Consider the following 115,343-nt stretch of genomic DNA (forward strand, 5'->3'; position numbering starts at 1 on the left):
CGGCGATGCCTCGGCCCAAGTGATGCTGCTGATCAGCCGCGACCACAGCCGCCGCGGCATGCCGATGGCGCGGGCAGCAGAGTAAGAGCGAACCGATGGGCTCACGATTGGGCGGACGTAGCGGCGCGGCAGACGATCTCGAAGTCAATCACGAGATCAATGTCACGCCCTTCATCGATGTGATGCTGGTGTTGCTGATCATCTTCATGGTGGCAGCGCCGCTCGCGACTGTGGACATGGGCGTCGATCTGCCGGCCTCCACTTCCGAACCGCAGCCGCGGCCGGACAAGCCTGTCTTCGTCACCGTCAAGCCGGACATGACACTCGGTATCGGTGAGGACGTAGTGCCGCGCGACGGGTTCGGCGACGCGCTCGGTGCCGCGACGAAGAACAACAGGGAGGAACGCATCTTCGTGCGCGCCGACAAGGCCGTCAGCTATGGCGAGCTCATGGCGGTGATGAACATGCTGCGCGATGCCGGCTATCTGAAGGTCGCGCTGGTCGGCCTCGACGGACGCGCCACCCCGCAATGAACGCTTTCGCACTGCACCAACCCGGCGACCGCGCCGCCTTGCGCTGGGCAGGCTCGGCACTGGCGATCGTCGCCGTGCATGCCGGCCTGATCGCGGCCGGCGTCGCGCTGTATCAGAACCACGCGCCGCCAGGCGCCGCCGAAACGACGATCATGATCGACATGTCGCCGGTCTCGGCGGCACCGGAAACGCCGCCGCAGGACGTTGCGCCGGGACCGGAAATGCAGCAGGCCGATGAGCCTTCGGCACCGCCGCCCGAGCCGCAGACCCGGCAGCAGGTGGAAGAACAGATCCCGCCGTCTCCGCCGATGGAAAAAGCGGAGGTCGCTGCGCCGCACGAACAGAAGGTCGAACCGCCGCCACCTGAACCCGAGGTGGCGCCGGAGCCACCAAAACCGACGCCGGTGAAGCCCAAGTCCGTTCGGGCCGAAGTGAAGAAGAAGCCGAACGACACCAAGGCCGCGCCGCGCACCACTGCGCCGCAACGCGCCGAGCACGTCGCGCCGACGACGTCGGCCGCCATGGCCGGTGCCTCGCGCGCCGCGATCGCGAGCTACAACCAGCTCGTTCAGGCGCATGTGCAGCGTTTCAAACAATATCCGTCCGGCGCGCGCAGCGGGCAGGCCGGCAAGGTCCGCACCGTGGTGGCGTTTACCCTGAGCCGATCCGGCAACGTGCTGTCCGTGCGGTCGATCGGCTCGTCGGGTAATCCCGCGTTCGATGCGGAAACCGTAGCGACGGTGCGCCGCGCGCAGCCCTTCCCACCGTTCCCGGCCGAGATGGCGCTGTCGAGCCAGTCCTTCACGCTACCGCTGTCCTACGATTTGCGGTGAAGCCTCTTCGCTGTCATTGCGCCGGATTCGCCCGCTCGAATTGCCGCAGCAACCTGTTGCCGCGCTCCACCGCCGTATCGAGTGCCTGCTGCGCCGACTTCTTTCCGGCAAAGGCGGCTTCGAGCTCATCCTCGATGGCATCGCGGATCAAGGTGAAGGAACCGAGCCGCAATCCGGTCGAATTCTCCGTCGGCGGTTTCAGCGTGATCTGCTCGATCGATTTCTCGGTGCCGGGATTGCGCAGATAGAAACCTTGCGCCTTCGTCAACTCGTAAGCCGCGCGTGTGCTTGGAAGATAACCCGTGTTCTGATGCCACGCCGCCTGAATGTCCGGCTGCGACAGGAACGCGAAGAACCGCGCGACGCCCTTGTATTCGTCGCGCGGACGATCGCGCAACACCCACAGCGTGGCGCCGCCGATCATCGAGTTCTGCGGCGCACCGGCGACGTCCGGCCAGTATGGCAACATGCCATAACCGACATCGAATTTCGCATTGGCAAGAATATCGGCGCGTGTGCCGGAAGAGCCCAGAAAAATCCCGCACTCGCTCTTCTGGAAGCGCGGCTCCGCCGCAGTCGCCCGACCGCTATAGTCGAACACCTTGGTCTTCTGCCATTCGGCGAGCTGCGCGATATGACGTATCATGATCGGATTGTTGAAGGTCAGCTCGGCATCAAGGCCGCCGAGGCCGTTCGATCGGGTCGCCAGCGGAATGTTATGAAAGGCCGAAAAATTCTCCACATTGATCCACGATGGCCATGCCGTGGTGAAGCCGCATGGCGTTCCGGCGGCGCGCAGCCGCTGCGCCATCGCGCCAAGCTCGGGCCAGGTCTTCGGCGGTTCATCGGGATTGAGGCCGGCGGCACGAAACAGATCCTTGTTGTAGTACAGAATCGGCGTCGAGGCATTGAACGGGAACGACAGCATGTTGCCGGCCGTATCGGTGTAATAGCCGGTGATCGCCGGCAGGTAGGCCGAAGGGGTAAATGTCTCGGCCTGGTCGCGCATCAGCTCATAGACCGGATAGGTCGCGCCCTTGGCGGCCGTCATGGTCGCGGTGGCGATCTCGTTCACCTGCACGATGGCCGGCTGGCTGCGGGAGCGGAAGGCGAAGATCGCCGCTGTCACCGTTTCCGTATAATTTCCCTTATAAATCGGGACGATACGGAAACCGCTCTGGGTGGCATTGAAATCGGCCGCCAGTTTCTCGACCTGCCGTCCCAGTTGCCCGGACATGGCATGCCACCATTGCACTTCGACGACCGCCCGCGCCGGAGCCGTCGCCAGCAGGAGCGCCGTGACGAGCGCACAACATCCGGGCGCCAGTTTCCGCATCATCCAAGCCTGCCCTCTTGCAGTGCCGATCGGGACCGGCGTGTCATCAGTCCGTCGCCGGAAGGCCTCGCCCTTCAGCGACACACGAAAATGACGTTTTCGATAAGATTCTAGAGCACGATCCCGATAAGTGGATATCGGTTTCCGGACAAGATCATGCTTCCGTGAAGAAAGCCCCGGAACCGGCCGGCTGCAAGCAGATTCATCATGACGCCGCAGGACTGTGTTGAATTCCGATGCCTTTCGGTTCAATCGCCAGTATAGCTGCAGGGCTTGGATAGACCTTGTTCGCCAGTTGAACCTTTCCCAAAGCCAGATGACACACTCGTGGTGACAAGCCCGCATCGTGAAGTATCCGAGGGTCAGGAAGGGCTGGCGGCACAAGGCCGAACCGGCATTGTGGGACTTGTGCGCGCGATTCCGATCCGCTGGCGCATTCTCTCTATCGCGGCGCTGAATTCCGCTGTGGTCCTCGTCCTCGCCGGCCTGATCTGGAGCGGCTCGCGCGTGCTCTCCTCGGCCTGGGAGGATGTCCGGCAGGTGCGACAATCCGATCAGGTGCTTGCGCTGCTGGAAAGCGAGACCGGCCGGCTGCAGAACCTGATCCATCGTTACATCAACCAGCCGAGCCCGGAACTCTTTGCCGAGATTCTGCTGCTGCGCGAAGCGGTGCTTGGCACGCTGAACACCCGCGCGTCCACGGATCCGATGATTTCGGGGTCAGTGGCGGAACTGGAGCGCGTGACGGAGCGCTTCCTCAGCGGCTTCGGTGAGCTCCGGACGTTGCAAAGCACCATCGCCAAGACTTACGAAGACCAGGTGCTCGGGCCCGCCAAGGACATGGCAGGGCTCTATTCCATCATAGAAGGCGCCACCGGCCAGCGCGATGCCCTGATCTGGCCGGCACTCGGCAAATCCCGCGAAGCCTTCACGGCGATGCTGGTGGCAGCGAATTCCTATTATCTCTCGCTTGCCTCGGCCTCGGCGGAGGAAGCCCGCCGCAACACCGAGATGATCGAACGCACCATTCCGGTCATGACCGACCTCGCCGACAACGACCTGCAGCGTATCGCGTTGCAGCGCCTGAAAGGGAGCGCCAGCGCGTTGCGCGACGGTCTCACGAAACTGTCGGAACAACTGTCCAGCCGCACCGATCTGCTCCGCAATTCCATCGATGCCAGCCAAGCTGAAACCATCGCCGCCATCGACGGGTTGTCGGTGAAGATGCGCCAGCGCGAACAAAGCGCGCAGACCACCTTCGCCCGTACGCTGGCGGCCATCTCGCGCAACGTGATGGTGATTGCCGGCGCCTTTCTCGGTATCATTCTCACCGCAGGCATCATCATCACGCTCAGCATCCGCATGCCGCTGCGGCAGATCATGACCTCGATGCGGGCGATTACCTCGGGCGACCTCGATCGCAAGGTGCAGGGCACCACGGCCACCGACGAGATCGCCGCCATGGCGCGGGCGGTCGAAGTCTTTCGCCAGAACGCCATTGCCAAGCGCGACGCCGAAAACGAGCTGCGTGCGGCCAAGGAAAAGGCCGAGAGCGCATTGCTCGAACTCAATACGGCCCAGCAGAACCTGATCGACGCGGAACGGCTCGCCGCGCTCGGCGGCCTCGTCGCTGGCGTGGCCCATGAGGTCAACAACCCGATCGGCATCAGCCTGACGGTGGCATCGAGCTTCGCACGTCGCGCCGAGATGTTCGACGCGGAACTCCGCTCGAAATCACCGCTGAAACGCTCGCAGCTCGAAGATTTCGTCAGGACGTCGCAAGACGCCGCGCAGCAACTGGTCGCCAATCTGCATCGCGCCGGCGACCTCATTCAGTCCTTCAAGCAGGTGGCGGTCGACCGTTCCCATGCCGAACGCCGCCAGTTCAACCTCGGCGAGGCCACCGACCAGATCATCGCCAGCCTGCGGCCGGTGCTGAAGAAGGCGCCGATCACAATTTCCGTGGACGTGCCCGATGGTCTCCTGGTCGACGGCTATCCCGGCTCCTACGGCCAGATCCTGACCAACCTGTTCCTGAACGCCGCCAACCATGCGTTCCCAGGCGGGCAGCCGGGAGCGATTTCGATCACGGCCAAGCCGCGCGGCGCCGACGACATAGAGATCAGTTTTACGGACAATGGTGTCGGTATGAGCCCTGAAGTACAACGGCAGGCGTTCGATCCGTTCTTTACCACGCGCCGCAATGACGGGGGCACCGGCCTCGGACTGCATATTGTCTATAACCTGGTCACCCAGCAGCTGGGCGGCCGCATGATGCTGGAGTCCCGCCCGGGACAAGGCACGACATTTCGCATTATCATGCCGCGGACTGCCACCGGCGTCGCTGGCTCATTCGACGGAACGATGCAATGGCCGACCAGGACGATGTCCTCTACCTGATCGAAGACGACGGCGAGGCTCCGAGCGAGCCTCATGCCCGCAGATGGAAGATCGCCGTCATCGACGACGATCAGGCGGTGCATGAGGGCACGCGCTTTGCGCTCAGCGACTATACGCTGAACGGGCAGACATTGGAGATCCTCTCCGCCTATTCAGCCGCCGAAGGCCGCGAGCTGATGCGCCAGCATCCCGATGTCGCCGCCGTGCTGCTCGACGTCATTATGGAGACCGACGATGCCGGCCTCGCCCTCGTCGAATATATCCGCAACGAGCTGCGCAACGAGACCGTCCGCATCATCCTGCGCACGGGCCAGCCCGGCCAGGCGCCGGAACGCCGCGTCATCGTCGACTACGACATCAACGACTACAAGGCGAAGACCGAACTCACCGCCGACAAGCTGTTCACTTCGCTGACCGCAGCGCTGCGCAGCTATCAGCAGCTCGAACGCATGGTCCAGACGCGGCGCGGACTCGAAATCATTCTCGATGCCGCCTCCACGCTGTACGACTTCCGCTCCATGCAGCGGCTTGCCGAAGGCGTACTGACCCAGATCGCCTCGCTGCTCAATGTGGATTGCGCAGGAATTCTCGTCCTGCGCGACGGCGGCGGAGTTCAGCAAGATTTTGCCGTGCTGGCGGGCTCCGGCTGCTACAGCCGCTTCATCGGCTGTCCGACGCCGGACTCGCTGGATTCCGATCTGCGTCAGATGGTGGAAGATGCCTTCCGTCGCCGCAAGCACGACTTCAACGATCACCGCACGGTGCTCTATGTGCGCACAGGCTCGGGCCGCGAGGTCGTCGTGCTGCTGCAGGCCGAGCGTGAGCTGTCCGAGACCGACCGCTCGCTGGTCGAGATTTTCGGCAGCCGGCTTTCGATCGCTTTCGACAACGTGATCCTCTATCAGCAGCTTCAGGCCGCCAATACCCAGCTGGAAGATCGCGTCACCCAGCGTACCCGCGCGCTGATGCAGGCCAATCGCCGCCTCTCGACCCAATGGCTGCGGCTGCAGCGCGCCAACGGCTTCAAGAACGAGATTCTCGGCACTGTCGCCCACGACCTGAAGAATCCACTCGGCGTCATTCTCGGCCGCACCGAGATGTTGACCGAACTGATCGCCGCCGGCTCGGCCAAGGAAAACGTCGCCACGCAGATCGACCATATCCGCGACGCCACCAAGCGCCTCACCGCCATGGTAGATCACCTGATCTCCGATGCGATCGCCGATGCCTTCGACATTACCATCCGCCGCGAGCCGGTCGATCTGTCGGCACTGGTCAGCGACGTCGCGGAGGCCAATCGTCCGTCCGCGGTCAACAAGCAGCAGCAAATCGCGGTGTCATCGCCCGGCCATTCCGATCTCACCATGTGCGATGCAGACCGCATGCGCGAGGCGATCGACAATCTCGTCAGCAACGCCATCAAATATTCGCCGATTGGCGGCAAGATCGATATTGTCGTCAATGGCGATGCCGATCGTGTCCGCATCAGCGTCAGCGATCAAGGCGCCGGTCTTTCGCCGGAAGATCTCGACCGCCTGTTCGGCCGCTTCCAGCGGCTCTCCGCCAAGCCGACCGGCGGTGAAAGCTCGACCGGTCTTGGCCTCTCCATCGTCAAACGCATCGTGGACATGCATGGCGGCGAAGTGACTGCCGACAGTGCCGGACCCGGGCAAGGCGCCACCTTCACTATCACGCTGCCGGCGGCGATCGAGGCCCGGCCATGAGCACGAGCCCGCATATCGTCGTCGTAGACGACGAAGCGCCTGCCCGCGAGATGGTCGGCGATTATCTGAAGATGCACGGCTTCACTGTCACGCTATGCGACGGCGGCAAGAGCCTGCGCGGCGAGATCGAAACCCGGTTGCCGGATCTCGTGGTGCTCGACCTCAACATGCCCGAAGAAGACGGACTCTCGATCATCCGCGATCTCAAGAGCCGCACCAACGTGCCGGTGATCATGCTCACGGCGACCGCAAGCCCCATCGATCGGGTCGTCGGCCTCGAACTCGGCGCCGACGACTACATTGCAAAGCCCTGTGAACTGCGCGAGTTGATGGCACGCATTCGCTCGGTGCTGCGCCGAAGCGTGGCCTCACAGAAGGCAGCGGAGGCTGCGCCGGCCGCGAAGTCGAGGGATCATCTCGTCCGCTTCGGAACCAAATGGCTCGATCTCGAAGCCCAGGCACTGCGCGACGAGGAGGGTAACGAACATCCACTCACCGCCTCCGAATTCGGCCTGCTGAAAGTGTTCGCGGCCAATCCGAAGCGTGTGCTGTCGCGCGAGCGGCTGCTCGAACTCGCCAATGCGAGGGATGCTGAAGCCTTCGACCGCGCCGTGGACCTCCGCATCATGCGCATCCGTCGCAAGATCGAGCCCGATCCGGCGAAACCAGCCGTGATCCGCACCATCCGCGGCGGTGGCTACCTGTTCTCACCCGCCGGCGAAAAGGCCTGACATTTCTCCCCGACCCTCCCGCTTGCAGAGGGAGGGGACAACGCCGCGATCACCGCATCCATCTGAAATCATTGAATTTTTGTCCCCGAATGTTTCGTCGCCCGAGCCGCGACGAAACAAAACTCCCCTGTCACGAAACCATTTTCCGCTTTTCAAGCCGCCATTCTGAAACCGGCGATCCTTAACAACTGGCCTTAACGAAACGCCCGTCACCGACGTTTCATTGGGAGCCAGCCATGTCGAACGTCATCGCCATCAACCCCGCCGGCCGCCAGGGAATCATCACCGCCCGCACCACCACGGACGAGATGCTGCTGGAACGGATTGTCGAAGGCGACCGCAGCGCGATGCATACACTCTATGCCCGGCATAATGTGCGGGTCTACCGCTTCGTGCTGCGCATGCTGCGCGATGTCGCCGCGACGGAAGATCTGGTCAGCCAGGTGTTCCTCGATGTGTGGCGCACCGCCAGCCAGTTCGAAGGCCGTTCCCAGGTCTCCACCTGGCTGTTGTCGATCGCGCGCTTCAAGGCGCTCACCGCACTGCGGCAGCGCAAATACGAAGACATCGATCAGGACGAGGTGATGGGTGTTGCCGACAGCGCCGACACGCCGGAAGCTTCACTGGATCGCAGCCGCACCAACGAGATCCTGCGGGCCTGCGTGGCCAAACTTTCGCCGGCGCACCGCGAGATCGTCAACCTCGTCTACTATCATGAGAAGTCGGTGGATGAAGTCGCCGGGATCGTCGGCATTCCTGCCTCCACCGTGAAGACGCGCATGTTCTACGCCCGCAAGCAGCTCGCCGACCTCTTGAAGAATGCCGGGATCGACAGCCTTGCTGCCTAATCTGTTTCTACTCCCGACCGACAAACTTTCACACCCGGACAGGATGCCATCCTGATCCGGGTTTTCCTTTGCCGCGCCTCCATCGGACCGTCTCACCCCATAAACATGCACCGGCGCCATCGCGTGAATTCATGGTTCACGCGCATGCGCCGCGATGCTATGCACAGATCAACCGTCAAATCGGGAGATGCCGAAATGATCGATCTTCGCCGCCTGCTCGGGCTCACTCTCATCGCTGCAGCCGGACTAGCATTGTCGATCACGCAAGGTCGCGCGCAGATGCAGCGTCCCGATGTCGGCGACGAGCCCGGCCTGATCGCCGACGATTCCATCGAACTGCCGCCCGAGTATCAGAAGCAGATGGTGCTCTACCGCACCACCGAACCGCCGGGCACCATCATCATCTCCACCGCCGAGCGCTATCTCTATCTGGTGCAGGGCAATGGCCGCGCGCTGCGCTACGGCATCGGCGTCGGCCGCGACGGTTTCCAGTGGCAGGGCCTCGTGAAGATCTCGCGCAAGGCCGAATGGCCGGACTGGACGCCGCCCGCGGAAATGATCCAGCGCCAGCCTTATCTGCCGCGTTTCATGGCCGGCGGCCCCGGCAATCCCATGGGCGCCCGCGCGCTCTATCTCGGCGCCACTGTCTATCGCATCCACGGCACCAACCGGCCCGACACCATCGGCACCGCCGTTTCGTCCGGCTGCTTCCGTCTCGTCAATGCCGATGTCAGCGATCTCTATGAGCGCGTGCCCGTCGGCACCAAGGTCGTGATCCGGCAGAAGCCCGAAATCTGAGGTGGCGTTCGCCACGACGACTCTCTGCATCACATAACGCCATCAATCGGGGGCTGAATTCTCATGGCGATGAAGCGCACTTTCGTGACCGGCCTTGCCATCGGCCTCGCGGTCGCCACCGCCGTGGCCGCCGCCGCCATCACCTATGAACGCTACGACACCAAGACGCTGAAGCGCACCATCAAGCGCGACGCCGTGCTGTGCGGCGTCAATCAGGGTCTGCCGGGCTTCTCGGCGCCGGATGCGCAGGGCAACTGGAGCGGGTTCGACGTCGATTTCTGCCGCGCCGTCGCCGCCGCCATCTTCGACGATCCGAAGAAGGTGAAGTTCGTCGGCCTCGATGCCAGTGAGCGTTTCAAGGAATTACAAAGCCGCAAGATCGACATCCTCGCCCGCAACACCACCTGGAGCATGTCGCGCGAAAGCAATCTGGCGCTCTATTTCCCCGCTGTCTCCTATTATGACGGCCAGAGCTTCATGGTGCCCAAAACGCGCAACATCGACTCCGCGCTCGAGCTCGACGGCAGCAAGGTCTGTGTTCAGGACGGCACCACAACCGTGCTGAATGCAGCGGACTATTTCCGCGCCAACAACATGAAATATACGGAAGTGAAGCTCCCGAAGCTCGATGACGTGCTGAAGGCCTACAACTCCGGCCAGTGCGATACCTTTACTGCGGACGCCTCGCAGCTCTACGCGTTGCGCCTGACGCTGGCGAAGCCGGACGATCACGTCATACTGCCCGATGTCATCTCGAAAGAACCGCTGGCACCGGTCGTCCGCCAGCGCGACGATGACTGGATGATGATCGTGAAATGGACGCTCTATGCGATGATCAATGCCGAGGAACTCGGCATCACCTCCAAGAATATCGACGAGGCGCTGAAATCGAAGAAGCCCGACGTGATGCGGCTGGTCGGCACCGAGGGTGCCTATGGCGAGGATCTCGGCCTGTCAAAGGACTGGGCCGCGCGCATCATCCGCCATGTCGGCAATTACGGCGAAGTCTATGAGCGCAATGTCGGCGACGGTTCGAAGCTGAAGATCCCGCGCGGCCTGAACCAGATCTGGAGCGCCGGCGGCATTCAATACGCGCCGCCGATTCGCTAACCAACACTCCTCACTGTCCACTGTCATCGCCCGGCTTGACCGGGCGATCCAGTAGACACTGACTTTTGAAATAGAATACTGCGCCTGTGTTTACTGGATCACCCGCTTTCGCGGGTGATGACAGGCGGAGGCGGAACGACCTACATTCCCCTCAATACTTCTTCAGCTTCGCTAACTGATCCGCGTGATAGTTGCTGTCGCCCAGCAGCTCCTGGCACACCCGTGCGCGCTTCATGAACAGGCCGATGTCGAACTGGTCGGTCATGCCCATGCCGCCGTGCATCTGCACGCCCTCCTGCACCGCCAGCGTCGCCGTGGTGCCGGCCTTCGCCTTGGCGACGGCCACCGCAGCCGCTGCGTTCGGGGCCTCAGCGTCGAGCAACTGCAACGCCTTCATCGCGGCGGCGCGCGTCACTTCGATCTCCGTATAGAGATGCGCGGCGCGGTGTTGCAGCGCCTGGAACTCACCGATCAGCTTACCGAACTGCTTGCGTTCTTTCAGATAGGTCACCGTACGGCCGAATACCTCGTCCGACAGCCCCACCATCTCCGCCGCAGCAGCAGCCCGGCCGATATTCAGCACGCGGTCGAGCAGCGCACCGCCCTGGTCGACTTCGCCGAGCACGCTGTCGGCATCGACAGCGACATTGTCGAATGCGACTCGCGCCGCGTTATGCGCATCGACCATGACTGTGCGCTCGATGGTGATACCTGTCGCCTTGGGATCGACGGCGAACAATGTCAGCCCTTCGCGCTCGCCCGGCGTACCGCCGCTGCGCGCGGCGACAATCAGGAGATCGGCCACATGACCGTCGACCACGAAAGCCTTGTCGCCGCTGAGTTTGAAACCGTTGCCGGCGCGCTCCGCCTTCATCGCGATGTGGTGCGGACGATGCTTGTTGCCTTCATCCACGGCCAGCGCGGCGAGCAGCGAACCGTCGACGATCTTCGGCAGCCAGGCCGCCTGTTGTGCCTCGCTGCCGCCGCGCAGCGCAGTAACCGATAGCACCGAGGTGGCAAAGAACGGCGACGGCATCAGCGTGCGCCCGATCTCCTCCATGATGACACCGGCCTCGACGGCTCCAAGCCCGCTGCCGCCATGGGCTTCCGGCACCAGGAGACCGGCAAAGCCCATTTCGGCAAAGGTCTTCCAATGATCGCGTGAGAAGCCGGTCGCGTCCTTGCTGTCGCGCAGCTGCCGGAAATGGGCGATCGGCGCCTTGTCGCCGATGAAGCCGCGCGCGGAGTCGCGGAGCATGGTCTGTTCTTCGTTGAGGAGGAGAGGCATGGGATGATCCGATTTCGGTTGTTCTCATTCAGTCCCTCATGGTGAGGAGCGCGCCACTTGCGCGCGTCTCGAACCATGAGATGTGGAGTTCCATCGCCATCCTTCGAGACGCCGCTGCGCGACTCCTCAGGATGAGGGCGGAGTGGAGGCCAAGCTACGCCCCCGGCAAATCCAGGATGCGCTTGGCGACGATCCCCAGCATCACTTCGCTGGTGCCGCCTTCGATGGAATTCGCTTTGGTGCGCAGCCACGCACGTGGTCTGGCGCCTTCATGCGACCGCGGGCTCTCCCACTCCAGCGCGCCGATGCCGCCGGCCGACATCAGAATTTCATAGCGACGTTTGTTGAGTTCGGTGCCATAATATTTCATCGCCGATGAAAACGCCGGATGCCCCTGCCCGGCCTTGGCGAGATCGACCGCGCGCTCGGCTGCGCAGGCGAGAGCCGCCTCGTCCACCTCGAAACTCGCGATCTGCCCGCGCAGCATCGCATCGTCGAGCCGTCCTTGCGCATCCACACCGACCGAATCTGCCGCGATCTGGCCGAGCGGACGGCCGACGCCGCGCTCGCCCATCCCGGAAATCATCGCGCGCTCATGCTGCAGCAGATACTTGGCGACATCCCAGCCGCGATTGACGGTGCCGACCACATGGGATTTCGGCACCCGGACATTGTCGAAGAATGTCTCGCAGAACGGTGATTTGCCGGAGATCAACAGGATCGGCTTGGTGGAGACGCCCGGCGAGGTCATGTCGAACAGAATGAAGCTGATGCCGTCATGTTTCTTCGCCGCGGGATCGGTGCGCACGAGGCAGAAGATCCAGTCGGCATAATTGGCGTAGGACGTCCAGATCTTCTGGCCGTTGATGACGTAGTGATCGCCGTCGCTCTCCGCGCGGGTCTGCAGCGAGGCGAGATCGGAGCCGGCATTGGGCTCGGAATAGCCCTGGCACCAGCGGATCAGACCGGCCGCGATCTTGGGCAGATGCTCTTTCTTCTGCTCGTCGTTGCCATATTTCAAAAGCGCCGGCCCGAGCATCCAGATGCCGAAGCTCGACAGCGGTGGCCGTGCGCCGATCCGCGCCATCTCTTCACGCAGGATTTTCGCCTCGGCGCCATCGAGACCGCCGCCGCCATATTGTTTCGGCCAGTCCGGCACGGTCCAGCCCTTGTCGCGCATACGTTCGAACCAGAGGCGCTGCGGCTCCGATGCGAATTTCGTATTACGTCCGCCCCAGAACACATCCTCGTCAGCCGTCACCGGTTTGCGCATTTCCGGCGGGCAGTTGGCCTCCAGCCAGGCGCGGGTGTCGCTGCGGAATTGATCGAGATCCGACATCGGGTGTTTCCTGTTGTTTGTGGGCAGACGCACCGCATCCGCCATTGTTGTCGCGCGAAGCTTACCCGGCGGATCGTGGAATTCAATGCCCTGTCGCGCCGCACGAAGACGCGCTAGCCTTGGCATTCCAGCGTTTCGCCGGACGACAAACGAACAAGAACACACGAGGAAATCCCATGCGCCTGAAACTTCTTTCGCCTGGCGAAATGAGCGTCGATCAGAAGGCGATTTATGACGAGTCCATTGCCAGCAAACGCGGCAAGCCGCCGGAGCCGATGATGGCCTGGCTTGCCAGCCCCGAGATGGCGCGTCACGCCACGCGGCTCGGCGCTTTCCTGCGCTACGACACATCGCTCTCTGCGGCGCATGCGGAGTTGGCGATTCTCGTCACAGCCCGGCATTGGACGGCGCATTTCGAATGGTACGCGCACAAAAAGTTCGCGCTCGCCGGCGGCCTCGACCCGGCCATCATCGAGGACATCAAGAATCGCCGTACGCCAACTTTCACCGAAACGAAGGAGCGCGTGATCTATGATGTAGCCAAATCGCTGCATGAAGCGCAGGGACTATCGCAGCCGCTGTATGACGAGGCTGTCGACGTGCTCGGCGCCAAGGCACTTGTCGAGATCATCGGCCTGTGCGGTTACTACACGATGGTCTCGATGACGCTGAACACCTATCAGTTCGGCCTGCCGGACGGGCAGGTGTCGGAGCTCTTGTAACGCTCGACCGTAGGGCGGATGAGCGAAGCGTAATCCGCCGGCCGAGTTCATGGTGGAAACTCCGCGGCGGATTACGCCTTCGGCTCATCCGCCCTACGGCAGTGAGCTTTTTAGAAACGATGGGTTTCGCGAAGACGCTCTACCCATCCTACAGCACCGTGCCTAAATCCTCCTGATCGCATCATCACATCAGGAGCCTCGTCATGCCCACCGCCAACCCGCCGATTCCCGCTGGTACGCGGATCGGGCATGTCCATCTCAAGGTCGCCGATCTCGATCGGGCACTCGGCTTCTATCGGGATGTACTCGGCTTCCAGGTCAAGCAACGCTATGGCGACCAGGCGGTGTTCATTGCTGCCGGCGACTATCACCATCATATCGGACTCAACACCTGGGAGAGCAAAGGCGGCCATCCGCCTGCGCCCGGCACCACCGGCCTCTTCCACACCGCTATCCTCTATCCGACCCGGGCCGCCCTCGCCGATGCCTTGCATCGGGTGCGCGCCGCCGGCATCCCGCTGGACGGCGCCAGCGATCACGGTGTCAGCGAGGCGCTGTATCTGCGCGACCCCGACCAGAACGGCGTGGAGCTCTACTGGGACCGTCCGGAAAGCGAGTGGCCGCGCGACGCGAATGGCGAGATTGCGATGTTCACGAAGCGATTGGATGTGGAAGACTTGTTGAAGGCGAGAGAAGTCTGACCTCCACTCCGCCCTCATCCTGAGTGTCTGACTGGAAACGCGGTCCGTAGTTTGGCGCTGCTGGTTGCCTAGGCGGGACGCAACACACTCTGTCCCTCCCGCCTGAACGCAGTTGCGTTCAGGCTGAGGTGAGGAGGCGCGTAGCGCCGTCTCGAACCATGAGATGGCTTGGCTCGAAGCCTTTTCGGCCATCCTTCGAGACGCCGCTGCGCGGCTCCTCAGGATGAGGGACGGAGAATCGAGATCCTGAGAGTCTCCACCGCGAAGTTGGCCGGCGGATTAAGCTTCATTAATCCGCTCTACGGCCGCGAATCATGATCATCATAGCTGCAATCACCTGCAGTGCCATGCAGCTATAGAACGGCACACTGTAGCTGCCCGAAATATCCCTCAGCCAGCCGACAATGCCCGGCCCGAATGCGTAGGTGACCTGCGTCACCGAAGTGATCAGGCTCACCAGCACGCCGAAAGCGCGTGGATCGAATTCGCGCTGCACGATCAACGCCGGCAGTGTGATCAGATTCCCCACCGAGAATCCAAACAAGGCGCAGGCGACAAACACCAGCGGCGCGCTCTGCGTATTGACGACGATGGCCAGCGCCACCGCCTGGCTGAGAAAGGACAAGGCCGACGCCAGCCGCTGATTGAGCCGATCGATCACCGTCGAGAACAGCACGCGGCCGACGACGGCCATGATGGTCATTAACGAGACTGCCGCGGCCGCGCGCTCGCGGCCGATCACCGGATCCAGAAACGAGATCAGGTGCACGATGAATCCGACCTGCGCAAACAGTCCCAACGCGAAAGCGATGGTCACCGTGAGGAACGCCACATTACGCATCGCCTCGGCACGAAAACGCGTCGATGACGGCGTGTTGGCCGCCGCCACATGGCCAACGCCGGCGCGATGCGGCGGATGGCCGACAAACAGCAGGATCACCGGCACCAGCAGCAGCAACATCGCCGCGACGGCCGCCACCGTGGCGCCGGCGAAGCCGAACGCATTGCTCGCCGCCACCATCAATGGCACGCCGACGATGCCACCAAAACTCGCGCCGTTGAGCGCGAGGCTGATCGCCATGCCGCGCTTCTTGTCGAACCACAGGCCAAGCGTGTTGGTGATGGCACCGAGGCTGGTGCCGGCCCAGCCGAAGGCGAGCAGAACGTTCACTGCATAGAGCTGCCAGGGCGCCGTGATCTGGCCGAGCAGGATCGTGGCAACGCTGAGCATGCCGACGCCGGCAAGCAGCGTGTTGCGCGGCCCGAGCATCCGCATCGCCTCGCTGACAAAGGCAACCATCAGGGCGCCGACGAGATAGAAGAAGGTCGTCGCCGTCGCGATGATCGAGGCTGGCCAACCGTGTACGCGCTGAAGTTCCGCGAGATAGACGCTTTGTCCATAGAAGCCGAGCGCCCATCCGAAAGTGGCAAGCACGAAGCAAACACCTACGATCCGCCAGCCCTCATAACGAATCGAAGTTTCGCCGTCTGTCCCGTGTGAAGTTGCGTCCATTCCGGATCTGCTTTCGTTACGTTTCCTCAGCACATGCTGCTCTGCGACAACACGCCGCGTGAGATGTAGCACCGTTCCACGCATTAACCACCCGTTTTACCGGGAAAATCCTGCATTCCTTAGCTTCGCGGCCAAGCCATCCGGTCGATCACGTTCTTGGCAGGTGAACTCGGCGACGCCATATGCTAGGGACATTGCAGATGGAGGATTTGAAACCGTGAACGCTCTTGCTGAAGTGACCGAACAGACCGACCGCTCGCTCCTGATCGTTGAGGACGACAAGCCGTTTCTGGAACGCCTGTCACGCGCGATGGAGACACGCGGCTTTACCGTTACCTCCTGCGATACCGTCTCCGACGGCCTTGCTCATATCGGCAAATCGGCGCCGGCTTTTGCCGTGGTCGATCTTCGCCTCGGCGACGGCAACGGCCTCGATGTCGTGTCCGCGTTGAAGCAGCAGCGCCCGGATGCGCGCGCCATCGTGCTCACCGGTTATGGCAACATCGCCACCGCTGTGACCGCCGTGAAGATGGGCGCCGTCGACTATCTGTCGAAGCCGGCCGATGCCGATGACGTCGTCAATGCACTGCTTGCAATCGACAGCGACAAGTCGGAACTGCCGAGCAATCCGATGTCGGCCGACCGCGTGCGCTGGGAACATATCCAGCGCATCTATGAAATGTGCAACCGCAACGTCTCGGAAACCGCGCGCCGCCTGAACATGCATCGCCGCACCCTGCAGCGCATTCTCGCCAAGCGCGCCCCGCGGTAAGCGCGCCTAACAGCTAGAGCTCATTCGGCAAGGCTGCATGACCTTGAGGGTCGTGCAGCCTGTTGAGTCTGTAGGCTGCCGTCATTGCGAAACGCAACATCATGGATTTGCGCGTCGCAGCCGCAAGCCTGTGTTCCGGCGCCTCGCATTGCACATGCGCGCCATAGGCATCCGCCACGATCAATCCGGTATCGGCAGGGAAAATCTCGCAGGGCAAATCCTGCGTGAAAGCAAAGAACAGCCGGTCGCAATGGGCGCGGTAATCCGGCCATTTCTGGTCGGCGCGCAAATCCTCCACCGATGATTTGATCTCGACGATCCAGATCTCGCCCTTCTCGTTCATCGCCACCAGATCCGCCCGCCGCCCCGAAGGCAGCGGCAGCTCGGCAACACACGAAAATCCGAGCGAGCGCAGCAGGCGCGCGGTTCCACGCGCGACAGCCAGCGCCGTTTCGGACTGACGGCGATCGAAAATCAGCGTCGGGGTTTGAACGGCGGTCGATTCCATAGCGACGAACTTAGCCGATTTCGGCGGGAGCACCCAATACATCCCAACGAGGCCGGCCGCTGGAATGTCGCTGTGCTGCCTCCGTGTTGCCACACGCGACAAAACCGGCGCTGCCAATGACCGTGTCCATTCACCCGCGCGTGATCAAGCGAAAGAACCGGAGACAATCCATGAGCTTAGCCCGTATCGGCCGTGTCGCCCTGATCGTCGCTGCCGCAAGTCTGCCTCAAGCCGCTTTCACGTCATTTGCGCACGCAAAACCCACCGTAGAGGTCGCTTTCGTGCTGGATACGACCGGCTCTATGGCCGGCCTGATCGAAGGCGCGAAACGCAAAATCTGGTCGATTGCCACTTCGATCCTTGACCAGAATCCCGATGCCGACATCCGTATGGGACTCGTCGCCTATCGCGACATCGGCGATGAGTATGTGACGAAGAAATTCGACCTCACCACCGATATTCAGGATCTCTATGCCAATCTGCTGCAAGTGAGAGCGCAGGGCGGCGGCGACTGGCCCGAAAGCGTCAACGAGGCGCTCGATGTCGCCATCAACAAGCTGCAATGGTCCAAGGGTGGCGATATCAGGCGCATCGTGTTCCTGGTCGGCGACGCCCCACCGCATATGGATTATGCGCAGGATACTAAGTACGAGACGACGATGAAGGTGGCGCAGCAGAAAGAGATCATCGTCAACGCCGTCCTTGCCGGCGGCGCCCGCGATACCGAACGCGCCTGGCGCGACATCGCCCAGCGCGGCGACGGTCGCTTTATCGCGATCCCGCAGGATGGCGGACAGGTGGTGATCATCGAGACGCCGTATGATGAGGAGATCATCATCCTGCAAAACGAGATCAACAAGACCGTGATCCCCTACGGTCCCCGCACGCTGCAGAAGCGCACCGAGGAAAAGACGCGGCAGTTATCGGAAGTCGCCCGCGCAGCGCCAGCCTCGGCATCGGACATGGCGAGCTATATCAACAAACGGGCAAAGCTGTCGTCGGAGGCTGTAACCGGTGGCGGCGATCTGGTCGCCGATGTGGCGTCGGGCAGCAAGAGGCTCGATGGCGTCAAGGATGATGAGCTGCCGGAGTCGCTGCGAAAACTGTCGATGCGGGATCGCACGGCTGAGCTCGAAAAGCAGATGACCTTACGTAAGGAGCTTAACGCCAAGCTCACCGCGCTGGTCGTCAAACGTGACGCCTATGTGGCCGCGCAGCGCGACAAGACGGGGGCACCGAAGGCCTCGTCCTTCGATCGCGAGGTGGAGGCGACATTGAAAGTGCAGCTCAAGAAGTAGTTTAACATCGGAATAGTGGCCCCTCGCCGCCCGGCTTCACCGGGCCGGTGCGGGGATGCGGCCCGCTCGAATTTGCATCGCGCTTCCTCTTCCATCCGTAAGAAAAATCGGCATTGTGGCGCGATGACAGAGAACGCACCCAAAGCTCAAGCCGGCGGCACCATCATTCCGGTGACGCTGTTTCAGCAGAACTGCATGCTCCTGTGGGACGAAGCCACCCGACAGGCGGTGGTGATCGATCCCGGCGGCGACGTGCCGCTGATCCGGGAGGCAATTGCCAAGGCCAATGTGCAGGTCGGGCAGATTTGGCTCACCCATGGCCATATCGATCATGTCGGCGGCGCCGCCGAACTGCGCGATGCGCTGAAGGTCGAGATCATCGGCCCGCACAAGGCCGACGAATTCCTGCTCGACAACGTCGAGTCCTCAGGCGCCAATTACGGCATCGCCGGCGTGCGCAACTTCAAGCCGGACCGATGGCTCGAGGAGGGCGATATCGTCAGCGTCGGCGGCCTCTCCTTCGAGATCCTGCACTGTCCCGGCCATTCACCCGGCAGCGTCGTCTATTACAGCAAGGGTATGAAATTTGCCCATGTGGGCGATGTATTGTTTGCCGGCTCTGTCGGCCGGACCGATCTCCCGGGCGGGAGCCACGAGACGCTGATCAGCTCGATCATGAACAAGCTGATTCCCCTCGGCGACGATGTAGGTTTCATCTGCGGTCACGGACCAGGGTCCAGCATCGGCCAGGAGCGGATGACCAATCCCTTTCTCACAGGGATGGCCTGACCGAGAACACTCAGCCGACGTGGTCGGGATTGATCCAGTCCTCGATCTGCGAGGCCGCGATGGTGCGCTTCGGCTGATAGGGATTCAGCGTGCCGGCCGTTGCGGTCCAGCCTTTTGCGAGGATCTCGCGGGCAAAGATCTTCGCATCGATTTCGGATTTGAACGTCTTTGTCGTCCGCGCCGGGCCCGGAGGGCGGGGATCCGATTTCACGGCACGGTCTGGCCCGAAGGCAACATACCAAGTATCAGGTTTCGTCATCATGATGCGTAGTAACGCCAAATGTGACAAAAAGTTGCACGTATTGCGGCAACTCTCTTTTTTGTAGCGAAGTTGCAGAGCTTAACAAGACAGGCCGCCCAACCGGAGCGGCCTGCAGTTTGGAAGAGTGCGCTTCCATGATCTCAGTCCGGCAAACTCCCCCAAAAAGTGGGCTGGCCTCCGGACAAAACCATGCTTCAATAGAGGTCTCAGTCGATCACCTCGACGATCCGACGGGTGCCTGGCTCGACCAGAACCGTGCGGCCGTTGACCACGGTGTAGCGATATTCACGCGCCGCGCGATATTCGGCCGGAACCTCGTAATAGGTCACGCCGCTTGCAGGTAATACGGCGCCGACACGGACCTCGCGGTCATAGGTATAGGACGGACGATGCTGTTCGACGACATAGCTGCGGAAGCGCGGGCGATCGTCGACGCCCAGTACACCGGCCACGCCGCCAACCACCCCGCCGATCGTGCCTCCTACAATAGCTCCCACGGGGCCTGCAGCGCGTTCACCTTCGGCAGCCCCGCGCTCGATGCCCCCGGGAACGCCCTGGGCATGAGCAAGAGCAGGAATCGCCATCGTAGCAACGACGGCGGCAGTTCCGAGAAGACGGCGGATCATGACGATCTCCCATTTTGCGATTGCACATATTGCGGCGATACAAGTGCGTCGCCTTTGCAATGGTTCCGGAGAGAGAACCGCGAAACGGAGACAGAATCGCGAAACAATGCGCGCCCTTATCTGATGAGCCCTGCAGCCTTCAATGCGCGCGTAATCGCGCCGGAAACATCGAGCGCACGCCGAACGGGAGGATCACGACGTGCGCTGCGACGCTCCTGTTCCGCCCGCCGAGACTGCCGGCTGCGCAACTCATCCGTGGCCGCGGTGCGAATCGGCTCCTGTTTGGTGAGACCGAAGAACTGCGCAATGTACCAGGACGACGAGATGCCGGCGTCGAGCATAAACTTCGAGACCGCGCCATAAGGGTCTTCATGGCCCTCGATCGCGAGCGGCGTGCCATGGGCCATGCCGGTGATGGTGTAGGACTCCACCATCGTCTCTCCCTTGCCATTCCACCACACTTCACGCGGATAGCCATCGACATCGCCGGCGGACATCGGCGCATCAGGCAGATCGTGCAGATCGAGCCATTGCTTGACGATTTCACCGGCATTGGCGGGATTGACCGTGCGATCCGCCGCACCATGCCAGACGGATACACGGGGCCATGGCCCCTGATACGGCGATGCCTTGCGAACGAGGTCACCGAGATCCCTGGCGCTGCGCGCAGGCGCGCGATACATGCCGGCCAAGGCCTCCTGCATCGAATGCGCGATGCCGTAAGGCAGACCAGCGACAATAGCACCGGCAGCGAAGACTTCCGGATAGGTCGCAAGCATCACCGAGGTCATGGCGCCACCAGCGGACAGACCGGTGATGTAGATGCGCGCGGGATCGACGCCGTGAGCAATGGCGGCATGCTCCACCATCTGGCGGATCGAGAGCGCTTCGCCGCTATCACGGGCGATATCGTCGGGCGCAAACCAGTTGAAGCAGGTGTTGCCGTTATTCGCGCGCTTCTGCTGCGGCATGACGAGCACAAATCCATAGCGCTGCGCGAGCTTGGACCAGCCGCTGCCGATATCATAGCCGGCAGCCGTCTGCGTACAGCCATGCAGCACGACGACAAGCGCCGGCTTCGGCGCCAACCGCTCCGGTGCATAAACGAACATTTTCAGATTACCGAGATTGCTGCCGAAATCTGCGACCTCCACCAGCGGACTGTCGTCTGCGGGAAGACGCGCTCGTCCCATTCCGTGCAACGCACCGGGCATTTTCGGAAGATGACGAAGAAAGTCGATATTGTCGGCGAGGGACACGGCAGCTCCTAACGGGTCGGCGCGCTTATACAACGGCCCCGGCGACATATAGTTGCTGCAGTGCAAAATAACAGCGATTCGGCTTCAATTTACCCATCACTGAAACGCGAACGATACGATTTTTCCAAAAGGCTTTGTAAAAAAGGTATCAGAAGAAGCCCGCACGACCGGGTCATGCGGGAGAAAGGGATGAAAACGCCTAGTTCTTCTTCATCATATCGTTGTCTTTTTTCATGCGGTTCTTGTGCATGCCGTCTTTATGCATGGATTCCTTCTTCATGCTGTCTTTGGACATGCCCTCCTTCGACATGCCCTGGGTGCCGCTGCCCATCTTGGCCGGCTCCTGACCGGACGAACCGGTTGCCTGCGCCATGGCAGCAAACGGAGTCACGCCGATCGCAGTGGCAAAGATCGCTACAAGGATGGTCTTCTTCATGATTGTTCCTCCAGAATGGACCGGTCGGCACAACGCCATGTTGCGCGAAACGTTCCTGCCAGCGATACGCAACCTGACCTCAAACGTTACGCGGCAAGTCAACCATTTGTCGCAAACTTGTTGCTGGAATAGCGTTCGCTCCTACAAGCTCACTGGGCTGGATGCTTGAAAAGGATGATTCATCCGCGGCGCATCCAGGCCAAACATGCTCCGCACAACGCAATCGATATGGCGCAGGCAATGAGACTGGCGGCGAAGGCTGCGCGGCCGGAAACGGCGATCTGCACCGCGGCCTGCAGCGCACCGATGGCGGCGACGCCTGCTGCATTGGCGATCTGAGTCGTCGTGCCATAGATGCCGGAACCAGCGCCCGCACTCGCCGCCGGCACGCTGGCGAGCACAACACCCGATAACGGCGCCATAACGAGCCCCTGCCCGTAGCCGAACACAATCAGGGCCGCCGTGAGCAACCCAACGGATGGCGTCGATACAGCTGTGGTCAGGAGAAACAGGGCTGCCAGAGCCGTGATCTGAACCGCGCAGCCCTCGATCAACACGCGCGTCCCCTTGGCCTTGGCGCGCACGGCACTATGGCGGGAAGCGATGACGAAGGCGATGGCCAAGGGCAGGAAGACAAGACCCGCGTGGAGCGGCGCAACCTTCAGATCGGCCTGCAGATACAGCGTAACCACCAGATAGAAAGACAGGTTAGCGAAGAAAAACAGGAACACCGCAGCGAGCCCGCGCATGAAAACGTCATCCTTCAGGAGGACAAGGTCGATCAGCGGTATGCCTCCTCGCGCAGCAAGGCGACGTTCCAGACGAAGGAAGGCTGCCATCACGCCGACACCTGCGAGCATCACGAGCCACACAGCTGGTGACCAGCCGACATCGTGACCGAACAGCAACGGCCCGATCAAGCAAAGCAACGCAACGAACAACGTGATGGCGCCGGGAATATCGAGCCGCGTGTTCTGCCGCGCCGGTGGCGCCGGCATCCAGCGGAGCGCGGCGAGAATGATAACGATGCCGGCGGGGATATTGACGAAAAACACCGCGCGCCACCCGAAGCCGGCAAGGTTCAGCCCGACCAGCACGCCGCCAAGCGCGAAACCGGCAGCGCCGGCAAGGCCGAGGACGATCCCGTAGATGGCGAACGCACGCGCCCGCGCCTCGTCATTGAACAGCACGTGGATGGTGGCCAGCACCTGCGGCACCATCAACGCAGCAGTGGCCCCCTGCGCAAGACGCGCGATGATCAGCTCAGGGCCTGATTGCGTCAGCCCGCACCACAGTGAGGTTACGCTGAAGCCAAACACACCGGCGATGAAAACCTGCTTGGTGCCATGGATGTCGCCGAGCCGACCGCCGGTGACCACCAGCGTGCCATATCCTATCAGATAGATCGCGATGACCGCTTCGACCTGCGCCGGGCTGGCGTTCAGATCGTTCGCGATGGTCGGCAGCGCCACATTGACGATGAAGGCGTCAACGCCAAACATGAACTGCGCCGCCACCACGATGGCGAGCACAAGCCAGCGCCGGGACTGATCGGCTGACGTCCGAACCATCTGATGCATGACGCGAAAACCTCCCGGGCCGCGTGAATCCCAGTGAGATCGCAGGTGCCCGGAGGCAAAGCCATTACGTCAGAGGTAATTGGGGACGATTAACCCCAAGGCCCGCGGCGCGGCGTGCTACCGCCATTCCAGGGGCCGGTCGCAGCGGGAGCTGCCGGGCGCTGCTGTACATAGCCACCCTGTGCGCCCATCTGATGGGCGAGCTGCTGGAGCGCAGCGATGCGGTTCTGCGTGGCCGGATGGGTCGTGAACAGGTTATCCATGGCACGGCCCGACAGCGGATTGATAATGAACATATGCGCTGTGGCTGGCGCGCGCTCGGCATCCTCGTTGGGAATCCGATGCGCGGCATTTTCGATCTTGGCCAGTGCCGAGGCGAGCCACATGGGCTGGCCACAGATGCGGGCGCCCATTTCGTCGGCGGCATATTCGCGGGTGCGGCTGATCGCCATCTGCACCAGCATGGCGGCGAGCGGCGCCAGGATCATCAGCGCGATCTGACCGATGACACCCGGACCATTGTTGTTGCGGTTGCCGCCGAAGAACATGCCGAACTGGGCGATCATCGAGATCGCGCCGGCGATGGTGGCGGTGATGGTCATCAGCAGCGTGTCGTGATGCTTGATATGCGCGAGCTCATGCGCGACGACGCCGGCGAGTTCTTCACGCGACAGCTGCTGCATCAGGCCGGTGGTCACCGCCACCGCGGCATTCTGCGGATTGCGGCCGGTCGCAAAGGCATTCGGCTGCGGATTGTCCATGATATAGACTTTGGGCATGGGCAGACCGGCATTCTGGGCGAGCTCTCCGACCATGCGGTAGAGGTCCGGCGCGTTGCGCGCATCCACCGGCTGTGCGCCATGCATCGACAGCACTGCGCGATCTGAATTCCAATAGGCGAACATGTTCATGCCGGCGGCAACCACCAGCGCGATCATCGCGCCCGACGCACCGCCCATGAGATAACCGACGCCCATGAACAAGGCGGTCATACCGGCCAACAAGATTGCGGTCTTGAAGTAACTCATTTTTCCTCCTGCCCCCGCGCACGCATACGAATGCATTGCGGTGCCACAATAAAATGGTGATGGCGCTTCTGGTTCCGCAAGACGCAATTGTGCGGCAGCGCGTCGCGGCTAGATCGGTAAATGCATTGACGAGCAATCTGCTCGCTCTAGGCTGGCCCCAGCCAAAAACATGACAAAGAGGAAACATTCATGGCTCGCGTGAAGTTCGGCGCCTTTCTTGCCCCGCATCATCCCATCGGAGAACATCCGATGCTGCAGTTCCGGCGCGATCTCGATCTCGTCGAACAGCTCGATTCACTCGGCTATGATGAATTCTGGTGCGGCGAGCACCACTCCTCGGGCTGGGAAATGATCGCCTCGCCCGAAATGTTTCTGGCCGCCGCCGGCGAGCGCACCAAGCGCATCCGGCTCGGCACCGGGGTCATCTCGCTGCCATATCATCACCCTTTCAATGTCGCGCAACGTATGGTGCAGCTCGATCACATGACCGGCGGCCGCGCGATCTTCGGGTCCGGGCCGGGCGCGCTGGCATCCGATGCTCATACGCTCGGGATCGACCCGATGACCCAGCGCGACCGCCAGGACGAAGCCATCGCCATCATCCGCCGCCTGTTCAACGGCGAGCGCGTGACCGCCAAGAGCGACTGGTTCACCATGAATGACGCCGCGCTGCAGATCCTGCCGCTGCAGGAGGAGATGCCGTTCGTTGTGGCCTCGCAAATCTCGCCCTCGGGCATGACGCTGGCCGGCAAATACGGTATCGGCATCATCTCGCTGGGCTCGATGTCGACACAGGGGCTGATGGCCCTGCCGACGCAATGGGGCTTCGCCGAGGACGCCGCGAAGAAGCACGGCACCACCGTCGACCGCGCCAACTGGCGCGTGCTGCTGAGCTGGCACATTGCCGAGACTCGCGAGCAGGCTCGGCGCGAAGCCGGTGCCGGCCTGATGCGCTGGCACAACGAATACAACGTCGGCACGCTGCAGCGGCCGGGCCTCAAGCCATTCGCCTCTCCGGAGGACGCGGTCGAGCAGACCGCAGGCGGGGAAGCCGCCGCCTCCACCATCGGCACGCCCGACGATCTCGTAAAGACCATCAAGAACCTGATGCAGGTCTCGGGCGGCGTTGGCGCCATCATCGGTTTCGTGCACGACTGGGCCAATCCGGAGAACACGCGGCGCAGTTGGGATATGGTCGCGCGCTATGTGGTGCCGGAGATCAACGGCTACATCGCATCCTTGCGCAAGTCGCAGCAATTCGTGATCGAGAATCGCGAGGTGTTCGAGCGCGCGGGCCAGGCGGTGATGGCCAAGATCATGGCCAACGACAAGGCGGCCGCCGCCTTGCCACTCACTGGCCCCGGCCGCGTGGCGATTCCGCTGGTCAATGCGCCGGAGCTGCAGAAGAAGGGGTGAGAGCTTAAAGCCTATCACTCCGCCCCTCATCCTGAGGGCCGATCGTCTTCGGTCGCGTCTCGAAGGATGAGAGCACCAAGCTCATGGTTCGAGACGCCTGCGAGATGCGCGCTCCTCACCATGAGGGAGGGATAGAAGCTACTTCCCGTAATAATCCTGCACCGTTTCCCAGGCCACCGTCTGCAGCAGTTTCGCAGTCGTTTCATCGAGACCGGCGAGATAGGGATTGCCGACCGGCGAACGCCCCGTGAGTGCCGCGAAGGTGACGCAGGTGGCGAGATAGGTGCCTGCGAGACTCGGATGGCGCTTGTCCGGCTGGTAGAGATTGAGCTCGGGCTGCTTCGCGCGCATCCTGGCAAAGGCCAGACCTGCCGGAATCACCAGGGCGTTATTATCATTGCCCGCGAGTGTATAAGCCTCGGCCAGTTGCTGGGTCATTTCCGGCTTGTCTTCATAGGCCCAGGACATGAAGAAGATCGGGATTGCACCATGCGCTCGGACGATGTCTGCATCCTTCTTCGCATATTCAGTAAAGACCGACTTCAGCTTTGGATGGATCGGACACTGGCTGCAATCCATCATGATCGCAGCATCGAACAGCCGCTCGCGCTTGTTGAAGATGATGTTGTTATTATCGTCGAAGGAATAGGACGCGATTGCGTTGGGGCGGAAATAGCTCTCGACATCGTGCCATTCAAAGCCGGAGCCACCGATGGTCACCGAGGTCGCCTGATAGCTCGTCCTGTTGGAGGGGTCGGCGGCGCGCACCATCGCCAGCACATGGCTATGCATACTGTTGTTGAAATAGAAGAAGCTGTTGCCGATGAATATCTCGGTCTTCGGAAAATCAGGTCCCAGCGACGTGACTTTGGGTTTGGTCTGGGCTTGCACCGCACCGGGCACACTGGCCGTGGCAGCAAGAAACGCCATGGCAACAATGACAGCGCGCATAGCTCTGGACATGCAATGCCTCCCGGTTCTTATTATGTTGGGTACCGATAGCACAGGGCGGCACAGATTGCGCCGGCCGTGATCGCAGGAGGCTGAATACGCCATGTCCCAAGACCTCGCTTCCCAAAACCTCGATCCCCTGATCCTCGACCTCCTCGAATGGATCGCACGCGAACCCAGATCCTATGCCGACGTGCTCGATGCATGGCGGACGTCATGCCCGCGACTGACGGTATGGGAAGACGCCATCGACCGCGGATTTGCGGCGCGCGAGCACAGACAAGGCCATGAGGTGCTGATCCGGCTCACCGCCACTGGGCGGGATTTTCTCCGCAAGCACGGGCGCATCGTCAACCTCATACCTCCGAAGCATGCCGCCGGCGCATTCGTCACGCCGATGCGTCCCTATCGCTGCGCCGCCTGAAAGGCTCCCTGCCCGATCAGAATCGTCGCGAGGCATCGCCTCACGAGCGAAACAAGATACATCCCGGTAATAGCAAAGTCGCGGCCCAGAGAAAGGCCTAACACCAGTTCGCGATCTGGAACGTGGTGCTCGGCATATGGAAAACGCCGGCGATCAGCGGGACGGTCGCGCGGAGCGGGCCGAAGAAGCGGCATCCGACAATACTCAATGCCCCCACGGCAAAAAGAACTCTTCCGCGCGCGGAATGAGATCGGGACGGCGTGACAGCGGCCAGATGGTTGTCGCTGTGCGGTCAAAATGGTTACCGATCGCGTAGGAAACCCAGTCACCGAGCGCCGCCCCGGTGCTGACCTCCTCCTGAACGGACGGCAAACTGGCAGATGAGCTTCAAATACGGCTGACGAAAAAACGGAGAATTTTAAGCATCAGCAGTTGACCACCGGGATTTCGAAGCCGTCCAGTTTCAACCACACGGTGGCATCCGCGCCGCATAGCCCGGCACCCAATCATCCCTCACTCTGGCCGAACGCCTTGCGCATCGCGACATAGCCCTGTTGCTGCTGGCTCCAGTTGCGGCCGCCGGTGACGCCGCCATCGACGACGAGATCGTTACCGTTGACGAAGGACGACTCGTCGCTGGCAAGGAACACCGCGGCATGGGCGATATCATCCGGCAATCCCGCGCGCGGGATCGGCTGCGCGCTCTTAAACGCCTCGCGCATGAGTGCTGGGGTCTGTTCGGCAGCTTCCACCGATAGTCCCAGCGCCTTGCCGAAAATGCCGGTGGCGATGGCGCCAGGCGAGATGCTGTTGACGCGCACACCGCTCTCACCGAGCTCCATGGCTACGCATTTGGTGAGATGGATGACTGCCGCCTTGGCGGCGCCGTAGACGACGGAGGACGAATAGCCCGCGAGCCGGCCGGCGATGCTGCCATTGTTGATGATGCTGCCGGAGCCCTGCTTCTTCATATGCGGCGCCGCGTGCTTCATGCCAAGCATGACGCTGCGCACCAACGTCGCCATGGCCGCATCGAAACGATCGACCGTCAGGCCCTCGATACCGCCCGTCTGCGCCGGGCCTCCAGCATTGTTGAACAGGCAATCGATCCGACCGAAAGTCTCGACGGCATGACCGATTAGCGCCTGCATCTGTGCTTCATCGGTCACATCGGTCTGGCGAAAGCTACAATGGGCGCCGAGCTTGGTTGCCAGCGCGTTGCCTTCGGCGGCGCGGCGTCCCGCAATCACGACTTTTGCGCCCTCGGCGATGAAGATTTCCGCTGTCCGAAAACCAATCCCGCTTGTCGCGCCGGTGATCACAGCTACCTTGTTGTCGAGACGCCCCATGACATTTCTCCCTGATGCTTTTTGTAGGGGTATTTGACGCTGGCGAACTATCGCAGCGCAAGGCATATTTGGCGGCCCGCCCTGCCCCAAAGCTGAGCGCACGCGGTCTCAACCGGGATGCGTGGCCGTCCACTTTCGCATTGCACACCATGATGATATGCATGGTCTGATCACTATCCATTCCATAACCATGCGCGGTAGCTGTTGAACTACGCCGGGACATTCGCGTTTGCGAACGTGGGGGATACGCAGACCGACGCAACGGGCGGCGACGGTCCGGTTGGTAGCGTTTTATCGTCCGCGACAGCATCGACGATCATCGTTCACGACGCCAATCTGCTCTTTTCCGGCGACTACAAACGCGCCGGTGTCGATCTCGTGCTGTCGAAAGACGGCCACGATTACATCGTCTCCGATTATTTCAAGGGTCCGCAGCGCGCGGCATTGTCATCGCCCGATGGCGCAACCCTATCTGCCGGCCTCGTCAAGGCGCTGGTCGGCGAAGTCCAGGTCGCGCAACTGGGCGGCGGCGCGAGTGCGGCAGCGCAGGAGATTGGCACTGTCACCAAGCTTACTGGCAACGCGACTGCGATCCGCAACGGCGTCTCGGTGATGCTCAATGTCGGTGACAAGGTGCAGAAAGGCGATATGGTACAAACCGGCACGGATTCGGTGCTTGGCCTCACCTTTATCGACGGCACCGTGTTCGGCCTGTCGTCGAATGCGCGCATGATGCTGAACGAGATGGTCTACGATCCCAATGGATCGTCGAATTCCTCGCTGCTCAGCCTCGTGCAAGGTACGATTACCTTCGTCGCCGGCGAAACGGCAAAGCACGGCGACATGCGTGTCGATACGCCCGTGGCCACCATGGGGATTCGCGGCACCGCCGTGCTGGTCGAAATCGGCTTTGAAGTGCCCGGACAAGGCGATGCGCCGCCGGTCAAGTTCCAGGTGCTGGTCGAGCCCGGCGGCCAGGTCGGCTCTTACTTGCTGTACAGCAAGAGTAATCCGAGCGTCGTGATCGGAACGGTCAATCAGGCTGGTCTGGTGACCAGCGTGACAGGCGCCGGCGATACATCGACCGGGCAGGCGCCGCCGCTGTCGCCGGACGCGATCGCCATCCTGGGCCCCGTGTTTCAATTGTATTTTGGTCTGCCAAGCCCGAACCAGAATCTACATGGCTCGCCACCCGGCGGATCATCACCCACCGATCCCAATTCCGGTACCAGCCCACAGCCTCTGAAATTCAACCCGTTCCAGGATCTGCCGCCGGGGGGATCGATCACCGTCCCGATCAACAATCCGAACGGTTCGCCAGGCACGATCCTGCCGGTTGACGTCACTATCACGCATATCAACACGGCGCCGATCATTACCATCGCAAAACTCGACATTAGCCAGGGTGGCACCGTCATTCTTGGTACGTCAAATGTCGGCGCAAGCGATACGGACAGCACCAACTTCACGTTTAAGGTCTCGAATGTCAGCCACGGCACGTTTCAGGTTTCCACCGACGGCATTCACTGGACCGATACGACCACCTTCACCAGCGCCGATTTGAGCGCAGGCCACGTCCGGTTCGTGCATGACGGCGGCCAGGCCGCGCCGACCTTCTCGCTTCAGGCCGACGACGGTGCGGCATCCAGCAATCTCAGCAGCATCGTCCCCGGTATCATCGGATTCAGCCTCGTCAATGCGCCGCCCGTCATCACCCATGCATCGATCACCGTGGCCGAAGGCGGAACGGCGATACTCACTGCGGCGAATATCGGTGTCAGCGATATCGACAGCACCAGCTTCACATTCACGATCTCGCACGTGACGCACGGCGTCTTTCAGGTTTCATCGGATGGCATCCATTGGATCGATGCCACGACTTTCACCAGCGCAGACCTCTATGCCGGTCATGTCCGCTTTGTGCATGACGGTGGCGGGGTTGCGCCCGATGTCATGCTCACCGTGAGCGACGGCATCGATAGCAGCGCCCCATTCGCCGCGCATGTTGATTTTCTGGCGATCTGCCACCTGACATCGACCGCCGGCACCACTATCGATATCTCTCCCTTTGGGGCGACTGACGGCTTTGTTCTGCCCGGAGCCGGCAACGTCACGACGCCGGGCATTCCGGAAGATCGCATCGTGCTGGGCTACGACATCGGCGGACATCACGTGGTGCTCAACGGTGCTCCCATGATGGGCGACAAGGACTTCAGCGCGATTTCAAACACACTCACTCACAATGCCGACGGATCGAACTCGGTCAGCACGGTGTTGGGTGCAGGTAATGGCGTGATACTGACACAGACGATCACGCTTGGCGCTGACGCTAACTTCTTTACGACGACGATCGATATCTTCAACGGCGGCACCACAGCGCTCGATCACGTGCGGTTCATGCGCAATTTCGACCCCGACCAGGATGTCGACCAGTATGGCACCCATCAGACTCGCAACGAGGTTATCCATAACCCGATCGGAGCGAACGATGTTGCCATCGTTTCCGCAAAGGGAGGAGCGTCAGGCGCTGATGTGGCGCTGATCGGATTGAGCGGCGACTGGCGCGCATCCTCCTTTGGTTTCACCAATACGAATCCCTACGCTCCCGAAGCCTATGATTCCCCCAACAATCCCAATAGGGCGTTGGCGGATAATGCGATTTCGCTCACTTATGACTTCGGCAGTATTGCCGCCGGTCAGCACGCCACGGTCACCTACATCACGACCAATAACGTGGCGACAAATGGCAATAATGCACTGTATGGAACCGATGGCAACGACACCATCAACGGGTTCGGCGGCGACGATCTCTTGATCGGCCTTGGTGGCGCGGACAACTTCGTCTTCACGGCGAATGCTGGCCACGACACCATCTTCGATTTCCAGACACACGTCGATCACATCGATCTCTCAGCCGTGGTCAGCACGAACGATGTCACCGCATGGATAGCACAACATGTCACCGCAAGCCCGCTCAACGGGGCGGATACCCTGATCACGTTGGACGCTCATAACACAATCTTGCTTCATAATGTGACACATACCAATCTGAGCGCCAGCGACTTCATCGTTCATTCTACCTCAACGTGACATGAGACCGGCGCCCCTTATTCTTTTGGAGCCTTCGTCTGCACAAACGCTTCCGTCGATGACATAGTATTCTGGTGATGAGACTTTCGCGCTACCAAGGGCGCTCAGAACCACGTCCGTATGATCCGCAAAGGTTTGACGATGCAGCGCGGCCAGCCACGATCATCCCACGCACCGGCCCGGTCTGAACTTGGCGAGGCGCTACGTGTCTGTCGCGGCGCTTTTCTCGGCGTTGGGTTGATGAGCTGCATGATCAACATCCTGTATCTCACCGGCTCGTTCTTTATGCTAGAGGTCTATGACCGGGTGTTGCCGAGCCGTAGCGTGCCGACACTGGTGGGTCTGATCGTGCTCGCTGCCGGGCTCTATATCGCGCAGGGCGTTCTCGACCTGCTGCGCGCGCGCATTCTGGTGCGAATCGGCGCGTCGCTCGATGAGACCTTAAGTCCGCGGGTGTTCCAGACCGTGATACAGTTACCCTTACTGGCCGGCAGGAGCAACGAGGGCCTACAGCCGCTGCGCGATCTCGACAATATTCGCGGTTTTCTCTCCGGACAGGGCCCGAGCACATTGTTCGACTTACCGTGGTTGCCGCTCTATCTCGCCATCTGCTTCGCCTTCCATCCGCTGATCGGCGTTACCGCGCTGGTCGGCGCACTGTTGCTCGTGGCGCTAACCGTGCTTACCGAACTTCAGACGCGGACCCCAGCACAGGAAGCCGCCACCCTTGCAGCCAAACGCGGTGGCATCGCGGCATCCGGCCGACGCAATGCCGAGGTGGTGCTCGCCATGGGTATGGCCGGCCGGCTGGCGCGGCGCTGGAAGGACGCGAACGAGACTTATCTGGCTGGGAACCTCCGTACCAGCGATGTCGCCGGCGGCCTCGGCGCCATCGCCAAGGTGATGCGCATGATGCTGCAATCCGCCGTGCTCGGTGTCGGCGCTTATCTGGTCATCAATCAGGAAGCCACTGCCGGCATCATCATCGCCGGCTCGATTCTCAGCGCTCGCGCGCTGGCACCGGTGGATCTCGCGATCGCGCACTGGAAAGGATTTGTGACGGCACGGCAGAGCTGGGAACGCCTCAATGGGCTGCTGCATGTGCTACCGACGCTGCCGGCGCTGACGCAATTGCAGGATCCGAGGGAGAAGCTGAGCATCGAGGCCGTCAGCATCGCCCCTCCCGGCGAGCAGCGCGTCACCGTGAGCGATGTCAGCTTCACCCTGAAGGCCGGCAACGGCCTCGGCATCATCGGCCCTTCCGGCTCCGGTAAGTCGTCGCTGCTGCGTGCATTGGTCGGCGTGTGGAAGCCGGCGCGCGGCTATGTCCGCCTCGACGCCGCCTCGCTCGATCAATGGGCACCAGACGATCTCGGTCGCCATATCGGCTATCTGCCACAGGACGTCGAACTCTTCGCCGGTAGCATCGCCGAAAACATCTGCCGTTTCGACCCCGGCGCAAAGGACGACGACATCATCGCCGCCGCCCGGCAAGCCGGCGTTCACGATCTCATCGTCAGGATGAAAGAAGGCTACGATACCGAGGTGGGTGAGCACGGCAGCGTGCTCTCGGCCGGCCAGGCACAGCGCATCGCGCTAGCACGCGCATTGTATGGCAACCCATTCCTGATCGTGCTCGACGAGCCGAACTCCAATCTCGACACCGAAGGCGACGAGGCACTGACCCGTGCAGTGCGTGCCGCCCGCGCCCGCGGTGCTATCGTCATCGTGGTGGCGCACCGGCCGATCGGCATCGAGGGCGTCGACATGCTGCTGGTGCTGAAAGACGGTCGTATGCAAGCCTTCGGACCGAAGGAGACGGTGCTCGGTCAGGTGCTGCAACGACCGGCGCCGCAGCCGATCAAGATCGTCGCCGACGGCGGAGTGACCAAGCCATGATCACGCCCGATACTCCCTCGCATCGTTCGATACGTCTTCATCTGATGATCGGCCTCGTCGTCGTGTTGATGCTCGGCGGAGGCCTCGGCGGCTGGGCAACCACTGCACAGCTTGCCGGCGCACTGATCGCACCAGGATCGGTGGTGGTCGATTCCAACGTCAAGAAAGTCCAGCATCCGACCGGTGGCGTGGTCGGGGAAGTCCGCGCGCGCGACGGAGATATCGTGAAGGCCGGCGATGTCGTCGTACGCCTCGACGACACCGTGACCAAAGCCGGTCTCGCCATCGTCACCAAGAATCTCAACGGTCTATGGGCACGCGCTGCACGCCTCGAAGCTGAGCAGCGCGGCGCCGACCGCATCGCCTTCCCGCCACAACTGCTCGACCAGATAGCCGATGATGACGTAAAGAATGTCATCGATAGCGAAACCAAACTGTTCAATGTCCGTTCTGCCGGGCGAATCGGGCAGAAGCAACAATTGCGCGAGCGCATAGCGCAGCTCAACGAGGAAATCGTCGGCCTCACCGCGCAGGAAACCGCCAAGACCCGCGAAATTGCGTTGGTTGAGAAAGAGCTGATCGGTGTCCGCGGCCTGTTCGATCAGCAATTGGTGCAGATTTCACGCCTCACCATACTGGAGCGCGACGCTGCGCGCCTCGCTGGCGAGCGCGCACAATTCATCGCCGCGCGGGCGCAGGCCAAGGGCAAGATCACCGAGATCGAGCTCCAGATCCTGCAGATCGACAAGGATCTGGTGAGCGAGGTCTCCAAGGATCTGCGCGAGACCAATGACAAGATCGGCGAGTTCGTTGAACGCAAGGTGACCGCAGAAGATCAACTACGCCGTATCGATATCCGCGCGCCGCAGGATGGCGTGGTGCTGCAATCGAATGTGCATACGGTGGGCGGCGTCGTCACCGCAGGCGACACGCTGATGCTGATTGTGCCGCAGACCGACAGCCTGTCCGTGGAAGCGCGGGTCAATCCACAGGACATCGACAAGCTGCTGATCGGCCAGAAGACCATGCTCCGCCTCAGCGCCTTTAACCAGCGCACCACCCCGGAGCTAAACGGAGAGGTCAGTCGCATCTCCGCGGACACCACCACCGATCAGCGCACCGGCCAAGCCTATTACACCATCCGCATCGCGCTCCCACCATCGGAAGTAGCGCGATTGGGGGACGTTCGCCTGATCCCAGGCATGCCCGTGGAGGCGTTCGTGCAGACGGGCGAACGCACCATGCTGTCCTATCTCGCCAAGCCGCTCAGCGACCAGTTCATGCGCGCCTTCCGCGAGAAGTGATACGCAAACCATGAAGCTTGCATGGCAAGTGAGACGGCTGGCGCGGCGGTTCGGCAAAGCGCGAGCATTTTGCGTCGTTCTGCTGTTCACGCTGGCAGCCCTGCGCATCGCCGACATTCCCGCCCTCGAAGAATTACGGCTGCGCAGCTTCGATACCTATCAAATGATAGAACCGCGCAGAAAGACGGCGAAGCCCGTTACGATCGTAGATATCGATGAAAAGAGTATTCGGAAATATGGGCAGTTCCCTTGGCCGCGCACGCTGCTTGCGGATGTTGTCAGCAAGCTTGGGCAAATGGGCGCGATCGTCATCGCATTCGATGTCGTATTTCCGGAACCTGACCGGCTGAATCCCGATCTCCTCGTAAACAGTCTCGCCGGCCTCGACGACGAGACGCGAACGCGATTGATAGCTCTCCCCAGCAACGACCAGGTATTCGCCAATGCGATCAGGCAATCCCGGGTGGTACTGGGCGAATCCGGCCTGCCCTACGTCGTGCGCGAACTCGACAGGACGCTGCCCGTCACCGGTCTCGCCACCATCGGCAGCGAGCCACAGCCCTTCATGCTGAATTTCCCAGGGCTGCTTCGCAATATCGAAACGATCGAGAAGGCGGCTGCCGGTCGCGGCATTTTCTCGATCCGCAACGAACGTGACGGCATCGTTCGCCGCGTGCCTATGCTCATTCGGACCCAAGGCATTGTCATGCCGTCGCTCAGCTTCGAGATGTTGCGCGTCGCATCCGGAACGGACACAATTCTGGTCAAGTCGGATCGCGCGGGGATCAAGAGTATAGGCATTCGTGGGCTTGAAATACCGACCGACCGTAACGGCCAGCTCTGGGTGCATTTCGCCAGGCACGATCCGAGCACTTATGTTTCTGCAGCCGATATCCTGGACGCCACCGCGCCTCCGCAAGCCATCGCCCAGAAGCTGGTGCTCATCGGTACTTCGGCAGTCGGCTTGCTCGACGTCAAGACAACGCCGCTCGATGCCTCGATGCCTGGTGTTGAGATTCATGCGCAGGTACTCGAAAGCGCATTGACAAAAGCCGTCCTGTCGCAGCCGAACTACGCGATCGGCGCTGAATTACTCACCGCAGCAACCCTCGGCATCGTCGTGATCTGGCTGGCACCGATACTCGGCCCAATCACACTGGTCATCATGGGCTCGATCTTTGCGGCGCTTCTGATTGGAACATCCTGGTATTTTTTCGCGGCACAGCGGTTACTGATCGACTTCACCTACCCGCTGCTTTCGACCACACTCATCTATCTCGCATTGATCTTCAGCAACTTTATTCGGGAGCAGGTGCAACGTCGTCGCATTCGCTCAGCCTTCAGCCAATATCTGTCGCCTGCCCTCGTGGCTCAGCTCGCGCAATCACCCGACAAGCTTAGGCTCGGCGGCGAGGAGCGCGAGATGACCATCATGTTCTCCGATGTACGCGGCTTCACCACCATTTCGGAGTCCTACAAGCACGACCCGCATGGCCTGACCACACTGATGAACCGGTTTTTGACACCGCTCACCAACGCGATCATCGATCGCAGGGGCACCATCGACAAATATATGGGTGATGCCATCATGGCATTCTGGAATGCGCCACTCGACGACGCCGAGCATCAGATCAATGCCTGCCACGCTGCGCTCGATATGCTTGAGAAGGTCGACGCGCTGAACAAACAGCGCGAGGACGAGGCGGCCCATGGAGGCCATGCCTATATTCCACTCAATGTCGGCATCGGGCTGAACACTGGCATCTGCGTCGTCGGCAATATGGGCTCGGACCTGCGATTCGACTACTCAGTGCTGGGTGATAGTGTCAATCTTGCCTCACGTCTCGAAGGACAATCGAAGGAATACGGATTTCCCATTATTGTCGGTTCGAAGACTGCACTAGCCGCTAGGGATAAATTTGCCATTCTCGAGCTCGACTTCATCATGGTGAAGGGGAAGGCCGAACCCGAGGTGGTTTACGCTCTTGCGGGCCGTGAAGACACGGCTAGGACAGAGCGGTTCCGGCAGCTACAGAATCTTACCAAGGAGATGCTGACCTGCTACCGCAATCGCGATTGGGACGGCGCTCTCCTTGCCATCGCACGCGGACGCAAATCAGATGTCAGCCATCAACTTGAGACGCTGTACGGACTATATGACAAGCGGATTCGCACTTGTCGCGACAATCCGCCGCCAGCGAACTGGAATGGTGCGTTTGCTGTTCTGACAAAATAATGCGTCAGATTTCCCGCAGTGCACGCGGCGTCGGAAGGCTTACTTCGGCGAGTTTGAGATTATCTTCATCCTGATCGATGGCCACATATTGCCCATCCCAATAGGTCAGCGCGGTATGCGGCGATCCCGTGATCACCTCGCGGACGCGGCCGATGACAATGGCGTGGGAGTGGCGCTCGATGGTTTCTTCAACTTCGCAATCGATCGCTGCGAGCGCACCGGACAGCAGTGGCACGCCCGTCGCGCGGGTGAGCCACTGCGCACCGGTGAAACGCTCTGCACCCTTAAGTCCATCCTTGCCGGAAAAGCGCTCGGCAACATCCACCTGATCGGCAGAAAGAATGTTGACACCGAAGGCGCCGTAGCGCTGTAACAGCGGCCAGGAGGATGACTGACGGTTCACACTGACAATCAGAGTCGGCGGCTCGACGGAGAGTGACGACACCGAAGTCACCGTCATGCCAGTGATATCCTTGCCACGCCCAACCGTGATGACACTAACGCCGCCCGCCAGCGAACGCATGGCGTTACGAAATGCAGCAGGCGGCGCATCGCGATCGAAGGTCAGATTGCGCACTACGGAGTTCATGGTGGCGGCCTCGCAGGTAATGACTAGACGTCCGTGCCGAGCAGATTGCGAAGAATCTCGCCCTCTAGCGCGGCCTGATCGGCTGCGCCATGCTGGCGAGGGCGAGCAATATCGACAGTGATATCGTGAGCGATGCGCCCTTGTTCAATCACCAGCACACGGTCGGCCAGCGCAACGGCTTCCGATACATCATGCGTGACGAGAATCGAGGTAAAGCCCTGATCCACCCATACTCGGTTGAGAAGACCCTGCATGGAAATGCGCGTCAGCGCATCGAGGGCGCCAAGCGGCTCGTCGAGCGCCAGTACGCGTGGATGGCTGACCAGTGCACGGGCCAATGCAACCCGCTGTTTCTGGCCGCCAGAGAGAACCGAAGGCCATTGCGTGCGCTTGTCAGCAAGACCGACTTCGCCAAGAGCGAGTTCGGCCCGAGCCTTCGCATCCGCCTTCTGACGATCGCGGCCCAGACCGACTTCCACATTGGACAACACGCTGGCCCAAGGCAGCAAACGCGGCTCCTGGAACATGACGCGAATGTCTTCGGCGCGGGTGCCTTCACTGAAGCTGATCGTGCCAGCCGTCGGCTTTTCGAGACCGGCAATCAAACGCAGCAACGTACTTTTACCGCAACCGCTCTGACCGACGATGGCGACAAACTGACCGGCTGGAATGTGCAAATCGATCCCGCGTAAAACCTCATTATCGCCGAATGCTTTACGCAGACCGCGAATGGTGAGAGCGGCCCCGCGCTTTGGATGCGAACGGCGAGCTTGTTCGGCGAGCGCCTGTTCGACCTTGGCAGGTGTTTCCGCGCGCTGTGCTTCGGCATGGCTGAGGCGAAGGGATTGCTGAAGAGTCATGTCAGAATGCTCGCTTTTCAACTCGCTCAGTGTTTCTGAAAGGCCGGGTGCCAGGACAATGTCAGGCGCTCAAGCAGGCGTGACGCGCTATCGGCGACCTTGCCGAGCAGCGCATAGATCAGGATGCTGAGCACTACGACATCGATCTGCATGAATTCACGCGCCTGCATCGCCATGTAGCCCAGACCCGACGAGGCGGCGATGGTCTCGGCAACAATCAGCGTCAACCACATGATGCCGAGAGCGAAGCGCACGCCGACGAAGATCGACGGCAGCGCGCCCGGAAAGATCACCCGACGAAACAGCTCACTGTTCGACATCCCGTAAATACGACCCATTTCGATCAAATGCGGGTCGACCGTGCGAATGCCATGGAGCGTGTTGATATAAACTGGAAAGAACACGCCAAGCGCCACCAGGAATAGTTTTGCCGACTCATCGATGCCGAACCACAGAATGACCAGCGGGATCAGAGCCAGATGCGGCACGTTACGCACCATCTGCAGCGTGGTGTCGGTAAGGTTGCTGGAAAGCTTCGACAGGCCATTGGCAAGACCGAAAGCAAACCCGATGCTGCCGCCAATCAAGAATCCAATCGATGCGCGCCAGAACGACACCCAGATATTCTGAACGAGTTCGCCTGACAGCAGCAACTTCCAGCCGGCCACTGCCACATCGCTCGGCGCCGGCATGACACGTGACGGCATGAGACCTGTGACACTTGCGGCCTGCCAGGCGATCAGGATCACCAGCGGAACGATCCACTGCGCGAGACCATCGATGCGCGGCAGCCGGAGGCTACGCGCGCGGGGGAGGATTTCAACGATGCTCATGATGGGAATGCCTGTAGAATTTACGACGCGCTTTGCGCCCGATGTTCGTTGGCAACGATTTCACCGACCGGACCGGTGCGGGCACGGAACGACGTAACATTGTCATGCTGCTGCAGTGACAACAGCGGGAAGACCAGTTCGGCGAAGCGATAGGCCTCTTCCAGATGCGGGTAGCCGGACATAATGAACGTATCGACACCGACATCCTGGTATTCGCGAATCCGCGCTGCAACGGTCTCCGCGTCACCCACCAGCGCCGTGCCGGCACCACCACGCACAAGACCGACACCGGCCCACAGATTGGGGCTGATCTCGAGTTTATCGCGGCGCCCGCCATGCAGCTTCATCATGCGCTGCTGGCCAACGGAGTCTTGCCGACTGAGCGTCTTCTGCGCGTTTGCGATGACGTCGTCGGTGACATATCTGATCAGATCGTCTGCAGCCGCCCATGCCGCTTCATTCGTCTCACGCACGATCACATGCAGACGGATGCCAAAGGACAGCTTACGGCCTCGTTTCTCGGCAGCCGCCTTCACCCGCGCGATCTTATCGGCAACATCCGCCGGCGGCTCACCCCAGGTGAGATATTTGTCCACGGTATCGACAGCGACATCGATACCTGCGTCAGACGAGCCGCCGAAATAAAGCGGCGGTCGCGGTGACTGCACTGGCGGGAAGATCAGGCGACCATCCTCGATGCGGATGTGCCTGCCTTCAAAATTTACGATCTTACCGGCGAGCAGGTCGCTATAGACGTTCAAGAACTCGCGGGTGACGGCATAGCGCTCGTCATGCGGCAGGAAAATGCCATCGCCCTTGTTCTCGACGGGATCTCCGCCAGTGACGACATTGATGAGCAACCGCCCATTGGTGACCCGATCAAGCGTCGCAGTCATCCGCGCGGCGACACTGGGCGATTGAAGTCCCGGACGCACGGCGACCAGATAGCGCAAACGTTCGGTCCATGGCGCAACGGCCGAGGCGACAACCCATGAATCCTCGCAGCTGCGCCCGGTCGGCAGCAACACCCCGTAGTAACCGAGCTGATCTGCGGCCTGCGCGATCTGGCGGAGGTAATTGAAATCGATCTCACGTGCACGATGGGACGACGCCAAATAGTGGCCATCGCCATGAGTTGGCAAAAACCAGAGCACTTTGGCTTGCAACGGATTGCTCATAAAGGATTTGTCCCGCACGTACGGCAATGACGATACCGGGATGATGGGGATGCGCCCTCCACGTGTCGAGACGTTCAGAAAAATAGCGACATGCGCACTGTCACATCGGCTAGCCGCGCGGCATCCGTTTCGTTTTCACAGCCCGATGAAGGGCATTTTTCTCCCCTCCTCCATGCCTGCCTTTGCGATCACAAAGACGTAGACGATCGCCATGCACGAACGATGCCGATTGCGCTGCAAAGGCGAAAATGATGTTCTTTGGATAAGCGTTACAGGGCAGAATTATTCTAGAAGAGATCCGTCCGGAGGATGGCTTTTCCTCGCTGTATTGACGGCCTGTTAATGATGTCAGCGTGCCGCATCACCGAATTGCTCCCACATTTACATAGCTGCCGCCTTTCAGAGATCGGTTTAACCAAACTTACAAAGCGTTTTGCGAGGTTCCGCAGCCATGCAGAATGCATCCGCCCCCAATTCGCCGCTTCCTTCGGAAGACACCGACCGCCCACCCAATTTGTCTTTGACCGGTGTGGGCGTATCGACGCATGACATTCTTGCTGCCGAATTTTCGACGCTCCGCGAAATCATCCGCATGCTGCCGTCGGCAGTGACCGTACAGGATGAAAAGGGTGAATTTCTGCTTGTCAACGATGCGGCCACCGCGCAGTTCGGTATACTGCCGGAGAATTTCCGGGCCGGTAACGAGCCGTCCGATTTCGTGAAACAGGCGCTGTCGCACCGACGTCTGACGGCGCTCGACTTGATGCAATCCGGCCGCACGGCCGTGTTCGAAGAGCGTGTCAATTCCGAGTTCGACAAGCGGGTATATCTGACTACGCACCGGCCGGTGCAGATCGGCGACCGCACGCTGCTGCTCTCCAGCGCGAGCGACATCAGCCGGCAGAAGCGCATCGAGGAGGAACTGTTCCGCTGCGCCTATTACGACGAACTGACCGATCTGCCGACCCGGCGTGTGATCGAGAAGCACGTCGGCAACCTTATTGCCGATGACGGCCGTTCTTCTGAAGGCCGTCAGGGCCATTTTGCACTAGCCTTTCTCGACATCGATAATTTCAAACATATCAACGATTATTACGGTCACGGTACGGGGGACGGATTGCTGGTGCAGATCGCCAAGCGCATCAGCCTCGAACTACGCCCCACCGACATGCTGTCGCGCATCTCCGGCGATGAATTCCTGCTACTGCTCAATCCGATCCTGAGCCAACAGGAGGTCGCTGACTATCTGGAGCGACTGGTGCAGCGACTTCGCGCACCGTTCTTCATCGAGGCCTCCGAGATCTTCGCGACGGCATCGATCGGCGTCAGTCTCTATCCAGAGCATGGCCTCGCCTACGATACTCTGCATCAGAATGCGGATATCGCCATGTATCAGGTAAAGAACGACACCAAGGGCGCCGCGGTATTCTTCAACTCCGGTATGGAAAGCGAAGCATTGGCGCGGATGGCGACCGAGCAAGCGCTTCGTCTGGCGGTTCTCGACAAGCGATTCTGCTGCGCATTCCAGCCTAAAGTCGATATCCGCACCAAGGAAATTCAGGGCATCGAGGCCCTGGTGCGACTGCGCGACGACAAGGGAGTGATCCAGGCGCCGGGGGCTTTCATCAATCTCGCCGTTGAACTCGGCCTGATCGACGAGCTCACGCATCTCGTCCTCGCCGAGATCATGAAGTCAATCGACCTGATCGATGAAGCCTTCGGTTCCGGCGCCACCATCAGCATCAATGTCGCAGCCAAGCAGGCCGGCAACACCGAATTCATGCGCTCCTTCGCGCGAGCGCTGAAAGAAACTGGCTGCCCGACCCGCTTCATGGTGGAAGTGACCGAAGATGCTTTCGTCGCCAAGACCCATTTTCAGGGCGATATTTTGCCGATGCTGCGCGAAATCGGCGTCGGCGTCTCGATCGACGATTTCGGCGTCGGCTATTCCTCGCTGTCGGCGTTGGCCGATATCACTGCCGATGAGATCAAGATTGACCGCTCCTTCATCACGGACATTCACAAGCGCCCACGCAGCCAAGGCATCCTGCGCGCCATTGAGTCGCTCAGCGAGGCGCTCGGCATGAAGGTGATCGCTGAAGGCGTCGAGACATTCGAGGAGCTGGCCTACTTACAAGCGGCGACCAAGATCCGCTACGCACAGGGATACTACTTCTCCGAACCAATTTTCCTGGAGGAGCTGCAGCCGCAATCCAACAGCCATGTTCGTATGGCGCTGAATACAAGGTCATCCGACAGCGCCCGACCGGCTTATTCGCGGGCCGGTGGACGGGAATACTAGGCGTTCTCGCACGATCACGGCGGAGCATTGTCATTCTGTCGGCACCCACCATCTGTTAAAGGATTGCTAACCATCATTTCCCGGGGATCCCATGCCCATCCTGCCGCTGCTTCTCAATGTCCTCTGGATCGTATTCGGCGGTCTGTGGATGGCCGCAGGCTGGGTGCTGGCCGCAGTGATCATGGCGATCACCATCATCGGCCTGCCTTGGGCCCGAGCGGCCTTCAACATCGCAGCTTATACGCTGTTGCCATTCGGCCAGCGCGCCGTACGCCGCGAGCTCGTTACCGGGCGGGAAGATATCGGTACTGGCCTGCTTGGCTTTCTTGGCAATCTAATCTGGCTGGTGCTGGCAGGCTGGTGGCTCGCGATTGCGCATCTCGTCACTGCACTGGGCCTCGCCATTACGATTGTCGGCATTCCCTTTGCTTGGGCGCACTTCAAGCTCGCCGGCATCGCGCTTTGGCCGATCGGACGCGCCATTGTACCAGCTTGACGCGCACTCTATTGAATTGTGACGAATTTTCCCGCCGACGGTGCACACTGCATACGCTCGGTTAACTATTCCGCTCAATGGTGATCTGAGGTAGGCCTCGGGCGCCGGAGTGGATATGCGTAAACTTCCTTTTTTAGTTGTTGCTGGTGCTGTTTCGGCTGTTGTCGCCGCAGGTGCGGGCGCATGGCATTTTCTCGGCCCGGCCGATGTCAAATTCGCAGCGAAGACCGACAAAGGCGAGCTGACGACTGCCTCGATCGACACCCGCTGGCCTCAAGCCTCATCCAAGGCACCTGCCGAGCCAGCGCCAAAAGCGCAGGCCGTCGCGACCGCACCAAGCGTCGCACCGATGCCCGCACAACCCGTAGCCGAAAAGAGACAGACCTACACCAAGCCGGTCTGCAACAATCCGAATGCGCTCGGCGTCTCACGGACAGTACAGATCGACACCACCGGCGGCCCCGGCCTCGGCATGTCGCAATATCGCGACTACGACTTCCTGCAGCCGGGCGAAGTTGTGCTCACTTTCGACGACGGCCCATGGCCGGTGACAACCCCTGCTGTACTGAATGCGCTCGCCGCACAATGCGTGCAGGCGGTCTTCTTCCCGATCGGCAAGCACGCCACGTGGCATCCTGCCGTGCTGAAGCAGGTCATCGCCGCAGGTCACAGCGTCGGCACGCATACCTGGTCGCACCAGAATCTCGCAAGCAAGAGTCCCCAGGAAGCTAAAGACGAGATCGAACGCGGCATCAGCGCCATCACGCTCATGGCCGGGCAACCGCTGTCGCCATTCTTCCGCTTTCCTCAGTTGCGACAGAATGCGGAGCTCAAGGCCTATCTCGCCGAGCGCAACATTGCCGCCTTCTCCATCGATATCGATTCCGAAGACTTCCGCATTCACAATGCAGGCAAGCTCGTCGCCTCTGTGATGGAGAAGCTGAAGAAAAAAGGCAAAGGCATCATCCTGATGCACGATCTGCACAAGTGGTCGGCCGCCGCCGTGCCGGATTTGCTCACCCAGCTGAAGGCCGGGGGCTACAAGGTCGTGCATATTCGCGCCAAGGATACGTTGGCAACATTGCCGGACTATGATGCCGCGATCCAGGCCGAGCTGCAGCCGGTGAAAACCAGCAATGCCCGGCCAATCAACAGCGTGATCCAGACGGTGGATTGAACGGCGGGAAGTCTCCCCAGGTTTCAAATGGCGCCCCGCCCGGGCGCCATTTTTGCTTCGCCGCACTTCAATTCAGGGAGGGATAACGTCGCATGAGCGGCGCGCCCCGAAACCGGCGCCGTGGCCCAAACCGTTCCTTTTCCGCGAAAATTCTCCTTCGACCGTTGCCGCAGACCGGCCAATCGGCTAGATCATGGACCCATGCACCCGTAGCTCAGCTGGATAGAGCGTTGCCCTCCGAAGGCAAATGCAAGCTCTTTCTGATGGTCGAGGGTGTCGTAAAAAACGAGTGAAACCAAGCGATTGGCGAAACTCGAAGGAAGCACGAAAATCGCATTCGAGGTCGCGGAAGCACCACGGAAGCAAACCGAAAGGAGGTTGTGGAGTACGAATGGCGATGATCGGCGAGGCTTTAGCCCGCGTCGTTTGAGCCATGTCGATTCTAGAATTCGCGATTGACCGTGGTCGATCTCGGACACTATCTGAATATCGATGCGCCCGTAGCTCAGCTGGATAGAGCGCCACCCTCCGAAGGTGGAGGCCACACGTTCGAATCGTGTCGGGCGCGCCATTTGCGTACAAAACCACGAACATTTCCGTTCTCGGTCTGTTTGCCCGCGATGGCCGCCTGGAGGATATCCTTGCTGCCGATGATCCGGATCGTTTGGTCGTCGACCTCGACCGCATCGATGATCGAATGGATATAGCCTTTGCGGGTGTTGGTGTCGCCCGCATCGAGCTTCGCGTTCATCAACCGGGCGAATGCGTCGATCTTCTCAGCATTGACGGCGGCTGCCATGCCGCATTGGGCGCGGGCATGATCGAGCGCCGCCTTGGCCCGGTCCCGTTGAGCTTTCAAAGCGGCGGTGCGCTCTCGCAAAATATCATCGAGCTCAACGATGCCGTCTTCAATCGAGCGGTAAAGCCGCTTCATGCGATCTTCGCAGTCGGTCAATTCCTTCTGCAAACCCAGCAGGCGGCCGTCCGCGGACTCGCTCTTTGCCGCCTGACGCTCGATCAGTGATTTCAGGAGGTCGGCGATACGGTCGGGTGCCAGGACGCACTGCTTGAGGTTGGTTAAGACGATTTCGTCCAGGGTCGCCGCCGGAATGTGCCGACCCTTGCAAACCGACTTGCCCTTCTGCTGGCAACCTGCACATGAATAATACGAGTACGACCGTCCCTGTCGATTGGTCGTCCCGGTCCGGGTCATTCCGGAACCACAGGAGGCGCAGACCGCGATACCCGTCAGCAGTGAAGGGCCGTTCACGACCCGCGGCGGCGTCGTCTTGGGATTGCTGCGAGCGAGCTTCGCCTGCACGCGATCGAAATCGCCTTGCTCGATCAGCACGGGCACGGGAATTTGGATCACCGTCGAAGGGTCATACTTCCTGCCATCGCGCGAGCTGCGCACGCCATACGGCCATTGTCCGGTCGCGTAGCAGCTGTTGGTCAGGATCTTGTGGACCGGCCCGACACCAAATGTGGCGCCCCGGCGGGTGCGGTAGCCATGGCTGTTCAGCCATTTCGTCGTCTCCTTGACGCCAAGCGGGCCGGTCTTGCCGTCGCCCTCAAGATAAAGCTTGAACATCAGCCGAACCGTTTCGGCTTCGACGGCATCAATATCGAGCTTCTTCTTGATCTTCTGGCCGCGGCGTTCCGCCTCGACGATCTTGTAGCCCAGCGGCGGCGTGGCACCATTCCAGAACCCCTGTTTCGCCGACTCGCGCATAGCGCGTGTTGTATTCTTTGATATCTCTCTAGATGTATGCTCGTCGAAGGCTCCGATGATCTGCCGCACCAAAATTTGGCTCGGATCGTCGCCGGTTGGCTGAGTGACCGAGACCACGTCGACGCCGTGCTTCCGCAATTTGCGGATGGTCAGCTCCATCTCGGCGACGTTGCGGAAGAAACGGTTGAATGCATAAAAGAGGATCGCGTCGTAGGGATGATCGGGCGCACAGGCGCGCTCGATCATGTCCTGCAACACGGGCCGGCGATCATCGGTCGCGGTCTTTGCTTCCACAAACTCCTCGATGATGACGTATCCGTTTTGATCGGCGAAGCTTGCCGTAATTTTCCGCTGGCTCGGAATCGACGCTTCGTTGGCGTACTGGCGCCCAGTGCTGACCCTGTAATAGGTCGCAACGCGCTTGGTCGCGTCAGGCTGCTTGGAAACCGAATTGTGAAAGACGTGCTTGTTCATGACAGAACTCTACTGAGACTTGATGTTGACGGCGTTCTCAACGCTCGATTCGTGAATCTCACCAGAGGGGTTGTCAACGGCTATTTTCCCAGAGAATCTTCAACAATAGCGAGCAAATCCTGGAGCTCTCGGCCAAGCAAGATCTCAATCGCGCGCAACTCGCGGTCCTGGATCGGCGGCGAGAGCGGCAGATCAAGCGTCACGTGAAAGTCCTCGGCTTGCGGCTGTTGGCGCCCTCTCTTCTTCGGCACAACATCAGGAGTAGCCGCGCGAGCATGAACGTATGCGCCCACCGTTCTCGTCCGCAGCTTGACGTGCGACCGCGCCGCCATCGGCTTAGAGCTCATAGCTGAGCTCCCGCCGATGATGCCGATCCTTCTCCGTCAGCGGTTGCGAGCCCTCAATGATATCGAGCGTGGAAATCTTGGGCGAGGCACGCGACAGTCGTTCGGCGAGCCAGTTCTGGCGCTGGCTCGCCGAAAAGACCACATCATCACGCTGCTGATCGAAGGGCAGCTCGGAGGCGAGGCGCCGGTCAATGCTCTTGGCATCGACCACGAGCGTCGTCCGCTCCCGCGCGCGGCTTGCCGCCACGTAGATGTCATGACGATTATAGCTGTGATCCAGGTGCACGACGGCATGATCGACCGTGAGGCCCTGGCAGCCGTAGACAGTCGAGGCATAAGCCCAACCAAGGCGGGGGCGTCCTTGCGCGTCGGCAAGCTGCATCGGATCGAAGGCAATTCGCCGACCCTCGATTTCGGCCTCGATGATGATGCGACTTGCATCTCCAAGGGGCACAGCGGCTTCACTGACCTTGACGATGGTCGCGGTCGAACCATTGACTACCGCAAGTTCGTCATCGCGGACGAGGAACCTGATCTTGTCCCCGGCCGCCAACGCGATCTGCGTTGAGTGGCCGGACGGCGTGGCCGCGGCGAAGCTAACCTCGGGGCCCTGGATGATGCCGCTGTGCTTGAGGCGCTCGCGAGCGACCTGAGAGATCGCGGCCACTGCGGCGTTGGACTTGGCGAGGATCAGGATCGAGGCCGCGGCGTCACGTGCATGAACTTGCTCTGCCGAATCCAGCACCTCGGTGATCGCTGCTTTGGCGCCGTCCGCTTCGATCAATAGACCGCGTTCTGCGAACGCATCAAGCGCGGGCTCCGCCCGGCCGGCGCCGAAGGCCGTGATGGCTTCCCGCGCCCATGCCTCGCGCTGACGAACAATGTTGTTGACGCGCGCAGCTTCAACGGCGCGCGCCACCAGATCTAGGCCAGGACCGGCGCCGATCGCCTGGAGCTGCTGCCGATCCCCCACGAGGATGATCTTGGCGTCAGCTTCGGTGACGGCGCCAAGCAGCGCGTGCATGTCCCGCGAGGAGAGCAGGCCGGCCTCATCGACAATCAGGACGGTCTGCTTGTCGAGCACCTTCTCGCCGGCTTTGAGCCGCGCGATCCAGGAGGCCGTTGCCCGGGCTTCGATGCCGAGGTCATCCCGGAGCATGTTGGCGATTCGCCATGCGGAAGCGGCACCGATCACCCGACATCCGGCTTTCGCGTATCCTTGCAAGACTGGCGCGAGCAGTGTGGACTTGCCGACCCCAGGGGCGCCTTCGACGATAACGACCGCCGAGCTTGTCGTTGCGGCGAGCGCCGCTTCCGACTGCTCGGCGGTGAGCCCCAAGGCTCCGCAACGGTCCCTCAGCGATTTCTGATCGACGAAGTGCCAGGACTGGTTCGCGAGACGTTGCGCCTGTTCGACGACCTCCCGCTCGATCGCGAGCATCTCCGGCGTCGAATAGCAGGGCAGGCCAAGGGCATCATGCCCAATTTCCAGAAAGGCTCCCTGGCTCAGCAGGCGCTTGAGTTCAGTTTCGGCGCGCTCGGCTGGCAAGCCGGTGCCGACCAGGGCGGCAGCGACGGAACGCAGGAGCTCGCGCCGCTCAATCACGCTCTCACGTTCGGTGAGGATCGCCGGCAGGGCGGCCAACCGGTCGGAGAGCAGCCCTTCGTCGGCTTCCTGATTACGCGCCTTCGAGGGGGCCCTCAAGCTTTCGGAAAATGATCCGGTGTCGAGGCCCAGCGATTGCGCGGCGTCGCGCCAGACATCCTCGCGCCCGAAACTTACACTCTCCCGCTTGCTGCTTCTCGTCGCCTTGGCGATGGCGGCGGCCAGTGCGGTGGCCTCGCCGCTGGTGACGCCATGTTCAGCGAGTTCCTCCTCGATCTCCTGACGACGCGCGCTGAAATACGTAATCGTGGCACCATCCACGCCGGCGATTTCGAAGATGCCGTTCTTGCCGACACGATCGATATCAAAGCCGAGCGTCGTCAGCTCATGTGCGAGGGCGGCGTGATAGGTCGCGCCGGCCGCCATCTTCCAGTCGCGGATCACCTTGGAGTGAAGAGCTCCAATTGTGCCGTCGCTCTGGCGGGTCGAGATGTTCATGCATACGCAATGCGTATGCAAATTTGCATCTGCGAATATGCGCCCGTCGGCGTGTTTTGAAGGTCGGCTTTCGCCATGCTGAAACGTGGCGGCCGTGAGTGCGACCTTCTCGAGCGACATGCCATTGCGGCCCCGGCGTGCCCAGGTCGCCTCGCGCTCCAGCATGCTCAGCGTCGCCCTGACGGCTCGCTGCTGCGCAGCCTCGATGAGACGCTTCGTCTCGGGCGTTGCCAGCCCCCAGACCAGGGATACCGAGCGCGGCGCGCTGAGTGTCACGTCGAACGCGCTTGTCCGCTCCTTATGGCGGCGGATGTTATCCAGCAGGGGCTGCCCATCCGCGTCGACGGCATTGTACAATTGCTCGAAGGTCTCGCGCTCGACTTGCGCGCCGTCTACAACGCCAAAATCACCCGCCGGCGCGTACCAGAGGCCCGCAGGTTCGGCGTCGCCGAGGTAATACTCGGTCTGGCGCGTGTAGTAGCTGGCGCTTGCTGCCGGATTCCAGGTTGCAACCACGAAGAAGACCTCCGAATGGGAGGCCTTCCAATTAAAGCTCGTGGTAATGGGGGTCTCGGAAATGAATGAGCTTTTTGCTCATCAGCTGATTTCGACCTTCGATCGGCTGTTATGCCCGTTTTCCTCCTTGCCGCCGCATCATCCAGCGTCGGCAATCCAGGGTGCCGGGATGTGCGCTTCGCGCCGATCAGCCCAGGTCGTCAGCGGGACGTCGACGACAGCGAGCGTCGGAAAGCCCGTCACCAGGACGCGGATCGTTTTCCCGGCTGACATCTCGAACACGCCGAGCGCATCCGAGAGGAAGTCGGTCGTGATCGTATCGTCCCAAACGGTCTCCATCGGCTTGGTGATCCCTCGGGCCAACTCCTCCACGGTTGCATCGCGGCGCCTGCGGACCTGACGGCGTCCGACCCAGACTTCGCAGATCCGTTGTGCGGTTTCGCCCGGCTCCAGACGAAGAACCAATCGAATGCCAAAGCGCGCTTCGACAACTGAGCCTTGCTCTTGACCGAACATAGCGGTGATCTGACCGAGGTCCTGCACGGTGGCGATCGTGTTCACATGCAGTTCGCGCCCAAGCGCGAGCAGTCGCGGCAGACGCTCGATTGGCACCTCCGGGAATTCATCGAGCAGCATGGTCAGGTGCTCCGTGCCGGCGCGACGGCGAGTGGAGACGAGCGCCCCGGCGGCCACCCGCTCCGCCAAGAAGCTGCCGACCGTGGAAGAAAGCTCGGCATACTCGCCCGACTTCTGCAGAAGCAGCGTGCGCGGGAGCTGGGAGCCTGGCGCCAGCCAGTCGCGCACGGTGAACCGCCGCGATGAGTCGACCTCCGACCAGGCGCGCGCGAGCGGCTCTATCACGCTCAAAACCGTCACCCAGAGCGTGATCAGGATTGACATGACGGTGCGGTTTTCTTCAGGATCGTCGCCGAAATTCAATAGTGCAGCGCTCTTCCCGCCGCTCTCGAGCAGCATCCGGCGAATATCTGCCAGCGAGGAAAGTCCTGCCTCGGCAAGGTTGCTCCAGCCCCAGGCATCACCCGAGCGCGCGCGTAGCGCCATGATGATATCGGCAAGGAGGCTCCGCGTCGCATGGCCCCACATCGGATCCTGCTCGGAGACCGGGACGCATTTCGCCGCGAATTCCCGTGCGACGAGAGGATTGGTAATCTCGCGGCCGATGTCGATCGCCCACCCGCGCGCATCCTGCGGAGCCACCAGGATCATCGAATCCACGGGCAAGCCGGCCAGCATGTCCCCCTTCGCGTCGAACACGAATGTCCGGCCGCTCAGATCATTGAGGTACTGTTCGGCAAATGCCCGCAACAAGCCGGTCTTGCCCGACCCTTGCGTGCCGACCAACAAGAGGTTGCGCGCTGCGGAAGCCGCATTCAATTGCACCTGCGGGAGGAGCCACAGATCATGCGCCTGCGGCGGGCCGTGACGATGAACCGCATGGCGCAGCGCGCGGAACGCATAAGGTCCGGTCTCGATGCGCCGGCCGCGCGTGACTGTGAGGTTCTCGATCGGCGGAGTATCAGCATAAGCGAAGCAAAAGGCAAAGCCGCTTGCCGCCAGAACCGCAAGAGCGATAGTGGCAAGCCGCCTGGCTCCGATCGGTGACTCCAGCAACTGCGCTGTGATCGCCTGGATCCAGTCAAGCCGGCACACGATCGGCCAGCTCGAATGGCCGCACCTCTCGCCCCGAAGGTTCTGAAGGATTTCGTGAAAGGCGACGTCGCTGGCGAGGCTGACGTTGCCGTGGAACAGCACGTCGACGGTTGGCGGCGCGATGAGAAAGAGCGAGATCGCGCCCGCGACGAGCGTGATCAGGGCAGCGCCGAGCGCCACGAGCAGGGCGGGCTGAAACAGCCGGATGGGATTGTTCATGATGGATTTTCTCGCTGTCAGATGGTCAGTGCTATTGCCAAACCGAACACGATTCCGATTCCCGCCAAGGCGCCGAACAGCAGGGCGGAGATCTCGAACGGGAGCGGCACGGTCTGCTTGTCGCGCCAGCCGAGATCGGCCGACGTCTGCTCGGTGAGTTCGACCTCGACCTCGGGCTGGATCGTCGTGTCGATGCCGCGCGTCGGTACGCTCACGGTCGTGACGAAGGACAGCAGGCCCTCCTTGCCGAGTGGGATGAGCTTGCGCGGATCGAAGCTTTCCGGATCCTCTCGGAACTCGGCTGCGTAGTTGCAGCCGAGTTCCTTGCGGCTGGCGAAAGCATCCGCCGTGGCCGTGGCGACCACTTCCTCGAAGGCTTCGCTAGCCATTGTTGCCGCCCTCGAACGCGATCAGCTTGTCGAACTCGGCAAACATTTCCGAGCACCAGGCCGCGACATCGCCGCGGATCATTTTGGCCTCGGGCCGCGGCAGTCCCGTCACCCTCATGATCTCGTCGATCGGCATCGTCACCGCATCAACGAGGCGCGCGCCGCGCGCCTCAAAGGGACGCCAACTGCCGGCCTCGATCATCGGCATGCGCAGGGTGATCGCGTTTTTGGCGAGGGGCATGATCGAGGTGCGGTATGCCTCCGCGGCATCGCTCGCCGGATGCAGATCGCTCACGGCGCCATCGCGCTGGTTCTCGATCAAAACCAGACGAGCGTTGGGGAGTACTTCGAGAAAGCTCGAAGCTGACTTCGCACCCCGACGCATCGACTCAGCCTGGGCGGTGAACGGCGTGATCACGAAGACCTCGACGCCGAGCGCCGAGAGATCCTCCTGTAGGTCCACCATCCCCGCCCACAATGCGCCGCGCGCAGCTTCGTTGGCGCCGAACTCGACGACGCCGAGGCCGCCCGCCATGGCCATCATCTCGAGGACGTCGTACAGCGGCGTCAGAGCGCGCAGTGCGGCGCTGGGATCGCGGCGCGCCAGCTTGACGTCGGTCGCGATCGACACGACCTGTGACCCCAGGATCGAAAGCGACTTTCCCTGGGTGTCGACCTCAACGATCCCGGTGGGGATGCCGGCAATCCGCGCGCGCTCCGACAGCGCGTGGCCGACCAGGCTCTTTCCATCCCCACCTTTGTCCTGCGTGATGATCGTGGCTGCGGGCAACTTCAGCGGCAGCGCCGCGCTCTCACCGGAATTACGCATCTTCTTCGACATGATTTCCTCTCGGCTGGGATCTTCAGCGATCCATAGTCAGAGGAGCCCGCGCGCCCGGTACCCGTCTCGGAAATGAATGACCGAATTGTGCGGGAGGTCAGGAATTCGACCTTCCGCTGTCGCAACCTCAGAGCCGGACCTAGTCCAGAGGCGTAAAATTCTGTCCGTGAGCGATCGCTTTGCTCAGCCGATCCTTCCCCTCAGGCAGTACCAGGATGTCGAGGACGCACTTGGCCAAATACCGGTGAACATCGCGGTACATCGCGCCCTCGGCACGGCCCTTCTCGCCCAAGATCAGCTCGTCCAGGTCCTTGACCTCTTCGGGGTCGAAGACGGCTTGATGCCCGCGGCCGATTTGGCCCAGCTTGCGAGCAAGCCGAAATTCCGGGGTCGCGAGCATGTGGTTGACAGCGACGAGATTGGGATCGACATCGGCGGCCACCGCAATGAACGCCAGCTCGACCGCCGAAAACTCGTTTCTGATGAACAGTTCATGCTGCTGGAGCGTCATCGGCTCTCGGTGGAAGGGATCATTGCCCTTCGGCGTCCGCTTCAACGCTTCAACGTCCTTCGCGCGCTTGGCGAGCTGGTGCTTTTCTTCTGCGACCTCTTTGGTATGAAAGCACGCCTTCGCCAGCGTGTGGACCCAGTTCGCCGCAGCCTTGATCGCATCCTCGAACTCCGCTCGCGACCAGCGGGCGCCGTCAACACAATCGCGAATCTGCCCGATGACGGCTGCTTCTGCCTGGGCTGGGTCGGTCAGGCCCGGGAGCCAGCGGACCGCGAGCTTTTCGCCTTCCGACCTCAGCGTCTCGAACAGCGCAAGACGGCGATCTTCCTCGCTGAGGCCGTCGTCTGCCGCCTTTCCTTTGGTCGGGATCCCGGGCACCCAGGCAAGCTCTGCAAGCGTATTCAAGCCGGCGCCCTTGACCACCGACACCTCAGCGCCATCGAACTGCGCGTGCATGCAGGACAGCAGGGCACCGATTTCCGGATCTCGCCGAAAGACCTCGAATTCCAACGCCTCGCGAACGGTGAGCTCGACCTCACGCTTGAGCCGGCCGCCGCGTTGTCGAGCGAGTCGCAAGTCCACCAGCGACAACATCCGAAGTAGCGGCCCAGTGCGGAACTGTTGCATTTCCGCGTGCGACAACGCGAACGGCGTCCTCTGCAACTCCGCTTCCGAAATGATCAGGCGCTCCGGCTCTTGTTTTAGACGATGAATCCGCTCCCAGACCTCTGGACGAACGCTTTGCCACCATTCCGCGGCATGGTCGGGGTGCACGAAAAAGAACGGCAACACCCATTGCATGGGCAAAGCGTCGATCGGACGATCAGAGGCCTCGACCTCTGCGCGGCACGCGGCGGCCAACCTCTCGATCTTTTGGAGGATCCTCGGGAGATTGTTCACGCGATGCTGCTCCTCAAAGGTACTTGCTTGTGTATCGATTGTTCTCAGTTCGTCCGTCCGCAGACTGCCTACTTGCGGCCGGCGCGCGACTGAATCGCTTCCAGGGTGGGAGCGGCGACATCGATGCCGAAATCAGTGAGGAAGGATGCGGCAACCTCCGCCTCAGCAATCCGGTCGCGCAGGAACCGCTCACTGCATCCGAGCTGGCCGAGGACCGTCTTGCAATTGGCCAGCGCAATCATGTTCCGCGCGATTTCGCGACGCGCGGAAAATTTGATCCTCCGCAGAATGAGGTTCGCCCCGGCAAGGGCGACGACTTCCTCACCATAGGAAGCAATCGCTTCGTCGGGCTCCGGCGTACGCGGCAGACGACCGAGATGCCGGATCGTGGAATGAACAGCTTCGTGGACAACGGTGTCGACGAGACCGGCGACGTTGTCGTGCTTGAGCAGATTGAGCCAGATCAGCGGCTCGTGTCCCGGAACGACCAGCGTCAACCCAAATCTTTCCTGACGGCGCGCCAGGTGCCTGGGGAGAACGGCGTCGGCGCCGATAACCACACTGAGATCGGCGAGTTGCGCCAGCAGGTCCTGGAATCCTGCGTTCTCGATCCCGTCAAGCTTTTCCAGCGCTTGCGTCACGTTCATATGGCTGCGGATGTGACGGTACCGCGACGCGAGCTCGCTCTCGCGGGCCATTGAGCGATCGAGCTGCCTGCGATCGGCCGTCGGTTCACGCCACTCCGGGCTGCTCTTTGCCATGTTGCCTACTCCTACTTTGTGTCTGTGCTCGGCAGCCGCAGCGTCGGCGGGTTTGGGGCTAGTCGTAGTCACTCAGGACACCGAGGCTCGGTGCAGCATCGCCAGACCGCGTGCCAGGTGGACGTGCCCAACCCTGTGGACTTCCAGGCTGAACTCCTCCAGCGCGGACCTGGATGCCGTCACCGAGGCCACGGTCACGCCTTCGATGGTGTCGAGCGTGATGAAGAAAGCGTCCCCGTCGACACAAACGATCTGCTGGAACGGCTCGCCCGGGAGGACCGGCCAGCCCTTCACGGCCTCCTCGATGCTCGCCACGAGAGACTCGATCGCGATCTCGATCCATTCGGCGCGCACCCCCGCATAGTCGGAGCTGTGCTTGGGCACGCCGATGCTCGCCGTCACCGGGTTGAGGCCGTTTGCCAGCAGCTCATACAATTCATCGATGACGAGGTTGGGATTGCGCTCCCTCGCACGATTGACGTGCGTGATCGGGAACGCCAACACCTGCGGCTTGTCGACGGAGGCTTCGTTTCCGTTGCGCTCGACGCCATACCACCAGCGATCGTACGGCTGCATCACCGGATCATCGAATTCGTTGTCAACGGGATCGGCGCCACGGCCGTCCGGCTGCTCGGCGAGGCTCTGCAGAGTTTTCTTGACCTCGCCGCACGCAGTGAGGATTCCACGATCAGCGATCGCGGCGCAGCGCAGATCAACCAGGGCCTTGCGCAGAGCGCCGCCGACGCCCATTCCGTTGCGAAAGAGATCCATATTTGCGATCTCAGGAACGGCGATCCGGATTAACTCGGGCGTCACCAACACCCAATCCTCCATCTGGGCGTAGGTCAGCCTGAGGTGTCCCGATCCGTACAACAGGTCCAGGCAGGGCGGGAGAGCTGCGCGCCCCTTCGCCTGAATCGGCCAGAAGTCCAACAGCCGAGCCTGGACGATAGTCTGATCGGGGATCAAATCGCTCATTGTGAGTGTCCTGTTGTTGTCGAGCCTGCTCAGCTGCGCTCGCTGTTTGCGCTTGTCCTAATGAGCCTTGCGCCGCGGCGGCGTCGGCAAGAATGCAAGATGGAGCCTGTCCTCGAGGAAGGCGCACGTCTGTTCGATCGTCGTGCGATCGGGCTTCTCTTCGAAGGCGTTCCATGCGAGCCGGAAGCGGATGATGTCGCGCTCGCCGATGGTTTCGATCTTGTAGCAAGTCCGTGCAATGGACAGGACTTCCGTGGCGATCGGGTCTTCTGCCTTCTGGTCAGCAGCGGCCATGTTGGCGATCAGCCGCTTGACCGCCCGGGAGAAGATCGGATCAAGCACTTTCTCGAAATCGGGGTGATGGATGGCATAGCCGCAGCCGATTTCGTCAGTCTTCTTCACGGAGGATGCCGCTACTGCAGCATACGTGATATCCGGATGAGCGGTCACGCCACAGGCGGCGTCGCGATCAGATCTCCGCGTGTAGGCCTCGGTGGTGTAGTGGTCGACCGCCATCGCCAGGCGTGCGCCGGGCGTGTCCGGCGTAAACCCGACCGGGAGACGGAAAAGATCGCGCAGTTCCTGGGATTCACGAAGCTCCGGTTCAGCGTAGTACAGCTTGCTCATCGTCATAGCTCCTTATGTGGTCTAAAGCTTCAGCAGCGCGCGGACCTGGTCGGCCGCATTGCCACGGAGCCGCCTCACCTTGCGACCGATCTTCACGAGATCGCGGTCGGCCAGAATGGCAGCGATGTCGCGGCGAACCACCTTTGAACTGATAGCCTTCGCGACCTGCATGATGAGGACGCGGGCGTCGTTATCTTCCGGGGCGACGACATTGATTTGCTTCAGGCCGTCGGCCAGCTGACGCTGGCGCTGATCGGCCTTTCGCTCGGCGTCAGTCCGAGTCTCACGCTTCTCGTTCGTCGAGCCAGTCAACGACTCGATCGGCTCGATGAACGCGCGCACCTCCCGCCAGCCGTCCCGCTTCAGGCGGGCCTTCGAGATGCGCGGCTCCGGCTCGTCCGATCGCTTGCCATGCTCGGGATCGGAGTCGAAGTTCATGTCCATGTGACTAGTCCTGTGTCTAGGCCGCCGACGCGGCGTCAATCGGTACTCGCGGAGACGACGGCCGCACACCGTCACCGGCGGCAAGCGTAGTTCATCGTCGTGCGCAAACTTCCGGGGGGGGCCCGGGAAGTTTCCGCCGCGTTTGCGTGTACGAGTCGCCCTGAAGCTGCGCCGAACAGCCGCAGCAGCAGTGAAAGCGAGACCAATGTCGAAAGCCGTCTCGATGAATAAGCGCAAACAGGAGAGCGCAACGCCCACATCTCCAAAGAATGCACCCGTTCGGCTGCCCGACCTGATTATCGATCGGGCGGATCTGCCGGCCGCCGCCGCACGGTTGGCTGACCGGCTGTCGGCGGCCGACACCTTCTTTCAGAGGGCCGAGGCGTTGGTGAAGGTGGTGGAGTCAGAGCGCGGACCAACCGCCCGGCCGATCACTGTTCATGACGTGGTAAATCATGGCCACCGCGTCTGCCGGCCGGTCCTTCAAAAGATCATTCAGGGTGAGATTGTGCTTGAGCCGGTGACGCTGCCGGACCGCGTTGCACGCCTGTACCTCAATCTCCACGACAAATGGACAGTCGGCCAATTGAACGGCATCTGCCGCGCTCCGATCCTCTCGGACGATGGCAATATCCGAGTCGCTCAGGGTTATGACCCTGAGACCGGCCACTGGTGCGCAGGTATCGATGCGCCCGGCATCCCAGAGCGTCCGTCGAGACTGCAGGCAGAGAGGGCGCTCCGCATCTTGCGCAGCGCCTTCGCGACATTCCCCTTCGCCGATGCATGCATGGTGAGTCGCTCGGCGAGCACGAGTGCCATCGATCTGTCGAAGCCGCCGGGCATCGACGAGACAAGTCACCTTTGCGCCGTGCTTACGGCCGTCTGCCGACCCAGTCTGCCGTTGGCCCCTGGCTTTGTTTTCCGCTCGCCGCAGCTCTCCGGCGCCGGCACCGGGAAGGGCAAGCTCGTCCGATCCATCGCGCGCATCGCCTACAACACGGTGCCGAGGCCGTTCACGAGTCCGGGCGCGCAAAGTGAGCTGGAGAAGCGCCTGACCGCTTCGCTCGTCGAGGCCGATCCCGTTATCTTCCTGGACAACGTCAACTCGGAGACTCTGAAATCGAACCTTTTGGCTCAGATCGCCACGGAAAATCCCTGCTCCATCCGCCCGTTCGGTATCAATACCAAGATGGTCACGGTGACGACGAACGTCTTTCTGGCGATCACGGGCAACGCCGTCCGGGTCGCCGAAGACCTGGCGCGCCGATTTCTGTTCGTCAATCTGGACGCCGGATGCGAGGATCCCGAGCGTCGAGCCTTCGATGGAAATTTTTCCGCGATGGTAGACCGGCAGCGCGGCGAACTGCTCGCTGCCGCACTGACGATCTGGCGGTGGGGCCGTCAGAACCGCCCCAAGCCGGGTCTCGAGCTCGGAAGCTTCGAACAGTGGGCCGAGTGGTGCCGCGATCCGCTGCTTGCACTGGGTTGTCCTGATCCGGTCGGCCGGATTGCGGATGCCAAGCGTGACGACCCGGATCGCCTCCAGCTCCTTGAATTCTTCCAGGAATGGCACCGGCTCTATGGCGACCGCGCTGTTCGCGTGAGCGAGCTTGATCTGAAGTTGCGCCAGCTTGCAGAAGGCCACGGCACAACCCGCCAGAAATTCGCGACGTTCGTCGCCAATCTGACGGGAACGCGCGCTGCAGGTTTCGTCTTGATCCGCAATTTGCCGATCGGAAAATGGAGCGCGGCCACGTACGCGCTCAAGAGCACGGGTAACTAGACCCGCGCCCCGGGCTCCCACGCACCAGCCCTTGGGACTTCCAGATCATCGGGACCATAGGGGGCACCGGACGCGGGCCGGTGCCCCCTTGCAGGTTAGACAATTCAGTTTGCCGGGAATCCACAATTTATCGCCTGGCCACTGCTGTTTGGAGTGGCAACACAGCCATGTGAGAATACCTGCTTCTTAGTCGTCTTCGAGCTTGACCTGGGCGCCGGTTGTTCCCATCTCGCAACCCTCAAAGATCGAAGTAGTGGCGGGCTCTATCGCCAAGTAATTAACCAATGCATCGCTTCAGCAGATGCATTCAACGAAATCGTTACCTTTGACCGATGCTAATGCCTTCTCTGGGCTGGTGCTCCGCGGCGGCGCCGGCGCAAACGTCATCAATCAGAGATGAGGCAGTTGTGGGAATTGCTGTACCCTTTATCGGCTACGTAAAGGCAAGGGGAAGAGAGTCCGTACGCCACAAGCGGGATGCCGAGGACAACGGCAGGCACATCGGGGCGATTGAAGCATTTTTCAGCGTTGTTGAGACGGCAGACCCAAAATGGTTTTCGCCGTTCTTGCGTCAGCCTCGAGGGGCTCAGTGGTCACCTTGCGTCTCAAGAGTCTTATTGGAGACCGACGATGTCCGACGTCCGCAACTAACGAAATTCTTGAAGAGGGCCGGCGACAGTACGCTTGTGATCTCGGCATGGGAGGATCTCTTTGAAGTGAGAAACGATATCGTCGACGAGCTGGTGGAACGATGCCTGAGCAGGTGGAGTCCGATCCTACGCATCGATCAGCCGCACGCCGCGCTAACGCCGGCGCTCGCTCGGCAATCTGGTTCGAACTTGCCTCACTTGATCATGCGCAATCAAGCCAAGGTTCAAGATGCTATCGAAGCGAGAGTTCGTCCTCTTTTGCCGATCACTTAACAAGGCGGGCTATGATCCGTTTCACTATGTACCTCGGGCATCGGGGTCATAGGGTCCATCGCTATGGAGGCATTCGGAGCGCCAGCGACCCTGGTCCGCCTGCTTCCGTAGGAGAATGCACTCATTCGAGCCAAAGTTCGATCGCGCATATCCTATCAAAATTCAGTCATTTCAGAGTCAGAGTATGGCCGGAATTTCTGTGACGGGTTGACAGCCGAGAGAGTCTCGCGGCGCCCGTCGTGGAGATATCCCATGACGCAACTGAATGTCCTGCACGCCGCTCGCGATGAGCATGGCGGTTATAAGGTGGATGTGAGCCGCGGTGAGCGCGTCGGTCGCGTCTCCTCGGAATGGTTCTCCCGGCCGGCGGACGAGCGGTACTTGTCGCTCACCGAGCTTCACGCCGCCGTTCAGGGCCGCGCCGAGCGAAGCCGGACCCGGACAGTCGAAAGCGAGGCGATCCGGGTGGAAGCCAATCGCGATAACGCGGAGCGGCTGACGCTCATGTTGCCGGGCGAGAGCGCACCTTTGTCGCCAACCCATTGGAGCTTCGGTCAGCTCGCAACGATGGTGGGCGCGCCATCCGCGTATTTGCGGCAGCTTCCGGCGCCACTCGCGGCCATCAACTTGCAATACGGACTGACCTCGAATCGAGCAGAGCTGATCAAGACGCTCGAAGTCGAGGAGGGCCGCGTTGAACTACGGGCGGTCACAAGCCCAGATTACGGCCGCATCTTTGACCAAGAGCTTGTGGCCGCCGTGCAGCGAATTGCCGGGAACGGCACCGGCGACACGCGTTGGAAGGTCCCCGGCGTGCTCGACTGGTCGACCGGCATCTACAATCCGCGAGTTGACATCACGAAAGCGACCACCACCCTCTACGCCTCCGACCGGGACGTGTTCCTGTTCCTGGTCGACGACTTCAACCCCATCGAGGCGGGCAAGCTGCCTGACGGCTCGCCCGACCTCTACTTCCGCGGCTTCTATTGCTGGAATTCTGAGGTCGGTGCCAAGACGCTTGGGATCGCAAGCTTCTACCTTCGCGCCGTGTGCCAGAATCGCAATCTTTGGGGTGTGGAAGATTTCGAGGAGATCACCATCCGTCACTCCAAATTCGCGGCTACCCGCTTCGCCCACGAGGCTGCGCCGGCGCTCGCTCGCTTCGCCAACTCCTCGCCGACACCCTTCGTCAATGGCATCAGGGCGGCGCGAGAGCGGATTGTTGCGCGCACGGATGAGGAGCGCACCGAGTTTCTTCGTAAGCGGGGGTTTGGCAAGTCGGAGACGGCGAAGATCATTGAGACGGTGCTTGCCGAGGAAGGCCGCAAACCCGAGAGTGTCTTCGACTTCGTGCAAGGCATCACCGCGGTGGCACGCGACAAGCCGCACCAGGACGGCCGGTTGGACCTCGAGGCGAAGGCCAAGAAGTTGCTCGATCGTGCTAACTAAGACCGATCGCGCCGCCCCAGTGGTGCGCGTGTGATGAGCCTCGGCTCTCGGTTTCTCCGGCTGGCGCCGCCCTTCAGAGTTAGAGGGCGGCGCTTCGCTTCGTGACGGGCAGAAGGTCGAGAGAGGTTCTTGACCGCCCGTCGAGGAGAAACGTCAATGGCAAAATCCGTTCGCAAGATCACCCTCAGTCAGTCCAGGGATATCCCCTTCAACCGGCTGGTGCTGAGCCAGTCCAATGTCCGACGTATCAAAGCGGGCGTCTCGATCGAGGAGCTTGCGCAAGACATCGCTCGGCGCACGCTGCTCCAGAGCCTCACCGTCCGGCCGGTTCTCGACGATGGCGGCGCCGAAACCGGCATGTTCGAAATCCCGGCCGGTGGGCGGCGCTATCGCGCGCTCGAACTGCTGGTCAAGCAGAAGCTGCTCTCGCGCAACGCGCCGGTTCCCTGCGTCATCCGGACCGATGGCCTCGCCGAGGAGGATTCGCTCGCCGAGAACATCCAGCGGGTCCCACTTGAGCCCCTCGATCAGTTCCGCGCCTTCCGCGATCTCGTCGAGAAGGGGAGGACCGAGGAGGAGGTTGCAGCCGCTTTCTTCGTAAGCGTGTCGGTGGTCAAGCAACGGCTCCGGCTCGCCGCCGTCTCGCCAGCGCTGCTCGACGTCTATGCCGAAGACGGCATGAGCCTCGACCAATTGATGGCGTTTGCGGTCAATCCGGACCACGAGCGCCAGCAGCAGGTATGGCAGGCGGTGCAGCGTTCGCACAACAAGGAGCCGTATTACATCCGGCGTCTGCTGACCGAAGGCGCCGTGCGCGCCTCCGACAAGCGCGCCCAGTTCGTCGGAATCGAGGCCTATGAGGCCGCAGGCGGCGACATCATCCGCGATCTTTTTCAGCAGGATGACGGCGGTTGGCTGCAAGAGCCGATGCTGCTCGACAGGCTCGTCGATGAGAAGCTGGAGCGTGAGGCGGGCAACATCCGCTCCGAAGGCTGGAAATGGGTCGAGGTTGCCGTCGATTTTCCTTACGGCCACATCTATGGTCTACGCCGCATCGCCGGCGAGGCCGTTGCGATGACCGACGAGGAGGTTGCGGCGGCTGAAGCGCTGCACGCCGAGTATGAGCGTCTCGAGCAGGACCATTCCGAGATCGACGTCCTTCCTGAAGGGGGCGATCAGCGCCTTGGCGAGATCGAGACGGCCCTTGACGAACTCGATGAGCGGCCCGTCCAGTACGATCCTGACGAAATCGCGCGCGCGGGTGCCTTCGTCAGCATCGACGCGTCTGGCGCGCTTCGGGTCGAGCGCGGCTATGTCCGTCCCGAGGATGAGCCGGCAATTCCGCAGGCGGAGGGAGAAGCTGAGGCCGAGCAGAGTGCCACCCCAGCGGCAACCTCTGCCTCCGGAGATACGACCGAAGGGCAGACATGCACCTCGGCAAATACCGAGGCGCCCGATCAGGAGGAAGGCATCAAGCCGATCCCTGACCGGTTGATGACCGAACTCACAGCGTACCGCACTCTGGCCTTGCGCGACGCGCTCGCAGGGGACCCGGACGTTGCGTTCCTGGCGGCACTGCACGCGCTTTGCCTGAAGCTCTTCTACCGCTACACGCCCGAGTCCTGCCTCGACGTGGATGCGAAGAGCGTCGTCTTCGGCAGCCAGGCGCCAGGCCTCGGCGATGCCACGATCGCCAAAGCCGTCGACCAGAGGCACCGGCAGTGGTCGGCGCAGTTGCCGCGTGAATCGGCCGAGCTCTGGGACGCGCTCACGAGCTTCGATCGGGACAGCCGCGATGCCCTGTTCGCACATTGCATCGCGCTGAGCGTCAATGCGGTGTACGAGCCCTCGAATCGGCGCCCGCGTGCGCTGGACCACGCCGACCGCCTCGCTGAGGCCATCGGGCTCGATATTGCCGCCGCCGGCTGGTCGCCGACCGTCGACAACTATTTCGGGCGGGTCACCAAGGCGCGCATCTTGCAAGCCGTCCGAGAAGTCAAGGGAGAGACCGCGGCTCAACTCATTGAGCACCTGAAGAAGGGCGAGATGGCGGAGAGGGCGGAAGAACTCCTTACTGGCTCGGGTTGGCTTCCGGAGCCGCTGCGCACGCCTGGTCGCCCCTCCAGCGCGACATCATCTTCGCCTGAATCTGGCCCGATTTCCCCGCCGCTTCGGGGGAGGACGCGCCAGTGAGCAAATGCGAAGCGGCCATGCCAGATGCAGAGCATCCGCGCGAAGATGTAACTCTCCCCGACGAGCCGCTGGTCGCGGCCGAATAAGTCAGCACAAGCACCGATTTCGAAGGCCTGCCGTCAGCGGCGGGCCATCTTTTTGGTGGGGATCAGTTATGTCAACCCAAGCATCCGATCTCGCCCGCCGGCTGGCCGAGCGGGCCGAACTCGTCTGCCGGCGCTATCTTTCCAATGGCCGGCGCGTTGGCCGCTATTGGGTTGTCGGTGATGTTCACAACACGCGCGGCCGGTCCATGTTCGTTCGGCTGTGCTCACGTCATGGGGGCAAGGGAGCGGCCGGCAAGTGGACGGATGCCGCGACCGCTGAACACGGCGATCTGCTCGATATCATCAGGGAAAGCTGCGGCTTTGTTGAATTCCGCGATGTTCTTGCCGAGGCGCGGCGTTTTCTCAGCCTGCCGCAGATTGAGACGGGATCCACATCGTCGATCCGACGCGTTCCCATGGGCTCGCCTGAATCGGCTCGGCGCCTGTTTGCCATGTCCATGCCCATTTCTGGCACGCTTGCAGAAACATACCTTCGGACGCGGGGCATTTTGGGCTTGCATGAGACCGCGAGCCTTCGCTTCCACCCGCGCTGCTTCTATAGGCCGAATCAACACCTGCCGATGGAGACATGGCCGGCCCTGATTGCCGCTGTCACCACGCTTGACGGCACCGTCACTGGTATTCACCGCACTTGGCTCGATCGCTCGGGTCGGAGCAAGGCGCCGATCGACACGCCACGCCGCGCGATGGGCCTCTTGCTTGGCAACGCTGTTCGATTCGGCATCACCCATGACGTGCTCGCTGCAGGCGAAGGCATCGAGACTATGCTCTCCCTGCGCTTTGCGCTCCCGAGCTTGCCCATGGCATCAGCGCTATCGGCCAACCATCTCGCCGCCATGCAACTGTCTCCGAGCCTAAGCCGGCTCTATATCGCCCGTGATGCCGATGCGGCCGGAGAGGCGGTCACATCCGCACTGGCACAGCGTGCCAGAGCAGCCGGTATCGAGGCGATCCCACTATCGCCCAGGCTCGACGACTTCAACGAGGATCTGCGCACCTTCGGCGTCAATGAGCTCCGGGCAGCTCTTCGCATTCAGCTTGCGCCTGCGGATGTCGTCCGATTCTCGCCGTCGGCGTTCGCGATCACGGCATGAGTGCCTGCGCCTCGCCATCAGCGTCGACAACCGATCTAGGTGAGGCCACGTCGTGAGAGGGCCGCGCCCGGCCTTCTAGAGGGCGATCGGACGGCAGGCGGGCCGGACCGGCAATGGCAGGGCGCGACTATTTTCCGCCGGCGGCCGTCTCCGCCTAAATCCATCGATCAGTCCATCCCGCCTTTGCATCGCGAAGCAAAATAGCCGCGCCCAGCCATCCTCCGCTGTCGCTTCGGCCCTCCGCGTTGCTCCGGGTTCTGGTCCGGCCCGCCCGCCGCCTGAGTGATCGCCACGAAGGCCGCGATGGTCGCGGCCGATCCACGGAGGGCATCGTCCCATGACCGATCGTGACGACACCGAATTTGAATCGCAGCATGGTTCATCCCAGCTTCACCACGTTCTGACCGAACTGCAACTCTACGGTTACCGACCATTCACCGACGAACCCGATCCGAGGCCCCTTCCCGAAGCCAAGTCGATCGCCGGCGCTGTCGCCGACATCTTCGATGCCTTCGTGGCCACCCTGAGTGACAGCCGCATGGAGCCGGACTTGGAAGACCTGCTCTGGTCGACGGTCAATCTGTTCCATCGAGCCGTCAACCGGATCGAGCGCCAGCTCGACAGCAATGAGCAGGTACAGCGCGCAAGTCAACACGAGCAGGATGGCTCCGAAGTGCGGTCGGTCGAACTCGAGCGGCTCATCACGGAAGGGCTTTCCCTGATCGAACGCCGCAATTGCATGGAGCTGTTCCGCGAACAGGCCATCGCACAATTCGAAATCCACACTGGTTCGCTGTGGCGCCCGCGATCCGGGTCACTCATTGACCATCGCTCGGTCACCTCCGCGGTGATCGACTCCAGAGACTTTCTCGCCGCAAAGCGTCGCGCCGAGACTGAGGTGCTTGTTCCGGTCGGACCCAAGGTCGCACTGACCGGAGGCCTCGACTTCGATGACCATCATCTGATCTGGGATCGCCTCGACAAGGTTCACGCCAAGCACAGCGACATGGTTCTGTTGCATGGAGGCTCACCGAAGGGCGCCGAGCTGATTGCAGCCAAGTGGGCGACGAACCGCAAGGTTCCGCAAGTCGCATTCAAGCCGGATTGGTCGAAGCACGCCAAGTCGGCACCATTCAAGCGCAACGATCTCATGCTGACGATGATGCCAATCGGCGTCATCGTGTTCCCGGGAACGGGAATTCAGGAAAATCTCGCCGACAAGGCGAGGCGGATGGGAATCCCGGTCTGGAAATTTGGCGACAGCGGCGCATAGCGCCGCGATCGCGTCTAGCGCCTCATGACGTGCTCGCTACTGCGAGCACGCTTCAAAAGATCAGGCGCTTTTTTAACCCTTCCGACTATCGCCGTCATACGCGACCTCCGTCTGTATCCGTACGGCCTGCATTGAAGCCTCTGTGCGATTGCCAAGTGCTGTCTCCATTGAAAGGCGCCTGTCGAGACCCGATCGGGCTTGAACGCGTCTTCGATTGCGCTCGCGGCCACGACCAGAGCAGCCTGCAACCTTCGCCTCCGTATCGATTGCTTCGAACGTTACGCGCGGTGACATCAGGTCGATCCGATAGTTGGGCCTTCCTCGCAGCACTTCGTAACCATGACTATCGCTTCTGCGCGCTTTGTGCTGGATCGGAGCCAGCTCGCAGGCGCTCATGTTCAGCGAGTGATCCGCCCACTTTACTGCATGTTCTCTCTCTTCCCCCTGAAAACAAGCCACCTCTCGTATCGTACGACCGATGCCAGTCACGTCTCCTCTCAATGTTGTTCAGCACGCGAACACCTCGCCTCTTTGATGGCTTGATCTGGCCGAAGACCGGCTGCGCCTCGACCGTCTGAGACGCAACGCCAGTCTTGCGACTTTCTTCCCCTGGGCTAAAGCCCATTCCTCGCGAGACATATGTGGACGCCCCCTCCGGGGGAAGAAGAAAAAGGAAGCATAAGTGCAGTTTCGATCAGGTGCTACCATATGTCCGGCCTCTCAAAGACGGCGCATACGGCCGCGGGCCCTGAATGAGTCCGCGTATCAGGTCCCTTTCAAGAAAGCGCGCCATGATGCGCAATCTCGCGAACGGTCTGTCCTGATACGTGGGTCAGATCGACTGCATCACTTCCCTTGCACCTCTCCCGAAGCCGTTAATTGCTTCCCTTACCGGTTAGCCAGCCGCGACAAGACTCGGCCTAAACTGCTGACCACGTGTCAAGACCGCCCAAGCCACCCGCGCCATCTTGTTGGCCAAAGCCACGGTCACAAGACGTGCGGGCTTCTTCTCGAGCAGCGATCGCGCCCACTCCGAGAGCCAACTTCCATCCTTGATGCGGGCGGACCTGACGACTGCGGTGGCGCCGACGACCAGCAGTGTGCGTATATATTGGCTGCCCATCTTGGTGATCCGGCCGAGCCGATCCTTGCCGCCAGAGGAATTTGCTCTGGGCGTAAGTCCGAGCCAGGCGGCGAAGGCTCGCCCCGATTCGAAGTAAGCCGGATCGGGCACGGTCGCAGCGATCGCGGTCGCCGTCACGATGCCGACGCCAGGAATGCTCGCCAACAGCTTGCTTGCGGCGTTGCTGCGATGCCAAGCGAGGAGTTCGACATCGAGCCGGCGGATCTGCTTGTCGAGCAGGCCGACCTGTTGCGTCAGACAGCGGACGACCGTTCGCGCGACCTCTGGGATCGGACATTCATCCTCGCCGGCCTTGAGCACTTCTGCCACCAGGGCTGCTGTCTTGGCCAGACCAAGTCCTGTCACGAGGCCGAATTCGGCGAGATGCGAGCGGATGGCGTTGACCAACATGGTACGCTGGCGCACGAGCATCGATCGCGCGCGATGAACCATTTGGATGGCTTGCTGTTCTGTCGTCTTGATCGGCACAAACCGCATAGTTGGTCGTTCTACCGCCTCGCAAATTGCTTCGGCGTCCGCCGCGTCGGTCTTGCTGCGCTTGACGTATGGCTTCACGTAGTGGGGTGCCATGAGTTTGACCTCATGGCCAAGCTCGCTGAGTGCTCGCCCCCAATAATGCGCCGTACCGCAGGCTTCAATTCCGATCACGCCCGGTTCGAGCTTCGCAAAGAAAGCCAGCACTTCGGACCGCCGCAATTTGCGACGGACGACAGGCTCACCAGAATCGTTGACTGCGTGAACTTGAAAGATGTGTTTCGCGATATCCAGTCCGATTGTCAGCGACATATGCGGTCCCTTTCGAGTGAGCCTGTCTTCAATATCTATGCTCGGCCTGAATTGGGCCGAGGGAAGGGCGTCCACATATTCAAGAAAGTCGCAAGCCATGGCGTCCTCCGCGGTGCTTCGGCCCTTGCGGGTGCGTCGCCGCTCGTCATTCGGCCTGGTCATCGCCATCGAGGCCGCGGTGGTCGCGGTCCGAAACAACGCAAGGAGACTTGATATGGCTACCATCGGTTCGTTCAAGAAGGTCGGTAACGATTTTCAGGGAGAGATCGTCACGCTGAGCCTGCAGGCCAAGGGCGTCCGCATCGTCGCCGAGCCCAATCGCTCCAACGACAACGCTCCGAGCCACCGCGTCTATGTGCGCCGGGCCGAGATCGGGGCAGCATGGTCGAAGCGCTCTGAGGAGGGTCGCGACTATCTCTCACTCAAGCTCGACGATCCCTCCTTCAACTCGCCGATCTACGCCAACCTGTTCGATGACGAAGGCGGCGAAGGCTACACGCTTCTCTGGTCGCGGCCGCGCAAGAGCGCCGACTGAGACCGCTTCGAGAAGCCCCGCCCGGCACTCGCCGGACGGGGCCTGTCTTCCACTGCTAAAAGCAAGAATTGCCAAGCCGCTGTCTAGAGTTGTTCTCGGATGCATCTGCTGGCATTTCCGCGCGGTCCGCCCGCTAATCCCTCCATTCGTTTTCGCGAAGGAGTTTGGGTCTCGACGTACAACAATCGCCGATCCAATTTCTAGGCATGCACCTACCAGGCTTTTCCTGGCACTGCTCGTAGCTGATACGATCATCGCGCATCTGCGGATAAGCTCGCAGCCGCGTACGGCGTTCATCGAACCGGATAGTGCAATCAGACATGCAACAAGCTGCCGAAACCATTCATGATCCATAGTCCATTGGCCGAAGTAAAAGGATTGATTAACCTTACGCGTCAAAAAGAGTCGTCCTTACGGCAAAGTAAAAGCGCTTGTTGGCAGGTTAACCGCATTCATTGCCCCATTGTGGAGTGGGGTCTATGGCTAAAAGTTCGGTACGTGTTGCGGCTACCTCGCCAAATAAATTATTCTTCGGGGACAATCTCGAAATACTTCGCCGGCAGATCAAGGACGAAAGCGTTGACTTTGTTTATTTGGATCCGCCGTTCAACAGCCAAGCTCGGTATAACGTCCTATTCAAGAGCCCGGTTGAAGAGGTCACCTCCGCGCAGGTTGGCGCTTTCTTAGACTTTTGGTCATGGCACACGGGAGAAGCTGAGGCTGCCTACCACGAAATCATGACTCACGTCGGCGGGCCAACCGCAACGTTTGTATCTGCTTTGAGGTCCGCTCTCGGCGAGAGCGATATGATGGCCTACTTGGTGATGATGGCCCAGCGACTCGTAGAGTTGCGCCGCGTTCTCAAGCGGACCGGCTCCCTCTACTTGCATTGCGATCCGACCGCCAGCCACTACCTGAAAATCTTGCTCGATGGAATCTTTGGGCCAGACAAGTTCCGAAGCGAGATTATTTGGAAGCGAACGAGCGCCCACAATTCGGCGAAGCGGTGGGGGCCGATTCACGATGTCATCCTCTTTTATAGTGCTTCCGACGAATTCACGTGGGAGGATGTTCATCAGTCATACGATCAGGAATACATCAATTCATTCTTCGTGCATGAAGACCCAGATGGCAGGAAGTGGCGACGAGCCGACCTGACAGGCGCCGGGACGCGCAACGGCGAGAGTGGAAAGCCATGGCGGGGCATCAACGTTAGCGCCAAGGGCCGCCACTGGGCGGTGCCGCATGGCGAGCTTGATCGGCTCGATGCGGCCGGAAGGATCCACTGGCCGCTGAAGCAGGGAGGCGTGCCTCAGCGCAAGCGTTACGTTGACGAGTTGCCTGGAATGCCCCTCCAAGACCTCGTGCTGGACATCAAACCGGTTCACAATGTCGGGCAAGAGCGTCTCGGTTAACGGTCGACGGCCGCGTCGCGCAACGTTGGGTTCTCGAAAATGGCGGCGTGGCGGTGTTCGATCGAAGCTTTCGCGTTCAGCCGTACGGGTCCCTTTCGGACGACTGGTTACAGCTTCAGGCCGACGTGGCACGGCGGCGGAGGGAGCCGCGTTCTCCTCTGGCTCTCAAATACTTTCCGATGCCCGCTCAGGTTAAGTCCTCGACCGTTGAAAATTGGATGCTGCGGTTACCTCAGTCGGCTCAGCTCGTGGGCTTCGTTCAGGTCGATGCCCGTAATAGTCAAGCATCGGGCCGGGGGCGCACCGGCCTTGTAGCGTCGGCGGATAGAGAGGGCTTCGTTGAGAACGAGGCATTCAACGAGCTGCGCTCGATGGTGCGCGGTGCCGTAGAGGCTATGGCCTACAGCGATAGGCGCACCCAGCAAGAGCAGGAAAAAGCCAAACATCGGGAAATGTTAGCGTCCATTCGTCGGGAGACGCGCTCTGCAATCGCGGAGATCGAGGCTAACCCGCTTATAACCACTGCGCAAAAGTCCCGAATCGTTACGGCGCTTGCGGAAACGCAATCGCTCGCAACTCAACATCAGGAAGCGACTTACGAACGCGAGCAGCAACTTGAAGTTATGAGTTTGCTTGGCGTGGTCGCTGGATTCATGACCCACGAATTCGGCTCGGCGCTGCACGAGCTGGAAACGACGCAAAAGGAGCTACTTGTCATCGCTAAGCAGCATCCGAAACTATCGGGTGCAGCTGAAAGCTTTGCGACGCACATCAAGAACCTTCGAGAGTTTGTAACCTATTCCTCTGGATACATTCAGGGCGCCAAGGCGCGATCCGTCTCGCTCGCAAGCTCAACTCCACCGACGTCATCGACGCTCTGTCAGACCTGTTCATCCTGCGCGGTGTGCCGGGCCATGTTCGTTCCGACAACGGCCCGGAGTTCATCGCCAAGGTCGTGCGGGAGTGGAGGCAGAGCAAATGATGAGGCGCTGACCGCTGACATCATTCGTCTTGCCTCACGCTACGGCCGCTATGGCTATCGCCGGATCACGGCGATGCTGCGGTCCGAAGGCTGGATGGTGAATGCCAAGCGTGTCGAGCGGATCTGGCGGAGGGAGGGGCTGAAGGTCCCCCAAAAGCAGCCGAAGAAAGGCCGGCTCTGGCTGAATGACGGATCGTGCGTCCGGCTGCGGCCGGAGCATCCCAACCATGTCTGGTCCTACGACTTCGTCGAGGACCGGACCCACAATGGCAGGAAGTTCCGCATGCTCAACATCATCGACGAGTTCACCCGGGAATGTCTGGCAATCCGCATCGATCGCAAGCTCAACTCGACCGACGTCATCGACGCCCTGTCAGACCTGTTCATCCTGCGCGGCGTGCCTGGTCATGTTCGTTCCGACAACGGCCCGGAGTTCATCGCTCAGGCCGTGCGGGACTGGATCGCCGCTGTCGGTGCGAAGACCGCGTTCATCGAACCTGGCAGTCCATGGGAGAACGGTTATTGCGAGAGCTTCAACTCGAAGCTACGCGACGAACTGCTCAACGGTGAAATCTTCTACAGCCTTGCCGAGGCAAAGATCATTATTGAGGCTTGGCGACGCTACTACAACACCGAGCGGCCACACTCATCGCTCGGCTACAAACCACCGGCGCCGGAGGCCATGGTCTGGCCTGCACCGCCGCGCGGATCGGCTCCACCATCAGTTCAGGCGATAGCCGAAAAGCCGATCATGCATTAAGACTGAAACCGGACCACCTTATGGGGGCAGACCAATCCGACACACCTATGCAAATCGCTTGTTCTTCATCGTGAGTGTTCGTCGTCAGATAATTTGAGACCGCTCAGGCATTTCGAGAAGGGAGGATCTGGCTCATCTAGGGTTAAAGTTTAAGCGGCTTGCAATCGATGCTGCAAGCGGCGGTTTGCAATGGTTTCACGTTTGATGCGCGCACGCTCAGTCAGGATGGTTTCGGCTCGGCCGAAGTAAACATCCGCAGGCGTGAGGTTGTCGATGCTCTCATGATAGCGGTGATGGTTGTAGTGTTCGACGAAGCCGCTGACCTGACGTTCGAGGTCCCTCGGTAAATGGTAATTCTCGAGCAGGATGCGGTTCTTCAAGGTCTGATGCCAGCGCTCGATCTTGCCTTGGGTCTGGGGATGATACGGCGCACCGCGCACATGCTGCATATCCTTGCCCTTGAGCCAGGTGGCCAGATCTTCCGCGACGTAACTTGATCCGTTGTCGCTCAGAAGCCGTGGCCGCTGCTTTATATTGACGTGGTCCAGGCCTGAGGCGGCAAGCGCCTGATCGAGCGTGGCCGTGACGTCGGAGGCGCACATGGTGGGACCAAGCCTCCAGGCCACAATGTAACGAGAGAAGTCGTCGAGCACCGTCGATAGATAGTACCAGCCCCAGCCAGTGATCTTGAGGTAGGTGAAGTCGGTCTGCCAAAGCTGGTTGATCGCCGTGGTCTTGTCCTTGAACTCATTAGCCGCCTTGATCACCACATAGGCGGGGCTGGTGATCAGGTCGTGCGCCTTCAGCAGCCGATAGACCGAAGCCTCGGAGACAAAGTATTTTCTCTCGTCGGTGAAGCGCACCGCCAGCTCTCGCGGCGACAGCTCGGGGTGTTCCAGTGCCAGATCGACGATCTGACCGCGGACATCGTCCGGGATGCGATTCCAGACCCGGTCCGGCTTGGAGCGGTGATCGGCCAGCGCCTCGATGCCACCCTCGCGATAGCGATCGTACCATCTATAAAAGGTGGCTCGCGGGATGCCGAGCTTTTCCAACGTGCGCCTGGCAGGCAGATGCGATTGCTCGACCAGCGCGATTATTTCGGATTTCTCGGATGCTGGATACCTCATGCCTCGTTTTCCCCAGCCCCGTTCATGCTTTTTTTGAGCAGGCGGTTCTCCAGGGTCAGGTCGGCCACCACCTCCTTCAATTCGGAGGCTTCGCGGCGAAGGTCTTTCACCTCACCGGACGTGGCGGAACGGGCCGTGTCACCCGCCAGGCGGCGTTTGCCGGCCTCCAGAAACTCCTTCGACCAACCGTAATACATCGAGGCGGCAATGCCTTCGCGGCGGCACAGCTCGGAGATGTTCTCCTCGCCGCGCAGTCCTTCCAGCACGATACGGATCTTCTCTTCCGCCGAATACTGCCGACGCGTCTGCCGCCGGATATCTTTTAGCACTTGTTCTGCGGGCGCTTTGCCCAGTTCGGATTTCTGCTTCATCTTCGCTCCTGACGGCTACGATGAACCAGAAATCCTCCTTTCGTGAAGTCCCTCATTTGGTCTCAGAGGCGATGACGCCGAACACATCGTGAGCAGGGTGACCGGCAGGGACGGCAAACGCCGAGTCTATCTCGCCGGCTGACCCTCATCCGGATACGGCGGGTGCGCCTTCTGGGTCAAGAGCGGAAAAAAGCTTTTCCCCGATGGGGCAGGCGCGACTCGTAGTTCCGACCCCCGAGGTCCCTGCCCACGCGGAAAAGTATCCTCGCCAAGGATTTCGGTATGCGCCTCGATATCGATGTTGTCGACTTTCCTAAGCTGATTGAGCGACAACGCGGCAAGAGTAGGCAGCGGTTCGCCGACAAGCCGATCGAGCGGGAACTGCGGAGCGCCCGGTCTGGGCCGAACCCGCTGAGCCGATTTGGAAGGCCGAAAGCCGCTGACGGTCCGGCTCATGCCCTCGGCGAGGTGCGGCCGTTGCTAGTCGTCCTCTGATCGGCGGCGCACGGCTCGGGCTCTGTCCATAAAGGCCCGCACATGCTTGTTGGCCCGACCGGACCGTTCTCTGTCTACCGCCCACTTCGGTGCAGGTCGACTGAGCTCGTCATCATCACTATTCTCCGGGGGGGCCTTTCGTATGCGTTGCCGCGGCTGGCCGGTGCCGCAGTTTTTTGTGCTTTTCCGAGTTTGCCCGCTCGGTAGGGTGGGCGTTGGTCCAGGCCGTTCTTGTTCGCGGGCACCGCTCGCCTCTCCCTTCGTCCGTACTCGCCAGACCGTTGAGGATAGTGTCCCAACGGTGATGGGCTTGTTGCCTCTGCCGTTCACACCGGCGGCAGTCATCGCCCGGATCATGTCTTGCCAACTCATGCCCCGCTGTTCGGCAGCATCGAACCACCACAGGTGTCCGACGACAAGCCGCGCGAGCTTCTTGCGTCCTCCACCAGGCAGATGGAAGTCCTCCGCCATGGCCTTAAGCCCGGCCTCCAGTTCTTTGTTTCCAACCACGTCGATCCCTCACAGTATCTCTGAGAGATAGGAGCTCATGGCCGTTCTGCAAATTTCGGTAAAATTCTGCCTTACATTGCAGAAAATGCAGAAGATCGCAGAGATCACACCTGTGCATCTGTGGATGGCGCCCGCATGGCATGAACTATTTCGACGTCTCGGCACGATCTGGCCCATCATCAACTCGACACAGCCACGAATTGCGTCGGGAAGTTCGGCCTGGCTGGCGCCCTGTGAGAGGGCATGGAGTTCCGGAATGCTCCAGACGCCCTTCGGCGCAATCAGCCCGATTTGCTGAGTTGGCCCCGCAAGGAATCGACTAGCATAGTTCGCTGACGAACGAACAATTCGCGCGCCCGATGGAGCATCAAACCCGACTGCTGCTCGACGCTCTTCACGTCTACAAAGCGCATCGTCGGTCGCGTGACCGCCTCGCAGACCGCCTCCGCATCGAGGTCGTTCTTGCCTCGCTTGACGTACGGATCGACATAACCTGCCGGCATCAGCCGGGTATCGTGCCCGAGCCTAATAAACTCGCGTGCCCAATGATGAGCTGTTCCACAAGCCTCCATGCCGATCAGGCACGGCGAGAGCGATTGGAAAAATTCCAGCACCTCCGAACGATGAGGCTTCTTCCGGATGATTGCCTTGCCGGTCTCGTCGACCGCATGAACCTCAAAACATGTTTTGCAAGATCAAGACCGAATGTCATAGTAGGCATCTTGGATGGCTCCCTTTCAGTGAACCTGACAACGACTCGCTTTGGCACAGCAGATGCCGGTAGCGGACGCCATCCACGCCATCACTGTGGATGACACCCCATTCGCTACTTTTCGCCCTTGATCGGCAGTCGGTTATTGCAGTCATCTGCCCGGCCTGCGCTTGCTGTCTCACCCCTCGCATGCGAGGTGGCGGCTCGCGCTGACAGAGTCCCCTGTTCGGCTTCCGCACAGCCACTAGAAAACCACGACCTTTATCGGCGCGGCTAGGTTGTTAGACAGGATCGCGTCGATGTTGCTCGTGATTTAATCAACCGAGCGCGATTCCTGGCGCGCCGATCAGTTACTCTGCCCGACGCTGCGCCAGGCGACATCGCGATCCTCGACAACCTACCGGCCCGCAAAGGACGGCCATCAGAAAAGCCGTTGAGGCGACCGGCGCAACGTTCCTTTTCACCCTAACGCCCGACTTCAACCCGATCGAGAACGCTCTCGCCAAGCTCGGAGCGTTGCTCCGCGGGACTGGGTCGCACTTCCGATGATCTCTGGCGCGTCACCGGCAAGAGTCTCGACACCTCCACGTCGGTCAAATGCGCCGCTTACTTCTACTTCTACTTCTACTTCTGAGCCGTTGTGCCAACGATGCATGCTGATTGAAATCTGATCTAGCTTTCGGAAAGCCTCCCTCGCTCAAAACTTTGAATTGAAAGCTCGCTCAATAAGCGAGCTTAGGGTAGCCTTCCGCGGCCACGGCGTTGCAATATTCCCGATAAGCAGGGTGTCCGCCGCTGTAGCGCATGATCCGAGGCTTCTGTTTACCTTCGACATTGCGGTTGACTCCCGTCATCCAGGAGCCGACTTCGTTCATCAACTGACCTTGGCCGAGAGCGAGGACGTGATCTGTCCATTCCTTGACGGCGAGCGGCGTGGCCTCCATGCGGCTCAATCCTCGCTTGGTCGCAAACTGGATCACGTCCGTAATCCACTCAACGTTGTATTCCGCCGTTCGCGTGTAATTGCTGAGTCCAGCGTGCGGACCCATCGTCATCAAAAAATTGGGAAACCCTTCAACGAAGATGCCGAGGTAAGTCTGCGGGCCGTCCTCCCACACCTCCTTGAGACGCACGGCGTTAACTCCCCTAATATCAATTCGGTCGAAGGCACCCGTAATGGCATCGAAGCCAGTCGCAAATATAATGACATCGAACTCGCGTTCGCAGTCTGAAGTCCGGATGCCATGTGGAGTGATCCGCTCTATCGGTGTCTCGTTGACGTCAACCAGCTGGACATTCTGCTGATTGTAGACCTCGTAGTAGCCGCTCTCGAGCGGGATCCGGCGCGTACCAAAACCATGGTTCTTAGGGATCAGCTTCTCGGCGAGGATGGGATCGTTAACCCGTTCACGGATCTTACGTGCGGCAAAATCCGAAGCGAGGGCGTTGGCGGTGCGATCGGTCAGCATGTCGCTAAAATTCGCCTGCCATTGGCCGAAACCCGGGGTACGGTACAGCTTTTCCCAGAATGCTTCGCGGTCCTCGGGTGACACCTCCAACGTCTTACGCGGATCAGGCCCGTGAACGTAGCAGCCTGGCGTCTCGCGGCAGCGTGCCAGGATGTCTGGATAGCGAGAGCGGATGTCTTGCATTTCCTCCTTAGTGATCTTGCTATTGTTCAGCGGAAAGACCCAATTCGGAGTGCGTTGAAACACGGTCAAGTGGCCGACTATGTCAGCAATCGTCTGTATCGTCTGCACTGCGGTTGCGCCGGTCCCGATGATGCCGACCCGCTTACCCGCAAGATCGAGGCCTTCCTTCGGCCAGCGGTGGGTGTGGCAGGACTGACCGGCGAAGCTCTCGATGCCGGGAATAGTCGGCATCACAGACGCCGAAAGAACGCCGATCGCTGTGACAAGGAAGCGTGTCGAATGTCGTGCACCGCTCTCCAGCATTATGTCCCAGCTGCGTGTATCTTCACGCCAAAGCGCAGCGACAACACGGCTGTTGAACTGGATGTCGCGCCGCAGGTCAAATTTATCGGCGACATAGTTGAGATAGCGTTCCGTGTGGGGTTGAGCAGAAAAGTGTTCCTCCCACGTCCATTCCTCGAGAAGCTCTTTCGAGAATGAGTAGCCGTATGTCCAGCTTTCCGAGTCGAAACGTGCACCCGGATAGCGGTTCCAGTACCAGGTGCCGCCGACGGCGCTGCCGGTTTCAAAGGTCCGGACACGCAAGCCGAGCTCACGCAGCTTGTAAAGTTGATAGAGGCCAGCGACGCCCGCCCCGATGACGACCGCATCAAACTCCGTGCCGGTGCAGGTTCGTTCGTCTTCCCGAGCAGCTTGTCCATTCTTCATACTCGCCTCCGTTGTTTGTCGGGACCGATAAAACGCCAGCGATCTACTCCCTGAGCTGTCTTCGTCTATGGTAGCTTCCGCAGCATTGTGGTGCTCCGCTTTCCGAACCAGCCATGATTGGCGGATATATAAGTCAACATAGGAAGCCGATAACTTTCCTTCGGAGTTTTGCGCGCGTCGAGCCTATTCAGTAAAACCGCAGCTTAACTTCCATAGCGACGGATCCGGCAGGCGTCGTAGCCCACAGCTCGGCACCCGCCCCGCCATCGACCGGGCGTCCCGTGACCTCGAATGGCGCTGTATCGAACAATGGTGCGCGAGCGCGTTGCGTGAAGGAGGCAATCGTTCTGGTCGAATTTTTGTCGCGAGCAAGATCAATGAGACATTGCTGAGAATAGGGGCCGTGTATTACCAGGCCTGGATATCCCTCGTTGGTCGTCGCGTAACTTCGATCGTAGTGAATTCGATGCGCGTTGAAGGTTACGGCGGAATAGCGAAATAACGATACAGGATCCGTGACGATCTGTCGGGCCCATGGTAGCCCGGCGGGTGGTGTGCTTCGCTTCGGAATGCTACTTAGCTCTCCTGGCTTTACGGCGTCGCGAAACACGGTGTAACTTTCCTCAACAATCGCAAGACCACGTTGTGTAAATATACGTCGCGTCTGCGTAACAAAGATGAGGGGGCCCGTACTGCCAGAGCGCAAGGTGATGTCTGTCAGTTCCGTCTCACGTTTGAGCGATTCACCCACGAGAAGCGGATGATGAAACACAAGACTCGTGCCCGCGTACATGCGCCGTGGGAAGGGCATCTTGGGTATCACCCCACCAGATAGGGGAAGGCCATCGTCGCCTAGCGTCGCCTTGCGGGCGAATGAATGGAAATAGACTAAATGCCATCCAGGTGGAATCGCTTCACCGTTAGTAGGCACCGGCTCGTCTCGATCGAATGCAGCTACGAGCCCGAAGAGTGGCGCTCTCGAGGCTTCATCTTCCTCCTCAATCTTGGAACCTATGTATTTGCGCAAGCCATCAATGTCGATTTCGGAGGACATTATCGTGCTCTCAGTGATGAGGACGCGGACACGTCACTCGAGGAGTCAGCGAGAGCACATCCGGGCAACGTAAGGCAAGGCATAGCTTTCTCGAAGACGAGCCGGACGGGCATGCCGATATCGAGCTCTGTAGCCATTGGGGCATGCAGTCGCGCCAATATGCGTACACCTTCCTCTAGGTCAACGGTCACCAACGTGTATGGGAGATCGGACTCGTAACCTTCGTGAAACGAATGATGGGTGATCGTCCAACTGTGAATTGCGCCTTTGCCCGATGCTTCGACCCAATTGGTTTCGAATGAATAGCACGCATCGCATACAGGCCGGGGATAATGCCGGAGTTTCTTGCAGCGCGCGCATTCTTGAAGTCTCAGTTTTCCCTCGTTCAGGCTCTTCCAGTAAGGCATAGAGTCGGGCGTCGGCTCGGGGACTAGCTTCGAATAGATGCTTTCGGACATACTCTCAGCCTCTCCTCATGATCGCTAACGACCCGTCGCCCATGTCGCCGTACCCGGAGACAAGGCCCAGTTCGGCTCCACTTACCTGGGCTTTTCCGGCACTTCCCCTGAGCTGCCTTGCGAGTTCGACCACGTGGTTCATCCCGACCATGTGTGCTTGGGAAAGCAGGCCGCCATGGGTGTTGATCGGCAGGCTTCCGCCAAGCCTAATGGCGCCGCTCTCGACAAAGGGGCCGCCTTCGCCCTTCTTGCAGAAGCCGATATCTTCCAGCTGGCAAAGAACGACATAGGTAAAACAATCGTAGATCTCGGCTACCTGAATTTCCTGAGGCGTGACACCAGCCATCGCAAATGCCTTGGGCGAGGCCTTGGCAATGCCGAGACGTGTCATGTCGGGACGCTGAGTGATGGAGCTTGGAGATTCGGGATGTCCTTCAGCGATGCCCATAACCAGGATCGGCCTCTGACGCATATCTTTGCTGCGCTCGGCGGCGCTAACGACGATGGCAGCACCACCATCACTCTCGAGACTGCAGTCCAGCAACCGAAGCGGATCGGAGATCATGCGCGAGTTCTGGTGATCTTCAATAGTGATATGCTTCGTCATCATCGCATTGCCATTTAGGATGGCATTGTGACGCGTAGACACTGCGATCTCTCCAAGTTGGCGACTTGTCGTTCCGTAGAGCTGCATGTGCCGCCGCGCCATTGCAGCATAGAGCTGCGCTGGCGCAATTGCTCCGATCGGCATTTCGAATTCGCCGACAACCTTGAACTGCGGCATCTGCTGGACCCGTGTACCAATGCGACCGGCAGATGAACCGTTCCGGCCTATCGGAAGTAGTACATGGTTGCAGAGACCTGCACTGATCGCCAAAAGAGCTGCTTGTATTCCGGCAACGCAGCTTGCGCCTCCAAGAGGAGTGGTCGCCGAGAAACGAAGATCATCGATGCCAAGATTTGTTATGAAGTCCTCTGCTACGACCACCGAATTCGAATAGGGAATGATACCATCGATTTCTTTCGGCGACAGTCCGGCGTCGTCGATTGCTTTTAGAGAGGCCTCGAGTTGAAGAGCCAGAACGCTTTTTCCCGACTTGCGACTGTAACTGGTTTCGCCGATACCAGTTATGGCGATACGCTCACGAAGCGACATATGAGATCCTCTCGATCACAATTATTTTTAACTAACTGAAATCTGCGCCTTACACACATTCATCATTAGTTACTTCGATCCGGCTGCAAGCATGAGGACGGAGCATCGGCTCTAACTTTCCCTGGGTTCTCAACCTGTTGTGCGGGCGAAAGAATACGGGATGCCTTACTTGACCCAGCCATCAAAGAGAGTGAGAATGCCGTTTCTAACGAACGTTAGAATTATTGACTTGTGAAAGCAAGCCCCTGTCGGGCGGGCGCTGACTGATGATTTGATTTAAGAAGCGAAAACCTCGCACATCGAGCGCCGGTTCATGCGGTAGCTTTTGCAAGGAGCGCTTGGCGGAGGAGAATGCTCATGGATTTGAGCTATGGCCCCAGATACCTAGCGCTACGAGAAGAGGTGCGCGACTTCATAAAGCAATACGGCGATCAGTCGCCCCGTACAGGAGGCGGTCGTAAACGACCGGACAAGCGGGCGCTGGATTGGCAGCGCCTGCTTCTCCAGCGTGGATACTTCGCGCGCACCATTCCCAAGGAGTACGGCGGCTTCGGCCTTCCGCTAGACGTAATGGAATTGGCGATCATAGCAGACGAATTTTCGACGGCCGGTGTTTCTGCAGGCATCATGAATCAGGGAATCTCGATGCTTGTACCGACCCTTCTTGAGGTTGGATCCAGAGAGCAGTGCGCAAAATGGATCGGTCCGACCATCCGCGGCGAGGTCATCTGGTGTCAAGGATATTCCGAACCGGGGTCTGGTTCAGACTTGGCAGCTGTAAAAACACATGCGTATGTGGATGACGGTCGTTTTGTAATCAATGGTCAAAAAATCTGGACCAGTTCGGCGCACTTTGCTGACATGATGTTCCTGCTGTGCCGCACCGATGCAGATAAGGGCAAACACGGCGGACTTTCGTATCTCTTAATCCCAATGAGTGCCGAAGGAATCGAGGTCCGTCCACTCATAACAATGACCGGGCGAGCCGAATTTAACGAGACTTTCCTTACCAATGTGCGCGTTCCAATCGACCAGATCGTAATGCAGCGAGGCGATGGCTGGCACGTCGCTAACGTGACTTTGAAATACGAACGCCTTCTCCTTGGCGATCCCAATAAGCTCGCACATCGGCTTGCCCGGGTCATAGAGTTGATGAGAAGGACTTCTTTAATAGGTGTGCCGACAATTGAAATTCCGGAGTATCGCGATCGGCTTCTCAAGCTTCAAGGTGAAGTCCTTGCATCGAAATTCCACGGTCTTCGATTGCTGAGTGAGCAGTCCAGAGATGAAGAGTCGGGTGTCAGGCGCCTGATCGTAAAGCTAAACGGCACCATGATTGCCTACCGCTTGTCTTCGTTGGCCGTCGACGTGCTTGGTGCGGCAGGTCTGTCTTATGAGCCTAAAGGTGAAGCACTAGAAGACGATGAGGCAACGACTTGGCAGATCGACAACATGTACGATATCGGTCTGATCATCGGTGGTGGCTCGTCCAATATCCAAAGGAACATCATCGGAGAGCGCGGACTTGGTTTGCCCCGCGAGCCGACCGCGAATACAAAATCCGCCCAAAAGGTATGAGACATGGAGTTTGGTCTTAGCAACGAACAGCAGCTACTTGAGAGCTCGCTGCGCCGATTTCTGGAAGGAGAGCTCTCTATCGAGAGGTTGCGCAAGGTCGCCGGAATTGGCACCGGATTTGATGCAGCGCTGTGGGAGGGCTTGGTGGGACAGGGGATTGTGGGATTTCTGGTCCCGGAGCATTTCGGGGGCACCGGACTGGCGTTGCTGGACGCGGCAGTTGTTGCGGAAAGTCTCGGCTATCATGTTACGCCTCTACCGTTTCTGGCCAGCGTCGTGATGGCGCCGCTTACGTTGATGTCTTTTGGCAGCGAGGCGCAGCAAGCGGAATGGCTTCCCAAGATAGCGAGCGGCGAAGTTAAAATGAGTATGGCGTTCGTGGACGGAGCCGGGCAAACAGGATGCAATTCAGCATGGCTGAAAGGCAACATGCTTAGTGGCCATTTGACCGGAGTGCTCGACGCTGGAGCCGCATCTCACGTCCTCGTGCTCTTAACTGATGGTCGGGCAGCACTTGTTGACGCTCATGATACAGGGGTCACTGTTGACGTGCATGCAAGCATTGATCGGACTCGGCCTATATCCAGCTACGCTTTCAGTGGAGCTAAAGCAATCATTCTAGATGCAGCTGCCGATGCACACGAAGCTGCGACCCGTGTTATTGATGCGGGAAGACTGGTCCTCGCCGCAGATACCCTAGGAGCTGCGCAGTTCATGTTCGACCGAGCTCTCGATTATTCGAAAGAGAGGGTTCAATTCGATCGCGCCATCGGTTCCTTTCAGGCTGTCAAGCATACAATTGCAGATCTAGCGACAATGTTAGAACCTTGTCGCGCGCTGGTATGGTACGCCGCCTATGCGCAAGATGCATTGCCTGAGGAAGCTCGCATTATGGCCCTGCATGCCAAGGCTCATGTGAGCGAAGTCGGCAGGGAAGTTGCTCGTCTGACCACGGAACTGCATGGGGGCATGGGATTCACCGACCTGCTCGGACTGCACTACTGGTTCAAGCGCATCGCATTTGACCGTCAGATCTTGGGAGCGCCTGAGTATTGTCGGCGAGAAGCTGCAAAGGTGCAGGGTTGGCTGGTAGCGTAATTAATCTCAAATCTGGCATTCGGTTCTGCCGGCACCTGGCCGCAAGTCCTCAAACGCATGGGAGGCAAGCTGATCACCCATCAACTTGTACAGCATTGGGAAACGGACCTGATCACCTTCATCCCAGATGGATAGACGACTCTTTTCTGATTTGGGCCGAATTGCGTAACTCTTGTGCCGCTGCGCTTAAGAAGGGCTTTCCGCGTGGATAGTTATCGTTGAAGGCTGTCCGTATAAGCTAGATCAAGATCCCTGCTTTGTTCGCCTCAGCCAATCGCGATCGTGCAATGATGCCGAATCCTGAGAGGGTGCTCGTCGATCCCACGAAAAATCTACATGCCGCATTCGATCTCCGTCCATCCCTGCAAGGTCTGATCGATCATAAACGAGAGCAAAAGATGAACTCTGAATTGTGTGACAAACTCGGCATAGAGTTTCCCCTGTTTGCATTCACCCACTGCCGTGACGTAGTTGCGGCAGTAACCAACGCAGGAGGCTTTGGGGTCCTCGGTGCTGTCGGTTTAACACCGAAAAGTCTTGAGATCGAAATGGACTGGATCGACAAGAACGTTCAGGGAAAGCCGTATGGTATCGACCTGCTCATTCCAACGAGGATGGAAGATAAAGCAGGAACTCTGACCGACGATCAGCTGCGCCATCACATCCCGATTGGTCACCGTAAGTTTGTCGAAGAGCTTCTCGATCGGCATGGAATCGACTCCACTGATTTGTGGAATGGCGAGTACGACGGCCGCTCATCGGACAACTTGCGAGAGGCAGGTGCCCTACAGCTGATTGACGTTGCTTTTAGGCACCCGATCAAGCTCTTCGTAAACGCATTGGGTGTGCCGCCAAAATCGGTGATGGAGCGCGCTCGGGAAAAGGGCATCATGGTCGGTGCGCTCACTGGGGCGAAGGAACATGCTGTTAAGCACGCGCAAGCTGGGGTCGATATTCTGGTCGCCGCCGGCGGAGAGGCGGGAGGGCATTGCGGAGAGGTCGCGACGATGGTGCTGGTTCCGGAAGTGCTTGAAGCGATCGAAGATTATAAGGATATCTATGTCTTGGCGGCGGGCGGCATTGCGACCGGCCGACAGATGGCGGCCTGCATGGCCATGGGGGCTGCGGGTGCATGGACCGGCTCCGTGTGGCTGACGACAAGCGAAGCGGAGACGACCCCTACCGTAAAGGCCAAGATGCTGAAGGCAACTTCACGACACACTGTTCGCTCTCGAAGTCGGACAGGCAAGCCCACACGCCAATTGCGGTCGGCGTGGTCGGATGCCTGGGCTAGCAAAGATGCACCTGATCCTCTCTCAATGCCGTTGCAAGGACTGCTAAGTCGCCCCCCGTTCGCGAAGGTCGACAAACTCGCGGCCGGCGGGCACTGTGGAGCACAAGAGCTCGCTTCATACTTCGTCGGTCAAGCGGTGGGTCTCATGAACACTGAGCAGCCAGCGCGATCTGTTGTTCTCGATTTCAAGCAAGACTTCGTTGAGGCAGTTGCACGCTTATCGGCCACCTTAAACGAGTGAAGCATCACATCTCGACAAATTTTTACAAATTTGCGCCGCTATCTCGCCTCTCGATTGGACCACAGAACTTCGAAGTCGTGTGCCACTGAATGAGTATAGCCATGACCTAGATTGGAGATTGACCTGTGAATGCTGATCAGCCGGCCTCAATTATCGAGGGACTCCGCGAGCGATTGTTGATTTCGCTTTTCCACCGTTGGTTAGAATTGACCTTGATCGACATTAGTTCGGAGGAATTAACACTCGAAATCCCTTGGCGTGACGAGATTGTGTCCAATCCAAAACTATGCATAGCGCATGGCGGAGTTATCGCAGCTTTGATCGATCTGACAGGATTGTACACTGTGATCGCGTTTGGAAGGACGGCGTAAGCAACCGTCAATATACAGGTAGACTTTCATAGGCCTGCGACTCCGGGTCAACTGCGCGCTATTGTCGACCAATAAGCTCGGACGCCAGATTAGCGTTGCTGAAACACGTATTTTAGACACCGATGGTGCAATGCTGAGCAGCGGCCGCGGAACATATGTCGGATAGACGGGCGGCCACGATGCTAACGTTTCCAGAGTCTGTTTCGTTCGGACGACTAGGGTTGGTCTTCCGGGTAAGGCGCGCGTTAGCTTCAGAGGCTCGGGGCGACAACGGAGAGCACCATGCATGAGCAAGGCGCTGTCTGCGAGTTACGAGATTGCGTTGTGGCTTCAGTTGCAGAGGGCATTTTGCGTCGAAGCGCGCTAAACGGTTCCGTGTCAGCTCGTCGAGAGCAATTCGCTAGATGGCGCTAATGATTATGGCCGGGACTTCCAGGCCTCGGCCAGTTGGCGGGTACAAGCGGTCAGGCCATGAGGAGGCCTGCGCGGCCACGATTCTTGAAGCAGTCAAAGCAACGCCGGACATCACGCTGTTTTAACTGCGGGGTAGCCCCGCGCGGCAGACTTCTCGCGACCGCACATTCCGCGGACAAAGACCGTTCTTGCATTTTGAAAAGTGACCGAGCTGGTTCGAGGGCGGCCCGATCTGATCCCGTTCGGTCTTCATCGATTAGACCCGGCAAGGGCGCCAAAATGGCTTGCCTTCAAGGCTGCGCCTCCGGCTTGGCATTCCGTACAGCGGTTGGAGAAACACGCCCTTCAGCGGCGGGACATAGCTATCAGGCAGGGGCGCGCCCATGTTGCTAAATGGGTTGATAAACCGATACTGGTTCCTGGTCTGCGCCAAGCAACTGCTCTGCCCACCGCTAAGCTCAGCGACTCAAGTTATCCCTCACCAATGCGCCAGCATACAAACGACCGGCATCAGAAAGAACGTCGAGGCGACCGGCGCCACACGCCCTCTCCGAGCTCCAGCACGCAGGACTGTCAGCGTTCAGGCCGTCTTTCAGACCCGCGATCTCCAAAGGGTTCGTATGATTGTTTGGGTATGGCTTCTCCACTCAATCCTCCAACTACTCGCTCGAATTTGTCCAAACGTGCGGCTCGCAGCATCAAGGGCAAACGATGCGCTGCTTCGCTGCCGATCGCGACGATATCACGGCTCGGTAAAAGCCTAGATGCCAGATTTCCATACCAACCACCAACCGATGCTGGAGAAGTTTTGAATTTGACTACGATACCATCAGACAATGTGTGAAGAGTGAGGATCTGCTGGGCCCGCAAAATACTTCCGTGACCTGGCTTCAAATCCAAAACTTCCAGCTTAACGGAACATTTCCAGGGCTAGGATACTCGCCTGTCCTGTTAACATCTCGGCGCCTCGAATAGTCTTCTGCGCGACAATCGAGCTGATGCGAGATCATTATCTTGCTGACGTAGACCGGGCATAGGGGAGGTGAACAAACGGCGCGCGCCTAGAGTTCCAATCTTTAGCAAGTGTTAGCGGAATTTCCGCCTAACATATTGGCAACTGCGAGAAGCAAGCCTGAAACTCAACGAGCAGCTGATTTCGGATGCGGACATTACCGCCTCAGATGAAGCGGAATATCGCTTGGCAGATGATCGTGACCGAATGCAAACTTGCTCTGTAGGCGGGGCTGTAGAACGGCAGGGTCTCAACAATAATAAGGCGCTCGACTTATCTAAATGGTCGCTTACCTCGATCTCGACGTGCCATTGTAAAATCGTTTGTCGACGAATTTTGGTCGATGGCGTGGTGTCTATTTAGCTTTATGCATGTAATTATGCTCCGTGAGCTCCTGCCGGTTTGGTGGACGGCTAGTTAAGCTAATCCCAGCTTTCGCTCGAACTCAACGGGCTGACGTATCCGATTGGCGAATGGAGTCGGTTCGTGTTGTAGAACCGTTCGATGCAATTGAACACATCTGCCTTTGCCGCATTCTTCGTGCGGTAGATTTTTCGAGCGATGCGCTCCGTTTTCAGCGACGAGAAGAAGCTCTCGATGGCCGCATTGTCCCAGACGTTTCCAGACCGGCTCATGCTGCACGTGTTCGCTGTCGGCCATCAAGCGCTGGAACTGGTCGCTGACATATTGGCTGCCGCGAAGACGCTGCTTAAGAGACGTGCATTACCCGTCTGGACATATATTTGCTCATCAAAAAAATTCAGAACGACTTCGATGTGGTTAAGGATGTGCCTCGTGCTGTCGCTTCGCGCAGCATTGCGTGAGCTACCAAGACCAGGAGCGATCCATCCTTCTCGACCTCCGATTTGATAAGGAAAACGGGCATGGCTTACTTTTTTCCTCCATCGACCGTGACCTGCTCCCCCGAAGCGGCGCTCAATTTTCTTATTTTTGGGTTCTGTTCTCGATTGAAGAAACGGTCCATGCGCAAAAGCATGTTTACGGAAGAGCAGATGGTCAAGGTGTTAAAGGAGCACGCTGCCGGGATGTCGACGAGCGATCTGTGCCGCAAGCACGGGATCAGCGACGCGGCGTTCTATAAGAGGCGGTCGCGCTATAGCGGGATGGATATCTCAAGGCCCGCGAGCTGGAGGCGTTATCGGAATAGAACTGTAGACTCAAGAAGTTCCTGTCGTAGACGGTGTTGGCCGCCTCGACGCTGAAGGATATGCTGGCAGAGAATTTCTGACGCCCAGTTTGCAGAGAAGAGCTATGACATTGTTGATCGATAAGAAGGACTACTCGTAGCGGCGAGCCTGTAGGCTGGTCGGTCTGCAGCCGAAGACCTTCACGCCTCGACTCAGCGACGATGGTCCGTTGCAGACGCGACTGTTAGATCAGGCTGCCAGCGGGTGACGCGTTGGCTACAGTCTCTCGGGCCACTATTGGCCCGACGAAGAACCCGGATCAATCGGACGAAGCTGCACCGGCTCTGCGAGGGGAGCGGTCGAGTGTGCGCAAGCGTGGGACCCGCAAGCGGGCACTGGCCACGAGGGCACGGATGAAGATTCCCGCAGGATCGGAACGACCTGGGCTGGTCACTCGATACCGTATGGATACGCTGTCCAGCGCCCGATGGCTATGTATCCTGACTTTCGTGCACGAGTTCACGGCGGAATGTCTTGGCCTGTTCGTCGGCACCTCGCTCACGGCGTTACGCGTCCTTCGTGAGCTTAGCCGGATTATCGAGGGCCACGGTTGCCCACGCACGATCGTCAATGACAACGGCACCGAGTTTACTTAGAACGCGATCCTGACCCGGCGGGCGGCGCATGGGATCGAATGACATTACGTCGCTTCCGGCAAGCGATGGGCTCTATCGAGCGCTTCAATGGCCGCCTGCGCGACGAGTGCCTGAACAAGCACCTGTTCGTCAACGTCAACGAGGCTCGCCAGATCATCGAGGAATGGAGGATCGACGACAATACCGACCGGCCGCACACGAGCCTCAACGGGCTCACGCCGATCGAATTTGCAATTCGCCCCAACAGGGGCCAAACCCAGAACGGACTCTACTTATGAACGGGGGCAAATCGGGGAGCAGGTCACAGCGTTGTTGTTTCGATTATTCTCATGATACGGTCTCGTATATCTCAAACGGAGTGATAATGCCTCGACATTCATTGCAGATAAAATCTGCTAACAAGAAGTCCAATCGGAAGTCGGGGGGCGGCCGACCAACGAAAACTGCTGCTAAAGAACGAGATTTGCGTTTACTTGAGGTTGCGGCACGATTGTTTTTAGAAAGAGGTTTCGATGCGACATCGATCGATGCGGTTGCTGAGGCTGCACGCGTTAGTAAGCCGACTGTATATGGCCAGTACCGAGACAAGCGCGGCCTCTTTGAGGCGGTCCTTCGCCGGGAGATCAAACGATGGCTCGCTCCGATGGCATCGGCTGCAGAATTTGAATTCGTAGCTACTGGCAAACGCTCATTTGAACAGCAACTATTCGATCTTGGTTGCCAGCTGATTTCCTTTACAAACGGAACTTCCACCCGTGCTACAGCCCGCGTGATGTATTCTCAGGCCCACAATTTTCCGGATATCGCTGACCTTGGATATCGTGATGGCTGGCTCAAAGCTGTTGACAACATTGCTAAGATATTTGAAAGGCTCGCTGCAAGAGGCGACATCAAACTTGCTCACTCTTCAGTGGTGGCGGAAACTTTTCTCCATATCGCAATCGGCCCCGCATCACGTTCGGCTCTTCACAATCAACCGGTTAATGCGAAACTACAGAAGGCGCGCTTTAAAATTGCGCTACGGATCTTTTTAGACGGTTTGGATTGGAATTGACGTAAGCCATTCAGCGAAACAAGCGCTTACTATCCGCTTAAAAACACATCTTTGGATGCAAGCATTGCGGTTAGCGTGCCGCAAGGCCATTTGGCCTAAGATGCCTCGATAAGAATACGCTTTGACGCTTTCTCACTCCGCTGTGCAATGATGCTCAGGCGATCCGACAGGCTCGAAACTTCTTGGTCGCCCACCCCTCGAAAAACCTCGCGCCGATAAGCCTTTCTTAAACGGTTCAAATTCGCGAGCTTTATTCGTCCTGTATCTGTTAATCGAATGAGGACAACGCGCGCGTCAGTGGAAGACGGTGATTTTGAAACAAGACCTCGAGACTCAAGCTGCCGCGCTGATGAGGTGACAAAGGAAGGGTCACAGCTCATTGCCGACGCTATTTCTTTCACGGGGATGCCAGACCCCTCTTGCTGTTCTAGTACAAGCAGCAGCATCCACTGGGGACCTGAGATGTCTAACCGCTTGCCACATTCGGAAAACAGTGTCCGCAAATTTCCTTCGATCGATAGTATACTTTGAAGCATGTTCATGAGCGGATCTTTATCGGGCATGTTCTAGCCATTTTTTCTATGCCCCCGGCCGGGCATGGCCGAGGGCACTTGGAGATTACAAAGATTTATCCTCCTTTTCTCGCTAGAAGCTACGCAGAATTTGCACGGCCCCATTGTAAAGATTCTGATCTTTCAGCTCGTACACTGAGCCACTAGGCTTTCCAGCGGCACCCGTACCAATGGTTTGATATGTTCCGCTGAAATTTTGATCGAGCCTGCTGTAAGTAAACTGAGCTGAGATCGTGAGATTCTTGACAGGAGTCCAAGCTGTTCGGGTACCAATCTGTGCCAAATTAAGGTCAAAGTTGCCTGACGCGTTTAACACGCCAGCCCGAGCCGCAGCTGCCGAGCTTGAATTTGTTCCCGGCCCACCGGCTGGAAATGTACCATCGTTAGAGAATGCGGCCATCATCAGCGCGTTGCCATCCCCGTATTCGATATGGCTGTAGTTGCCGAAGATCGAAGTTCTCCAAGCCGGGCTCCAATAGTGCTCGTAGAACGCGCTGACCTCCCAGCCTTTACTTTGAATAATTCCCGTTCCTGGCGCGTAAACGCCATCAAGCACGTAGCCAAACCCAAGCCCTCCATCTCTAAAGGCCGCGTAGCGACCGCCACCAGCGGTATCGGTCGTGCCGCCAAAAAGGTACTTAGCCGCGCCCTGCGCATATGACGCTTCAACTTTCAAGCTGTCGCCGGCACCTGTCGGCAAATCCTTGAATTCGACGGCTCCAGTAACTGCAAATCCATATGATTCGTCTGGATGCCCTGTGCTCTCGTTAGAACCGTAGAAGCCCGACGTGATTTGATGCATCGCAGCACCGAAGTGCAGAGATCCCCAAGCCTGATCGAGGCGTATGTTTCCGACCACGTCAGGAATATGATTGCCGCCGTAAGAATTTCCCAAGAACGTGTTAGAAGCCGACCCATAGAAATTTGGTACAAAGCTCGAAGCGCCTGGACCCACGATGTACGTAGCCGTATTCCACAGGCCCGCGTTTCGATAAGCCGACGCGTTCTCTAGCGAAATGGTGGCGGAAACACCGTTACCGAAGTTTGCGGTGTATGAGATCTGTGGGATGCCAGTTGCGTTATTTGAACCGCCATTAAATCCCGAAGAAATCCACGGCTTCGACAGAGCCCATTGCGGATCAAATTGTGACACAGCCTTGCCGAAGGTGAAACCGGCGAACTGAATGAACGCGAAATCCATTTCTACAAAACCGCCTGCAATCGACTCACGGTTCTGAGAGAAGTCAAATTGCATATTCGCGTAGGTGCGCAGAACGCCATACTCTGTAGCCGTTCGAGTGTCAGTCGTGACATTGACCCGTTCTCGCGACCAGAAATAATCCTTCGTCCATAGATTGTTGCCGTTGGCGCCCCCTTGCCAATAGGGCGCGTCGTAGTTTGCACTATAGACGCCAACGTCCAAGCGAATGGCGCCCCCTATTTTAATACATGTGTCGGTGCCAGGGATGTAATAGAAACCCGCACCGTATAGCGAGCAAACCTTCACGTATTCGACCGCTTTCGCCTTCACCGGAAGATCGGCAGCAGATGCCATGCTGCAAGGTAGTAGCGCTGCTGTAGAAACAAGAACGATTGTTTTGAACTTCATATTTCCCTCCAAGAATTATGCCACTGTTTCGGCCCGGCACCAAAGAGCGATGCGCCTTGGCCGGTCAGTCTCGCAAGCACATTAGAGGGACTTGTTAGGCTGCGTTCAACTGTCGTGCGTAGCACTGACAACTATAAATCTCATTCGTGGCGCAATAAGCACGAGCATTTATATATTAATTACTTAATGAAGTTGAATGCATTTTTTAGAGCGATATTCTGACAGTAGTGGCTCGATCGGTTTGGGGTGAGTATCAAATCGCAGCGCGATTTCGAATCAATCGCTTCTACCGAACACAATGAAGTCGATACCAGTTCGCTCGCTCCTAAGGTCGTCTTCATTTAGGTCGGGGGCACCCCACCAAAGACAAACGTCATCGCTCAAATTCTTTGCCCTTCAACAAGGTGATGCAATGAGCTCGCGGACCGCTCTCATAAGGATTCGTATCGTCTGGTGAGACGTAGGCAAGTTACGGACGTTCTCGTACGGGCTGGCAAGGTTTCAGGACCGGCCTAGCCCCGGCCAAACGTTCTCCATGAAGATCGAAGATCAGTAGTTGAAGACCGATGCAATCGGATTGACGAGCCTAGCTCGCCATCGTGCCGACGATCTAAGCTTGCGGCTTGCGACAAGCCCGGAGGGGAATAATCACGCCAAGCGCGCTGGTTTCGACAATCGCGAATTCAACTGCCGTCCAGTTAGAGCGTTACCTCGCGGCCTGTATAAGTCCCGGGCAGAATTGCAGTGGTGGCAACATGGAATTGGGTGGGATCTTACAAGAACGGAGAGCTATCTGCGCCGACTTCGTCTCCTATGCGTGAAGCGCTCGCCCGTCACAAGGGCACAAGAAAAAGCGGCGGAAGTCTAGGCATCTCTCGGTCCTATCTTTATCGTAAGCTGAGTGAGATGGACCCGACATGGGTTGCTATTTCCAGCAAGGATTGGCGCATCGAGATAACGCAATCAAGTTGCGTTGTGTGGGAGACAATGAAATGTCGCAATCAGATTTTTCATGCATCGACATGAATTGAATCGTAGAGGGCGACACTGATCCTTTTGACCATTCGGGATACCGCTTCGCACCGGCATACGGATTGCATCATATGCATCCGCGTGGCGAAAACTCAACGCGCGAATATAAAGCATTACCCTCGGGCGCTCTCGAGAAAATACAATGCGCAGAAATGAATGGTTGATTCGATAAGGGTGTCGCGCACAGCGCTCTATCAATCCTTGGCGGGTGCCTAACGATACCCTCCATCGTGACGGCGCAGGAACGCTGGTCGATGCGACCGGACATATACATTCTGAGGTTAGCCGCAGGCGGAGCGACGGACTCCTTATCGCGCATTTTCTATAAGAGCCTTGGCGAGGTTACTGGCCAGCAGATGGTCGTCGCGAACCGGGCCGATGCAGGCGGAGACGGATCCGTCAAAGCTTTGGGAGTGACGACCAAAACGCGTAGTCCCATTCTTCACGACGTCTCCGCGATCAATAAGATTCTGCCGGTCTTCGAATTGACATCATGGGCCGCGCTATGCGGACCCGCCAAGTTGCCGCCGAGCCTTGTCACCACTCAACGAATACGCCAGGAAGGTCCTGACGGACCCCGACATCGTCAGGAAGTTCACCGACATTGGCGCTGTTGCATGGCCGACATCCTCTGAAGAGGTCACGAAGGCGCGCGATCTTGAGGAGCAACGGCTGCTTCCAGTAATCAAGGCGGCGGGTATATTGCCGACCTAGCCCGCAGCATTTCCCTCAAGCGATCCGATTGTAGACGCCCTGCCCCGTCGCGACGAGCTGACCGCTAGGTTGGCTCTCCGCGACGATGGAGGCGAAATATATCCGTTTGCAATGCTTCGATATCCGCCCGATTTCGCGGATTATTGTATCTCCGGCACCTGATCTGCCGATGAAGTTGCAATTCAGGGAAACCGTCACAGCCTTCGGTGGCGTGGCGTTGTCCGGATCAGACACCGCCCAGAGGCCGGCTGTATCGAGCATCGCCATCAGAACGCCGCTATGCACGGTGCCGTGCCTGTTGAGGTGCTGAGGTCCGATCTCGATCTCGAACGTCGCCTCGCCCGCGGAGCTCTCGGTGCGACGCATTCCAAGAACGTCGCCGAAATGGAAGCCGTCCGAAAGCTGCCCGCCCAGCGTCTCATTCAAATGAGTTGCCATCAATCGTCTCCGCTACGCGCGATTTAATCATTGCCTGCGGACACATCGCGATTTTTGGCGACGATAGCGCGACGGGTTGGAGCATATGCCGACGTTCCATACGTCTGAAAAAGCGCATAAGTTACATCGTGGTGATGAGCCATGCCGCCGCGGAAAATGCGTTCCAGCGGGCCATCCGGATATCCCAGCCCGAGCTTGCAAGTGAGATCCATGTCTGCGCGAGTGGCGAGACCTTCGTCCAGGAAACGAAGGGCGGCATTGTATTTCGGCAAAACCAGGCGGTTGATGATGCGGCCGATCTGGTCGGATGACACAACGACCTCGAGTCCTGCTGCCTTGAACATGTCGATCGCCGCGGCCACCGCCCCATCCGACGCTCCCACCGGGCGCACCAATTCGATCAGCGCCGACGGCGCATCGTCGCCGTTGCGATAGCGGGCAAAGCCAAGCACGTTGCTGTGCTTGCAGTCGTCGCCGATATGCTCGGCCAGGCTTTCATTGCCAAGTTCGATCAGGATCGCGCTGCGGGCATCATCCGCCTTGAACGGCACGCCGCTGAGGATGAAAATCTTCGCATTGGCCTCGTGCGAGGCATTCTGCAGGAAAGTGTCGCCGTCCGGAAAGGAGCGGCTCGACCCGTTCTGATTGATGGCATAGGTCATCGGCTCAGGCTCCAAACATCGCGTTGCCTTCGTAATTGAAGAAGCCACGCCCGGACTTGCGTCCGAGCAGGCCGGCGGCGACCATGCGGCTCAGCAGCGGCGGCGTCGCCGCGCGCGGATCGAGCGTGATCGGATAGAACGCTTCGCAGAGGCGGACCTGGGTATCGAGGCCGATCAGGTCGATCAGCTCCAGCGGGCCCATCTTGTAGCCAAGGCCCACCTTGATCGCCTTATCCACATCCTCGGCACTGGCGACGCCGGCTTCCACGGCGCGGATGGCGTCGTTGTTGAACGGCACCAGCAGCGCATTGAGGATAAAGCCCGGCTTGTCCTGGGTCTTCACCGGAATCTGACCGCATGACTTGGTCCAGTCCCATGCAGTCTGGAACGTCTCGTCCGAGGTGAGAATGCCCGGCGACATTTCGATCAGCTTCATGAGCTGCGCCGGCAGGCAGAAATGCATGCCGACCACGCGCTCCGGACGCTTCGAGCCCGAGGCGATCTGGGTGATCGACAAAGTCGAGGTGTTCGACGCAAAGATCGTGTCGTCGGAGCACGCCTCGTCGAGGCGCTTCATCAGGTCGCGCTTGACGCTGAGGTCTTCGAAGATCGCCTCGATCACCATGTCGCAGGCGCCGAGCTCACCGATATCGGTGGTGTGCGACATATTGTCGATGATCTCATCGCGCTTGGCCTGCTCCAGCTTGCCGCGCGCCACCGACTTGTCGAGGAACGCCGCCGACTGCTTGCCGGCCTTTTCCAGCGCATCGCCCTTCATGTCGAAGGAGATGGTGCGATAGCCGGCGCGGGCGGCGACCAGCGCAATGCCCGCCCCCATGGTGCCGGCGGCGCCGCAGACGCCGACTGTCTTGATGGTCTTGCTCATTTGGTTGCAAAGCTCCTGCCGATGAGCTGGCGGTGCACCTGGTTGGTGCCTTCCCAGATCTGAGTGATTTTGGCGTCGCGCATCAGCCGCTCGACGCGGAAGTCGCGGCAATAGCCGTAGCCGCCATGCATCTGCACGGCGTCGGTGGCGGCGCGCATCGCGAGATCGGATCCGCGCATCTTGGCCATGGAGGCCTCGACGCTAAAATCCATGGCGCCGCTGTCGATGAGATGCGCGAGATGTTCGAGCCAGCAATCGGCCATCGCGAGATCGGTGGCGAGATCGGCCAGCATGAACTGGTTGCCCTGGAAATCGACGATGCGGCGGCCCGACTGCTTGCGCTCGTTCATATATCCGACCATGTCCTTGAACGCGGCCATGGCAATGCCGAGCGAATGCGCGCCGATGCTCGGGCGCGAACGGTTCAGCGACGCCAGCAGGATGCGCAGGCCATCGCCGGGCTTGCCGATCAGATTGGCTTTTGGCACGCGCACGCCGTTAAAACGCAGCGCCGCGGTGGACGAGGCGCGATGGCCCATCTTGTCTTCCAGGCGCACCACCTCGAAGCCCGGTGCGCCCTTTTCCAGGATCAGCACCGAGATCGACTTCTTGGCGTCCTCGATGCCTGCGAATTTTCCGAACAGCAGGATGCGGTCGGCGACATCGCCCGAGGTGATGAAGATTTTCGAGCCGTCGATGACGATCTCGTCGCCGTCTTCGGTGAAGCGGGTCTTCATCCCGGTGGCATCGGAGCCAGCGGCTTCCTCGGTGATCGCCAGCGAAGCGAGGCCGCCTTCGGCGATGCAGGGCAACAGGCGCGCGCGCTGCTCGTCGGTGCCGAATTCGATCAGCGGCTTCATGGCATGAAAGTTGGTGGCATAGATGATGCCGGTGGAGGCGCAAGCCTCGGCGATCCGCTTCACCACCGCGAGATACAGGCGGAACGACATGCCGGTGCCGCCGAACTGCTCCGGAATGAAGATGGTGTTGAGGCCGAGCGCATTGATTGCCTCGACATTCGCCCAGGGAAATTCGCCGCTCTCGTCGAATTTCGCCGCATTGGGCGCGATCACATCGGCGCAAAGCCTGTCCACCTGGGAGATAATGAGGCTTTCGCTCTCATCCCAGGAGCGATTGCGTTCAAGCTGTTCGAAGACCAACATCAGTGATTAATCCCTTGTCCGCCGTCGATATAGATCGTCTCACCTGTCAGGAAAGCGATGTTCTCGGCGTAAAGCGCGCCAACAAGACGCGCAACTTCCTGAGCAGAGCCGGCGCGGCCCGCCGGCACACGTCGCTTCAGCCATGACTGGACTTTGTCGCTAGCGAGGAAATCCCGGTTGAGATCGGTTTCGATATAGCCAGGAGCCACATCGAGCACACGAATGCCGTCACGCGCCCATTCGGCGGCAAGGCAGCGCGTGATAGCGCCGACCGCAGCTTTTGAAGCGCAGTAAGCAAGATTGTCGACCACCGCGAGCTTATCGAAGAACGAACCGATATTGACGATCAGGCTGTCGCCCTGCGCCTTCAGATGTGGATAGGCCTCGCGGCACGACACCATCACCGCAGAGGCATTCAGGCGCATGGTGCTCTCGAATTCGGCCAGCGACAGCTCCGCGCTACGCCTGCCTTCATGGGCGCCGGCATTGTTGACCAGGCCGATGATCGGACCATGAGCTGCCACTTTCGCGATCGCGGCCGCAATGGCCGCTTCGTCGGTCATGTCGCAGGCATAGCCGATACCAACCGCGCTGGCACCGCTGCGCGAGAAGCCAACCACCGCAAAACCGCGGCGGTCGAGCTCGAGCGCAATGGCCTCGCCAATGCCACGGCTGGCGCCGGTGACGATGATCTGGGGCTTACTCATCCTTGAAATTCGCTTTTCTCTTTTCGGTGAAAGCCGTCATGCCCTCCGCCGCATCGGCGGTGCCGAATGCAAGCGTGGAGAGATCGGCTTCGATCTTGAGACCTTCCAGCACCGGCACGTCGAGCGCGCGCGACACCGCCTCGCGGGCGAATTGCTGCGCCAGCAGGCTATAGCCGGAGAATTCATGCGCGAAGGCGAGTGCCGCATCCACCGCATTGCCTTCCACCAGGCGATGCACGAGGCCGATGCGCTGCGCCTCTTCGGCGGCGACCGTGCGGCCGGTCATGATCATCTCCATGGCGCGGGCTTCGCCGATCACGCGCGGCAGACGTTGCGTGCCGCCATAGCCGGGGATCAAGCCGAGCTTGATCTCGGGCAGGCCGAGCTTGGCATTCGGCGTCGCCACGCGGAACGTGCAGGCCAGCGCCAGTTCGAGGCCGCCGCCGAAGGCGAAGCCGTTGATGGCCGCGACCGAGGCGAAAGGCAGCCGGTCGAGCTTGGCAAAGGTCGCCTGCCCCATCTCGGCGCCGCGCTTGCAATCGATCATGGATCGACCGCCGAGTTCCTTGATATCCGCGCCGGCGCAGAACGCCTTTTCGCCGGCGCCGGTAACGATGAGAGCGCGGACCTTCCAGTCCGCGACCTCGGTGAGTGCTTCGGAAATTTCCTTCAGCACCGTGAACGACAGCGCATTGAGCGCTTCCGGCCGATTGAGCCGCAGCAGCGCGCAGTCTTCCAGCTTTGTCAACTCAACCGGCATCGTCTTACTTTCCGAACTTGGAGGCGTCGGGCTTACGCTTGCCGGCGAAGGAGGCCGACATTTCCTTGCTTTCTTCCGTCTCAAGATACGGACGCAGCAGGAGATCGTGCGAAACGCGGGCGAGACCGGACACGCCGCCATGACGGGCATTGAACGCGCCCTTGATCGAGGCGAGTGCGAACGGGCCGCGATCGGCGATTTCGAGCGCGAATTTGCGGGTTTCTTCCTTCAGCTTGTCGTCGGGCACGACCTTGTTGATGAGGCCGATTTCGAGCGCTTCCTTGGCCGAGATCTTCGGATTGGCGAACCACATCTCCTTGGCCTTCTTCTTGCCGACGAGATCTTCCAGATACCAGGTGCCGTAGCCGGCATCGAAAGAACCCATCATCGGACCGACCTGGCGGAAGGTCGCGCTTTCCTTGGCGATGGTGAGATCGCACACCACCTGCAGCACGTTGCCGCCGCCGACGGCAAAACCGTTGACGCTGGCGATGACCGGCTTTTGCAGGCGATCGATCGACTCATACATTTCGAGGGTCGGCAGCACGCCGGCATAGAGCATGGACTTTTCCATGCCGTCCTTGCGGCCGCCGATGCAGAAGAACTTGTCGCCGGCGCCGGTGATGACAATCACGCGGGTGCGCGTCTCGCGGCGGATCTCGTTGATGCAATCGCGGATCTCGTGACACATGTCCACGGTGAACATGTTGCCATCGTCCGGACGGTTCAGCGTGATGGTGCCGATCGGGCCGTCTTCTTCGTACAGGATGGTGCTGAAGCTCATGGGAGTTTCCTTTCGGTTTTTATTGAGGGGACGAGCCATTCAGCTCGCGTAAAACGTCGTTGGTGTGTTCGCCCAGACGAGGCGGAGCGTGGCGCGGGACATTGGGCACGCCATCGAAGACGATGCCCGTTCCCACCTGCGGAACGACACGGCCATCAGCGGCTGTCATTCGATAGAACAGACCACGCTGATGGAGGGTTTCATCGGTCACGACCTGATCGACCCGATTGATCGGGCCGGCCGGCACACGCGCCTCTGCGAACAACGGCAGCCAATGCGCACGCGGCTTCTCGCGCAGGATTGCGGCGATCTGCGCAACAATCTCATCACGATTTTCGCGGCGCTCCATATTGCTGCTGCGGCCTTCGAGCAAGGCCTGTTCGGGCTGACCGACAGCCGCCCAGAAGCGCTGCCAGAGATTGTCGTTGCCGAGGCCGAGGGTGATCGGATCATCCGCAGTCTCGAAAGCCTGATAGATCGCGATCACGCTATCGCGGCCGCCGGAACGAGTGGGCACGGTGCCGGAGCCGAGATAGGGCATGATCCGGCAGGACAGAAAGCGCGTCATAGAATCGACCAGCGCAACATCGACCACATGGCCCTTCCCTGTGCGCTGCCGGTCGAACAATGCCGCGATGGCTCCGAAGGCCGCGTCCTGGCCAGCGAGCATGTCGGCCGCGGGTGCGCCGACTTTCTGCGCCTCGCGGCCGGCCTCGCCAGTGACATCCATGATGCCCGAATAGCCTTCGGCGATCAGGTCGTAGCAAGTCCAGTCGGCGCGCTCGCCCGCGATGCCGAAACCAGTGATCGAGACATAGATCAGATCTTCTCGGAGAGCGCGCAGTGTCGCGACGTCGAGCTTGAGCTTGCGGGTGACGCGCGGCGACATGTTGACCACGACGACATCCGCGGTCTTGATCAATCGGTGCAGCACATCGAGCCCTTCCGGGCTGGAATAATCCAAGGCCACGCTCTTCTTATTGCGATTGACCGAGGCAAACCAAAGCGCTTCGCCGTCGAGAAAAGGAGGCCCCCATGCACGCGCGTCGTCACCGCCATTGGGACGCTCGACCTCGAGCACCTCGGCGCCCATGTCTGCCAGCAGCATGGTGGCCGAAGGGCCGGCGATCGACGTCGTGAGATCGACGATGCGGACGCCGTCGAGCATGCTGTAGCCACTGCCCGACTGGACCAGTGGCAGGGCATCCGCGGGAATCGCCTTGGCTTTCATTCCAGTGGTCACTGCGCTTCCCCGTTACCGATCCATCACGATGACGGCCTTTCCGCGCACCTTGCCCTGCTCGATCAGCTCAAGCGCGAGCGGCAGCTCCTTGAACGGAAACTCCTTCATCACATGCGGCTTCACCGCACCGGACTGCCAGAGATCGAAGATCGCCTTCTGCACCTCGTCGATGCGCTCCGGTGTACGATCGCGGTAGTCGCTCCACTGCAGGCCGGTGACGGCGATGTTCTTCACGAGCAAATAATTGACCTTGAGTGTCGGGATCTCGCCGGCGGCAAAGCCGATGACGACGAGACGACCGCACCAGGCCAGCGCACGGATCGCGGCGGCGAAGAATTCGTCGCCGAGCGGATCGATCACCACATCGACGCCCTTGCCGCCGGTGACGGCATGCACCTGCGCCCGCAGACTCTCGCGCATGTTGGGCTGGGTGAGATCGATGATGTGATCGGCGCCGCTCTGGCGCACCAGCTCGGCTTCTTCCTCGTTGCGCACGGCGGCCAGTACGGTGGCGCCGAGGCCCTTGGCGAGTTGAACGGTGGCGAGGCCGATGCCGCCGGCGGCGCCGCCGACCAGCACGCTCTCGCCGCGCTTGAGATGACCGCGATCGATCAGCGCGAGATAGGCGGTCTGATAGACCAGGCCCATGGCTGCGGCCGCGGCGAAGTATAGGCCGTCCGGCATCCGGAACACCTGATGTTCGGCGACCACGGCCTGTTCGGCGAAGCCGCCATTCTCCACATGGCATAGCACGCGATCACCGGTGGCGACGCGGGTAACGCCTGCGCCGACGCCGAGCACCACGCCGGAAAAGTCCTTGCCCGGCGTGAACGGGCGCGGCGGCAGGATCTGATATTTGCCGGACACCACGAGCACGTCGGGAAAATTGATGCCGGCGGCGTGGATCCCGACATGGACCTGGCCCGGACCAGGCGCGAGGTCCGGCACAGTGTTGCACTGGAGCGATGACGGCGGACCGTGCTCGACGACTTGGAATGCGCGCATGGACGGTCCCCTTACTTGGACAGAATGGCGTCGGTGTCGGCACCGAGCGCGGGCGGCGACGATCGCTCGGCGCTGCGGAAGGTGGTGGAGATCGGCACCGGAATGGCCGGGATGGTGCGGCCGTTCACCGCGATCTTGCGGTCCAAGAGGCCACGCGCCTTCACATGCGGATCGGCGACCGCATCCTTCAGGCTGGCCACGATGGAGCAGCAGACATCCTTGCCCTCGAAGATCGCCATCCACTCAATGCTGGTCTTGCCGGCGATGATCTTGCCGACGGCATCGATGGCCGTCTTCCAGTCCGCATCGGGTGCGCGCATCGCGGCGGGCAATTCGATGGCGGTGCAGAAATTATCCCAGAACTTTTCTTCGATCGGCGCCGCGGCAAGATAGCGATCATCTTTGGTGCGATAGATCTGGTAACGTGGGCTTCCGCCGGTGACGAGCGCATCGCTGCCGCCCGGCCAATCATTGGCGGCGAAGCCGTTGCCGAGGCCCCAGTAAGCGAGGCCGAGCAGATTGTCGCCCATGGAGATGTCGATATAGCTGCCCTCGCCGGTGCGATCGCGCTTGCGCAGCGCCAGCAGGATATTGGTCATGGCCGGATAGGCGCCAGCGGCGAGATCGGCGATCAGCACGGGCGGAATGATCGGCGCGCCGGTACGGTCGGCGCTGAGGCCGAGAATGCCGGACTCGGCGAGATAATTGAGATCATGCGCGGCGATCATCGCCTTGGGGCCGGTCTGGCCCCAGCCGGTGACGGCGCAATAGATGATCTTCGGATTGATCGCCTTCATGGCCTCATAGCCGAGACCGAGGCGATCCATGACGCCGGGGCGGAACTGCTCGATCACCACATCGGCTTCCGCGATCAGCGGGCGCAGCCGCGCGATAGAGTCCTTCGCCTTGAGATCGATGGCGATGCTCTTCTTGCCCGCGTTGAGCAGCGCGAAATTGACGCTGTCGTCGCCGAATTTCGGCTCATAGCTGCGCATCTCGTCGCCGCGGCCGGGGCGCTCGATCTTAACTACGTGCGCGCCGGCCTCCGCCAACATAAGGCTGGCGAATGGTCCTGGTAGCAGCGTGCTGAAATCCAGGACCCGGATGTCGTCGAGCGGCGCATTGGAGACGCCGGGGGTCATGCCGAGCGCGCTTGGCGTCGAGCGTTAACGAAGGTCGGCGTGAGCTCGCCGCGCCTGACCTGGAGAACGAGCTCGCGCTTCAGGATCTTTCCGCTCGCAGTGAGGGGAAAATCCGCGACGGTGACGAAGTATTCGGGCATGTCGTACTTCGACAGCCCCTCGGTCTTCAGATGCTCAAGCATCTCGTCGGAAGAGACGCGACCCGAGACGGCGATGCAGACCCGCTCGCCCAATCTCTCATCGGCGACGGGAAATACCGCGACCCGTCCCGCCTCGGCATGCCGCAGCGCGATCGCCTCGATGTGCGAAGGATAGATGTTATGCCCGCCCCTTATGATGAGGTCCTTGAGGCGCCCTTCGATCCTAAGATTGCCGGCAGCATCGAGGATTCCGAGATCACCCGACAGAAACCAGCCATCGCTGTTGAAACTCGAGTCGGTTGCGGATTGGTTGCCGAAATAGCCCAGCATCAGAGCGGCGCCGCGCCCCGCGATTTGTCCGACCTCCCCGACGCCGACCTCCTTGTCGGCATCGCTCGGGTCGAAGAGCTTGATCCGATACGAACGCCCACCTCGGCCGCAGGACGCCAAGATGGTCTCCGCATCGTCGTTCGGGTGGGTGTATTGATGCGAGGAATTCTCGGTCATTCCGTAGACGTTCTGAGGGCGCACGCCCTGATCGACGAAGGATGCAGCCACGCTCGGCGGAATAGGAGCTCCCGCCATGTAGAAAGTCTTGACCCCACCGAGCGTTGAACGATTGCTCTGTCTTTGTTCCGCCAGGACGTCCATCGCGTGCGTTGGCACTCCAAGCACGTACGTGGCACCTGTCTTCTCCAACCAGTCGAGGCGGGAGACGTCCTTCGGCGGATCGCCCGTCACGAATTTTCCACCGACGAGAAGCCATTGCGCCACGCCAACCCAGGCAATGTGATGGGACAGCGGTGACAGCGACAGCAGCACCATGTCCCGGCCATGCTGCCAATCCCGAACGAGATCGCGCGCGTTTGCGAGCAGAGTATTGTGCGAATGCATCACGCATTTTGGTGCGCCCGTAGTCCCCGAAGTGAAGGCGAGATAGACGACCGCGTCCGGATCGGTCTTTGGCGCCGTATTGTTACCTGCCGGTCGCGGGAAGTTCGTCGGGGTGTAGACGACCTTTAATGACGGAATACGAACCAGAATGGCATCGAGATCGACTGTTTCTCGATCAGCACCCCACCCGTCCTCGACGAGGAATGCCTTGGCTCCCAAATTTCCTAGCAGGGTCGCGACCTCGCCGCAGGTATGGGTCTTGTGGACTGAAGGATTGCACGCGATCCCTTCCCGCGCGCAGGCGAGGAACATCACGATCGCCTCGACACGGTTGGACATCCACATCAACACTCGGTCACCGCCGCCGAGTCCATACTCGCGGAGATCCGCAGCGACGCCGTCGGCCCAGAGCTTCAGCTCCCTCCAAGTAAGAGAACGCGAGGCGTCCTGCACAGCAGTGTCCCTTGGCCGCTCCGTCGCATGATGAGACAGAAGATCGTAGAACGTGTCATCTCGCCAAAGCTGCTCTTCGTAGTAGCGTTTGGCGTGGGCCGGGTGGTGGAGTGTCAAATACGGCTTCATACATGCTCTCGCAATGCAGCACGGCTGTTAGGATGGCTGCGCCAATTCAGTAGCAACGCGCATGCCAATCGGGGGGCGCATTTCGGCTGCGCTGATATTGAACGATAATATGAGTTGACGGCGCCTCGATGGACCGGCTTGTGTTCTCGGAAAGCGCAGTTCCTGGCAGCGGAGCATGCGCCGCTGTCGAATAGTGTCTTCAACGAGGACATAGAGGAAATGCCGAAGACATCTCACACACCGATTACGGGCGTCGTCCTCTTCGACGCGGCCGGAAAAATTGTCACCTCCGCCGGCATCGGCGCGGATCAGCGGATCAAGTCGCTCGCTTCCGACGCGAGCTGGCTCGAGGAAGCGCGCGAACGCCGCATCACGATGCTCAACCTGGATCGCAGGACCTACGTGGTGCTGCTGATGCGCACCGCCCAGGGTGAAATCATGCTGATGAGCGAGACACCCGGCCAAGCTCTGCTGAACTTCATCTCCAGCGTCGATTTTGCATGGGAGGTGTTCGAACATCTGCTCACCGATCCGTTCGAAGCAATGACCGTGGTCGATGAGAAGGCTCGGCTCGTCTATCTACCCACGGTACATGAAGCGTTTTTCGGTTTGAAACCTGGAGAAGGCAACGGAAAGCCTGTCGAGGCCGTCATCGAGAACTCGCGCCTTCATGAGATCGTCGCGACAGGGAAATCTGATATCGGCGCGATCCAGCGTATGCGCGGATCGGAGCGGGTGGTGGCTCGCATTCCACTGAAACGAGACGGCAAGGTGATCGGCGCCATCGGGAGGGTGATGTTCAAGGGGCCCAAGCAGGTTGAGGCCCTGAGTCGAAGGATCGCCGCGCTCGAGGGTGACGTCGAATTCTACAAGCGAGAGAGTCAAGCGCTCCGCTCAAGAGCCTACGGACTCGAAGCCATTATCGGGACGAGCGCCGCGATCCAGCGACTTCGCACTCAGATCATCAAGGTTGCTCCGCTCGAGATACCCGTATTGATCAGGGGTGAGAGCGGCACCGGCAAGGAGCTGGTCGCCCATGCGCTGCATCAGTTGGGTCCCCGGCGGGATAATGCCATGGTCAATGTCAATGCTGCCGCTCTTCCTCCCACTCTGGTCGAGTCCGAACTTTTTGGGTACGAAGCAGGCTCGTTCACTGGCGCCGACAAAAAGGGGCGTAAAGGCAAGTTCGAGCAAGCTAACGGAGGAACGATCTTCCTCGATGAGATCGGGGACATGCCTCTTGAGGTGCAGGCCAAGCTGTTGCGTGTGCTGCAGGACCGCATCGTCGAGCGCATCGGTGGCGACAGTCCGCGGGAAGTCGATTTCCGGCTGGTGAGCGCGACCAACAAGGATCTTACGACTCTCGTCGAGAACGGTGGCTTCAGGCTGGATCTCTACTATCGCATTTCGCCAATCGTCATCGAGCTTCCGCCGCTTCGTGACCGTCTCGAGGACATCTCCGCCCTCGCCGAAAAGTTCCTGCGCGACATCGCATACCGGCATGCCCGTCCCGTTCCCGAGTTCGGTCCCGACGCGATTGCGCAACTTGTTGATCGGGCTTGGCCGGGCAACGTACGGCAGCTTCAGCACGAAGTCGAACGTGCGTTCGCGTTCTGCGACGGAGACACGATAACGACGTCAGATCTTTCTGATGTGCCTCGTCGTGTCTCCGCAGTCGTCCCCCCGATAGCGGCGGAGGAGCAGCCGGCCCGGGAGCTCAAGGACATCGTGGCGGATGTTCAGAGTGAGGAGATTAGGGAGGCGCTCGCTGCATGCAACGGCAATAAGAAGAAGGCCGCCGAACTGCTCGGTATCTCACGCTCCTTCCTCTACAAAAAGCTCGCCGAGATGGACCGGACGGACTGACCGTCCGGTCCGCATTCGCGTCACTTCTTCAGCAGCGGGCATTCGCTTTCCGAAAGCGGTCGGTATGCCTGCTCGGCCGGGATCGTCGATACGACGTTCATGAGGTCCCACTCGCCTTTCGATTGCGAGGGCTTCTTCGCCTGAAGCAGATACATGTCGCGCATCATCCGACCATCGTCTCGAATCGATCCATTCTTCGTCATGAAGTCGTTCACCGGCAGCTTTTTCATCGCTACCACAACAGCCTTGGCTTCGTCGGTACCCGCAGCCTTGACTGCCTTGAGGTAGTGCAGGGCCGCGCTGTAGATGCCGGCCTGGAAGGACGTTGGAGGCTTGCCGTTGTGGCGCTCCGCGAAGCGCTTCGAGAACGCCCTGGTGTCCTCATTCTGATCCCAGTAGAAGGCTTCGGTGAAGAGCAAGCCCTGTGCGGTCTTGAGGCCGAGCGTGTGGATGTCGGTGAGCAGGACAAGCATTCCTGCGAGTTTCTGCCCACCATCCACGACGCCGAACTCCGAAGCCGTCTTGATAGCGTTTATGGTATCAGCGCCGGCATTGGCGAGGCCGATCACTTCCGACTTTGACGATTGAGCCTGCAGCAGGAACGACGAGAAGTCCGACGAATTGAGCGGCGCGCGCACCGATCCGACGACCTTTCCTCCCTTTTTCTTGACAACGGCTGCGGTATCCTGCTCGAGCGAGTGGCCGAACGCATAGTCGGCCGTCAGGAAGAACCAGCTATCGCCGCCACCGCGTGACATGACGGCGCTCGCGGTGCCGTTGGCGAGTGCGTAGGTGTCGTAGACCCAATGCATTCCGAGGGGCGAGCAGGATTTCCCCGTCAAGACGGTCGAGCCCGCCGAAGTCGTGATTGCGATCCGGTTCTTCTCCTGCGTGATCCCCTGAACCGCAAGGGCGACGGCCGAGTTGCCGAGGCCCATGATGACGTCGACATTTTCCGTATCGTACCAGCGCCGCGCAACTGCGAGACCTACATCGGCCTTGTTCTGCAGATCGCCAGCGATCACCTCGATCTTCTTGCCGGCCACCGTGCCACCGAAGTCCTCCACCGCCATCCTTACTGCAACGGCGTCTCCCGGCCCCTGAATATCGGCATAAGGCCCGGACATGTCATCAAGGACACCGATCTTCACAACATCGGCGGAGATCTGCGCTGTAGCGGCGCAAGGCATGCTGAGTAGCAGTGCGGTGGCAAATATTGTTGGATATCTCATTTTCAGTCCCTCCCATTATTGCTCGGAACAAATGAGCAAGACCGATGCCACGCAATTCTTCAGACGGAGCGGCGCCGATTTCTCGATCTGCGGGAGCGCGAGTGACCGCATCAAAGACACGTGTGTTCTACGAATACACTCCTTTCAAGCATGGGCATCGATGGATGAAGACGCGGCGGGCGCGCTCCGTTGGCATAAGCCTTGCTGCCCGTACGGCTCTATCGGGAGGAACGAGCCAAGATGCAAAAACCACGTGGGATGTATTTCGAGGATTTCGAGATCGGGCAGACGCTGGTTACGCCAGCCCGCACCATAACGTCGACTGACATCGTCAACTTTGCGTGCCTGTCCGGCGACTTCAACGAGGTGCACACGAATTTCGAATACTGCAAGACGACGCAATTTGGCGAGCCCATCGCCCATGGGCCGCTGATCTATGCCGTAGCCGGAGGCCTGACTTATGCGAGCGGCATTAATGACGGGACATTGCTCGCATTGCTTGAAATCAAGAGCTGGAAAATGCTGGCGCCCGTGAAGCATGGCGACACGATCCAGGTGCACGCCACCGTGACTGACATCCGCCCCTCCAGCAAGCCGGACCGCGGGGCCGTCACCTTGGATCGCAAGATCCGAAATCAGTCCGGAGAGGACGTGCAGCAGATGATCGCCACACTACTGTATCGACGTCGCCCAGGATAATGTGAATCCGGTCGTCTGCCACACGGCAGACGACCGCTTTTCGTCATTCAGATCTCAAGCCGGCCGATCGGATGACGTCGCCCCACATCTTCGTTTCGTCTGCCAGCAGGGTTCCGAGCTCGCGCGGTCCTCCCGATAGCACGGTTACGCCTCGCTCCTTCATTTTCGCGCGTAGTGCTGGGTCTTCCAGGGCGACGCGGAGCGCTGCAGCGAGCCTCTCGACGATGGGCGACGGTGTGCCGGCTCGCACGAACAAGGCCTGCCAGAAGACGCTGCGGAAACCAGGCAGCAGACGCGCGACGGACGGCGCATCCGGGAACAGCGAGATCGGCTCTGCCGACGTCACCGCGAGAACACGGGCCGCCTTTTGCTCCACGACCGGGATGACGTCCTGAGGGGTCGCAAACGTGGCGTCTAGGCGACCGGCGATTATGTCGACGACCGCTGGCGCTGCGCCCCGATAGGGGATGTGAGCGAGTTGCACGCCAGCGCGACGGTTGAACATCTCAAGTATGAGATGATTGACGGATCCGTTGCCAGAACTGGCGACGTTCAGCTGCCCCGGCTTGGCCTTTGCGAGCGCAACGAACTCATCAAGCGTTTTTGCCGGCACGCCACTGCTGACCATCAGTACGAATGGCGACTCGCACATCAGGCCGACCGGCGAGAGCTCGTTCATCGGATCTTTTGGAGTCCAGCCCGGCTGCAATGTCGGATTAATCGCAAGGCTGGGTGTCCCCAAGAGTACAGTATAGCCATCTGGATCGGACTGAGCCACGGCGGTCGAAGCGACGCCTGTCGCGGCACCCGTCTTATTCTCGATAATGATCGGCTGGCCGAGATCGCGGCTCATCCTCTCGGCCACGAGCCGGGTCGTGACGTCGGTGAGGCCTCCAGCCGCATAGCCGACCACGAAACGGATCGGCCTGTCTGGGTAAGAGGCCTGGGCTGCTGCCGGCGCGACATGGACTGTCACAGCGTAAAGCAGACTCAAGAGCGCTGAAGCTCCACGTATACTTGTCATCCGCATGATATTCCTCCCCTTTCGTTTCCCGTACTCAAAGACCCATTTCCTTCGCCACGACGTTCCTCAGAATGTCGCTGGTACCGCCACCGATCGGGCCCAGCCGGGTGTCGCGGAATATCCGCTGCATGTCCCCGGCGACGTATCCGCTGCCGGCAAAGATAGACATGCCCAAATCGGCCACTTTCCAGGCATTTTCCGCCGCCACCGTCTTGGCGATCGCCGTATCGGCCACGGCGTCGATGCCGGCGTCCAGCTTCGCGGCGGTACGAAAGGTCGTGGCACGGGCGGATTCCGTCAGCATCCTCATTTCGGCGAGACGATGTGCGATGACCTGATATTGGTGCAGAGACTTTCCGAAGGCCGAGCGCTCCATGGCGAACGACTTGGCAATCTCCACAACCTTTAATGCTTGTCCACCACTCGCGGCGGCGAGCACGATGCGTTCGAGATTGAGGCCACGCATCAACAGCTTCCAGCCCTTGTTTTCCTCACCGAGCAGGTTCCGCTTCGGCACGCGCACGTCGTCGAAGAAGACCTCGTTGATCAAGGTCGTCCTGCTTCCCAGAGGATCCAGGTTGCGAACTTCGATACCAGCGGATTTCGCATCGACGAGAAACATGCTGAGCCCGTGGCGTCCGGCTCCCGGATCGGTCTTGGCGCTCACCACCATGAGATCGGCCACATGGGCGTTGGTGATGAAAACTTTCTGACCGCGAATGACGTAGTCGTCGCCGTCGCGGATGGCCCGTGTCCTGATGCCGGCTGCGTCCGAACCGCCGGACGGTTCGGTATAGCAGATCGCCATCTTCACCTTACCTGCGATGATCTCCGGAATGTAGGCACGCTTATGCTCCTCGCTCGCGCCGTGGCGCAGTGCCGCCCCACCGTAGATCGTGGGCCCCAGATAGGCGGTCGAAAGCCCCTTGTGATAGTAGGCGAGAGCCTCGAGCAACACGACCAGGTCCATGAATGAGCAATTGGTGCCTCCATGTTCCTCCTCGAACGGAAGCGCAAACCAGCCGGCTCTGGCCAGTTCGAGATGCGCCTCATCCGGGTAAGCGGATCGCGCTTCATGATCGTCGATCGCAGAGGCGGGAAATATCCGCTCCAGAAGCCGAAGAACATTGTCCCTCATCAGCACCTGGTCGGTCGAAAATCCGAATGTATCGTATGGCATGACTAATCCTTCTTCAGCGCCGGTCACGGCCCAAGAGCAGCGTGCAATGCGACGACATGATGCCGCCCTCGCTATGGATGAGCGCGAGGTCGCGCTTTGCGACCTGACGAGCGCCACATTCACCACGCAGCTGCCGAACGGCCTCGATAACCCCGAACAAACCTCCCGCGGCGCCTGCGTGAGCGTGCGACAGCATCCCGCCGTGAGTATTGATGGGGAGCTTTGCGTCGAACGCGGCATGTCCTTCTGCAAAATGCAGGCCCGCCTCGCCGCGCCCGCAGAGGCCGACTTCCTCTGCCTCGATGATCGGCACGATGCTGAAACAATCGTACAGTTCGGCGAAATCGACATCGTCTGGACTCACGCCCGCCATGTCATATGCGATCTTGCTCGACACGGAAGCACCGAACTCCGTCAGGCTGGGAGCGGCGATGAGATGCTCATGCGTGTGGTGCTCACCAAGCCCGAACAGCCACGCCGGTGCCTTGCGTTGATCTTTCGCCAGATCCGGATGAGCAACGACGATCGCGCCGCCCGCATCCGAGATCAGACAGCAGTCGAGTACGCCAAGCGGATCGGATATCCGCTTGGCAGCGAGCACGTCCGAGACCTCGATGGGTGTACGCATATGAGCATTCGGGTGTAGCGCCGCGTGTCTGCGCGACTGCACCGCGACTGCTGCCATCTGCTCGGAGGTGATGCCATATTCATGCATGTAGCGATTGGCGACGAGGCCGTAGAGCGAGGGGATGAAGGCTCCGTAGGGAGCCTCGAAATAGGGATGGCCGACCGCGGCCAGTGCCGAGACCGCCTGATCGCGCGACAGACCGGTCGCTCTGTTCTCGCCGGCACAGATGAGAATGGCGCGTGCACGACCGGCCGCAATGGCGGCCGCCGCGTGCCCGATCATAGCCGCTGGCGACGCGCCCCCGACAACGATGGACGCGCACAGATTTGGCTTGAGGCCGAGATATTCAGCCAGGACTGATCCCAGCATGAAATACGGTTCGGTAAAGGAATAGGCCGTAAAAAGACCGTCGATATCCGCAGGGCGCAAACCGGCATCTTCGATGGCCCGCTTTGCGGCTTGTGCGTTCAAACCAAGGCCGGTCATGTGCGGAACTTTACCGATCTCGGACTCGCCTACGCCGACGATCACCGCGCTGTTTCTGAGACTGTCCCCCATCTAACCGTTCCCAACCAATTCGAATTGCGGCATGACGCCGTCGACTCTTCGTTCGAAAGTCACGCGAACGGCATCGCCGATACGCCAGTTCAGGGCTCCGTCACCGACAAGATTGGTGATCATCCGCGGTCCCTCTTCAAGATCAATCAGGGCGAGCACGTAAGGCACCATGTCTTTGTACTCCGGCGATGGAGCGCGCCGGACCACGGTCGCCGCGTAGATCGTTCCGCGGCCGCTCGCGCGTGACCACTCCGCCTGATCCGACCAGCAGACTGGACAGAGGTGGCGCGCCGGAAACCGAGCGGCTCCGCAGCCCTTACACTTTTGCAGGGCCAATTCCTCTTTCTCGGCGGACCGCCAATACTCCGCGGCATCCGCATTGGCGAAAGGCATAGGAAGTGCAGCCGCCCTCATTGACCGGACCTCCGGCGGCGCGCGTTCTTAACGAACGTTTCCTTTTCGGACGCGGCTTTGAAGTCCGGCGCGCGGCGCGCCGACAGCGCAGACAGCCCCTCCTGAAACGACTGGCTGGTGAAAACGAGTGATTGCCCAAGGTTCTCGAAGGCCATCATGTCGTCGAGGGAACTTTCGAATGTTCGCCCCATCAACCACTTCGCAAGACCGATGGCCTCGACTGGCCCGTCCGCGAGTTGATGCGCTCGCTTGATCCCTTCAATGTCGAGCTGCTCGTCTGCGAACACCGCCGCAGCGATCCCGTTCTCGACTGCCTGACGTCCCGTCCACGTGGCATTCTCGAAGATGAATGTCTTTGCGCGCGCCATTCCGATTAGCCGTGGGAGATTGTACATCACTCCTATGTCGGGAAGGACGCCCAGACGAAAGAAACCGGCCATGAACCGGGCGCTCTCAGAGGCAAGAATGACGTCTCCCGTCAGCGCGAGTCCGAACCCTCCTCCGACAGCGAAGCCGTTGACACCGACGACGAGCGGCTTCCGGAGACGGATCATGGTCGTGAGCCACTGCGCGGTTCTATTGAACCGCGAGTGCGTGGACCATGGATCGATCTCGTTCTTGAGCATCGGGAGATCACCACCGGCGCAGAAGGATCTGCCGCTTCCCGTCAGATACACGGCGCGGCAGTCGACGTCGGCATCAAGGTCCGCGAAGACCGTCGCGACGGCCTCCCGCATCACCTGCGTCATCGAATTTCGATTCTCGTCGTTCGTGAGTCGAACGATGGCTACCGCGCCATCGCGCGTCACTGTTACTGGTTGCATGTCGTGCTCCGTGATGAGTTTATTTTGCGTCAGGCCGCGGAGTCGCCTTGAATTGGCGACCGCCATCCACGACGAGATCGGTCCCGTTCACATATCTGGCCGCAGGCGACACGAGATAAGCGACGGCGGCGGCAATCTCCTCGACCTCGCCGAAGCGACCGACCGGAACGCGAGCGAGTTCAGCTGCAGCACGATCGGTGTCTTCATGAATCCGCTTCGTGCCTTCCGTATCGGCGATCGGCCCTGGAGCCACCGTGTTCGAAATGATGTTCTTCGGAGCCCATTCGATCGCCAGCGTCCGCATCAGCGACTGGATACCGGCCTTCGCAGCGGCGGCCGGCGCACAGCCCGGCCATCCACCCCATGCATAGGCCGTGATAATGCTGACGATCCGTCCCACATGAGGCGATTTCGACAGGTGCGGAAAGGCGGCATGACAGCAATTGAAGGTGCCGTTCAGATCGATATCGACAACGGTGCGCCAACCGTTTGGAGACAGATCTTCGGTGGGACAGGCAAAATTGCCGGCAGCGTTGTTGACAAGGATATCGAGGCCGCCAAATTTCTCGACCGACTGATCGACAGCTCGCTTGACCGAGCCATGATCCCGAACATCGCAAACGATACCAAGTGCGCGGACACCGGCCTCTGACAATTCCGCGCACGCTTTGTCCAGAACCTCCTGCCGCCTGCTTGCGATCGTCACATTCGCGCCGAGCGCGCCGAGGGTTTTTGCGATGCCGAAGCCGATACCTGTTCCGCCCCCTGTGACGAAGGCTGACGTGCCCTCGAGTATTCCCAATCCGAAGATGGATGCGTTCTTCTCGTTCATTGCCGCCCTGATCCTTTGTTTATGCCGGACATGGACTGCAAGGCACGTACCAATCGGAAAATCAGATACGGAACGCCGACAAGATGGCTCTGCGGCAGCGAAGATGTCCTAGCGGCGGACATAATCGGATCTGCGTGTAGCTGGAGCGGACATCCGCCGCATCGCCGTCGCGTAGCGGATTGACGCCGGCCCGTGATCGGCAGTGGCATGCATCTTGCGGAATGAATGCGTCGACCGCCACGCCAAAGCGTGCGCGGATTCGGTATGAGTTGCCAGCAAAGAGCAGAGAATATGAAGATGGAAACGGCCAAGCCAAATGGTCCGCTGCACGGACTGAAGATCGTCGACCTGACTGCGGTTATCATGGGGCCTTATGCCATGCAGATCCTGTCCGACTTCGGCGCGGAGATTATCAAGATCGAAGCGCCGGAAGGTGACATCATGCGGCATGTCGGCAAAAATGGCGACCGCGGCATGGGCCCCATTCACATAGCGCTCAACCGCGGCAAGCGATTGGTCGCCCTCGACCTCAAGACGTCGGCGGGCCGCGAAGCGCTGAGCAAGATCGTCGCCAGCGCGGACGCTTTTGTCCACGCCATGCGGCCGCAAGCTATCCAACGACTGGGGCTCGACTACGAAAGCGTGCGCGCGTTCAATGAAAAGATCGTTTATTGCGGTGCCTACGGCTTTTCGCAGGACGGTCCCTATCGGGACGATCCGGCTTACGACGACATGATCCAGGGTCTGTGCGGAATCGCCGATCTGGGCTCGAAGCTCGCGGGCGAACCACGCTTTTTTCCAACCGTCATCGCCGACAAAGTCTGCGGACTGACGCTTGCCCACTCGCTTCTCGCTGCGCTGATCGGACGTGAACGCACGGGTACAGGTCAGAAGATCGAGGTCCCTATGTTCGAGACCATGGTCTCGTTTCTCCTCGTTGAACATCTTGGCGACCGCACATTCGGCGAGAACGAACAGCCAGGCTATGCGCGCGTACTCTCTCAATTGCGCAAGCCGCATCGCACGGCAGACGGCTATGTCTGCGCATTGCCGTACAACGACAAGAACTGGCGCGACTTCTTCAGAATAGTCGATCGCCCCGATCTGCTGACCGATCCAAGGTTTGCAAGCCAGAACGCGCGCAGCCAGAATTATGAGGTTCTGTACACGCTTCTGGGATCCTTGCTCGCCGAACGGCCGACCGATTACTGGCTGACTCACCTCCGGGCCGCGAGCATCCCCGTAGCCCCGGTACTCGGACTGGCTGAGCTGATCGACGATCCGCATCTGCGCGCAGTCGAAATGTTCAAAACCGTCGAGCACCCGAGCGAAGGCAGGATCATGGCGGTACGTTCTCCTATCCAGTTTTCGGCAACCCCGACCCGCATCGGGAAGCCGGCAGGCCCTGTCGGTGCTGACACACGGGCCGTCCTGCTCGATCACGGCTATACCGAGCGCGAGATTGATGTGCTGGCAACGGAAGGCGCCGTGCGGATCGCATGACGCCCTCCTTCGGCGCGGAACATTCAGTCAAGTTTCGCGCCGGACTGCCGAACAGCTTCCTTCCATCGCACGCTCTCTTCCTTCGCGATCGTCGCCATGCGCGCACCGTCAATCGTCTGCGGGCGAATACCCAAAGTGTCAAAGCGCTCCAGAAGTTTCGGGTCCTTCATCGCGGTCTGCACGGAGGCATAGATGCGCGCGGTCAGATCGTCCGGTGTCGAGGCGGGCACCACGATGCCATACCAGGCCTCGTTCGTAATCGCGCCGAAGCCCTGCTCTACGGCGGTCGGAACATCCGGCAGTTGTTTCACCCTCTCGGACGACGTGACGGCAACGAGTTTTATTGCCCCCTTCGCTTGTTGTGCGATCATCGCCGGGATGCCATCGATCAGGACATCGACCTCACCCGCCATCAGGGCCTGCAAAGCCGGACCATTCCCGCGATACGGTACATGGATTGATTTCACACCGGCATCGGTCTTCAAAAGCTCGCTCATCAGATGCCCCGTCGTTCCGACGCCCGGTGACGCCGTCCGCACGTCGGAGCGCTTCTTCATCAGATCGACAAGTTGCTTCAGGTCGGAGATATTCAGGCGCGGATTGACTGCGACACCGCTCGGCATAAGGCCGACGATGCCGACCATCTTGAAATCCTTGTCCGGATCGAAGCCGGTGGAGGCGTACAGCCATCTGTTGATTGACAGGATGCCCGGTGTGACGACGAGCAAGGTTTGCCCGTCACCGGCCGCCTGAGCCGCCACCGCTGCTCCGACATTGCCCCCGGCGCCTGTCTTGTTCTCGACGACTACGGGAACACCGGTCGCATTCTTCAGCGCGTCTGCGAAGGCGCGACCGAGCAGGTCGGTCTGTCCGGCTGCGGGGAACGGTACGATCATTCGCAACGGACCGTTCGGCCAAAATTGTGCATGCGCGGTCGTTGTTGCCACGACGAGCGTCGCTACCGTCATCAGCGATCTAAGGATCTTCATCTGCGTCTCTCCCTCTCGGTGCCCGCCTGTTCTTCGTGTCTGGCGGTCACCTCTTTGAGCAAGCGACATGCCAGCAAACCAAGCTAGGCGAACTGCGCCCGGTCTGTCCCGCAGGCCAAAGAATGTGTTCGCACGGAACACATGGTGTCTTCGCTACATCCATTTCTCCTCAGATTCCCGCAGCGGGCTATCCGGCACACGCTCTGCGCTGACACGCAGCGCTTGCGGCACGCTCCTTGCTATTCAAGCGGAGAGACCGCGGCCTTTGAATGCAGCGCGTCATCGAACCGGGAGAGAGACATGAAAGTGCCAAGGGCGGCAGCCGATTCCGACGTGCTGAGCGGGTGCGTCTTCATGACGATAGGAACGGCGGCGATCGTGGCCGGGCGCAATTATGAATTGGGCTCACTTTCGCGGATGGGGCCAGGATTCTTCCCGCTCTTGCTGGGCGGACTTCTGTTCATCATCGGTGCGGTGATTGCCGGCAGGGGTTTGGTGTCTCCCCGCGCCACTTTTGCTGTCGAACGTTTCCTGCCGATCTTCGCCATCGCCGGTGCGCTTGTCGCCTTCGGCTTGACGATCCCCCGCTTCGGCTTCGCCGCCGCCATTGCAATCGCGTGTGCCATTGCAATGGTGGCCACAAACCGGTCGTC

General features: G+C 60.1%; 96 protein-coding genes, 1 tRNA gene and 8 pseudogenes (2 of these 105 cut by a window edge). 48 read left to right on the forward strand and 57 right to left on the reverse strand.

Going from position 1 to position 115,343, the window contains the following annotated elements:
* The 3 genes in view from exbB to E0H22_RS24845 are tightly spaced (at most 10 nt apart) and all read left to right on the forward strand, a layout consistent with a single transcriptional unit that may run on beyond the window.
* Window positions 1-85, forward strand: partial view of a tonB-system energizer ExbB gene (gene exbB, locus E0H22_RS24835; protein ID WP_233023587.1) — the 3' end only. Its footprint begins 692 nt before the window's first position; the window shows 85 of its 777 coding nt (coding positions 693-777); its start codon lies off the left edge, out of view; the stop codon is at window positions 83-85.
* Between the two features lie 10 nt (window positions 86-95).
* Window positions 96-533, forward strand: a complete 438-nt coding sequence (exbD, locus tag E0H22_RS24840) for a TonB system transport protein ExbD (protein WP_233023588.1) — start codon at window positions 96-98, stop codon at window positions 531-533.
* Window positions 530-1,366, forward strand: a complete 837-nt coding sequence (locus E0H22_RS24845) for an energy transducer TonB family protein (protein ID WP_233023589.1) — start codon at window positions 530-532, stop codon at window positions 1,364-1,366. Before exbD ends, E0H22_RS24845 begins: the two co-directional genes overlap by 4 nt.
* Window positions 1,367-1,379: 13 nt before the next feature.
* Here the strand turns inward: E0H22_RS24845 and ugpB are convergent, their stop codons facing one another.
* Window positions 1,380-2,702 carry a sn-glycerol-3-phosphate ABC transporter substrate-binding protein UgpB gene (gene ugpB / locus E0H22_RS24850; protein WP_233026543.1) on the reverse strand — a complete coding sequence of 441 codons (1,323 nt, stop codon included), beginning with the start codon at window positions 2,700-2,702 and terminating at the stop codon, window positions 1,380-1,382.
* 372 nt (window positions 2,703-3,074) lie between these two features.
* Between ugpB and E0H22_RS24855 the strand changes: the two genes are divergently transcribed.
* From E0H22_RS24855 to E0H22_RS24880, 6 genes are all read left to right on the forward strand, one after another.
* Window positions 3,075-5,102 carry a sensor histidine kinase gene (locus tag E0H22_RS24855; RefSeq protein ID WP_233026544.1) on the forward strand — a complete coding sequence of 676 codons (2,028 nt, stop codon included), beginning with the start codon at window positions 3,075-3,077 and terminating at the stop codon, window positions 5,100-5,102.
* Window positions 5,072-6,826: an ATP-binding response regulator gene (locus E0H22_RS24860; protein WP_233023590.1), complete on the forward strand. Its 1,755-nt coding sequence runs from the start codon at window positions 5,072-5,074 to the stop codon at window positions 6,824-6,826. The genes E0H22_RS24855 and E0H22_RS24860 overlap by 31 nt, the downstream gene beginning before the upstream one ends.
* Window positions 6,823-7,557: a response regulator gene (locus tag E0H22_RS24865; RefSeq protein WP_233023591.1), complete on the forward strand. Its 735-nt coding sequence runs from the start codon at window positions 6,823-6,825 to the stop codon at window positions 7,555-7,557. The genes E0H22_RS24860 and E0H22_RS24865 overlap by 4 nt, the downstream gene beginning before the upstream one ends.
* A gap of 236 nt (window positions 7,558-7,793) precedes the next feature.
* Entirely contained in the window at window positions 7,794-8,405 is a 612-nt protein-coding gene (locus E0H22_RS24870) for a sigma-70 family RNA polymerase sigma factor (protein WP_233023592.1), read from the forward strand.
* Window positions 8,406-8,600: 195 nt separating this feature from the next.
* Complete coding sequence (locus tag E0H22_RS24875; protein ID WP_233023593.1) at window positions 8,601-9,203, forward strand: L,D-transpeptidase; 603 nt, start codon at window positions 8,601-8,603, stop codon at window positions 9,201-9,203.
* Between the two features lie 69 nt (window positions 9,204-9,272).
* Entirely contained in the window at window positions 9,273-10,313 is a 1,041-nt protein-coding gene (locus E0H22_RS24880; RefSeq protein ID WP_233026545.1) for an amino acid ABC transporter substrate-binding protein, read from the forward strand.
* A 151-nt stretch (window positions 10,314-10,464) separates the two neighbouring features.
* On the opposite strand, the gene E0H22_RS24885 is transcribed toward E0H22_RS24880, so the two are convergent.
* Window positions 10,465-11,601 carry an acyl-CoA dehydrogenase family protein gene (locus tag E0H22_RS24885; protein ID WP_233023594.1) on the reverse strand — a complete coding sequence of 379 codons (1,137 nt, stop codon included), beginning with the start codon at window positions 11,599-11,601 and terminating at the stop codon, window positions 10,465-10,467.
* Between the two features lie 154 nt (window positions 11,602-11,755).
* Window positions 11,756-12,940, reverse strand: coding sequence for an acyl-CoA dehydrogenase family protein (locus E0H22_RS24890; RefSeq protein WP_233023595.1), 1,185 nt, complete (start codon window positions 12,938-12,940; stop codon window positions 11,756-11,758).
* 176 nt (window positions 12,941-13,116) lie between these two features.
* On the opposite strand from E0H22_RS24890, the gene E0H22_RS24895 reads away from it, so the two are divergent.
* Window positions 13,117-13,662 carry a carboxymuconolactone decarboxylase family protein gene (locus E0H22_RS24895; RefSeq protein WP_233023596.1) on the forward strand — a complete coding sequence of 182 codons (546 nt, stop codon included), beginning with the start codon at window positions 13,117-13,119 and terminating at the stop codon, window positions 13,660-13,662.
* 203 nt (window positions 13,663-13,865) lie between these two features.
* Window positions 13,866-14,363 (forward strand): VOC family protein, encoded by a 498-nt coding sequence (locus E0H22_RS24900; RefSeq protein WP_233023597.1) that lies wholly within the window; start codon window positions 13,866-13,868, stop codon window positions 14,361-14,363.
* A 289-nt stretch (window positions 14,364-14,652) separates the two neighbouring features.
* Here the strand turns inward: E0H22_RS24900 and E0H22_RS24905 are convergent, their stop codons facing one another.
* The gene (locus E0H22_RS24905; protein ID WP_233023598.1) at window positions 14,653-15,876 is read right to left on the reverse strand and encodes an MFS transporter; all 1,224 of its coding nucleotides are present in this window, start codon (window positions 15,874-15,876) and stop codon (window positions 14,653-14,655) included.
* A gap of 217 nt (window positions 15,877-16,093) precedes the next feature.
* On the opposite strand from E0H22_RS24905, the gene E0H22_RS24910 reads away from it, so the two are divergent.
* Window positions 16,094-16,648, forward strand: coding sequence for an ActR/PrrA/RegA family redox response regulator transcription factor (locus tag E0H22_RS24910; protein WP_233023599.1), 555 nt, complete (start codon window positions 16,094-16,096; stop codon window positions 16,646-16,648).
* Between the two features lie 13 nt (window positions 16,649-16,661).
* On the opposite strand, the gene E0H22_RS24915 is transcribed toward E0H22_RS24910, so the two are convergent.
* The gene (locus E0H22_RS24915; RefSeq protein ID WP_233023600.1) at window positions 16,662-17,156 is read right to left on the reverse strand and encodes an MmcB family DNA repair protein; all 495 of its coding nucleotides are present in this window, start codon (window positions 17,154-17,156) and stop codon (window positions 16,662-16,664) included.
* 170 nt (window positions 17,157-17,326) lie between these two features.
* Here E0H22_RS24915 and E0H22_RS24920 point away from each other — a divergent pair, with 170 nt between their 5' ends.
* Window positions 17,327-18,454, forward strand: coding sequence for a vWA domain-containing protein (locus E0H22_RS24920; protein WP_233023601.1), 1,128 nt, complete (start codon window positions 17,327-17,329; stop codon window positions 18,452-18,454).
* 123 nt (window positions 18,455-18,577) lie between these two features.
* Entirely contained in the window at window positions 18,578-19,243 is a 666-nt protein-coding gene (locus E0H22_RS24925; protein ID WP_233023602.1) for an MBL fold metallo-hydrolase, read from the forward strand.
* Between the two features lie 10 nt (window positions 19,244-19,253).
* Here the strand turns inward: E0H22_RS24925 and E0H22_RS24930 are convergent, their stop codons facing one another.
* The 6 genes from E0H22_RS24930 to htpX form a co-directional block, all read right to left on the reverse strand.
* The gene (locus E0H22_RS24930) at window positions 19,254-19,454 is read right to left on the reverse strand and encodes a hypothetical protein (protein WP_233023603.1); all 201 of its coding nucleotides are present in this window, start codon (window positions 19,452-19,454) and stop codon (window positions 19,254-19,256) included.
* A 257-nt stretch (window positions 19,455-19,711) separates the two neighbouring features.
* On the reverse strand, window positions 19,712-20,131 hold the full coding sequence (locus tag E0H22_RS24935; protein WP_233023604.1) for a DUF1236 domain-containing protein: 420 nt from the start codon (window positions 20,129-20,131) through the stop codon (window positions 19,712-19,714).
* 116 nt (window positions 20,132-20,247) lie between these two features.
* Window positions 20,248-21,390 carry an extracellular catalytic domain type 1 short-chain-length polyhydroxyalkanoate depolymerase gene (locus E0H22_RS24940; protein ID WP_233023605.1) on the reverse strand — a complete coding sequence of 381 codons (1,143 nt, stop codon included), beginning with the start codon at window positions 21,388-21,390 and terminating at the stop codon, window positions 20,248-20,250.
* A 199-nt stretch (window positions 21,391-21,589) separates the two neighbouring features.
* On the reverse strand, window positions 21,590-21,826 hold the full coding sequence (locus tag E0H22_RS24945; protein WP_233023606.1) for a hypothetical protein: 237 nt from the start codon (window positions 21,824-21,826) through the stop codon (window positions 21,590-21,592).
* Between the two features lie 179 nt (window positions 21,827-22,005).
* On the reverse strand, window positions 22,006-23,406 hold the full coding sequence (locus tag E0H22_RS24950; protein ID WP_233023607.1) for an MFS transporter: 1,401 nt from the start codon (window positions 23,404-23,406) through the stop codon (window positions 22,006-22,008).
* An 89-nt stretch (window positions 23,407-23,495) separates the two neighbouring features.
* Window positions 23,496-24,434, reverse strand: a complete 939-nt coding sequence (htpX, locus tag E0H22_RS24955) for a zinc metalloprotease HtpX (protein WP_233023608.1) — start codon at window positions 24,432-24,434, stop codon at window positions 23,496-23,498.
* A gap of 189 nt (window positions 24,435-24,623) precedes the next feature.
* Between htpX and E0H22_RS24960 the strand changes: the two genes are divergently transcribed.
* Entirely contained in the window at window positions 24,624-25,850 is a 1,227-nt protein-coding gene (locus tag E0H22_RS24960) for an LLM class flavin-dependent oxidoreductase (protein ID WP_233023609.1), read from the forward strand.
* A gap of 138 nt (window positions 25,851-25,988) precedes the next feature.
* Here the strand turns inward: E0H22_RS24960 and E0H22_RS24965 are convergent, their stop codons facing one another.
* On the reverse strand, window positions 25,989-26,813 hold the full coding sequence (locus E0H22_RS24965; protein ID WP_430715186.1) for a DUF4886 domain-containing protein: 825 nt from the start codon (window positions 26,811-26,813) through the stop codon (window positions 25,989-25,991).
* 91 nt (window positions 26,814-26,904) lie between these two features.
* On the opposite strand from E0H22_RS24965, the pseudogene E0H22_RS24970 reads away from it, so the two are divergent.
* Window positions 26,905-27,147: pseudogene (locus tag E0H22_RS24970) on the forward strand (hypothetical protein); the annotation flags it as partial.
* Between the two features lie 584 nt (window positions 27,148-27,731).
* Here E0H22_RS24970 and E0H22_RS24975 read toward each other — a convergent pair.
* Window positions 27,732-28,574, reverse strand: coding sequence for an SDR family NAD(P)-dependent oxidoreductase (locus E0H22_RS24975; protein WP_233023610.1), 843 nt, complete (start codon window positions 28,572-28,574; stop codon window positions 27,732-27,734).
* Between the two features lie 237 nt (window positions 28,575-28,811).
* Between E0H22_RS24975 and E0H22_RS24985 the strand changes: the two genes are divergently transcribed.
* The 4 genes from E0H22_RS24985 to E0H22_RS25000 all read left to right on the forward strand — a co-directional run bounded on the left by E0H22_RS24985 (window position 28,812) and on the right by E0H22_RS25000 (window position 37,103).
* The gene (locus E0H22_RS24985; RefSeq protein ID WP_430715187.1) at window positions 28,812-31,664 is read left to right on the forward strand and encodes a cadherin-like domain-containing protein; all 2,853 of its coding nucleotides are present in this window, start codon (window positions 28,812-28,814) and stop codon (window positions 31,662-31,664) included.
* Between the two features lie 141 nt (window positions 31,665-31,805).
* Window positions 31,806-33,563: a type I secretion system permease/ATPase gene (locus tag E0H22_RS24990; protein WP_233026548.1), complete on the forward strand. Its 1,758-nt coding sequence runs from the start codon at window positions 31,806-31,808 to the stop codon at window positions 33,561-33,563.
* A complete protein-coding gene (locus tag E0H22_RS24995; protein WP_233023611.1) occupies window positions 33,560-34,867 on the forward strand; it encodes an HlyD family type I secretion periplasmic adaptor subunit in 1,308 nt (435 codons plus the stop codon). Before E0H22_RS24990 ends, E0H22_RS24995 begins: the two co-directional genes overlap by 4 nt.
* 10 nt (window positions 34,868-34,877) lie before the next feature.
* A complete protein-coding gene (locus E0H22_RS25000) occupies window positions 34,878-37,103 on the forward strand; it encodes a CHASE2 domain-containing protein (protein ID WP_233023612.1) in 2,226 nt (741 codons plus the stop codon).
* A 4-nt stretch (window positions 37,104-37,107) separates the two neighbouring features.
* On the opposite strand, the gene E0H22_RS25005 is transcribed toward E0H22_RS25000, so the two are convergent.
* The 4 genes from E0H22_RS25005 to ssuD are packed head-to-tail and all read right to left on the reverse strand — an operon-like array spanning window position 37,108 to window position 40,563.
* A complete protein-coding gene (locus E0H22_RS25005) occupies window positions 37,108-37,692 on the reverse strand; it encodes a flavin reductase family protein (protein ID WP_233023613.1) in 585 nt (194 codons plus the stop codon).
* A gap of 23 nt (window positions 37,693-37,715) precedes the next feature.
* Window positions 37,716-38,552: an ATP-binding cassette domain-containing protein gene (locus tag E0H22_RS25010; RefSeq protein ID WP_233023614.1), complete on the reverse strand. Its 837-nt coding sequence runs from the start codon at window positions 38,550-38,552 to the stop codon at window positions 37,716-37,718.
* Between the two features lie 26 nt (window positions 38,553-38,578).
* Entirely contained in the window at window positions 38,579-39,385 is an 807-nt protein-coding gene (ssuC, locus tag E0H22_RS25015; RefSeq protein ID WP_233023615.1) for an aliphatic sulfonate ABC transporter permease SsuC, read from the reverse strand.
* 20 nt (window positions 39,386-39,405) lie between these two features.
* Window positions 39,406-40,563, reverse strand: a complete 1,158-nt coding sequence (gene ssuD, locus E0H22_RS25020) for an FMNH2-dependent alkanesulfonate monooxygenase (RefSeq protein WP_233023616.1) — start codon at window positions 40,561-40,563, stop codon at window positions 39,406-39,408.
* Between the two features lie 592 nt (window positions 40,564-41,155).
* Between ssuD and E0H22_RS25025 the strand changes: the two genes are divergently transcribed.
* The 5 genes from E0H22_RS25025 (at window position 41,156) to E0H22_RS25045 (ending at window position 45,562) form a co-directional block, all read left to right on the forward strand.
* Complete coding sequence (locus E0H22_RS25025; protein WP_233026549.1) at window positions 41,156-42,865, forward strand: putative bifunctional diguanylate cyclase/phosphodiesterase; 1,710 nt, start codon at window positions 41,156-41,158, stop codon at window positions 42,863-42,865.
* A gap of 91 nt (window positions 42,866-42,956) precedes the next feature.
* Window positions 42,957-43,361 (forward strand): YccF domain-containing protein, encoded by a 405-nt coding sequence (locus tag E0H22_RS25030; RefSeq protein ID WP_233023617.1) that lies wholly within the window; start codon window positions 42,957-42,959, stop codon window positions 43,359-43,361.
* A 115-nt stretch (window positions 43,362-43,476) separates the two neighbouring features.
* Window positions 43,477-44,538, forward strand: coding sequence for a polysaccharide deacetylase family protein (locus E0H22_RS25035; RefSeq protein ID WP_233023618.1), 1,062 nt, complete (start codon window positions 43,477-43,479; stop codon window positions 44,536-44,538).
* A gap of 494 nt (window positions 44,539-45,032) precedes the next feature.
* Window positions 45,033-45,109 (forward strand) — tRNA-Arg (locus E0H22_RS25040).
* Window positions 45,095-45,562 (forward strand): hypothetical protein, encoded by a 468-nt coding sequence (locus E0H22_RS25045; protein ID WP_233023619.1) that lies wholly within the window; start codon window positions 45,095-45,097, stop codon window positions 45,560-45,562. The genes E0H22_RS25040 and E0H22_RS25045 overlap by 15 nt, the downstream gene beginning before the upstream one ends.
* A gap of 105 nt (window positions 45,563-45,667) precedes the next feature.
* Here E0H22_RS25045 and E0H22_RS25050 read toward each other — a convergent pair.
* Window positions 45,668-46,129 (reverse strand): annotated as a pseudogene (locus E0H22_RS25050) (recombinase family protein); the annotation flags it as partial.
* On the opposite strand from E0H22_RS25050, the gene E0H22_RS25055 reads away from it, so the two are divergent.
* The gene (locus E0H22_RS25055) at window positions 46,049-46,291 is read left to right on the forward strand and encodes a hypothetical protein (RefSeq protein ID WP_233023620.1); all 243 of its coding nucleotides are present in this window, start codon (window positions 46,049-46,051) and stop codon (window positions 46,289-46,291) included. The pseudogene E0H22_RS25050 and the gene E0H22_RS25055 overlap by 81 nt on opposite strands.
* A gap of 15 nt (window positions 46,292-46,306) precedes the next feature.
* Here E0H22_RS25055 and E0H22_RS25060 read toward each other — a convergent pair.
* The 10 genes and pseudogenes from E0H22_RS25060 to E0H22_RS25105 all read right to left on the reverse strand — a co-directional run.
* Window positions 46,307-46,744 (reverse strand): annotated as a pseudogene (locus tag E0H22_RS25060) (recombinase family protein); the annotation flags it as partial.
* Window positions 46,745-47,080: 336 nt separating this feature from the next.
* A complete protein-coding gene (gene mobF / locus E0H22_RS25065; protein ID WP_151612184.1) occupies window positions 47,081-49,711 on the reverse strand; it encodes a MobF family relaxase in 2,631 nt (876 codons plus the stop codon).
* Between the two features lie 138 nt (window positions 49,712-49,849).
* Window positions 49,850-51,601: a type IV secretion system DNA-binding domain-containing protein gene (locus E0H22_RS25070; RefSeq protein ID WP_151612182.1), complete on the reverse strand. Its 1,752-nt coding sequence runs from the start codon at window positions 51,599-51,601 to the stop codon at window positions 49,850-49,852.
* A 17-nt stretch (window positions 51,602-51,618) separates the two neighbouring features.
* Window positions 51,619-51,990, reverse strand: a complete 372-nt coding sequence (locus E0H22_RS25075) for a hypothetical protein (protein ID WP_151612180.1) — start codon at window positions 51,988-51,990, stop codon at window positions 51,619-51,621.
* Window positions 51,983-52,831: a hypothetical protein gene (locus E0H22_RS25080; protein WP_151612178.1), complete on the reverse strand. Its 849-nt coding sequence runs from the start codon at window positions 52,829-52,831 to the stop codon at window positions 51,983-51,985. Before E0H22_RS25080 ends, E0H22_RS25075 begins: the two co-directional genes overlap by 8 nt.
* A 139-nt stretch (window positions 52,832-52,970) precedes the next feature.
* Window positions 52,971-54,242, reverse strand: a complete 1,272-nt coding sequence (locus tag E0H22_RS25085) for a hypothetical protein (RefSeq protein ID WP_151612176.1) — start codon at window positions 54,240-54,242, stop codon at window positions 52,971-52,973.
* Window positions 54,243-54,310: 68 nt separating this feature from the next.
* Window positions 54,311-55,003, reverse strand: a complete 693-nt coding sequence (locus E0H22_RS25090; RefSeq protein WP_151612174.1) for a hypothetical protein — start codon at window positions 55,001-55,003, stop codon at window positions 54,311-54,313.
* 72 nt (window positions 55,004-55,075) lie between these two features.
* Window positions 55,076-55,981, reverse strand: coding sequence for a hypothetical protein (locus E0H22_RS25095; protein ID WP_151612172.1), 906 nt, complete (start codon window positions 55,979-55,981; stop codon window positions 55,076-55,078).
* Between the two features lie 57 nt (window positions 55,982-56,038).
* A complete protein-coding gene (locus tag E0H22_RS25100; RefSeq protein ID WP_151612170.1) occupies window positions 56,039-56,608 on the reverse strand; it encodes a hypothetical protein in 570 nt (189 codons plus the stop codon).
* A 21-nt stretch (window positions 56,609-56,629) separates the two neighbouring features.
* Window positions 56,630-57,052 (reverse strand): hypothetical protein, encoded by a 423-nt coding sequence (locus tag E0H22_RS25105; protein WP_151612168.1) that lies wholly within the window; start codon window positions 57,050-57,052, stop codon window positions 56,630-56,632.
* A 205-nt stretch (window positions 57,053-57,257) separates the two neighbouring features.
* On the opposite strand from E0H22_RS25105, the gene E0H22_RS25110 reads away from it, so the two are divergent.
* The 5 genes from E0H22_RS25110 (at window position 57,258) to E0H22_RS25130 (ending at window position 65,874) form a co-directional block, all read left to right on the forward strand.
* On the forward strand, window positions 57,258-58,835 hold the full coding sequence (locus E0H22_RS25110) for a hypothetical protein (RefSeq protein WP_151612166.1): 1,578 nt from the start codon (window positions 57,258-57,260) through the stop codon (window positions 58,833-58,835).
* A 1,175-nt stretch (window positions 58,836-60,010) separates the two neighbouring features.
* Entirely contained in the window at window positions 60,011-61,207 is a 1,197-nt protein-coding gene (locus E0H22_RS25115) for a DUF932 domain-containing protein (protein ID WP_151612164.1), read from the forward strand.
* A gap of 156 nt (window positions 61,208-61,363) precedes the next feature.
* Complete coding sequence (locus E0H22_RS25120; RefSeq protein WP_151612162.1) at window positions 61,364-63,400, forward strand: ParB/RepB/Spo0J family partition protein; 2,037 nt, start codon at window positions 61,364-61,366, stop codon at window positions 63,398-63,400.
* A gap of 154 nt (window positions 63,401-63,554) precedes the next feature.
* Window positions 63,555-64,601 carry a DUF7146 domain-containing protein gene (locus E0H22_RS25125; protein ID WP_151612160.1) on the forward strand — a complete coding sequence of 349 codons (1,047 nt, stop codon included), beginning with the start codon at window positions 63,555-63,557 and terminating at the stop codon, window positions 64,599-64,601.
* 337 nt (window positions 64,602-64,938) lie between these two features.
* Entirely contained in the window at window positions 64,939-65,874 is a 936-nt protein-coding gene (locus E0H22_RS25130) for a DUF2493 domain-containing protein (protein WP_151612158.1), read from the forward strand.
* Window positions 65,875-66,769: 895 nt separating this feature from the next.
* On the opposite strand, the gene E0H22_RS25135 is transcribed toward E0H22_RS25130, so the two are convergent.
* On the reverse strand, window positions 66,770-67,804 hold the full coding sequence (locus tag E0H22_RS25135; protein WP_024585279.1) for an IS110 family RNA-guided transposase: 1,035 nt from the start codon (window positions 67,802-67,804) through the stop codon (window positions 66,770-66,772).
* Between the two features lie 214 nt (window positions 67,805-68,018).
* On the opposite strand from E0H22_RS25135, the gene E0H22_RS25140 reads away from it, so the two are divergent.
* The 4 genes and pseudogenes from E0H22_RS25140 to E0H22_RS25155 all read left to right on the forward strand — a co-directional run.
* Window positions 68,019-68,339 carry a DUF736 domain-containing protein gene (locus tag E0H22_RS25140; protein ID WP_151612153.1) on the forward strand — a complete coding sequence of 107 codons (321 nt, stop codon included), beginning with the start codon at window positions 68,019-68,021 and terminating at the stop codon, window positions 68,337-68,339.
* A gap of 479 nt (window positions 68,340-68,818) precedes the next feature.
* On the forward strand, window positions 68,819-69,754 hold the full coding sequence (locus tag E0H22_RS25145; RefSeq protein WP_151612151.1) for a DNA methyltransferase: 936 nt from the start codon (window positions 68,819-68,821) through the stop codon (window positions 69,752-69,754).
* Between the two features lie 829 nt (window positions 69,755-70,583).
* Window positions 70,584-70,721: pseudogene (locus E0H22_RS25150) on the forward strand (IS3 family transposase); the annotation flags it as partial.
* A pseudogene (locus E0H22_RS25155) lies at window positions 70,663-71,496 on the forward strand (IS3 family transposase); the annotation flags it as partial. The pseudogenes E0H22_RS25150 and E0H22_RS25155, both read left to right, overlap by 59 nt.
* A 149-nt stretch (window positions 71,497-71,645) precedes the next feature.
* On the opposite strand, the gene E0H22_RS25160 reads toward E0H22_RS25155, so the two are convergent.
* A protein-coding gene (locus tag E0H22_RS25160) for an IS3 family transposase (protein ID WP_151612149.1) occupies window positions 71,646-72,997 on the reverse strand; the annotation gives its coding sequence in 2 pieces (ribosomal slippage) (window positions 71,646-72,661 and window positions 72,661-72,997; 1,353 coding nt in all).
* Window positions 72,998-73,279: 282 nt separating this feature from the next.
* Here E0H22_RS25160 and E0H22_RS25165 point away from each other — a divergent pair.
* Together E0H22_RS25165 and E0H22_RS25170 are read left to right on the forward strand one after the other, a co-directional pair.
* Window positions 73,280-73,492, forward strand: coding sequence for a hypothetical protein (locus E0H22_RS25165; protein WP_210251724.1), 213 nt, complete (start codon window positions 73,280-73,282; stop codon window positions 73,490-73,492).
* Between the two features lie 360 nt (window positions 73,493-73,852).
* Window positions 73,853-74,026: a hypothetical protein gene (locus E0H22_RS25170; RefSeq protein WP_192799978.1), complete on the forward strand. Its 174-nt coding sequence runs from the start codon at window positions 73,853-73,855 to the stop codon at window positions 74,024-74,026.
* Between the two features lie 260 nt (window positions 74,027-74,286).
* On the opposite strand, the pseudogene E0H22_RS25175 reads toward E0H22_RS25170, so the two are convergent.
* The 5 genes and pseudogenes from E0H22_RS25175 to E0H22_RS25195 all read right to left on the reverse strand — a co-directional run.
* A pseudogene (locus tag E0H22_RS25175) lies at window positions 74,287-74,723 on the reverse strand (IS110 family transposase); the annotation flags it as partial.
* A 713-nt stretch (window positions 74,724-75,436) separates the two neighbouring features.
* Window positions 75,437-77,074 (reverse strand): flavin-containing monooxygenase, encoded by a 1,638-nt coding sequence (locus E0H22_RS25185; RefSeq protein ID WP_233023621.1) that lies wholly within the window; start codon window positions 77,072-77,074, stop codon window positions 75,437-75,439.
* A gap of 187 nt (window positions 77,075-77,261) precedes the next feature.
* Complete coding sequence (locus tag E0H22_RS25190; protein WP_233023622.1) at window positions 77,262-78,128, reverse strand: HTD2 family dehydratase; 867 nt, start codon at window positions 78,126-78,128, stop codon at window positions 77,262-77,264.
* Entirely contained in the window at window positions 78,128-78,586 is a 459-nt protein-coding gene (locus tag E0H22_RS26090; protein ID WP_430715188.1) for a Zn-ribbon domain-containing OB-fold protein, read from the reverse strand. The genes E0H22_RS25190 and E0H22_RS26090 overlap by 1 nt, the downstream gene beginning before the upstream one ends.
* Window positions 78,587-78,590: 4 nt before the next feature.
* Complete coding sequence (locus tag E0H22_RS25195; protein ID WP_233023623.1) at window positions 78,591-79,742, reverse strand: thiolase family protein; 1,152 nt, start codon at window positions 79,740-79,742, stop codon at window positions 78,591-78,593.
* A 357-nt stretch (window positions 79,743-80,099) separates the two neighbouring features.
* Here E0H22_RS25195 and E0H22_RS25200 point away from each other — a divergent pair, with 357 nt between their 5' ends.
* From E0H22_RS25200 to E0H22_RS25215, 4 genes are all read left to right on the forward strand, one after another.
* Complete coding sequence (locus tag E0H22_RS25200; RefSeq protein WP_233023624.1) at window positions 80,100-81,320, forward strand: acyl-CoA dehydrogenase family protein; 1,221 nt, start codon at window positions 80,100-80,102, stop codon at window positions 81,318-81,320.
* Window positions 81,321-81,323: 3 nt separating this feature from the next.
* Window positions 81,324-82,418 (forward strand): acyl-CoA dehydrogenase family protein, encoded by a 1,095-nt coding sequence (locus E0H22_RS25205; RefSeq protein WP_233023625.1) that lies wholly within the window; start codon window positions 81,324-81,326, stop codon window positions 82,416-82,418.
* Window positions 82,419-82,705: 287 nt separating this feature from the next.
* Window positions 82,706-83,953: a nitronate monooxygenase gene (locus E0H22_RS25210; protein WP_233023626.1), complete on the forward strand. Its 1,248-nt coding sequence runs from the start codon at window positions 82,706-82,708 to the stop codon at window positions 83,951-83,953.
* Window positions 83,954-84,078: 125 nt separating this feature from the next.
* A complete protein-coding gene (locus E0H22_RS25215; RefSeq protein WP_233023627.1) occupies window positions 84,079-84,324 on the forward strand; it encodes a hotdog family protein in 246 nt (81 codons plus the stop codon).
* Window positions 84,325-86,172: 1,848 nt separating this feature from the next.
* Here the strand turns inward: E0H22_RS25215 and E0H22_RS25220 are convergent.
* Window positions 86,173-86,449 (reverse strand): annotated as a pseudogene (locus E0H22_RS25220) (integrase core domain-containing protein); the annotation flags it as partial.
* A gap of 121 nt (window positions 86,450-86,570) precedes the next feature.
* On the opposite strand from E0H22_RS25220, the gene E0H22_RS25225 reads away from it, so the two are divergent.
* The 3 genes and pseudogenes from E0H22_RS25225 to E0H22_RS25235 all read left to right on the forward strand — a co-directional run bounded on the left by E0H22_RS25225 (window position 86,571) and on the right by E0H22_RS25235 (window position 88,608).
* Window positions 86,571-86,852: a hypothetical protein gene (locus E0H22_RS25225; RefSeq protein ID WP_233026620.1), complete on the forward strand. Its 282-nt coding sequence runs from the start codon at window positions 86,571-86,573 to the stop codon at window positions 86,850-86,852.
* A pseudogene (locus tag E0H22_RS25230) lies at window positions 86,734-87,832 on the forward strand (integrase core domain-containing protein). Before E0H22_RS25225 ends, E0H22_RS25230 begins: the two are co-directional and overlap by 119 nt.
* A gap of 185 nt (window positions 87,833-88,017) precedes the next feature.
* Window positions 88,018-88,608, forward strand: a complete 591-nt coding sequence (locus E0H22_RS25235; RefSeq protein ID WP_233023628.1) for a TetR/AcrR family transcriptional regulator — start codon at window positions 88,018-88,020, stop codon at window positions 88,606-88,608.
* A 95-nt stretch (window positions 88,609-88,703) separates the two neighbouring features.
* Here the strand turns inward: E0H22_RS25235 and E0H22_RS25240 are convergent, their stop codons facing one another.
* From E0H22_RS25240 to E0H22_RS25300, 13 genes are all read right to left on the reverse strand, one after another.
* A complete protein-coding gene (locus E0H22_RS25240; RefSeq protein ID WP_233023629.1) occupies window positions 88,704-89,171 on the reverse strand; it encodes a MarR family winged helix-turn-helix transcriptional regulator in 468 nt (155 codons plus the stop codon).
* Window positions 89,172-89,253: 82 nt separating this feature from the next.
* A complete protein-coding gene (locus E0H22_RS25245; RefSeq protein WP_233023630.1) occupies window positions 89,254-90,789 on the reverse strand; it encodes a porin in 1,536 nt (511 codons plus the stop codon).
* A 1,761-nt stretch (window positions 90,790-92,550) separates the two neighbouring features.
* Window positions 92,551-92,973: a PaaI family thioesterase gene (locus E0H22_RS25250; protein ID WP_233023631.1), complete on the reverse strand. Its 423-nt coding sequence runs from the start codon at window positions 92,971-92,973 to the stop codon at window positions 92,551-92,553.
* Window positions 92,974-92,996: 23 nt separating this feature from the next.
* Window positions 92,997-93,635 (reverse strand): 3-hydroxyacyl-CoA dehydrogenase family protein, encoded by a 639-nt coding sequence (locus E0H22_RS25255; RefSeq protein ID WP_233023632.1) that lies wholly within the window; start codon window positions 93,633-93,635, stop codon window positions 92,997-92,999.
* Between the two features lie 4 nt (window positions 93,636-93,639).
* Window positions 93,640-94,521 carry a 3-hydroxyacyl-CoA dehydrogenase family protein gene (locus E0H22_RS25260; RefSeq protein ID WP_233023633.1) on the reverse strand — a complete coding sequence of 294 codons (882 nt, stop codon included), beginning with the start codon at window positions 94,519-94,521 and terminating at the stop codon, window positions 93,640-93,642.
* On the reverse strand, window positions 94,518-95,684 hold the full coding sequence (locus tag E0H22_RS25265; protein WP_233023634.1) for an acyl-CoA dehydrogenase family protein: 1,167 nt from the start codon (window positions 95,682-95,684) through the stop codon (window positions 94,518-94,520). Before E0H22_RS25265 ends, E0H22_RS25260 begins: the two co-directional genes overlap by 4 nt.
* The gene (locus E0H22_RS25270) at window positions 95,684-96,391 is read right to left on the reverse strand and encodes an SDR family NAD(P)-dependent oxidoreductase (protein ID WP_233023635.1); all 708 of its coding nucleotides are present in this window, start codon (window positions 96,389-96,391) and stop codon (window positions 95,684-95,686) included. The genes E0H22_RS25265 and E0H22_RS25270 overlap by 1 nt, the downstream gene beginning before the upstream one ends.
* Window positions 96,384-97,151, reverse strand: coding sequence for an enoyl-CoA hydratase/isomerase family protein (locus E0H22_RS25275; protein ID WP_233023636.1), 768 nt, complete (start codon window positions 97,149-97,151; stop codon window positions 96,384-96,386). Before E0H22_RS25275 ends, E0H22_RS25270 begins: the two co-directional genes overlap by 8 nt.
* A gap of 4 nt (window positions 97,152-97,155) precedes the next feature.
* Window positions 97,156-97,935, reverse strand: a complete 780-nt coding sequence (locus E0H22_RS25280; RefSeq protein ID WP_233023637.1) for an enoyl-CoA hydratase-related protein — start codon at window positions 97,933-97,935, stop codon at window positions 97,156-97,158.
* Between the two features lie 19 nt (window positions 97,936-97,954).
* Window positions 97,955-99,178: a CaiB/BaiF CoA transferase family protein gene (locus tag E0H22_RS25285; RefSeq protein WP_233023638.1), complete on the reverse strand. Its 1,224-nt coding sequence runs from the start codon at window positions 99,176-99,178 to the stop codon at window positions 97,955-97,957.
* 12 nt (window positions 99,179-99,190) lie between these two features.
* On the reverse strand, window positions 99,191-100,183 hold the full coding sequence (locus E0H22_RS25290; protein ID WP_233023639.1) for an NADPH:quinone oxidoreductase family protein: 993 nt from the start codon (window positions 100,181-100,183) through the stop codon (window positions 99,191-99,193).
* A gap of 11 nt (window positions 100,184-100,194) precedes the next feature.
* Entirely contained in the window at window positions 100,195-101,325 is a 1,131-nt protein-coding gene (locus tag E0H22_RS25295; RefSeq protein WP_233023640.1) for a CaiB/BaiF CoA transferase family protein, read from the reverse strand.
* Window positions 101,322-102,941 carry a class I adenylate-forming enzyme family protein gene (locus E0H22_RS25300; protein WP_233023641.1) on the reverse strand — a complete coding sequence of 540 codons (1,620 nt, stop codon included), beginning with the start codon at window positions 102,939-102,941 and terminating at the stop codon, window positions 101,322-101,324. The genes E0H22_RS25295 and E0H22_RS25300 overlap by 4 nt, the downstream gene beginning before the upstream one ends.
* A gap of 219 nt (window positions 102,942-103,160) precedes the next feature.
* On the opposite strand from E0H22_RS25300, the gene E0H22_RS25305 reads away from it, so the two are divergent.
* Window positions 103,161-104,807 (forward strand): sigma-54 interaction domain-containing protein, encoded by a 1,647-nt coding sequence (locus tag E0H22_RS25305; RefSeq protein ID WP_233023642.1) that lies wholly within the window; start codon window positions 103,161-103,163, stop codon window positions 104,805-104,807.
* Between the two features lie 20 nt (window positions 104,808-104,827).
* On the opposite strand, the gene E0H22_RS25310 is transcribed toward E0H22_RS25305, so the two are convergent.
* Complete coding sequence (locus tag E0H22_RS25310; protein ID WP_233023643.1) at window positions 104,828-106,039, reverse strand: ABC transporter substrate-binding protein; 1,212 nt, start codon at window positions 106,037-106,039, stop codon at window positions 104,828-104,830.
* A gap of 240 nt (window positions 106,040-106,279) precedes the next feature.
* Between E0H22_RS25310 and E0H22_RS25315 the strand changes: the two genes are divergently transcribed.
* Window positions 106,280-106,738, forward strand: coding sequence for a MaoC/PaaZ C-terminal domain-containing protein (locus tag E0H22_RS25315; RefSeq protein ID WP_233023644.1), 459 nt, complete (start codon window positions 106,280-106,282; stop codon window positions 106,736-106,738).
* Window positions 106,739-106,781: 43 nt separating this feature from the next.
* Here E0H22_RS25315 and E0H22_RS25320 read toward each other — a convergent pair whose 3' ends face one another.
* From E0H22_RS25320 to E0H22_RS25345, 6 genes are all read right to left on the reverse strand, one after another.
* The gene (locus E0H22_RS25320; RefSeq protein WP_233023645.1) at window positions 106,782-107,732 is read right to left on the reverse strand and encodes a Bug family tripartite tricarboxylate transporter substrate binding protein; all 951 of its coding nucleotides are present in this window, start codon (window positions 107,730-107,732) and stop codon (window positions 106,782-106,784) included.
* A 64-nt stretch (window positions 107,733-107,796) separates the two neighbouring features.
* A complete protein-coding gene (locus E0H22_RS25325) occupies window positions 107,797-108,942 on the reverse strand; it encodes an acyl-CoA dehydrogenase family protein (protein ID WP_233023646.1) in 1,146 nt (381 codons plus the stop codon).
* A 13-nt stretch (window positions 108,943-108,955) separates the two neighbouring features.
* A complete protein-coding gene (locus E0H22_RS25330; protein WP_233023647.1) occupies window positions 108,956-110,128 on the reverse strand; it encodes a thiolase C-terminal domain-containing protein in 1,173 nt (390 codons plus the stop codon).
* Entirely contained in the window at window positions 110,129-110,521 is a 393-nt protein-coding gene (locus E0H22_RS25335) for a Zn-ribbon domain-containing OB-fold protein (protein ID WP_233023648.1), read from the reverse strand.
* Between the two features lie 17 nt (window positions 110,522-110,538).
* The gene (locus E0H22_RS25340) at window positions 110,539-111,366 is read right to left on the reverse strand and encodes an enoyl-CoA hydratase/isomerase family protein (RefSeq protein WP_233023649.1); all 828 of its coding nucleotides are present in this window, start codon (window positions 111,364-111,366) and stop codon (window positions 110,539-110,541) included.
* Between the two features lie 19 nt (window positions 111,367-111,385).
* Entirely contained in the window at window positions 111,386-112,198 is an 813-nt protein-coding gene (locus tag E0H22_RS25345) for an SDR family oxidoreductase (RefSeq protein ID WP_233023650.1), read from the reverse strand.
* A 291-nt stretch (window positions 112,199-112,489) separates the two neighbouring features.
* Here E0H22_RS25345 and E0H22_RS25350 point away from each other — a divergent pair, with 291 nt between their 5' ends.
* On the forward strand, window positions 112,490-113,701 hold the full coding sequence (locus tag E0H22_RS25350; RefSeq protein WP_233023651.1) for a CaiB/BaiF CoA transferase family protein: 1,212 nt from the start codon (window positions 112,490-112,492) through the stop codon (window positions 113,699-113,701).
* 23 nt (window positions 113,702-113,724) lie between these two features.
* Here E0H22_RS25350 and E0H22_RS25355 read toward each other — a convergent pair whose 3' ends face one another.
* Complete coding sequence (locus tag E0H22_RS25355) at window positions 113,725-114,690, reverse strand: Bug family tripartite tricarboxylate transporter substrate binding protein (RefSeq protein ID WP_233023652.1); 966 nt, start codon at window positions 114,688-114,690, stop codon at window positions 113,725-113,727.
* 300 nt (window positions 114,691-114,990) lie between these two features.
* Here E0H22_RS25355 and E0H22_RS25360 point away from each other — a divergent pair, with 300 nt between their 5' ends.
* A protein-coding gene (locus E0H22_RS25360; RefSeq protein ID WP_233023653.1) for a tripartite tricarboxylate transporter TctB family protein crosses the window boundary here: on the forward strand, window positions 114,991-115,343 show its 5' portion. It continues 100 nt past the right edge of the window; 353 of the gene's 453 nt are visible here — the first part of the coding sequence; its start codon is at window positions 114,991-114,993; its stop codon lies beyond the right edge, outside the window.

Origin of the sequence: Rhodopseudomonas boonkerdii (assembly GCF_021184025.1) — a bacterium.
Lineage (GTDB): Bacteria > Pseudomonadota > Alphaproteobacteria > Rhizobiales > Xanthobacteraceae > Tardiphaga > Tardiphaga boonkerdii.

Bases quoted from the DNA above. Each gene is read 5' to 3' on its own strand.
- exbD (WP_233023588.1), top strand. From the start codon at position 96: ATGGGCTCACGATTGGGCGGACGTAGCGGCGCGGCAGACGATCTCGAA.
- E0H22_RS24845 (WP_233023589.1), top strand. From the start codon at position 530: ATGAACGCTTTCGCACTGCACCAACCCGGCGACCGCGCCGCCTTGCGC.
- ugpB (WP_233026543.1), bottom strand. From the start codon at position 2,702: ATGCGGAAACTGGCGCCCGGATGTTGTGCGCTCGTCACGGCGCTCCTG.
- E0H22_RS24860 (WP_233023590.1), top strand. From the start codon at position 5,072: ATGGCCGACCAGGACGATGTCCTCTACCTGATCGAAGACGACGGCGAG.
- E0H22_RS24865 (WP_233023591.1), top strand. From the start codon at position 6,823: ATGAGCACGAGCCCGCATATCGTCGTCGTAGACGACGAAGCGCCTGCC.
- E0H22_RS24870 (WP_233023592.1), top strand. From the start codon at position 7,794: ATGTCGAACGTCATCGCCATCAACCCCGCCGGCCGCCAGGGAATCATC.
- E0H22_RS24875 (WP_233023593.1), top strand. From the start codon at position 8,601: ATGATCGATCTTCGCCGCCTGCTCGGGCTCACTCTCATCGCTGCAGCC.
- E0H22_RS24880 (WP_233026545.1), top strand. From the start codon at position 9,273: ATGAAGCGCACTTTCGTGACCGGCCTTGCCATCGGCCTCGCGGTCGCC.
- E0H22_RS24885 (WP_233023594.1), bottom strand. From the start codon at position 11,601: ATGCCTCTCCTCCTCAACGAAGAACAGACCATGCTCCGCGACTCCGCG.
- E0H22_RS24890 (WP_233023595.1), bottom strand. From the start codon at position 12,940: ATGTCGGATCTCGATCAATTCCGCAGCGACACCCGCGCCTGGCTGGAG.
- E0H22_RS24895 (WP_233023596.1), top strand. From the start codon at position 13,117: ATGCGCCTGAAACTTCTTTCGCCTGGCGAAATGAGCGTCGATCAGAAG.
- E0H22_RS24900 (WP_233023597.1), top strand. From the start codon at position 13,866: ATGCCCACCGCCAACCCGCCGATTCCCGCTGGTACGCGGATCGGGCAT.
- E0H22_RS24905 (WP_233023598.1), bottom strand. From the start codon at position 15,876: ATGGACGCAACTTCACACGGGACAGACGGCGAAACTTCGATTCGTTAT.
- E0H22_RS24915 (WP_233023600.1), bottom strand. From the start codon at position 17,156: ATGGAATCGACCGCCGTTCAAACCCCGACGCTGATTTTCGATCGCCGT.
- E0H22_RS24920 (WP_233023601.1), top strand. From the start codon at position 17,327: ATGAGCTTAGCCCGTATCGGCCGTGTCGCCCTGATCGTCGCTGCCGCA.
- E0H22_RS24925 (WP_233023602.1), top strand. From the start codon at position 18,578: ATGACAGAGAACGCACCCAAAGCTCAAGCCGGCGGCACCATCATTCCG.
- E0H22_RS24935 (WP_233023604.1), bottom strand. From the start codon at position 20,131: ATGATCCGCCGTCTTCTCGGAACTGCCGCCGTCGTTGCTACGATGGCG.
- E0H22_RS24945 (WP_233023606.1), bottom strand. From the start codon at position 21,826: ATGAAGAAGACCATCCTTGTAGCGATCTTTGCCACTGCGATCGGCGTG.
- E0H22_RS24950 (WP_233023607.1), bottom strand. From the start codon at position 23,406: ATGCATCAGATGGTTCGGACGTCAGCCGATCAGTCCCGGCGCTGGCTT.
- htpX (WP_233023608.1), bottom strand. From the start codon at position 24,434: ATGAGTTACTTCAAGACCGCAATCTTGTTGGCCGGTATGACCGCCTTG.
- E0H22_RS24960 (WP_233023609.1), top strand. From the start codon at position 24,624: ATGGCTCGCGTGAAGTTCGGCGCCTTTCTTGCCCCGCATCATCCCATC.
- E0H22_RS24965 (WP_430715186.1), bottom strand. From the start codon at position 26,813: ATGTCCAGAGCTATGCGCGCTGTCATTGTTGCCATGGCGTTTCTTGCT.
- E0H22_RS24975 (WP_233023610.1), bottom strand. From the start codon at position 28,574: ATGGGGCGTCTCGACAACAAGGTAGCTGTGATCACCGGCGCGACAAGC.
- E0H22_RS24990 (WP_233026548.1), top strand. From the start codon at position 31,806: ATGCAGCGCGGCCAGCCACGATCATCCCACGCACCGGCCCGGTCTGAA.
- E0H22_RS24995 (WP_233023611.1), top strand. From the start codon at position 33,560: ATGATCACGCCCGATACTCCCTCGCATCGTTCGATACGTCTTCATCTG.
- E0H22_RS25000 (WP_233023612.1), top strand. From the start codon at position 34,878: ATGAAGCTTGCATGGCAAGTGAGACGGCTGGCGCGGCGGTTCGGCAAA.
- E0H22_RS25005 (WP_233023613.1), bottom strand. From the start codon at position 37,692: ATGAACTCCGTAGTGCGCAATCTGACCTTCGATCGCGATGCGCCGCCT.
- E0H22_RS25010 (WP_233023614.1), bottom strand. From the start codon at position 38,552: ATGACTCTTCAGCAATCCCTTCGCCTCAGCCATGCCGAAGCACAGCGC.
- ssuC (WP_233023615.1), bottom strand. From the start codon at position 39,385: ATGAGCATCGTTGAAATCCTCCCCCGCGCGCGTAGCCTCCGGCTGCCG.
- ssuD (WP_233023616.1), bottom strand. From the start codon at position 40,563: ATGAGCAATCCGTTGCAAGCCAAAGTGCTCTGGTTTTTGCCAACTCAT.
- E0H22_RS25025 (WP_233026549.1), top strand. From the start codon at position 41,156: ATGCTGCCGTCGGCAGTGACCGTACAGGATGAAAAGGGTGAATTTCTG.
- E0H22_RS25030 (WP_233023617.1), top strand. From the start codon at position 42,957: ATGCCCATCCTGCCGCTGCTTCTCAATGTCCTCTGGATCGTATTCGGC.
- E0H22_RS25035 (WP_233023618.1), top strand. From the start codon at position 43,477: ATGCGTAAACTTCCTTTTTTAGTTGTTGCTGGTGCTGTTTCGGCTGTT.
- E0H22_RS25055 (WP_233023620.1), top strand. From the start codon at position 46,049: ATGGCTGTTCAGCCATTTCGTCGTCTCCTTGACGCCAAGCGGGCCGGT.
- E0H22_RS25070 (WP_151612182.1), bottom strand. From the start codon at position 51,601: ATGAACAATCCCATCCGGCTGTTTCAGCCCGCCCTGCTCGTGGCGCTC.
- E0H22_RS25075 (WP_151612180.1), bottom strand. From the start codon at position 51,990: ATGGCTAGCGAAGCCTTCGAGGAAGTGGTCGCCACGGCCACGGCGGAT.
- E0H22_RS25080 (WP_151612178.1), bottom strand. From the start codon at position 52,831: ATGTCGAAGAAGATGCGTAATTCCGGTGAGAGCGCGGCGCTGCCGCTG.
- E0H22_RS25090 (WP_151612174.1), bottom strand. From the start codon at position 55,003: ATGGCAAAGAGCAGCCCGGAGTGGCGTGAACCGACGGCCGATCGCAGG.
- E0H22_RS25095 (WP_151612172.1), bottom strand. From the start codon at position 55,981: ATGAGCGATTTGATCCCCGATCAGACTATCGTCCAGGCTCGGCTGTTG.
- E0H22_RS25100 (WP_151612170.1), bottom strand. From the start codon at position 56,608: ATGAGCAAGCTGTACTACGCTGAACCGGAGCTTCGTGAATCCCAGGAA.
- E0H22_RS25105 (WP_151612168.1), bottom strand. From the start codon at position 57,052: ATGGACATGAACTTCGACTCCGATCCCGAGCATGGCAAGCGATCGGAC.
- E0H22_RS25110 (WP_151612166.1), top strand. From the start codon at position 57,258: ATGTCGAAAGCCGTCTCGATGAATAAGCGCAAACAGGAGAGCGCAACG.
- E0H22_RS25115 (WP_151612164.1), top strand. From the start codon at position 60,011: ATGACGCAACTGAATGTCCTGCACGCCGCTCGCGATGAGCATGGCGGT.
- E0H22_RS25120 (WP_151612162.1), top strand. From the start codon at position 61,364: ATGGCAAAATCCGTTCGCAAGATCACCCTCAGTCAGTCCAGGGATATC.
- E0H22_RS25125 (WP_151612160.1), top strand. From the start codon at position 63,555: ATGTCAACCCAAGCATCCGATCTCGCCCGCCGGCTGGCCGAGCGGGCC.
- E0H22_RS25130 (WP_151612158.1), top strand. From the start codon at position 64,939: ATGACCGATCGTGACGACACCGAATTTGAATCGCAGCATGGTTCATCC.
- E0H22_RS25135 (WP_024585279.1), bottom strand. From the start codon at position 67,804: ATGTCGCTGACAATCGGACTGGATATCGCGAAACACATCTTTCAAGTT.
- E0H22_RS25140 (WP_151612153.1), top strand. From the start codon at position 68,019: ATGGCTACCATCGGTTCGTTCAAGAAGGTCGGTAACGATTTTCAGGGA.
- E0H22_RS25145 (WP_151612151.1), top strand. From the start codon at position 68,819: ATGGCTAAAAGTTCGGTACGTGTTGCGGCTACCTCGCCAAATAAATTA.
- E0H22_RS25165 (WP_210251724.1), top strand. From the start codon at position 73,280: ATGCGCCTCGATATCGATGTTGTCGACTTTCCTAAGCTGATTGAGCGA.
- E0H22_RS25185 (WP_233023621.1), bottom strand. From the start codon at position 77,074: ATGAAGAATGGACAAGCTGCTCGGGAAGACGAACGAACCTGCACCGGC.
- E0H22_RS25190 (WP_233023622.1), bottom strand. From the start codon at position 78,128: ATGTCCTCCGAAATCGACATTGATGGCTTGCGCAAATACATAGGTTCC.
- E0H22_RS26090 (WP_430715188.1), bottom strand. From the start codon at position 78,586: ATGTCCGAAAGCATCTATTCGAAGCTAGTCCCCGAGCCGACGCCCGAC.
- E0H22_RS25195 (WP_233023623.1), bottom strand. From the start codon at position 79,742: ATGTCGCTTCGTGAGCGTATCGCCATAACTGGTATCGGCGAAACCAGT.
- E0H22_RS25200 (WP_233023624.1), top strand. From the start codon at position 80,100: ATGGATTTGAGCTATGGCCCCAGATACCTAGCGCTACGAGAAGAGGTG.
- E0H22_RS25205 (WP_233023625.1), top strand. From the start codon at position 81,324: ATGGAGTTTGGTCTTAGCAACGAACAGCAGCTACTTGAGAGCTCGCTG.
- E0H22_RS25210 (WP_233023626.1), top strand. From the start codon at position 82,706: ATGATGCCGAATCCTGAGAGGGTGCTCGTCGATCCCACGAAAAATCTA.
- E0H22_RS25240 (WP_233023629.1), bottom strand. From the start codon at position 89,171: ATGCCCGATAAAGATCCGCTCATGAACATGCTTCAAAGTATACTATCG.
- E0H22_RS25245 (WP_233023630.1), bottom strand. From the start codon at position 90,789: ATGAAGTTCAAAACAATCGTTCTTGTTTCTACAGCAGCGCTACTACCT.
- E0H22_RS25250 (WP_233023631.1), bottom strand. From the start codon at position 92,973: ATGGCAACTCATTTGAATGAGACGCTGGGCGGGCAGCTTTCGGACGGC.
- E0H22_RS25255 (WP_233023632.1), bottom strand. From the start codon at position 93,635: ATGACCTATGCCATCAATCAGAACGGGTCGAGCCGCTCCTTTCCGGAC.
- E0H22_RS25260 (WP_233023633.1), bottom strand. From the start codon at position 94,521: ATGAGCAAGACCATCAAGACAGTCGGCGTCTGCGGCGCCGCCGGCACC.
- E0H22_RS25265 (WP_233023634.1), bottom strand. From the start codon at position 95,684: ATGTTGGTCTTCGAACAGCTTGAACGCAATCGCTCCTGGGATGAGAGC.
- E0H22_RS25270 (WP_233023635.1), bottom strand. From the start codon at position 96,391: ATGAGTAAGCCCCAGATCATCGTCACCGGCGCCAGCCGTGGCATTGGC.
- E0H22_RS25275 (WP_233023636.1), bottom strand. From the start codon at position 97,151: ATGCCGGTTGAGTTGACAAAGCTGGAAGACTGCGCGCTGCTGCGGCTC.
- E0H22_RS25280 (WP_233023637.1), bottom strand. From the start codon at position 97,935: ATGAGCTTCAGCACCATCCTGTACGAAGAAGACGGCCCGATCGGCACC.
- E0H22_RS25290 (WP_233023639.1), bottom strand. From the start codon at position 100,183: ATGCGCGCATTCCAAGTCGTCGAGCACGGTCCGCCGTCATCGCTCCAG.
- E0H22_RS25295 (WP_233023640.1), bottom strand. From the start codon at position 101,325: ATGACCCCCGGCGTCTCCAATGCGCCGCTCGACGACATCCGGGTCCTG.
- E0H22_RS25300 (WP_233023641.1), bottom strand. From the start codon at position 102,941: ATGAAGCCGTATTTGACACTCCACCACCCGGCCCACGCCAAACGCTAC.
- E0H22_RS25305 (WP_233023642.1), top strand. From the start codon at position 103,161: ATGCCGAAGACATCTCACACACCGATTACGGGCGTCGTCCTCTTCGAC.
- E0H22_RS25310 (WP_233023643.1), bottom strand. From the start codon at position 106,039: ATGAGATATCCAACAATATTTGCCACCGCACTGCTACTCAGCATGCCT.
- E0H22_RS25315 (WP_233023644.1), top strand. From the start codon at position 106,280: ATGCAAAAACCACGTGGGATGTATTTCGAGGATTTCGAGATCGGGCAG.
- E0H22_RS25325 (WP_233023646.1), bottom strand. From the start codon at position 108,942: ATGCCATACGATACATTCGGATTTTCGACCGACCAGGTGCTGATGAGG.
- E0H22_RS25330 (WP_233023647.1), bottom strand. From the start codon at position 110,128: ATGGGGGACAGTCTCAGAAACAGCGCGGTGATCGTCGGCGTAGGCGAG.
- E0H22_RS25335 (WP_233023648.1), bottom strand. From the start codon at position 110,521: ATGCCTTTCGCCAATGCGGATGCCGCGGAGTATTGGCGGTCCGCCGAG.
- E0H22_RS25340 (WP_233023649.1), bottom strand. From the start codon at position 111,366: ATGCAACCAGTAACAGTGACGCGCGATGGCGCGGTAGCCATCGTTCGA.
- E0H22_RS25345 (WP_233023650.1), bottom strand. From the start codon at position 112,198: ATGAACGAGAAGAACGCATCCATCTTCGGATTGGGAATACTCGAGGGC.
- E0H22_RS25350 (WP_233023651.1), top strand. From the start codon at position 112,490: ATGAAGATGGAAACGGCCAAGCCAAATGGTCCGCTGCACGGACTGAAG.
- E0H22_RS25355 (WP_233023652.1), bottom strand. From the start codon at position 114,690: ATGAAGATCCTTAGATCGCTGATGACGGTAGCGACGCTCGTCGTGGCA.